This window comes from Paenibacillus terricola (assembly GCF_014779765.1).
GTDB lineage: Bacteria > Bacillota > Bacilli > Paenibacillales > Paenibacillaceae > Paenibacillus_T > Paenibacillus_T terricola.
The window spans coordinates 57,672-173,014 of sequence record NZ_JACXZA010000003.1; the positions used below are offsets into that span (position 1 = coordinate 57,672).

At 50.6% G+C, this 115,343-nt stretch carries 102 protein-coding genes and 2 pseudogenes (1 of these 104 only partly in view); 21 read left to right on the forward strand and 83 right to left on the reverse strand.

Features of this window, described 5'->3' with window-relative positions:
• The 15 genes from H8B09_RS12515 to hemE all read right to left on the reverse strand — a co-directional run.
• Window positions 1-42, reverse strand: partial view of a LacI family DNA-binding transcriptional regulator gene (locus tag H8B09_RS12515; RefSeq protein WP_191203883.1) — the beginning only. It extends 960 nt beyond the left edge of the window; the window shows 42 of its 1,002 coding nt (coding positions 1-42); the start codon lies at window positions 40-42; its stop codon lies off the left edge, out of view.
• A gap of 120 nt (window positions 43-162) precedes the next feature.
• Window positions 163-1,569 (reverse strand): ABC transporter substrate-binding protein, encoded by a 1,407-nt coding sequence (locus H8B09_RS12520; RefSeq protein WP_191203884.1) that lies wholly within the window; start codon window positions 1,567-1,569, stop codon window positions 163-165.
• A gap of 170 nt (window positions 1,570-1,739) precedes the next feature.
• Window positions 1,740-2,729, reverse strand: coding sequence for a carbohydrate ABC transporter permease (locus tag H8B09_RS12525; protein ID WP_191203885.1), 990 nt, complete (start codon window positions 2,727-2,729; stop codon window positions 1,740-1,742).
• A gap of 4 nt (window positions 2,730-2,733) precedes the next feature.
• Entirely contained in the window at window positions 2,734-3,597 is an 864-nt protein-coding gene (locus H8B09_RS12530) for a carbohydrate ABC transporter permease (RefSeq protein WP_191203886.1), read from the reverse strand.
• Window positions 3,597-5,882, reverse strand: a complete 2,286-nt coding sequence (locus tag H8B09_RS12535; RefSeq protein WP_191203887.1) for a DUF5696 domain-containing protein — start codon at window positions 5,880-5,882, stop codon at window positions 3,597-3,599. The genes H8B09_RS12530 and H8B09_RS12535 overlap by 1 nt, the downstream gene beginning before the upstream one ends.
• Before the next feature lie 11 nt (window positions 5,883-5,893).
• Window positions 5,894-6,508, reverse strand: coding sequence for a YIP1 family protein (locus H8B09_RS12540; protein ID WP_191203888.1), 615 nt, complete (start codon window positions 6,506-6,508; stop codon window positions 5,894-5,896).
• Window positions 6,495-7,985: a hypothetical protein gene (locus H8B09_RS12545; RefSeq protein ID WP_191203889.1), complete on the reverse strand. Its 1,491-nt coding sequence runs from the start codon at window positions 7,983-7,985 to the stop codon at window positions 6,495-6,497. The genes H8B09_RS12540 and H8B09_RS12545 overlap by 14 nt, the downstream gene beginning before the upstream one ends.
• Window positions 7,986-7,993: 8 nt before the next feature.
• Window positions 7,994-8,866: a carbohydrate ABC transporter permease gene (locus H8B09_RS12550; RefSeq protein ID WP_318152602.1), complete on the reverse strand. Its 873-nt coding sequence runs from the start codon at window positions 8,864-8,866 to the stop codon at window positions 7,994-7,996.
• A gap of 7 nt (window positions 8,867-8,873) precedes the next feature.
• Window positions 8,874-9,833, reverse strand: coding sequence for a carbohydrate ABC transporter permease (locus H8B09_RS12555; protein ID WP_191203890.1), 960 nt, complete (start codon window positions 9,831-9,833; stop codon window positions 8,874-8,876).
• The gene (locus tag H8B09_RS12560; RefSeq protein ID WP_191203891.1) at window positions 9,830-12,811 is read right to left on the reverse strand and encodes an extracellular solute-binding protein; all 2,982 of its coding nucleotides are present in this window, start codon (window positions 12,809-12,811) and stop codon (window positions 9,830-9,832) included. Before H8B09_RS12560 ends, H8B09_RS12555 begins: the two co-directional genes overlap by 4 nt.
• A gap of 539 nt (window positions 12,812-13,350) precedes the next feature.
• Window positions 13,351-14,226, reverse strand: a complete 876-nt coding sequence (locus tag H8B09_RS12565; RefSeq protein ID WP_191204508.1) for a DUF92 domain-containing protein — start codon at window positions 14,224-14,226, stop codon at window positions 13,351-13,353.
• Between the two features lie 56 nt (window positions 14,227-14,282).
• The gene (locus H8B09_RS12570) at window positions 14,283-15,020 is read right to left on the reverse strand and encodes a glycerophosphodiester phosphodiesterase (RefSeq protein WP_191203892.1); all 738 of its coding nucleotides are present in this window, start codon (window positions 15,018-15,020) and stop codon (window positions 14,283-14,285) included.
• Window positions 15,021-15,161: 141 nt separating this feature from the next.
• On the reverse strand, window positions 15,162-16,517 hold the full coding sequence (locus H8B09_RS12575) for a CapA family protein (protein WP_191203893.1): 1,356 nt from the start codon (window positions 16,515-16,517) through the stop codon (window positions 15,162-15,164).
• Window positions 16,518-16,731: 214 nt separating this feature from the next.
• Window positions 16,732-17,679, reverse strand: a complete 948-nt coding sequence (gene hemH, locus H8B09_RS12580) for a ferrochelatase (protein ID WP_191203894.1) — start codon at window positions 17,677-17,679, stop codon at window positions 16,732-16,734.
• A complete protein-coding gene (gene hemE / locus H8B09_RS12585) occupies window positions 17,672-18,745 on the reverse strand; it encodes a uroporphyrinogen decarboxylase (protein WP_191203895.1) in 1,074 nt (357 codons plus the stop codon). Before hemE ends, hemH begins: the two co-directional genes overlap by 8 nt.
• A 217-nt stretch (window positions 18,746-18,962) precedes the next feature.
• On the opposite strand from hemE, the gene H8B09_RS12590 reads away from it, so the two are divergent.
• Window positions 18,963-20,174 carry an MFS transporter gene (locus H8B09_RS12590; protein ID WP_191203896.1) on the forward strand — a complete coding sequence of 404 codons (1,212 nt, stop codon included), beginning with the start codon at window positions 18,963-18,965 and terminating at the stop codon, window positions 20,172-20,174.
• A gap of 41 nt (window positions 20,175-20,215) precedes the next feature.
• On the opposite strand, the gene H8B09_RS12595 is transcribed toward H8B09_RS12590, so the two are convergent.
• Window positions 20,216-20,911 carry an O-methyltransferase gene (locus H8B09_RS12595; protein ID WP_191203897.1) on the reverse strand — a complete coding sequence of 232 codons (696 nt, stop codon included), beginning with the start codon at window positions 20,909-20,911 and terminating at the stop codon, window positions 20,216-20,218.
• A 192-nt stretch (window positions 20,912-21,103) separates the two neighbouring features.
• On the opposite strand from H8B09_RS12595, the gene H8B09_RS12600 reads away from it, so the two are divergent.
• Window positions 21,104-22,252: a THUMP domain-containing class I SAM-dependent RNA methyltransferase gene (locus H8B09_RS12600; RefSeq protein ID WP_191203898.1), complete on the forward strand. Its 1,149-nt coding sequence runs from the start codon at window positions 21,104-21,106 to the stop codon at window positions 22,250-22,252.
• A gap of 288 nt (window positions 22,253-22,540) precedes the next feature.
• On the forward strand, window positions 22,541-24,601 hold the full coding sequence (locus H8B09_RS12605) for an LTA synthase family protein (protein ID WP_191203899.1): 2,061 nt from the start codon (window positions 22,541-22,543) through the stop codon (window positions 24,599-24,601).
• 80 nt (window positions 24,602-24,681) lie between these two features.
• Here H8B09_RS12605 and H8B09_RS12610 read toward each other — a convergent pair whose 3' ends face one another.
• The 10 genes from H8B09_RS12610 to H8B09_RS12655 all read right to left on the reverse strand — a co-directional run bounded on the left by H8B09_RS12610 (window position 24,682) and on the right by H8B09_RS12655 (window position 30,895).
• Window positions 24,682-24,903, reverse strand: a complete 222-nt coding sequence (locus tag H8B09_RS12610) for a YuzB family protein (RefSeq protein ID WP_110045082.1) — start codon at window positions 24,901-24,903, stop codon at window positions 24,682-24,684.
• A gap of 12 nt (window positions 24,904-24,915) precedes the next feature.
• Window positions 24,916-25,218, reverse strand: a complete 303-nt coding sequence (locus H8B09_RS12615; RefSeq protein WP_191203900.1) for an iron-sulfur cluster assembly accessory protein — start codon at window positions 25,216-25,218, stop codon at window positions 24,916-24,918.
• Between the two features lie 143 nt (window positions 25,219-25,361).
• Window positions 25,362-25,619: a hypothetical protein gene (locus tag H8B09_RS12620; protein ID WP_224753560.1), complete on the reverse strand. Its 258-nt coding sequence runs from the start codon at window positions 25,617-25,619 to the stop codon at window positions 25,362-25,364.
• Window positions 25,620-25,739: 120 nt separating this feature from the next.
• Window positions 25,740-26,948: a M14 family zinc carboxypeptidase gene (locus H8B09_RS12625; protein ID WP_191203901.1), complete on the reverse strand. Its 1,209-nt coding sequence runs from the start codon at window positions 26,946-26,948 to the stop codon at window positions 25,740-25,742.
• A 156-nt stretch (window positions 26,949-27,104) separates the two neighbouring features.
• A complete protein-coding gene (gene racE / locus H8B09_RS12630; protein WP_318152604.1) occupies window positions 27,105-27,914 on the reverse strand; it encodes a glutamate racemase in 810 nt (269 codons plus the stop codon).
• 172 nt (window positions 27,915-28,086) lie between these two features.
• Window positions 28,087-28,548 carry a YtxH domain-containing protein gene (locus H8B09_RS12635; RefSeq protein ID WP_191203903.1) on the reverse strand — a complete coding sequence of 154 codons (462 nt, stop codon included), beginning with the start codon at window positions 28,546-28,548 and terminating at the stop codon, window positions 28,087-28,089.
• Window positions 28,548-29,048 (reverse strand): DUF948 domain-containing protein, encoded by a 501-nt coding sequence (locus tag H8B09_RS12640; protein WP_191203904.1) that lies wholly within the window; start codon window positions 29,046-29,048, stop codon window positions 28,548-28,550. The genes H8B09_RS12635 and H8B09_RS12640 overlap by 1 nt, the downstream gene beginning before the upstream one ends.
• Window positions 29,049-29,228: 180 nt before the next feature.
• Window positions 29,229-29,906, reverse strand: a complete 678-nt coding sequence (locus tag H8B09_RS12645; protein ID WP_191204510.1) for a helix-turn-helix transcriptional regulator — start codon at window positions 29,904-29,906, stop codon at window positions 29,229-29,231.
• A gap of 103 nt (window positions 29,907-30,009) precedes the next feature.
• Window positions 30,010-30,435 (reverse strand): DUF86 domain-containing protein, encoded by a 426-nt coding sequence (locus H8B09_RS12650; RefSeq protein ID WP_191203905.1) that lies wholly within the window; start codon window positions 30,433-30,435, stop codon window positions 30,010-30,012.
• 172 nt (window positions 30,436-30,607) lie between these two features.
• Window positions 30,608-30,895, reverse strand: coding sequence for a Dabb family protein (locus tag H8B09_RS12655; protein ID WP_191203906.1), 288 nt, complete (start codon window positions 30,893-30,895; stop codon window positions 30,608-30,610).
• 174 nt (window positions 30,896-31,069) lie between these two features.
• Between H8B09_RS12655 and H8B09_RS12660 the strand changes: the two genes are divergently transcribed.
• Window positions 31,070-31,327 (forward strand): hypothetical protein, encoded by a 258-nt coding sequence (locus H8B09_RS12660; RefSeq protein ID WP_191203907.1) that lies wholly within the window; start codon window positions 31,070-31,072, stop codon window positions 31,325-31,327.
• A gap of 51 nt (window positions 31,328-31,378) precedes the next feature.
• Here the strand turns inward: H8B09_RS12660 and H8B09_RS12665 are convergent, their stop codons facing one another.
• The 3 genes from H8B09_RS12665 to H8B09_RS12675 all read right to left on the reverse strand — a co-directional run bounded on the left by H8B09_RS12665 (window position 31,379) and on the right by H8B09_RS12675 (window position 32,869).
• The gene (locus H8B09_RS12665; protein ID WP_191203908.1) at window positions 31,379-31,762 is read right to left on the reverse strand and encodes a cupredoxin domain-containing protein; all 384 of its coding nucleotides are present in this window, start codon (window positions 31,760-31,762) and stop codon (window positions 31,379-31,381) included.
• Window positions 31,763-31,890: 128 nt separating this feature from the next.
• Complete coding sequence (locus H8B09_RS12670) at window positions 31,891-32,295, reverse strand: YhjD family protein (protein WP_191203909.1); 405 nt, start codon at window positions 32,293-32,295, stop codon at window positions 31,891-31,893.
• 94 nt (window positions 32,296-32,389) lie between these two features.
• Window positions 32,390-32,869, reverse strand: coding sequence for a phage holin family protein (locus H8B09_RS12675; RefSeq protein WP_191203910.1), 480 nt, complete (start codon window positions 32,867-32,869; stop codon window positions 32,390-32,392).
• Window positions 32,870-33,144: 275 nt separating this feature from the next.
• On the opposite strand from H8B09_RS12675, the gene trpB reads away from it, so the two are divergent.
• Window positions 33,145-34,311 (forward strand): tryptophan synthase subunit beta, encoded by a 1,167-nt coding sequence (gene trpB / locus H8B09_RS12680; RefSeq protein WP_191203911.1) that lies wholly within the window; start codon window positions 33,145-33,147, stop codon window positions 34,309-34,311.
• A 105-nt stretch (window positions 34,312-34,416) separates the two neighbouring features.
• Here trpB and H8B09_RS12685 read toward each other — a convergent pair whose 3' ends face one another.
• The 4 genes from H8B09_RS12685 to H8B09_RS12700 all read right to left on the reverse strand — a co-directional run bounded on the left by H8B09_RS12685 (window position 34,417) and on the right by H8B09_RS12700 (window position 38,590).
• Window positions 34,417-35,592 (reverse strand): sn-glycerol-1-phosphate dehydrogenase, encoded by a 1,176-nt coding sequence (locus tag H8B09_RS12685; RefSeq protein WP_191203912.1) that lies wholly within the window; start codon window positions 35,590-35,592, stop codon window positions 34,417-34,419.
• The gene (locus tag H8B09_RS12690; protein ID WP_191203913.1) at window positions 35,589-36,398 is read right to left on the reverse strand and encodes an HAD-IIA family hydrolase; all 810 of its coding nucleotides are present in this window, start codon (window positions 36,396-36,398) and stop codon (window positions 35,589-35,591) included. Before H8B09_RS12690 ends, H8B09_RS12685 begins: the two co-directional genes overlap by 4 nt.
• 267 nt (window positions 36,399-36,665) lie before the next feature.
• Window positions 36,666-37,466 carry a DeoR/GlpR family DNA-binding transcription regulator gene (locus H8B09_RS12695; protein ID WP_191203914.1) on the reverse strand — a complete coding sequence of 267 codons (801 nt, stop codon included), beginning with the start codon at window positions 37,464-37,466 and terminating at the stop codon, window positions 36,666-36,668.
• Window positions 37,467-37,660: 194 nt separating this feature from the next.
• A complete protein-coding gene (locus H8B09_RS12700) occupies window positions 37,661-38,590 on the reverse strand; it encodes a manganese-dependent inorganic pyrophosphatase (RefSeq protein WP_191203915.1) in 930 nt (309 codons plus the stop codon).
• A gap of 258 nt (window positions 38,591-38,848) precedes the next feature.
• Here H8B09_RS12700 and H8B09_RS12705 point away from each other — a divergent pair, with 258 nt between their 5' ends.
• Window positions 38,849-39,313 (forward strand): CBS domain-containing protein, encoded by a 465-nt coding sequence (locus H8B09_RS12705; protein WP_191203916.1) that lies wholly within the window; start codon window positions 38,849-38,851, stop codon window positions 39,311-39,313.
• Between the two features lie 82 nt (window positions 39,314-39,395).
• Here the strand turns inward: H8B09_RS12705 and H8B09_RS12710 are convergent, their stop codons facing one another.
• Window positions 39,396-40,421, reverse strand: a complete 1,026-nt coding sequence (locus tag H8B09_RS12710) for a glycoside hydrolase family 25 protein (protein ID WP_191203917.1) — start codon at window positions 40,419-40,421, stop codon at window positions 39,396-39,398.
• A 284-nt stretch (window positions 40,422-40,705) separates the two neighbouring features.
• Here H8B09_RS12710 and fabV point away from each other — a divergent pair, with 284 nt between their 5' ends.
• Window positions 40,706-41,896, forward strand: a complete 1,191-nt coding sequence (fabV, locus tag H8B09_RS12715) for an enoyl-ACP reductase FabV (protein ID WP_191203918.1) — start codon at window positions 40,706-40,708, stop codon at window positions 41,894-41,896.
• Window positions 41,897-42,021: 125 nt separating this feature from the next.
• On the opposite strand, the gene H8B09_RS12720 is transcribed toward fabV, so the two are convergent.
• The 4 genes from H8B09_RS12720 to H8B09_RS12735 all read right to left on the reverse strand — a co-directional run bounded on the left by H8B09_RS12720 (window position 42,022) and on the right by H8B09_RS12735 (window position 44,678).
• On the reverse strand, window positions 42,022-42,432 hold the full coding sequence (locus H8B09_RS12720) for a YjdF family protein (protein ID WP_191203919.1): 411 nt from the start codon (window positions 42,430-42,432) through the stop codon (window positions 42,022-42,024).
• Window positions 42,433-42,680: 248 nt separating this feature from the next.
• On the reverse strand, window positions 42,681-43,844 hold the full coding sequence (gene dnaN / locus H8B09_RS12725) for a DNA polymerase III subunit beta (RefSeq protein WP_318152605.1): 1,164 nt from the start codon (window positions 43,842-43,844) through the stop codon (window positions 42,681-42,683).
• 30 nt (window positions 43,845-43,874) lie between these two features.
• A complete protein-coding gene (locus tag H8B09_RS12730; protein WP_191203921.1) occupies window positions 43,875-44,111 on the reverse strand; it encodes a ribbon-helix-helix domain-containing protein in 237 nt (78 codons plus the stop codon).
• 228 nt (window positions 44,112-44,339) lie between these two features.
• Window positions 44,340-44,678, reverse strand: coding sequence for a chitinase N-terminal domain-containing protein (locus H8B09_RS12735; protein WP_318152606.1), 339 nt, complete (start codon window positions 44,676-44,678; stop codon window positions 44,340-44,342).
• Window positions 44,679-45,048: 370 nt separating this feature from the next.
• Here H8B09_RS12735 and H8B09_RS30460 point away from each other — a divergent pair.
• The 3 genes and pseudogenes from H8B09_RS30460 to H8B09_RS12745 form a co-directional block, all read left to right on the forward strand.
• Window positions 45,049-45,471, forward strand: a pseudogene (locus H8B09_RS30460) (excalibur calcium-binding domain-containing protein); the annotation flags it as partial.
• A 177-nt stretch (window positions 45,472-45,648) separates the two neighbouring features.
• Complete coding sequence (locus H8B09_RS31020; protein WP_318152636.1) at window positions 45,649-45,876, forward strand: excalibur calcium-binding domain-containing protein; 228 nt, start codon at window positions 45,649-45,651, stop codon at window positions 45,874-45,876.
• Between the two features lie 73 nt (window positions 45,877-45,949).
• Window positions 45,950-46,324, forward strand: a complete 375-nt coding sequence (locus tag H8B09_RS12745; RefSeq protein WP_191204512.1) for an NUDIX hydrolase — start codon at window positions 45,950-45,952, stop codon at window positions 46,322-46,324.
• Between the two features lie 205 nt (window positions 46,325-46,529).
• Here the strand turns inward: H8B09_RS12745 and H8B09_RS12750 are convergent, their stop codons facing one another.
• The 7 genes from H8B09_RS12750 to H8B09_RS12780 all read right to left on the reverse strand — a co-directional run bounded on the left by H8B09_RS12750 (window position 46,530) and on the right by H8B09_RS12780 (window position 54,572).
• Window positions 46,530-47,483: an aldo/keto reductase gene (locus tag H8B09_RS12750; RefSeq protein WP_224753562.1), complete on the reverse strand. Its 954-nt coding sequence runs from the start codon at window positions 47,481-47,483 to the stop codon at window positions 46,530-46,532.
• Window positions 47,484-47,714: 231 nt separating this feature from the next.
• The gene (locus H8B09_RS12755; RefSeq protein ID WP_191203924.1) at window positions 47,715-49,187 is read right to left on the reverse strand and encodes a DHA2 family efflux MFS transporter permease subunit; all 1,473 of its coding nucleotides are present in this window, start codon (window positions 49,185-49,187) and stop codon (window positions 47,715-47,717) included.
• Between the two features lie 91 nt (window positions 49,188-49,278).
• Entirely contained in the window at window positions 49,279-50,070 is a 792-nt protein-coding gene (locus tag H8B09_RS12760) for a Nif3-like dinuclear metal center hexameric protein (RefSeq protein ID WP_191203925.1), read from the reverse strand.
• Between the two features lie 48 nt (window positions 50,071-50,118).
• The gene (locus H8B09_RS12765) at window positions 50,119-50,685 is read right to left on the reverse strand and encodes a hypothetical protein (RefSeq protein WP_191203926.1); all 567 of its coding nucleotides are present in this window, start codon (window positions 50,683-50,685) and stop codon (window positions 50,119-50,121) included.
• A gap of 149 nt (window positions 50,686-50,834) precedes the next feature.
• Window positions 50,835-51,704 (reverse strand): carbohydrate ABC transporter permease, encoded by an 870-nt coding sequence (locus H8B09_RS12770; RefSeq protein ID WP_397376071.1) that lies wholly within the window; start codon window positions 51,702-51,704, stop codon window positions 50,835-50,837.
• 60 nt (window positions 51,705-51,764) lie between these two features.
• On the reverse strand, window positions 51,765-52,622 hold the full coding sequence (locus tag H8B09_RS12775; RefSeq protein ID WP_224753643.1) for an ABC transporter permease: 858 nt from the start codon (window positions 52,620-52,622) through the stop codon (window positions 51,765-51,767).
• A gap of 291 nt (window positions 52,623-52,913) precedes the next feature.
• Window positions 52,914-54,572 carry a type 2 periplasmic-binding domain-containing protein gene (locus tag H8B09_RS12780; protein WP_191203929.1) on the reverse strand — a complete coding sequence of 553 codons (1,659 nt, stop codon included), beginning with the start codon at window positions 54,570-54,572 and terminating at the stop codon, window positions 52,914-52,916.
• A gap of 795 nt (window positions 54,573-55,367) precedes the next feature.
• On the opposite strand from H8B09_RS12780, the gene H8B09_RS12785 reads away from it, so the two are divergent.
• The gene (locus H8B09_RS12785; RefSeq protein WP_191203930.1) at window positions 55,368-56,975 is read left to right on the forward strand and encodes an S-layer homology domain-containing protein; all 1,608 of its coding nucleotides are present in this window, start codon (window positions 55,368-55,370) and stop codon (window positions 56,973-56,975) included.
• Window positions 56,976-57,054: 79 nt separating this feature from the next.
• Here H8B09_RS12785 and H8B09_RS12790 read toward each other — a convergent pair whose 3' ends face one another.
• The 10 genes from H8B09_RS12790 to H8B09_RS12835 form a co-directional block, all read right to left on the reverse strand.
• The gene (locus H8B09_RS12790; RefSeq protein WP_191203931.1) at window positions 57,055-57,837 is read right to left on the reverse strand and encodes an excinuclease ABC subunit UvrA; all 783 of its coding nucleotides are present in this window, start codon (window positions 57,835-57,837) and stop codon (window positions 57,055-57,057) included.
• A gap of 190 nt (window positions 57,838-58,027) precedes the next feature.
• Window positions 58,028-59,395, reverse strand: coding sequence for an ABC transporter substrate-binding protein (locus H8B09_RS12795; RefSeq protein ID WP_224753564.1), 1,368 nt, complete (start codon window positions 59,393-59,395; stop codon window positions 58,028-58,030).
• On the reverse strand, window positions 59,392-61,254 hold the full coding sequence (locus H8B09_RS12800; RefSeq protein ID WP_191203932.1) for a sensor histidine kinase: 1,863 nt from the start codon (window positions 61,252-61,254) through the stop codon (window positions 59,392-59,394). Before H8B09_RS12800 ends, H8B09_RS12795 begins: the two co-directional genes overlap by 4 nt.
• Window positions 61,255-61,275: 21 nt before the next feature.
• Window positions 61,276-62,889 carry a response regulator transcription factor gene (locus tag H8B09_RS12805; RefSeq protein WP_191203933.1) on the reverse strand — a complete coding sequence of 538 codons (1,614 nt, stop codon included), beginning with the start codon at window positions 62,887-62,889 and terminating at the stop codon, window positions 61,276-61,278.
• 244 nt (window positions 62,890-63,133) lie between these two features.
• On the reverse strand, window positions 63,134-64,771 hold the full coding sequence (locus tag H8B09_RS12810) for a b(o/a)3-type cytochrome-c oxidase subunit 1 (protein ID WP_191203934.1): 1,638 nt from the start codon (window positions 64,769-64,771) through the stop codon (window positions 63,134-63,136).
• 11 nt (window positions 64,772-64,782) lie between these two features.
• Window positions 64,783-65,253, reverse strand: coding sequence for a cytochrome c oxidase subunit II (locus H8B09_RS12815; protein ID WP_191203935.1), 471 nt, complete (start codon window positions 65,251-65,253; stop codon window positions 64,783-64,785).
• A gap of 16 nt (window positions 65,254-65,269) precedes the next feature.
• Complete coding sequence (locus H8B09_RS12820) at window positions 65,270-65,440, reverse strand: cytochrome c oxidase subunit 2A (RefSeq protein WP_191203936.1); 171 nt, start codon at window positions 65,438-65,440, stop codon at window positions 65,270-65,272.
• 931 nt (window positions 65,441-66,371) lie between these two features.
• Window positions 66,372-66,857, reverse strand: a complete 486-nt coding sequence (locus tag H8B09_RS12825; protein WP_191203937.1) for a hemerythrin domain-containing protein — start codon at window positions 66,855-66,857, stop codon at window positions 66,372-66,374.
• A gap of 30 nt (window positions 66,858-66,887) precedes the next feature.
• Window positions 66,888-67,442: a DoxX family membrane protein gene (locus tag H8B09_RS12830; RefSeq protein ID WP_191203938.1), complete on the reverse strand. Its 555-nt coding sequence runs from the start codon at window positions 67,440-67,442 to the stop codon at window positions 66,888-66,890.
• Window positions 67,443-67,576: 134 nt separating this feature from the next.
• Entirely contained in the window at window positions 67,577-67,978 is a 402-nt protein-coding gene (locus H8B09_RS12835) for a cupredoxin domain-containing protein (protein ID WP_191203939.1), read from the reverse strand.
• Window positions 67,979-68,231: 253 nt separating this feature from the next.
• On the opposite strand from H8B09_RS12835, the gene H8B09_RS12840 reads away from it, so the two are divergent.
• Entirely contained in the window at window positions 68,232-68,984 is a 753-nt protein-coding gene (locus tag H8B09_RS12840; protein ID WP_224753565.1) for a Crp/Fnr family transcriptional regulator, read from the forward strand.
• A gap of 244 nt (window positions 68,985-69,228) precedes the next feature.
• On the opposite strand, the gene H8B09_RS12845 is transcribed toward H8B09_RS12840, so the two are convergent.
• A complete protein-coding gene (locus H8B09_RS12845; RefSeq protein WP_224753566.1) occupies window positions 69,229-69,477 on the reverse strand; it encodes a response regulator in 249 nt (82 codons plus the stop codon).
• A gap of 90 nt (window positions 69,478-69,567) precedes the next feature.
• On the reverse strand, window positions 69,568-70,014 hold the full coding sequence (locus tag H8B09_RS12850) for a DoxX family protein (RefSeq protein WP_191203940.1): 447 nt from the start codon (window positions 70,012-70,014) through the stop codon (window positions 69,568-69,570).
• 319 nt (window positions 70,015-70,333) lie between these two features.
• On the opposite strand from H8B09_RS12850, the gene H8B09_RS12855 reads away from it, so the two are divergent.
• The 6 genes from H8B09_RS12855 (at window position 70,334) to H8B09_RS30465 (ending at window position 80,958) form a co-directional block, all read left to right on the forward strand.
• Window positions 70,334-71,812 (forward strand): aspartate aminotransferase family protein, encoded by a 1,479-nt coding sequence (locus H8B09_RS12855; RefSeq protein ID WP_191203941.1) that lies wholly within the window; start codon window positions 70,334-70,336, stop codon window positions 71,810-71,812.
• Window positions 71,809-73,023, forward strand: a complete 1,215-nt coding sequence (locus tag H8B09_RS12860; RefSeq protein ID WP_191203942.1) for a class II aldolase/adducin family protein — start codon at window positions 71,809-71,811, stop codon at window positions 73,021-73,023. The genes H8B09_RS12855 and H8B09_RS12860 overlap by 4 nt, the downstream gene beginning before the upstream one ends.
• Window positions 73,020-74,285 (forward strand): MFS transporter, encoded by a 1,266-nt coding sequence (locus tag H8B09_RS12865; RefSeq protein ID WP_224753567.1) that lies wholly within the window; start codon window positions 73,020-73,022, stop codon window positions 74,283-74,285. Before H8B09_RS12860 ends, H8B09_RS12865 begins: the two co-directional genes overlap by 4 nt.
• Window positions 74,286-74,307: 22 nt before the next feature.
• Window positions 74,308-75,915: a xylulokinase gene (locus H8B09_RS12870; RefSeq protein ID WP_191203943.1), complete on the forward strand. Its 1,608-nt coding sequence runs from the start codon at window positions 74,308-74,310 to the stop codon at window positions 75,913-75,915.
• 332 nt (window positions 75,916-76,247) lie between these two features.
• A complete protein-coding gene (locus tag H8B09_RS12875; RefSeq protein WP_191203944.1) occupies window positions 76,248-78,470 on the forward strand; it encodes a methyl-accepting chemotaxis protein in 2,223 nt (740 codons plus the stop codon).
• Between the two features lie 367 nt (window positions 78,471-78,837).
• Window positions 78,838-80,958: a cellulose binding domain-containing protein gene (locus H8B09_RS30465; RefSeq protein WP_224753568.1), complete on the forward strand. Its 2,121-nt coding sequence runs from the start codon at window positions 78,838-78,840 to the stop codon at window positions 80,956-80,958.
• A gap of 107 nt (window positions 80,959-81,065) precedes the next feature.
• Here the strand turns inward: H8B09_RS30465 and H8B09_RS12890 are convergent, their stop codons facing one another.
• The 6 genes and pseudogenes from H8B09_RS12890 to H8B09_RS12910 form a co-directional block, all read right to left on the reverse strand.
• Complete coding sequence (locus tag H8B09_RS12890; RefSeq protein WP_191203945.1) at window positions 81,066-82,589, reverse strand: MFS transporter; 1,524 nt, start codon at window positions 82,587-82,589, stop codon at window positions 81,066-81,068.
• Between the two features lie 84 nt (window positions 82,590-82,673).
• Window positions 82,674-83,171, reverse strand: a complete 498-nt coding sequence (locus tag H8B09_RS12895; protein WP_263576135.1) for a hypothetical protein — start codon at window positions 83,169-83,171, stop codon at window positions 82,674-82,676.
• A 6-nt stretch (window positions 83,172-83,177) separates the two neighbouring features.
• A pseudogene (locus H8B09_RS31250) lies at window positions 83,178-83,387 on the reverse strand (TetR/AcrR family transcriptional regulator); the annotation flags it as partial.
• 82 nt (window positions 83,388-83,469) lie between these two features.
• Entirely contained in the window at window positions 83,470-84,303 is an 834-nt protein-coding gene (locus tag H8B09_RS12900) for a hypothetical protein (RefSeq protein WP_191203946.1), read from the reverse strand.
• A gap of 171 nt (window positions 84,304-84,474) precedes the next feature.
• Window positions 84,475-84,885 (reverse strand): VOC family protein, encoded by a 411-nt coding sequence (locus tag H8B09_RS12905; protein ID WP_191203947.1) that lies wholly within the window; start codon window positions 84,883-84,885, stop codon window positions 84,475-84,477.
• A 68-nt stretch (window positions 84,886-84,953) separates the two neighbouring features.
• Complete coding sequence (locus H8B09_RS12910; protein WP_191203948.1) at window positions 84,954-85,544, reverse strand: sporulation initiation factor Spo0A C-terminal domain-containing protein; 591 nt, start codon at window positions 85,542-85,544, stop codon at window positions 84,954-84,956.
• 256 nt (window positions 85,545-85,800) lie between these two features.
• Here H8B09_RS12910 and H8B09_RS12915 point away from each other — a divergent pair, with 256 nt between their 5' ends.
• Window positions 85,801-86,088 carry a hypothetical protein gene (locus tag H8B09_RS12915; RefSeq protein WP_191203949.1) on the forward strand — a complete coding sequence of 96 codons (288 nt, stop codon included), beginning with the start codon at window positions 85,801-85,803 and terminating at the stop codon, window positions 86,086-86,088.
• A gap of 122 nt (window positions 86,089-86,210) precedes the next feature.
• On the opposite strand, the gene H8B09_RS12920 is transcribed toward H8B09_RS12915, so the two are convergent.
• A complete protein-coding gene (locus H8B09_RS12920; RefSeq protein WP_191204519.1) occupies window positions 86,211-86,834 on the reverse strand; it encodes a hypothetical protein in 624 nt (207 codons plus the stop codon).
• Between the two features lie 605 nt (window positions 86,835-87,439).
• Here H8B09_RS12920 and H8B09_RS12925 point away from each other — a divergent pair.
• Window positions 87,440-88,093: a transcriptional regulator gene (locus H8B09_RS12925; protein ID WP_191203950.1), complete on the forward strand. Its 654-nt coding sequence runs from the start codon at window positions 87,440-87,442 to the stop codon at window positions 88,091-88,093.
• A 920-nt stretch (window positions 88,094-89,013) separates the two neighbouring features.
• Here H8B09_RS12925 and H8B09_RS12930 read toward each other — a convergent pair.
• The 17 genes from H8B09_RS12930 to H8B09_RS13010 all read right to left on the reverse strand — a co-directional run bounded on the left by H8B09_RS12930 (window position 89,014) and on the right by H8B09_RS13010 (window position 112,527).
• A complete protein-coding gene (locus H8B09_RS12930) occupies window positions 89,014-90,132 on the reverse strand; it encodes a sugar ABC transporter permease (RefSeq protein ID WP_224753644.1) in 1,119 nt (372 codons plus the stop codon).
• 137 nt (window positions 90,133-90,269) lie between these two features.
• Window positions 90,270-91,790: an ATP-binding cassette domain-containing protein gene (locus H8B09_RS12935; RefSeq protein WP_191203952.1), complete on the reverse strand. Its 1,521-nt coding sequence runs from the start codon at window positions 91,788-91,790 to the stop codon at window positions 90,270-90,272.
• A 92-nt stretch (window positions 91,791-91,882) separates the two neighbouring features.
• A complete protein-coding gene (locus H8B09_RS12940; RefSeq protein WP_191203953.1) occupies window positions 91,883-92,986 on the reverse strand; it encodes a sugar ABC transporter substrate-binding protein in 1,104 nt (367 codons plus the stop codon).
• Window positions 92,987-93,232: 246 nt separating this feature from the next.
• A complete protein-coding gene (xylF, locus tag H8B09_RS12945; RefSeq protein ID WP_191203954.1) occupies window positions 93,233-94,414 on the reverse strand; it encodes a D-xylose ABC transporter substrate-binding protein in 1,182 nt (393 codons plus the stop codon).
• An 8-nt stretch (window positions 94,415-94,422) separates the two neighbouring features.
• Window positions 94,423-95,964 carry a response regulator gene (locus H8B09_RS12950; protein ID WP_191203955.1) on the reverse strand — a complete coding sequence of 514 codons (1,542 nt, stop codon included), beginning with the start codon at window positions 95,962-95,964 and terminating at the stop codon, window positions 94,423-94,425.
• Entirely contained in the window at window positions 95,939-97,405 is a 1,467-nt protein-coding gene (locus H8B09_RS12955; RefSeq protein ID WP_191203956.1) for a sensor histidine kinase, read from the reverse strand. Before H8B09_RS12955 ends, H8B09_RS12950 begins: the two co-directional genes overlap by 26 nt.
• Complete coding sequence (locus H8B09_RS12960; protein WP_191204520.1) at window positions 97,402-98,382, reverse strand: sugar ABC transporter substrate-binding protein; 981 nt, start codon at window positions 98,380-98,382, stop codon at window positions 97,402-97,404. The genes H8B09_RS12955 and H8B09_RS12960 overlap by 4 nt, the downstream gene beginning before the upstream one ends.
• A 153-nt stretch (window positions 98,383-98,535) precedes the next feature.
• Window positions 98,536-99,219, reverse strand: a complete 684-nt coding sequence (locus H8B09_RS12965; protein ID WP_191203957.1) for a TetR/AcrR family transcriptional regulator — start codon at window positions 99,217-99,219, stop codon at window positions 98,536-98,538.
• A 65-nt stretch (window positions 99,220-99,284) separates the two neighbouring features.
• Window positions 99,285-100,478 (reverse strand): FAD-dependent oxidoreductase, encoded by a 1,194-nt coding sequence (locus tag H8B09_RS12970; RefSeq protein ID WP_191203958.1) that lies wholly within the window; start codon window positions 100,476-100,478, stop codon window positions 99,285-99,287.
• A 142-nt stretch (window positions 100,479-100,620) separates the two neighbouring features.
• Window positions 100,621-101,427, reverse strand: a complete 807-nt coding sequence (locus H8B09_RS12975; RefSeq protein WP_191203959.1) for an ABC transporter permease — start codon at window positions 101,425-101,427, stop codon at window positions 100,621-100,623.
• Complete coding sequence (locus H8B09_RS12980) at window positions 101,424-102,464, reverse strand: ATP-binding cassette domain-containing protein (RefSeq protein ID WP_191203960.1); 1,041 nt, start codon at window positions 102,462-102,464, stop codon at window positions 101,424-101,426. Before H8B09_RS12980 ends, H8B09_RS12975 begins: the two co-directional genes overlap by 4 nt.
• A gap of 341 nt (window positions 102,465-102,805) precedes the next feature.
• On the reverse strand, window positions 102,806-104,521 hold the full coding sequence (gene cysI / locus H8B09_RS12985; RefSeq protein ID WP_191203961.1) for an assimilatory sulfite reductase (NADPH) hemoprotein subunit: 1,716 nt from the start codon (window positions 104,519-104,521) through the stop codon (window positions 102,806-102,808).
• 82 nt (window positions 104,522-104,603) lie between these two features.
• A complete protein-coding gene (locus tag H8B09_RS12990; RefSeq protein ID WP_191203962.1) occupies window positions 104,604-106,454 on the reverse strand; it encodes an assimilatory sulfite reductase (NADPH) flavoprotein subunit in 1,851 nt (616 codons plus the stop codon).
• An 874-nt stretch (window positions 106,455-107,328) separates the two neighbouring features.
• Window positions 107,329-108,327, reverse strand: coding sequence for a cell wall hydrolase (locus H8B09_RS12995; protein WP_191203963.1), 999 nt, complete (start codon window positions 108,325-108,327; stop codon window positions 107,329-107,331).
• A gap of 367 nt (window positions 108,328-108,694) precedes the next feature.
• Window positions 108,695-109,309 (reverse strand): hypothetical protein, encoded by a 615-nt coding sequence (locus H8B09_RS13000; protein WP_191203964.1) that lies wholly within the window; start codon window positions 109,307-109,309, stop codon window positions 108,695-108,697.
• A 160-nt stretch (window positions 109,310-109,469) separates the two neighbouring features.
• Window positions 109,470-109,994: a phosphotransferase-like protein gene (locus tag H8B09_RS13005; protein WP_191203965.1), complete on the reverse strand. Its 525-nt coding sequence runs from the start codon at window positions 109,992-109,994 to the stop codon at window positions 109,470-109,472.
• 229 nt (window positions 109,995-110,223) lie between these two features.
• Window positions 110,224-112,527 carry a glycoside hydrolase family 127 protein gene (locus H8B09_RS13010; RefSeq protein WP_191203966.1) on the reverse strand — a complete coding sequence of 768 codons (2,304 nt, stop codon included), beginning with the start codon at window positions 112,525-112,527 and terminating at the stop codon, window positions 110,224-110,226.
• A gap of 132 nt (window positions 112,528-112,659) precedes the next feature.
• Between H8B09_RS13010 and H8B09_RS13015 the strand changes: the two genes are divergently transcribed.
• A complete protein-coding gene (locus H8B09_RS13015) occupies window positions 112,660-113,511 on the forward strand; it encodes a helix-turn-helix domain-containing protein (RefSeq protein ID WP_191203967.1) in 852 nt (283 codons plus the stop codon).
• Between the two features lie 342 nt (window positions 113,512-113,853).
• Here H8B09_RS13015 and H8B09_RS13020 read toward each other — a convergent pair whose 3' ends face one another.
• Complete coding sequence (locus tag H8B09_RS13020) at window positions 113,854-114,543, reverse strand: class I SAM-dependent methyltransferase (protein WP_191203968.1); 690 nt, start codon at window positions 114,541-114,543, stop codon at window positions 113,854-113,856.
• Between the two features lie 251 nt (window positions 114,544-114,794).
• Window positions 114,795-115,226, reverse strand: a complete 432-nt coding sequence (locus tag H8B09_RS13025; protein ID WP_191203969.1) for a YhfM domain-containing protein — start codon at window positions 115,224-115,226, stop codon at window positions 114,795-114,797.
• Window positions 115,227-115,343: the final 117 nt, after the last annotated feature.

Consider the following 115,343-nt stretch of genomic DNA (forward strand, 5'->3'; position numbering starts at 1 on the left):
GGAAACTCCCGCATGCTTGGCCACATCCGTAATCGAAGCCACCGCTATCACCTCATCAAGTCGGAATGAATCCCATTTAGTGTCTATTATACACCATATCCTACACTCTAGCAGAAAAGGGTCGTCAGTGGGACGACCCTTTATCCACCAATCTAATAAAAATTATTGGAGTCCGAGTTTTGCTTTCAATTCATCTTTTTGTACTTTGATTTTTGCTTCGATGTCGTCTTGAATCTTCTGGAGCGCTGCTTTCGAGTCCGTGTTTTTGTCGATTGCATCTGCGATACCTTTGTTGAAGATATCCGTTGCATCCGTATCGAACGGCGTCGATACCCACAGCGTGTTGATTTTCTGAGCCAGCGGGTTCCAGATCTCGTTGTACTTCTGATCGCCCAACATTTCTTGCGTTTTGTCTGCTACTTCAGGGAACGACCAAGCCGGGATGTAACCTGGGGAACCGCCTTGTTCTACGAATGCTTTTTGACCTTCATCCGAAGCCAATGTGAATTTCAGGTATTCCCAAGCAAGTTCTTTGTTTTGGCTTTGCGACAGGATCGACATCGTCGAGCCGCCGTTTGCCGACGTCGTGCCGAATGGCAGCGTCGTCGTTCTCCATTTGCCAATCGTATCTGGAGCTGCGTCTTTGATCGTGCCAGTAGCCCAGCCACCGTAGTACAGCATTGCGACTTTGCCAGTAGCGAGTGCTTGTTTACCGCCATCGCACCACAGTGCGCAATCTTTCAGCGCCAGGTCAAGTTGTTTTACTTTCTTCGCCAGGTCGAGACCATGGGAGAATTTCTCATTGTTACGAACATAGTTCAGACCGCGATCGAAGAAGCCTTCGCCACTCGTGTACAGGTTGAAGATCGTGTCGTTCTGCTCAAGGACATAGATGCCTTTAGCTTTCAGCGCTTGCGCCATGTTCAGGAAGTTGTCTTCGTTAGCGATGTATTCGCCAAGTTCAACCGGATCCGAAGGGAAGCCGTTTTCTTCGAGAATGTCAGGGCGATAGAACGTTACCATTGGTGGAATGTCCCATGGCATACCAAGCAGCTTCGTACCATCAAGGGAGTGCCAACGCTGCCAATTCGCGTCCGTGAACTTGTCTTTCAGTTCAGCAGCATTGTAAGGTGCTTGCAGAAGGTCTTCCAGACCTTCGCCTGTGTTCATCGTTGAGAACCAGCCGCCTTCGATCATGGCAACGTCAGGACCGCCCGTACCTGTTGCAAGAGCGTTCTTTAAGTTTTTCTGCATATCGTCCCAGCTCAAGATCTGGAAGTCAAGTTGAACATTCGGATATTTCGCTTGGAACGCTTCGTTCATTTTCTCATGCGTATTCGTAGCGAATGTCCATACCGTCAGCTTGCCGGACAGATCTTTAGGCGGTTCTGCAGCCGGCTCTGGATCAGCCTTCGTGTCATCCGTTGTGGCAGGCGTTGAATTATCAGTCGTTGTTGCCGTCGTATCTTTAGGAGTCTCTTCTGTCTTTTTGTCGTCGCTGCCGCACGCGCTAAGCAGCATGGTCAAGGAAAGAATGAACACGAGTGCCAAAGCAAAGCTTTTTTTCATGTTTTCCACCTCATCAATTTTTTTGTTTGTTTAAACGTTAAACGATACCCCTCTTGAATTTACCCAATTCTTATGAACTCCTTTGTCTGAAGCCACAGGACGTCTTCTAGCGACGTCTCCTGGGCATCCCCCCTCTCAAGTATGAAACCTATGTGGTACGCGCTTGCTAATTACTCACCTGCAATACCTGCTCGTTCAACACTTTCAACGAAGTAACGCTGCGTGAATAAGTAGAGGATAAGCATTGGGAGAATCGTCATGAGCGATCCTGCCATTACTCGGTTTGCGAACGTAGGAACAAGTCCGGTCAAATCGCCGGTCATCGCAGCCGTACCGTTCTGAAGCTGCAGCTGACTTTGGCCATCCATAACTTTGAGACTCTGCATCAGGTTGAACTTATCTGCTATCGTTGTGAACAAGCTTGGCTCGAACGTGTCATTCCAATGCCATACGAGCGAGAACAAGAATACGACCAGCATCGCCGGACGCGCCAGCGGGAACATAATTGACCAGAACGTCCGCAGCGCCCCTGCGCCGTCAATGCGAGCTGCCTCCTCCAGCTGCCCTGGCAAACCACGGAAGAACTGAAGGAAGATCATGACGAACAATGCACCACGTAAACCGTGTCCGAATAGTGCCGGTATAACGAACGGGAAGTACGTATTCATCCAGTGCAAGTCACTGTAGAAAATGTACAGCGGCAAAATAATCGTCTGCGGCGGTACCAGGAACGTGAAGAGTAGAAATCCCAGCAGCAGCGTATAACCAGGGAACCGGTAACGAGCGAAACCATATCCGATGAATGCGCAGCTTGCGATCTGTACAAGTGCCGGTATCAGTGACGTAATAATGCTGTTCTTGAATTTAGGCAAGTAATCCAGCGCTTCCCACGCGTATTTGAAGTTGCTGAAGTTCAGCTCCTTCGGAATCCACTGAACCGAGGCATCCGACAGGTCGGATGATTGCATCAGCGATTTACTGATCAAGTACAGCATTGGATAAATGAAAACGAATGCAAGACCAAACAGCATCAAGTAATGGAACACCCAGGACGCTGTGGAGCGCCCATACCGTTTGGCTGCCGGTACATATGGACTCGTCTTCTCGCGTCCCGAAGCAAGCGTCTGGCGGATCGTGGCGGCAACGTTGTTCGACTGCATCTGATCAGCCCCTTTCCCTTAAGCTGTTCCGGAACAAGTACAAGACGATTCCGATAATGACGAAGGAAACTAAGAAATAAATCCATCCCAGTGCAGCGCCGTAACCGAAATCGTTCTTCTTGAACAGGACATCCATGATGTAATCCATGATTGGATTGCCTGCCTTCGTGAAAGAGTTTACGATACTGAACAGCGCGTTGACGAGAATCATCGGCGTAATCATCGGGAACGTTACTTTCCAGAAAATTTCCCAAGGCGTTGCGCCGTCCACCTTCGCCGCCTCGTACAAATGCGCGGAAATCGACTGCAAGCCTGCTAAGAAAATGAGAATTTGTACGCCAGAATCCCACATCGATAGCGAGAGCGACTCCAGAATGCCTAGCAGCGGTCTGACCAGCTCGACGGGCATGATGCTGCTAAGCGTCGAAGCCAAGTCGTATTGCTTGAAGATCGGCAAATTCGCTGCGCCATCCTCGCGGAGCTTCGTTAGTACCGTACCCGATGCGATAATGACCGGCAGGAAGAAGATCCCGCGGAATATCATTCTCCCTTTAAAGTTGCGGTTGAGCAGCAGCGCCGTAAACATCGCGAAGATAAGAATAAGCGGTACGTTGAAAATAAGGCCGCTAACCGTTCCCATCAGCTTCGGCGTGAAATCAACGTCGACCGTGAACGCTTTTCGGAAGTTCTCGAACCCGATATAGTGGGCTTGGAGGCCTGCTGTTTTGATCTCCAGCTTACTGAACGAGAAGTAGAGCGATCGAGCTAGAGGTACGGCCATGAATGCTAGAAAGCCGATAACCCACGGCAGCGTAAACATATAGCCTTCCAAGTAATGCCGCGTCCGCATGGACAATCCTTTCTTCATTAGCCATTACCTCCTTTCTGAACCGCGTAGCCGTAAGCATCAATCGATTGACCATCGACCGTCACCGCTTTGCGGTTATAGTTGACTGTGACCTTCGTTCCATCCGCGTAGGTAGTGCGATAAACGTTGCGCTGCACCGTCGCATGATCGACGATCGCTTCACTGGCTAAACTGCCAAGAACGCCTGCAATTTCCTTGTACGTCGAAACGGTCTCGGTCGACCAATAGCTCCATTGACTGGACAGCAGCCAGTCGAACGAAGTACGTTTCAGATCAGCCGGGTCGTTATACGACAGCTCGAACGATGGCATTGCGCCATACTCGAGAAGCCGCAGCTTGTGTACGCGTGGATCATCTTGCAGATTATAAGGATCGGCCGAATACGGAACGAGTCCATGCAGTGCGATCTGATAGAACGGAACCGTCTCATCCATGTAGACGAAGTGGCTGGAATCGATCGGCGCATTCTGGATGTTGTCGGTATGTCCGAGCGTATAGGCAAAGCCATATTCGACTGCTGAACCACCTGTTGATTGCTTCATCAGATCTAGCGATTTCTGCCATACGCCGATTGTCTCGTTCCGCATGAACGGCGGGTTGGGCTGCTGATCCGAGTACAACGTTTTGCCCATGTACTCCAGCAGGACACCACCTACACCTAAATCAGCGTAATCATCCGCTTCCTTCGAGATATACTTATCGAACACACGCTCCGGCTTCATCATATAGAAAGCCTCGCCCGACATCTGATTCGTGTCGTAGAACGGCGTGTATACTTTCATTGCCTCGTTGTTCAGACCACGAATGGCGTCCTTCGACTTCGTTACACCATCGCTTGAGCTGATCTCTTTGACGTAGTTAGCGCGGAGATAAAGCTTGATGCCTTTCTCCTTCAAATAAGTAGCAAGCTTCTCTAGTTCCTTATTGCCGCCTAGCGCGCTTTCTGCTGGGAAATGATCAGGCTGATCGCCATACTTACCGTCATTGTTCCAGCCGTCATACGTCAACTCAATCTTCGTAATCCCTTGCGCTAACAGGTCATCTACGATCGACTTCGCTTGTTCGAATGTCGTCATCTTGATGAACTTGCTTCCGATGATTTTGTCCTCGATACCGCCGCCGAACAACGTCAGCTTTAGTGCACTGCCATCCGAATCAGAAGTCTTGAGCCCCTTCTCCTCTGTAAGGTAGGTGCGGTACGACTTCGCAAGTCCAACATAGCTCGCGTCGTTGTTCTCAAGCAGTTTGAAAGCAATCGTCCGATCGCCAGGGATAAGGCCCCGCTGGATAAGCGGGATGTCGCCTGAATTGCCGACGAAGATAATATCGCTGTTACGATACATAAACTCCACGCCCGCGCGATACAAATTGATGTTGCGGATACCCGAAGGCGTCGCATTAATCTTCGCATCTGCATCGCCTGCCGTAATAATGCCAAGCAATCCCTTCTTATTCTTGCTGTATGTACCGAATACCGGCAGTGCGATCTGCTCGCTTGGCGGCTTTGCATTCATTTCCTCTTTAATCTTGACGACCTTCTCGACGATGTTCGATTGGAAGGCATAATCTCCGCCGTAGACAAATTCACTATAGCTGTCAAAAGTGTTCGGCCGCGTCGGCTTGAAATCCATCAGCGCGCCGGAGCCGTCCGGTACGAGGATCGCACCATCCGTGCCAGGTTCGCCCGCTTCCAGGAATGGCAGCACTTCGAGACTCGAAAGCCTTACCTTACCGTTCTCCTTCACGGAATCGAACGGAATATTTACTTTGAAACCGTCTGCGGTAAGCGTATATTCCATCGCCAGCGAGATGCCTAGCTCGGGCATGTCATAGTCGAAACGAACGCCATTATCAATCTGAGCCATCGTGATGGCAGCCTTTGCTTTCGACGGATACGTCGACTCCATGCTTTTGCCATTCGAATATTTGATCGTGATCGGGCTCTCGATAAATTTCAGATTGTTTGGCGGCATTGTACTGTCAACTGGCGGTGCGCTGAACCATTCTTGCCCTGTCTTCTTGCTTACGACCCGTACTTGACCTTCCTTGCCGTCCGTATACAGTTGATAGCTATCATTCTGCGCTACAAGCTGCGTTGCCTTGACTGGCGTTTTCGTAACGGTCGGCTTCGTTTCAGTCGTCGCTGCGGTTGCATCATTGGTTGTTACAGCATCCGCGCTGCTCTCCGTTCCGTTCGAATCAGAAGCACCGAATACCGGGATTGAAACAACTGCCAGAAGAGTGGCCGTCGCAAGGAGCAGACTTTTTTTACGATTTATCCTCATGCCATCTCCTCCTAAGACCTGTAACGAATCTCTTTCAGAATGTTAACGACGAATACGATCGCCTGGTTCACGAGTCCGTAGATCATCACGATAATGAGCCACATAATAATCATGCCGAGTATCGAGAGCAGAATAATGCCGACTGTCTTACCGAACTCAAAGTCGTGAATAATCATGACTTGCAGGAACAACATGACCGCCATCCAGCCGTACATGAAATAGTAGATCCCGCCATAAATCGAAATCTCTTTGAGCGTCAGCAGGTTGCTGAGCAGCGATACTGGAATAATCAGGACGATGTAAGGCAAGTACACATAAGAGCTGCTGATCAATATATCTTTGAACTTGCCTTCACCATCGATGATGGTAGAGACGGCCCAGTTGGCGATAGCCCATGTGACCCACGGAATGACGATCCACAAAATTTCGATCGGCACCGAGACATCCACAGCCTCCCTCGTTCGGAAAGCGAACCCGGAAAGCATTAGACTAACAATTCTGGCCACACAGGCGAACGCCATGATCGCAACCGCATTGATTAGCTTCGCTCGCTTCTCGAACTGGATATCGTAAAAGAAATCGAACGGATGAAAAAGGGATTGTCGTACGAGTTTAATGGCTTCCACTGACTCCCCCTCCTTTCATGGTGCCGAGGAATTCGCTTCTTTTCTTGGCAATTTTGCGTTTGCGCATATACCTCAGAAGCACTTGCAATAGGATGAAGCAGATGATCACAATCGTCATAATCGTGCCGAAGTGGGCTTTAATATAAACCTTGCGATATTCGAACATCGCATCGGAATAACCACCCCGGTTCAAACCTAGCTTGAAGTATGTCATCGCTTCCTTGTACTTGTGCTGACGGTAGTACGCTTTGCCGATTGCTGTATAAGCCATGTCGTACGTGCTGTCCATCTGGAGCACTTCCTGCCAAGGCTTCATCGCTTCGTTGTATTTGCCGTCAACATACAGGATCGATGCCTCATGCACCTTATCAGCGAATGGCGTCGGATAGAAACGATCGATACGGCTGCGCTCACGGTCGGCGACGTAGATCGCGCCGTCCGAAGTTTCCGCAACGCTTGTCGCCGTCTTGAACAGTCCGTTCTGATTGCCTCGTCCGCCAAAGATGAACAGCAGCTTGCCGAGCTTATCGTATTGGTACAGCTCACCGTTCGTCTGATCGAGCGCCGTGATGAAGCCGTCTTTGCTGACCGATACGTCGACAATCGTCTCATGCTCGACCTCGCCATCGACCTCTTTCATCCAGTAGTCACCATAACGGTGAGTGCCGGAATTCAGCGTATCGACGCCAACAGCACTGAGACGCTTTACTTGGTCGAATCGAATGCCAAGACTTGTCGTATAGATGAAGCCTTCATTATCTTGGAACAGATTAGAGAATTCTGGCGGTCTGGCAGATGCAAGCTGATCCCGCTGCTCCTTCGAAGCGATCAGTTTCACGAACACGCGAGTCATCGAGAACGGGACATGGTTCGCTCCATAGAAGCCGGCGAACGATCCGTCTGGACGAATCTGCATAAGTCCGAGCGAGGAACCTTCGCTCGATACGAACATGTAGCCACGTTTGTCGACAACCAACTTCGCTGGAGAATAGTTGAAGTCCGAGCCAATTAATTCGCTTTGCGGCAAGCCGAATTCACGGTCGAATGTGCCTTCCGGCTTATATACGACTATCCGTTTGTTGCCCGTATCTGCAACGTATACGCTATTGTCCTTCGCAACGAATAAACCTTTCGGTCCGTTCAGCGCTCCTTTACCCTCTTTGTCTCCGTAGATGGTAAGAACAGCTCCCGTATCCGGGTCCATATGTACGACTCGATTATTACCGCTGTCGACCACATAAAGCGTATCGTCTGGTGTAACGAACAAATCTTCTGGCGATTTGAAAGATCCGGACGTCATGTCATAGCCGTCGAACGAATCCGCGTACAAATAACCGTTAAGCGCAGGCTTATCGTCATCCTGCGAGTTGTAGATGTAGCCGGTGTACGGCGATTTCGCATAGGCAGCAGCCGGTAATACGAGCGCCATGGCGCATACGAGCAAGAGGATGCGTGTGTAATTACGAATCGATTTCATCTGCGACATCACTCCTTGATTCCCGAGTGGGCCATCGTCTCAAGCACCATCCGTTGTGTAATTACGAACACGAGGATCGTCGGTACGACCATCAAGAAGCTCGCAGCTGCTACCGTGCCTGTCCGGGCAACGACGCCGTATCCGCCGCTCAACGTCTGCAGCGCCAGCGGCAGCGTTTTCATATCCTCGGTTGTTGTATAAATGTTCGCAGCCCACGGATCGTTCCATGCGCTAATGAAGCTGAACAGTGCCAGCGTCGCCCAAGCTGGCTTCAGCATCGGCATGACGACTTTCCAGAACGTCGTCCATTCGTTGCCCCCATCTATTCGTGTTGCCTCAAGCAAGGCATTCGGAATTTGATCGAGGAACTGCTTCATTAGGAACAAGGATACCGGTGCTGCCAAGGCAGGAATAATTAACGCTACATACGTATTGATAAGTCCCAGCTCTTTGATAACGATAAACTGCGGAATTTGCGTAACTTGCGGTGCGAACATTAGCGCAAGCAGAATCATGTTGAAGATGAATTTCTTGAATGGCATATCGTGCTTACTTAGCGGATAAGCGGCCATTGCGGCAATAACGATGCTGCCTACTACGATAAATGATGAGACGACAATACTGTTGAAGATGTACCGGGAGAACGGTACGATCGATGTTCCAGTCGCAAGAAGCAGATCCTTAAAGTTCTTCAGCGTCGGATTGACGACGAAGAACCGCGGCGGGAACAAGAACAATTCGGAAGTCGGCTTCAGCGCTGACGAGAACATATAGACAAGGGGCGCAAGCATAAGCAGACCCAAGACCGTCAGGAATGTATATAGAAAAATTCCGCTGAAGTCAAAACGTTTTCCTTTAACGATTGATGATGTGCCAATCACGCTATTTTCACTCCCCGCTGCCCAGCAGTCTGAATATGACACGGTTCAAACCGACCATCATTAAGAACAGTACGACTGCAATTGCCGTTGCGTAACCCATCTCGAAGCGGATGAACGCGTAGTCGAACAAGTGCGTCATGACGGTATGACCGGCATACAATACACTCGGCATTCCGAGCAGTTGAATACTAATGTCGAATACTTGCAGTGATGATACAACCTGCATGACTGCACCGAAGAGCAGCTGCGGTTTGACCGAAGGAATGGTGATGAACCACAGCTCTTGGAATCGATTCTTAATGCCGTCAATTGCACCTGCCTCATAATAATCACGAGGCACGTTCTGCAAACCTGCTAAGAAGGCCAAGAAGCCAATCCCCATACTCATCCAGAGCGAAACGATAATAAGCACGGGCATAATCGTCTTGATGTTCTGCAGCCACAGCCACGGTTCGTTAAGAATACCCAGCTTCATTGCCCAGTAGTTAATGAGGCCATAACGGTCACCTGAGAACATATACAGCCATACGACCGAGATTGCAATGGAGCTCGTAATCGCCGGCGTATAGAAACACAACGTGTAGATGAACCGGTATTTCACTGGAATCTGACTAATCAGCCATGCGAGCAGGAACGCCATTATATAGCCGACCGGACCCGTAATGACTGCGAATTTGAGCGTGTTCGCAATCGCTTTCAAGAATATGTCATCATCAACAAACAGCAGCTTATAGTTCGACCAACCGATAAACTTCGGCGACTCGATCATGTTGTAGTACGTAAAGCTGAGCGCGAATGAGGTGATGACCGGTATGATCGTAAACAATGTGAACAGCAGCAGGAAAGGCGCTAAGAAAAAGTACGATACTTTATGCCGCCTTACCTCTTTCCACAGGATCGCCAGTTTGCCTGGCGATCGCTTCGCTTGGACGGATGGTCGCGTCAGTTCGACGGTCGTGTTGCTCATTGCCCCCCGCTCCCTTCATTACTGAGGGAGGAATCGACCTTCAAGCCGAATTCCTCACGTTTTTTGTTGATTTCCTTATCAATGCCAAGCACGCCATCCTCGATTGCCTCACGTTGGTTCTTGCCATTAAGAACGACCTCGTTCCAGATGTTAGCCACCATCCGTGTTGTGTAGTAACCACCGAGAACGATTTCCCTTTCTTTGAACCAGTTCCACTGATCGAGAATCGAGTCAATATCTTCCGTTGGCCAAGGCAGACGTTTGATTGCCTCTACGTTTGCCGTATTCCAGCGAGCTTCAACGCCCAGCAGCGCTTCAAGTTCTGTCCCGAACTGCTCTTGCACATCGGCACTGCTCCACCACTTCATGAACGCCCATGCTTCATCCTTCTTATCGGACTTCTGGAACATGACACTTGTCTGCGCCAGACCGCCTGTTGTCCGATTGATTTGACCGTCAGCCTGTTCGATACCCGGCATCGGCTTCATGCCCCACCATCCCGTAAGCTCCGGCGCTGCCGTCGACAGCAGGACGTACGTGGAGTAATCTGCGATACCGATCGGCATCTCGCCCGTTCTGAAACGGTTGTAGAAGTTCGCATCTTTGTTGATCTTGTAGTTGGTGAACAACCCCGTCCACATCTTGAATGCGTTCATCGCTTCCGGTGAATCCAGGTTAGAGGACATGCCGCTATCCTTGTAATAGTCACCTTTATTCTGATACAGGAACGGCGAGAATTCATTGATCGCCAGATCCGGGTTCAGCGGAGCATGCGGATAGTAGAAATCCATGCCTTTCTGCTGAAGCAGTGGAATGAGATCCATTACTTCTTCCCATGTGTCTGGGATTTTCGTTACGCCAAGCTGATCCATAATATCTTTGCGATAGAACAACATGTTGAAATTCTGCGTATCCGGCAGTGCGTAGTCTCCACCGTTGAAGCGATATGGAATCAGTGCGCCTGGACGGAAACGATCTGCTACGTCTTTGTAATCCGAGAACGTATTCAAGTTGACCAGCGCATTCCGTACCGCATAATCGATAGGCACCTGACCGTCTACACCAAGCGCTACGTCAGGCTGCAGGCCTGCTGTTGTCGATAGCAGCAGCTTGTTCTTGTCGCCTGTCGGAATGACGTTGATGTTAACCTTAATGCCTGTATTTGCTGTAAAATCTTCATCCGCTAGCTGCTTGATGATAGCGGCCCAATCGCGGCCATATGATACCCATACATCCAGCGTTTTCTCGTCTGTCGAGGAATCGCCAACGCCACGATAGTCCTTCTGGAAGCTGAGGAAGAAGTCATGCATCGACGTCCAAGTGCGCTCGAACCAGTTCGCATTTACTTTCGGCCATTTCACATCAGCCGATTTGATCTCGATATAGTCAAGCTGCAGCGACTGCTGGCTGAGACCGTTAATCCAAGTACCTAACGACGTCTGCGTATCTGTCATCTGCACCAGTCGACCAGGAATCGTGTCTGGGTCTTTCGCCATGTTGAGCAGTTGATCGCGTGCGATGCCAAGCGGGCTCACTTGCGAGCTGCCTTTTGTTACGCCAAGCGAGTACATTTTCTTGATCGCATCATCGAGATCGCGAGCCATCAGATGCAAGCGAGGGATGAGATTCGGAATCCGCTTCTCCAGCTTCCAGTCCCTGTTCTTATCGGGGTTCGTACCTGTGTACAAAATAACTTCGCGGCTCAGCAGCGACATCCGCTGCGATACGCTTTGCACCTTCTCGAACGTTTCGCCCAATGCACCGACCTGTACGACCATCCGCATCGTGTGCTTGCCTTTCTCCAAATAGAACTTATAAGGCTTATCCTCATCATCCGTCAGCTTCTTCAACTGCCAGAAGCCGCCGTATTCGAAGTTAACCGCATTCATTTCTTGGAACGGAATTTGACCATCGATGTAGATTTGACGTTGTACCGGAATGCCATCCAGGAACCAGCTGCCGTCACGCATGCCAATCTCGTACAATCCGGATTCCGGAACCTCGAAGTTCCACTCGCCCCACTGTCCGCCAGTACGCCATGAGCCGCCGCCGAACGTGTTCAAGCCTACGCCTTGCTTATTGAAAGGCTCAGTCGCTGGATCGCGGTTCTCCACGCGGCGAAGTGTCGGGCTTGACTTCAGCGTCGCTTCCTCCGCTTGGATCTTAATCACTTGACCCGAGCTGTCTTTATAGCCTTTCGCCTCATACTGCGCTGCGACTTCTTCATAGGTCGGCAGGTGCACCGGCGAGAAAATGTGAAGCTCGCCGATTGCGCCAGGCTCACGAATCGAAGTAATTCGAATCGTATGTGTGCCTTTCGTCAGATGGTAGCGCAGCGCTTCGTATGCTTTGCCTTCCGAATCTCGGAAGTCTGCATACTGCCATCCGAACACTTCTTCTTGACGAGGGTTATATTCGTTATGCTGGCTGTCAGTCCATACCTCGCCAGCTTCTTGCCACATCCGAAGAAACTCCAGCTTCTTCGATTGCATGAATGGGAACTTCCCGTCGATCTGTACCGTGCGAAGCAGCGAAGCACGTTTGCCCTCAATCGCGTAATACTTCATGCCCATCTGATAGAAGCCGTCGGCCGGAATGTCGACCTTATATTCCACCCAGCTGTTCTCGTCTTTCAGAACAACGGATTGACCGCTTACCTCTCCAATATTGCTCTCGACCGATGCGCCTGTCGGCGACATCGCGGAGTATTTGTCGCCAGGAATCGTAATTGCTACCCCGTCTGTATCCTGTACGCCCTCTGCTTTCTCATTGCTGTAATACTTAAGGAAAGTCGGTTCGAGCTTGCTTGTTACCGATTCGTCTTCAAGGATGGAACGCTGGTCCACATTGCTGTATTCCGGTATGCCAGCCATTGCGTTATCATCGAAATTCCTGCCACTATTCCACCATAAAAAAGCTGCCGCTAGTACTGTAACGACGACGATCGTAACCGTATATTTGCGCAATATCCGCAGCAAAACAACTTCCCCCTCCGAACATCCAATAGTGTGTGTTCTTGTTATGTAAGCGCAATTAATTCCATTCACAGGCAATGAAACAGCCTGATCCTTATGGATGACTGCGCCAGTTAGCAGATCTCTCTACTTCAATCATTCAATTGTGAGGCTTGCTTGGGTTTAATCGATAATGTAAGAGGTATTGATGTGATGGTGTTGCGAATTCTAGTTTCGAGAATAAATTGAGAGGTATTACGAATTTACGAATTGCATAGGCAATGCGATTCAACGATTCAGGCGGGTGAAGCAGATTTTGTCGAGATAGCTCGCTGCTTCGAAATCGTTTTCGTATGGTAAGAATAAAAATAGCGAATTGAACTTCATTCCATCAGACTCATCATCGTAACGATGTTGTTACAGATAACTCCACTGGTAATGTAACTGCTTACAATCGCTTATACTCGTGATTATAGGTTCGCTTCGCGCTCTTGTCAATCATTTTATAAACCGTTTTCGGATACATTTTGTCGCACAATGTGGATGGTTTTAAAAACAAAAAATCAGCCAATAAATTGGCTGATTCCCCATGCAATGGCTCCTCCCACAATAGAAGAAGCGATATTCACCGCGTCGTTATCCATTCTGTACCATCCACGAAGAGGCTTGGTAGGCATGCTGCAATGAATGCTACGTTCCGTTTCACGGCCGCAAACGCTACATCGAAACATCGCTTGAACATAGGCTCCAAGCAGCGAATCGAAAAAAGTACCTGCAATTCCACCGAAAAAGGCTGCGACGAGCAAGCTGACGATCGGTATGTCTAGCGCCGCACCACCCTCCCGCCAATCCGACCCGATCAGCAGAAAACTAACTACTGCTAATCCAATTATTAATGATCCTGCAGCCGCCGCAACGCTGCCGGCAGCCGTAATTCCGCCGCTTGTTCCAGGCGGGACGGGCTTTCCAGTCCGGATCGACACTGGCGGCTTCCGGCTGAGCGAACCCAATTCAGTAGCCCATGTATCCCCATTAACAGCAGCCATTGCACCTATGAAAACGTAAAGCCATCCCTCATGAGGCATGATGGCATTGCCGATGCAGAGGGCTAGACCGATACCGCCATTCGCCCACACCTGACTTGCATCCCTAGCGCCGGTCTTTTCGTACAATGATTCGGCCGCTGCTTTTCGGTGTTGTTTTCGCTTCCACTTGGAAAGAAGCGTGGAAGTAGAGAAGAAGGCGAGCAGCGTGCCCATCCACACCAGCCCGCCTAACGTTGTATATCCCATTCCCATGATTGCAGCAGCTATTGCGCCACGTTTCGTCAAAGCCTTATGGCGAACTGCCAGCAATGCAATGGCACCTCCGCCAATTGCACCAATAACAGCTCGATAAGCTAGGCCTGAAGGATCATCGAACAACCATCCAGGCTCCATTATCTCGTTAGACATGAAGCTTTCGCCTTACCTTTCACCTTATAAGTTTCGATAAGCTAGCTTTTCTTCTTCGGCACAATCGCTTCTCGCCACTTCTCCGGATAATTGGTGCAGATCATGATGTCTGGATCCATTGCCGCGTATTTCTTAATCGTTCGAACGTCATTCAATGTCCAGAGCATTGTCCGAATCGATGCAGCCTTAAGCTGCTGCAGCCGATCGGGATGCAATTGCCGGTAACCAAGCGATAGGAAGTCCGATCTCAATTCCTTAAGCTCATCGATCAGCGTATCCCGCCAACCATCTATAATCAAGCCTATTGCGATCTCTTGCGACAGCTTCCTAACTTCCTGAAGGATGGGCATGTAGAAGGAGGTAATGACGACATCATGCTGCAATCCATATTGATAGATCAGCTTTAATACTTCATGCGCAAGCCCTGGATAGCGTCCATCTGTCTTCAATTCAACATTCAGGCGGCAGCGGCCGCAGGTCAAGGCAAGCACCTGATCCAATGTAGGAACATGCTCCCCCTGATAAGAATCGCTGAACCATTCACCCGCATCCAGACGCTGAAGTTGTTCGGCGGTATACGCCTTCACTTCTCCCATCCCATTCGTCGTACGGCTTAACGTATAGTCATGAATAACGACCGGTATGTTGTCCTTGGATAGCTGCACATCAATTTCGATCCAGAACAGATGCTTCTCTTCCATCGCCAACGCGATGGCTGCCAATGTATTCTCCGGGGCTCTGCCCGACCAGCCACGATGCGCCACGCATGGATTCCGCACGGATTATTCCCTCCTTACATCAGGATCTTTGGACGGAGTTCAAAGTCACTCCGCTTTACATCAGGATCTTTGGACGTGACATCTGGATCTTTGAACGGAGCTCAAACTCACTCCGCTTCCCCAAAGTCACTCCTCTGCGCATCAGTGCGCAGTGATGACGCCGTCTTTATTCACTTTTACGCCAAATGCCTTCGAAATGCTCGTCAAATAATCAGTGAGTTCCTTCGCCTTCTCAGGCTCTACAGGCGCAGGTCTCGATTGATCCGACACCATCGGATGGAATGTAAGATCGCAATCTCCACCCCGCGTGCAGACTGCATCGAGTACGCCTGTTTCTTTGGTTCGAGGTGTTGTTGTTACATTAAAGATAAAATTGCCGAGGCTGTATGCGATCCATTTGCCTTTATATTGTTCAAACCCTTGCATCACGTGAGGATGGCTTCCGATGACGAGATCCGCCCCAGCATCAATAAACTGGCGCGCCAGCGTCGTCTGATGCTCAACCGGCTTATCAGCGCGTTCGACGCCCCAATGCACCATGATGACGACGAGATCCGCTTCTTCCTTAGCCTTGGCGATGGCTGCAACAGCCCTTCTCGAATCATATGCCTCAGCGACGCCTGGATGATTCTTATCTGCCTTCCATATGCCATCTGGCACGACGCGGCTGACGCTGAGATAGGCAACTTTAATGCCATTCTTCTCGAGCACAACCGGCGCGAACGCCTCTGTATCATCATTGCCGCCGCCGACATTCGCAATCCCGGCTTCTTTCAAATGCTTAATCGTATCTAGCAGACCTTCTGTCCCTTGGTCCAAGGTATGGTTGTTCGCAAGACTAACAATATCAAAGCCCGCTTCCTTCAGCGGCGGAAGTAAATCTGGCGATCCCTTGAACACATATTGTTTATTCTCTGCTGGTATGCCTCGTGTCGTGATTGGATTCTCCAAATTGCCTGCTGTCAGATCCGGACTTGTCAAATATTCAAGCGCGCCCGAGAACGGATAATCCAACCCCTGCTTGCGCATGGTCGTTTCCACGCTGGAGCCTAATAAGAGATCGCCGACAAAAGCAAGCCGAATCGTACCTTGATCCGACGCCGTTCCATTCGTACCTGCTCCATCCGTATCTGGATTTGCCGCTGCACTGCCCTCGTTATCTTCTGTTACCGTACCGGGACTGGTTTCGGATGAAGCATTGGGCGTAGCAGTATCACCGCCAGAAGTTGTTTCGTCAGTGGATGAATCCGCAGATCCAACTGCATCATCTGTATGAGCAGCCCCCTCATTCGGTTCTTGATTGGCGGAAGATTCATTGTGTTCAGCCGTCTCGGTTTTCGTCCCAGGTTCCTTGTTCGGGAAGATCGTCGACCAGAATACGGCGCCAAGAATAAGAATAATTGCTAGCATTACGAGATTAATAGCCGCTAAACGCCGAAAACGTCGGCTTCGTCTTTTCTTGTTCTGCTGATGCGTTTCCGAACGCGATACGTACATGAACGAATGACCTCCATTGAGAAAACCTCTATCGAGCAAGCATTGATAGATTAGGCAGTTTAATGAGACTTACCCATTATACCAGCATTCCAATCGTCCATGAAGCATGCGGAAGCACAAAAAATAACGGAGATGGAAGAACAATCATACTGTCCTATCGGACTAGCATAATCAGCTTCCAACTCCGTTTATTCACTATCTATTCATTCATTGATCAAATCGCCGTCGCTGCAACGATTGATTCTGCAAGTGTCTCCATATATAACGGATCGCTGTTCAACATTGCGATACGTTCCATCGACATACCCAATTCTGCCGTGAATGTTTTGGCCTCGATATCGAGATCATACAGCACTTCAAGGTGATCGGAAACAAAGCCGATCGGCGCGACAAGCGCTGCTTCATAGCCTTCTTCGCGCAATACACGGAATGTCTCAAGAATGTCCGGACCAAGCCATGGCTCACGCGTTCTGCCTGCGCTCTGCCATGTGAACTGCCAATCCGTTATCCCTGCCGCCTTCGCAACGGCTTCCGATGTTTCAAGAAGCTGCTTCTCGTACGGATCATTCATTTCGCGGATTTTCTCAGGCAAGCTATGCGCACTGAACAGCACTTTCGTTCTTACAGCTTCTGCATTGCTGCGCTCTGCGCGAACGGTGTCCGCGAGTTTCTGCAATCCGCCTGCCACACGTTCCGTCAATGCTGCAAGCAGCTTCGGATGAAGATGGTAGGACTCGATGCCCGTGAACTCGATACCATGCTCTGCTGCCTGCTCCTTCGCACGCTTTAAGTAAGAGCCTACGCTCATCACCGAATAATGCGGCGCCAATACGATGCCGATAGCCTGCTTGATGCCGTCGGCAGCCATGGTCTGCACGCCTTCTTCGATAAGCGGATGCGCATGCTTCAGCCCTTGATAGCATACGTAGCGGCCTGGCGCCACCTGCTCCAGCTTATCTTGCAACGATGCCACTTGACGGTCCGTATTCTCGCGCAGCGGGAATACGCCACCTACGATCGCTTCATAACGACCGCGAAGCTCTTCCAGCAGTTCTGGCGTCGGCGGATGACCGCGGCGAATATGCGTATAATACGCTTCAATATCATCCATGCTCTGTGGCGTCCCATAGGACATCACAAGCACGCCGATTCGATTAGACATGGCTATTCGCTCCTTCCGGACGGCTTGATGCAATGGCATTAGCCGAATATTGATGCACGAATGCGGTCAAATCCTTGAGCTTCTCCAGCGAAGCTTCAGGGAACAAGCCATGACCGAGATTGAATACGAAGCCTGGCTGCTCGAGTCCTTGATCAATAATGGACTTCGCATGCGCTTCAATAACGGATTGAGGCGCTGTCAGCACGACCGGGTCCAAATTGCCCTGCACGGCAAACTTGCCGCCCAGACGGCGTCTGCCCTCTGGAATGGATACGCGCCAATCAAGACCTACCGCGTTAGCCTTAACGTTATGAAGCTCAGTAAGCAGTTCACCAGATGCAACGCCTGGGAAGTAGATTTTCGGTTGCGGCAAATCAGACAGTTCTGCAAAGATCCGTTCAATGGTTGGCAGTACAAACGTGCGGAAGTCATGCGGCGCAAGTGCGCCTACCCAACTGTCGAACAACTGGAACGCCTTCCCGCCTGCCGCCATGTGCGCACGCAAGTATGCGATAACCATATCGCCGAGCTTGTCCATCAGCTTATGCCACACTTGCGGCTCGCTGTACATAAGCGCCTTCGTGCGCAAGTAGTTCTTAGATGGACGTCCTTCTATCAAGTAGCTTGCGATTGTAAACGGAGCGCCTGCAAACGTAATAAGCGGCACATCCAGCTCGCGATCGAGAATGCGGATCGTCTCAATGACGTGGTTTAGATCGCCTTCAACGTCAATCGGCTTCAACCGGTCCACATCTTCAGCGCTGCGAATCGGATTAGCGATAACTGGTCCGATATTGGCAACAATATCGAAGTCGATCCCGATCGAAGCTACTGGATTCATAATATCTGAATATAAAATAGCCGCGTCAACACCCAGCTTCCGTACAGGCATCATCGTTACTTCTGCCGCGAGCTCAGGCTGCCGGCAAATCTCAAGCAGCGAGTATTTCTCTTTAATTTTCCGATAATCGGGGTCGTAACGTCCCGCCTGCCGCATGTACCACACAGGCACGCGATCGACAGGCTCCTGCCGTACGGCACGAATAAATCGGTCGTTGAAGCTCATTTCCGTTCCCCATTTCCGCTATTATCTCTTCGTTTCCATTATGCCCGTTTTGGGAAGAGCTAACAACCGCCAGACTTCGACTATCGATGACAATACTTTGACAATCACATGAGGATCCGATGAAATTCCAGTAGGGCCCATACGTAAAATCGCCACAAAGCGTTATGCTATACAAGTAACAATTTTTACATCATCTACGAGAACGGAGGCAGTGATTGTGGAGCAATGGAAAAAAAACTTGGCCGTACTCTGGGTCGGCCAATTTCTCGTAATGGCAGGAATGACAATGATCGTCCCTTTCCTGTCTCTTTATCTGCAGAGTGATCTTGGCGTGAAGGGCGAGCATCAAATCTCCATGTGGGCAGGCTTTATCTTCGCCGCTAACTTCGTTACCTCGTTCTTGTTCCAGCCATTCTGGGGCAAGCTGTCAGATAAATATGGCCGTAAGCCGATGCTGCTCCGGTCAGGCTTCGGCATGGCGGTTGTCATGGTTCTCATGGGTTTTGCCACGCAGCCATGGCAGCTGCTTGTACTCCGCATGTTGAACGGTACCATATCCGGCTTCAACCCTGCATCGGTCTCCCTCGTTTCGTCGACGACGCCTAAAGACAAGATCGGATTCGCCATGGGCACTCTTCAATCAGGCGGCATCGCCGGCACAATCCTTGGTCCGTTCATTGGCGGCTTGATGGCTGACGCCGTCGGATTCCGACCGATTTTCTACATAACCGGCATTATGATGTTTCTCGCCTCGCTGCTCTCGATGTTCGTCGTGAAAGAGCGGATCGATAAGCAGGCGGCTGCCGCAGCGGGTCAAATGACCGTTCGAGAAGGGCTGCTGAAGCTTAGCCGCGTTCCGCAAATCCCAGCGCTGTTCGCAGCGACGTTCCTGATCCAATTCGCTATGATGAGCCCGATGACACTCATTCCGCTGCTTGTTCAGAAACTGCATGGCACAACCGAGAACTTAGCGTTCTACTCGGGCTTCGTCGGCTCCGTTACTGGCTTGTCCAATATGGTTGCTTCGCCGATACTCGGCAAGCTGAGCGATCGCATTGGCAGTGAGAAAATTCTCGGCGTCGCGCTTGTTGGCGCAGCTGTTATGTTCATACCGCAGGCATTCGCCCAAACCGTATGGCAGCTGCTGATTTCCCGGTTCGCACTAGGTATTTTTCTTGGCGGGCTCGTCCCATCCGTCAATTCCTTGCTGCGCAAATACGCGCCTGAAGGCATGGCTTCACGCGCGTTCGGCTTTAACAGCAGTACACTTGGACTCGGCAACATGGTTGGTCCGATCACAGGCGGCATTCTATCGGGTTGGATCGGCATCCAAGGGCTGTTCCTGTTGTCAGCAGCGCTTATGTTCGCCAATTCGTTCTGGGTATATCAAACGTTGCTGCGGCGTTTGCGAGTAAAATCCAAAGCTTAAAATTCGCTTCATACGCTCTCGGGTATATGAATGACACCCAACTACTTCACTACAGCTAGCGCAAGCCCATCATAAGCTGGCAGCATCGCGCCGATCAGCCGCTCGTCATTGGCGATTCGTTCATTGAATGAACGGATCGCCTGCACGGATGGGCCGTTCCGAGTTGAATCTATCGTTTTGCCGCGAAGCAAAGTATTGTCAGCAGCAATTACCGCGCCTGGCCGTGCCAGCTTAATCGCCCACTCCAAGTATTCCGGGTAACCGCCTTTGTCCGCATCAATAAAGAAGAAGTCGAACTTCCTTCCCTCCTCTGCCAACTGCGCAAGCGACTGCTTCGCATCGCCGATCCGATAGTCGACTACCTCTCCGAAACCAGCTGCTTCCATATTGCGCCGCGCCACATCTGCAAACTCCTGCTTTAGCTCCAGCGACACAAGACTTCCCCCGGGCTTCAAGCCGCGTGCGAGACAGATTCCGCTGTAACCGCCTAATGCACCGATCTCTAATGCATCCTGCACGCCTGACGCATGCACAAGCAAGGTCAGCAGTCTTCCATATCCCGGCTCAACTGAAATATCCGGCATATCGTTAGCAGCCAACTGCTCTCGTACGTATGTCCACTGCGCATCTTGAGGGAACAATCCGTCTACGTAGCGCTCAGCCGTTGAAACGGTTGTTTCGCCTCCTAGGTTAGCCCCTGCTTCGGTTTGATTCTGTTTATTCTGATCATTCGTCATTTCTTTTCCTCCTAAAAGCAATTTGCTTTCTCTTCTTCGATAATACTGCCTGTAAGCAAATTGCTGACTTCGTAAGCATACGCTTCTGTACATTTGTACAATTATATGCTTTTATCCTATACTTGATTGTATGATTTATAGGTGCGGTGTACAAATACGAATTGCCGCTTACGACAGGAAACGGGGATGACGATGACAGAACGTAAGATACAACTGATTGCTACTGCTCCAATGGGACTGGAAGCAATCGTCGCGCGCGAGCTCAAGGAGCTCGGCTATACAGATCAGAAAGTCGAGAACGGCAGAGTTACTTTCACAGGCGTGCCTGCAGACATTTGCCGAACGAATCTATGGCTTCGGACCGCTGATCGGGTACTCGTTAAGATGGGAGAGTTCGAAGCGACCACTTTCGACGATCTGTTCGAAGGCACGAAGGCGCTCGATTGGCCGGACTGGATTCCAGGAGATGGCGAATTCCCGGTCGAGGGCCGCTCTCTCAAGTCGCAGCTCTCCAGCGTGCCTGCATGCCAGAAGATCGTGAAGAAAGCTGTCGTTGAGAAAATGAAAGAGCGCTACGGCACCGAATGGTTCCCAGAGGACGGCGCCCGCTTCGTTATCGAAGTAAACTTGCTCAATGATAAGGCGTTGCTGACGCTGGATACGACTGGCCCAGGTCTTCATAAGCGCGGCTATCGGAAGCTCGTAACCGAAGCGCCGCTGAAGGAAACGATGGCCGCTGCCATTCTGCAGCTCAGCCGCTGGGCGCCGAATCGTCCTCTGTACGATCCGTTCTGCGGCTCCGGCACCTTCCTCGTCGAAGCTGCCATGATGGGATGGAACGTAGCGCCGGGACTTCGCCGCTCGTTCAACAGCGAGCATTGGCCGCTCGTGCCGGAAGAGCTGTGGGCGCAAGCGCGCGAGGAAGCTTATGACCTCGTGAACGATGACGTGCCGCTCGATATTGCAGGCTCCGACATCGACCCTGCTGCGATCGAAGTTGCTGAAGCTGCGGTGAAGAAAGCAGGCTTCGCCAAAGAGATCAAACTTCGCACGCTCCCTGTAGCAAAGGCACAGCCGCAAGGCTCATACGGGGTGATCGTAACGAACCCGCCCTACGGCGAGCGTCTTCTCGATGACAAGGAAGCGGAGAAAACGATTCGTCAGCTTGGCTTCGTCTACTTGATGCTGCAGAACTGGTCATTGTTCGCGATGAGCCCTTCGAAGCAGTTCGAGCATCAATTCACGAGAAACGCGGATAAGAAACGGAAGCTGTACAATGGCCGTATTGAATGTCAGCTGTATCAGTATATGGGCCCGCTTCCTCCACGCAATATGGAGTAGGGTTGTTATAACCGTAAGGGTTGAGCAGATGCATCGGATCTGCTTAACCCTTTTTTTGCATACAAAAGCGGCTTAATCTCGCTTATTACGCATCATAGTAGTGCCCTTCTTTTAATAGCGCTGACACCGCTCTCCTGTGCGCTTATAACCGCTGCAATTCGGCAACAATGACAATATCCAACCATTTCCTGAACCTTGCAATGTCTGCTCGCTAGACTATAATGGGATAATGACCTTTTTGAACTACCTCTATTCATATTTTGTTAAGAAAGAAGGCTAAATTGAAGTATGGAAAGACCGCTGCAACAAGCTGCAAGGCGCGGATTGCACGTTTCCGCCGGACTGCTTGTCCGTTTCCTTGCTGCGGACCTGTTATCTTTTTATGTATTGATGATGCTGAAACTGTTTATGTTCGATCGCTTTATTAACGTCCCGAACATGGCGATGAACGTCGATGACGTCTTCGTTGCGCTGGGCACGCTCGCGCTCGCCTCTTTCTGGACGATTCTGCTGCCCAAACGCGGCAGGATGATTGCTCTTATCGTTCTGAATTTGATTCTAACGTTTGTCATATATGCAGACCTTATTTATTTCCGATACTTTCAAGACCTGATCTCCGTTCCTGTATTGACGCAGGCTGGCCAAGTCGAATCGCTGGGCGACAGCATCGACTCGCTGCTCGGCTGGAATGATCTCTGGTTCTTCGCCGATTGGCCGTTCGTCATCGTCCTGTCGATTCTAGGCTTCCGATCGATGGGCAGAAAGAACAAAGCTGCTCGACTAAGCTTCAACAGCCGCAAATCTCCTTTGCTCCGCCGCTGGCTGTTCCGACTATCGTTCATGTTGATCGTGTTCGCAACGGGAGTTACGCTGGTCTTCGTACCAGTCAACATCGCGAAACGGACATGGGCGCAGGGACTGTTCGTCGGCAACTGGTGGAACTTGTCCATCTATAACGTAACAGGCGTTCTAGGCTTCCATGGATACGACGTCTACCGTTACGCGAACCAGCATTGGATTCATAAAGCAGTTGCATCCGATCAGCAGATCCAAGAAGCGGAGGAATGGTTCAAAGCGCGTGGTGATGTACGCCGCTCGCTCGAAGCAGATCCAACCTTCGGTGAATATAAAGGCAGCAACGTCATTATGGTGCAAGCCGAAGCATTCATGAATTTCGTCATTGGCCAATCGATTGGCGGACAAGAGATTACACCGAACTTGAATAAGCTGATTCAAGAGAGTGCCTACTTCGATAACTTCTCGCACCAGACATCGCAAGGCCGTACGTCGGACGCCGATTTTGCCGTACAATGTTCGGTTCAACCGCAGCCTAGCGGCTCTGTATTTATCCAGTACGCGCAGAACGACTTCGACTGTACGCCAGCAGCGCTGAAGGCGGCAGGTTATACGACTTCGGTGTTCCACGCCTATGACGGCGGCTTCTGGAACCGCAATACGATGTATGAGCGGATGCAATATGATACGTTCTACGGCCGCAAACATTTTACAATCGATGAACCGCTCGGCTGGTCGCTTGGCGACAATTCGTTCTTCCGACAATCAACGGACGTAATGAGCGAACAGAAGCAGCCATTCTACTCGTTCCTGATTACGCTGTCGAGCCACCATCCTTACGCGCTGCCAGCAAGCTATCAGAAGCTGGACATTGGCTCCTTCAAAGGTACGATGTTCGGAGACTATCTGCAGGCTGTTCATTATGTGGACGAGTCGCTCGGCAACTTCATCGAGCAGTTGAAGAAGGAAGGGCTGTGGGATCGTTCCATCTTCTTGTTCTATGGTGACCATGACAACTCCATTCGTGAATGGGAGCCGTTCGAGCAGCTGCTCGGTCATCCGTTGAATGAGATCCAGCGGCAGCAAGTACTCAAGGAAGTGCCATTCCTGGTTCATCTGCCAGATGGCAAACATGCCGGCACTTATCATAACGTAGGCGGCCAACTCGATGTATCGCCAACGATTATGCATCTGCTTGGCATCTCGAGCGCAGATTTGCACAAGGTCGGCACACCGCTAGTTCTATCCAAGCCGTTGGATGGCAAGAAAGTCGTCTACCGCAACGGCGGCTTTACAGACGGAACGGTATACTACATGCCTCCGACTGACGGCATTCTTGAGCACGGTACATGTTATGACGCCAACACAGGCAATACCGTTGATATGGCTGGCTGCATCGATGGCGCGAAGCAAGCACGCGAAGAACTCCGCGTCTCGGACATGACGGTACAGTATAACATTATCGGCAGGCTGAATGATCGCGCAGCCCAAGGCCAAGCTCAAACGCAGGCTAATTCGAAATCGAAGGATACAGAGGCCGCGAAAGCCTCCTAGCGCTATACAGAATAACAACAAGGCCCTTCATCTCCGAATATTCGGAGATGAAGGGCCTTGTTGTTGACCTTGCTGCGCATTTATTTGATGTACTGCTTCGCTTTCTCGATTGCCTCGTCTTCTGAGGTTGCCTTCAAGTATCGGCCATTAATGAAGATGAACGGATACTTGGCGCATGGTCCGCAATAATTCTTGCAGCCGACCTTGATCTCAGATTCCGGAACCAGCTTCGCCAGCTTGGGCAGCATCGTCTTGACGCGGATGTGATTACACTTATCGCAAATTCTTATGTCGTTAGGCATGATCGTTTACGATTAGTGATCGCCGTGGTTGCCACGGGATGGATTCGTCACGGCAAATCCTTCTTGCGGTACATAGAAATAGTCAATCCGAACGCCGTCGAGGAAATCGACGCCTTTCTCCAGAATAACGTCGATACCAACGTCCGTCGTTACGACTTCATCTTTATCCGTAGGCGTATCGATTCCCATGCCATAGTGTGCGTGATCGCCATGCGCATGCGTCACATGAACACGAAGCAGTTTGCCTTCATTTTCCGGCTTGTCCAACTCCGTGCGAAGAACTTTCGCCGCAGCGCGGGAAATTTTGCATTTCATAGTCAGGTCGCTCCTTCAATCTATCATTATGATGATCTAAATTCTTATGTGGTAAAAGTCCACTAATCTTATTCATTGTATAAAATACATCGTCTAAGTTCAACCCGAAGCTTCATAATTCCTTAAGTAACCGAGCCGTACAATCAATGGATGTCATACTTACGTTCCATCCATCTGGCGAACCAATTCGCCGCGAGCATCGTCACCACAATATCGTCAATTGGCATAAAAGGAATCGGCACCAGCACATCGGGCAGCACCCAATATAAAGCGACAGGAATAAGGAAAACCAGCTTATCACGGGCAGATACCTGCGGATGCCTCAAGAGCACGGATACACGGGAAAAGGTTTGTTTCCAGCGGCGAAGCGACAGCCATTTGTTCATACGGTTCAACTCCATCTCATCTCATCCAAGCGTTACGATCCGATTGGATATACGAATAGTATTCCACGCCAAACGAAGCCGCTAAACATTACGTTCAGCAGCTTCATTGGTTTCAGGTTTCATTATGACCCTACATTAGACGCGGAATGTCATCGCTTCAAGCAGCAGCTTGGCGATATCCTCGTACATATCCTCGAATTGGCTCAGCGGGAGCGGATTAACCCCAATGCCAGCTTCGATCGTAAAACCTGGCTTGCGGAACGTTTGAATGAACCAATCTTTATAGCCTGCATCACTGCCTGTCAACTTAATGGGCCGGTAGCTGCTCACTGAGCCAAGTCGACATGCGAGTCCTTCCGATTCCAACGGCTCATAGTCCCGATAATTCCAATAGATCTCCTGCCCTTGCGTATGCACTGCCAGCACGAGCTTGAACTGCTGTTCCTCTGTAAAAGCAGCCATCGCTGCCGCTTCCGGCTCGCTTAACGGTCGTGGACCCGGATAATCACGTGGCCCTGGACCAGGTGTACCGCGTCTATTGCACTCTTCTTCCCAGAATGCCGGGAACTGATCATTCAAGTCCACACCGCGAATATTCGCCTTCCAGCGGCTGAATCGATGCGAACCCCGATTCATCTCGAGCAGTTCTTCATACATCGGATGACCGGGATTGAGCCCCTCCTGAACGAGCGCTGCACCATCCGGATTGACCATCGGGACAAGCCATAGCGACACTTCACTTAATAGCTGCCGAATGTTGGCATTCCGCCAAGATGTACCGGATTCATACGCCTGCGCAGCATCCTCTGCGAAGGTCATGAGCAGCGCGCTTGTGATCCATTCATTCGCATGAAATGCGCCATTAGCATGAATTGCATACGGACCGCTGCCAAGCTTAAGCGCAGTGATCGGTCTTCCCATGACGCTGTGTCCGATAACCGACGTCTCGACGGATTCATATCGACGCGCTAATAAGCTGCAGTCCCGCTGCAGCTCTTCAGGGCCGTATTCGGCCCTGGCGTCGACGATGCGATTAGGCGGCCCTGCTGGAATGCGCAGAAGCGTACCTGCTGACCACTGACTAGCTGCGCCTAAGCTGCGATTGGCAGCCTCGATAGCAGAAGAAGCAATACCGAATAAGCTCGACAGCCGGTCCAGCGTATCTCCCTCTTGAATCGCGTACCATACGTCAGAGGTTGGCGGCACACGCAGCACAACGCCAGGCGGAATCGGCTCATTCTCACAAATACGCGGGTTGCAGGCAAGCAGCGAAGCAGCGGACACTCCAAAATGTCGAGCGACACGCAGCAGCGTATCGCCCGGACGAACCGTATAGGATAGCACGGGATCTTCCTCCCTTTAACTGGATCGATCACGATATATCGTTCATGATCCTAATCTGCGATGCTCATCCATACATGATATTCGCTTGCATGACCACTCATGCCCGCAGCTGCATGCATTGCCTATATACCTTGCCTAGGCTTATCGTTGAAATCATCAGCCCATCTGCGAAACTTGCCACACTACCGGTGTCAGCTCAATCTGTTTACCTAGCCATTGCTTGGCAATCACTCGGAACATTGCGGGCTGTCCGCTGCAAAAAAATTGGTGGATCGGCGTCGTTTCAATGTTCGCGCGCTTATCCTGCTCATATAGAATCGTGCTTATTTCACGCGCTGTTTCTTCCGCTGAGCTAATGAGCACCACCTCCGGCCCCATTACTTCACCTATCGTTTCTGCGAGAAACGGATAGTGGGTACAGCCGAGAATCATGCAATCCATCGGGTAGTCCCGCAGACTGCCAAGCGCAGCACTCACTGTATCAAACGTTTCATCTGAACGAAAATTGCCACGTTCAACAAGCGGAACGAACGTTGGGCATGCTTTGCTAATAACATGGATATGCGGATTCAGCTGTTTCAGCGCAAGCTCGTAAGCACCGCTCTTTATGGTTCCGTCTGTACCGATAACACCAATGATTCCTGTATTCGTTCTGCCGATCGCCGCTCTGGCACCAGGGTGGATTACACCGACTACTGGGACGTTTACATGCTTCTTAATGTCCTCAAGAGCAAATGCTGTCGCCGTGTTGCATGCAATGACAATCATTTTGGGATCATACTGGGCCAAATATTCTACGATTTCTCGCGTAAATTGTACAACCTCATCTGCCGCTCGTGTTCCGTATGGCGTGCGGGCGGTATCGCCGAAATAAACAATTTTCTCATGCGGGAGCTGTCGCATAATTTCTTTGGCAACGGTAAGTCCGCCAACGCCAGAATCTAGTATCGCAATCGGCTGCTGCACATCCACACCGCTTTCTTTTTGAGCAATTGTACAGATTGCATTAGCATATGAATGCCCACATCGAAATGTACCTGTCTCAATATGTGTGTATTACAGCATATGCAGCACAAAGGCGACCGCATCCATCGGGCGGTCGCCTTTAGCCGAGCGAAGCTCATTCTTTTTGTGTCGATTAGCCAATCGTTTGAAGCGGCTTCTCGTCTACAGCTTGGAATTCAACCTGCTCCGTGCTAGTCTCCAGCTCATCAAGCGCGTTCTCCACCGCATCCTCATTCGCGTTTGCGATACCTGCAGTTATAGAGCTGACAATCGCCGCTTCCAGTTCAGCCTCTACCTTCGAACCAGCGCCACGCCACGATTTTACGCTCGATACGACTGCCGACGCAGCATTTTTCGCACGGTCAGCCACTTCGGATGCACCGCCGCCCACTTGTTTCGCCAACCGGCCTGTAGTCTCGCCTACTTGATGCGCCAGACGTGCCGTCGTATCTCCGACCTTCTGCGCGCCTTCAGCAATATCATGGCGCAGCTCCTTGCCAGCTTTCGGCGCAAACAGCAGCGCTGTAATGGAACCTACGACAGCCCCCGTCAGTGCACCCAGCAGAAATCCTTTGCTATTCGTCGATTTTGCCATTATAAATCGCTCCCTCCGTTGTTAGCGTGCCCATCGTCCTCACCAGAGCATGCAGGTTTCTTAACAACTTTGTCACGTACGGATTGCCACAGCTGCCATGCCGTCATTCCGACCTCAGCCCAATCAAGCGCTTCGTCGAGCCCTTTCATACGCTTATTCTCGATCCGCTCCGCCTGCTGCCGCGCCTTATTCGCCATAGCAGCCGTCATGGCATTCACAGCAGCAGAGGCATTCTCCACCGATTCACCAAGCACAGATGCCGCCTGGAATAACCCATTTACCGCTTTGAGCTGCGTGCTTACCAAGTCTAACGCGATTTCAGCCCGCTCCGTCGTTCCTTGCAGCTTGCGCATCAGCAAGTGCATTTCCTGCTCCAGCCGTTCGCCAGCCTGCTGCATTTGACGCAGCCGAATGATGAGAACACGCAGTCCGATTAACAGGCCAATCGTCAAAATGACGAATACAACTGTCGCTGCAACCTCGCACAATACCGTGATCATGACCTTAGTTGCTCCTTTCCCGCTTCGCCTCTCCGGTGGGATAGACGAATGCCTAATTTGTAATGACAGTATAATCAGTCTGGGCTTGACTCGACACAGCGAACGAGCATAAAAAAAGAACATCGCACGACCTTTCGGTTTCGTACGATGTTCTTATATAGCTGCATGTGATATTTAGGTTTATGGCTGTGTATCATCAGCATTGGCCTGAATCGCGTAGGTGCACTTGACGCCACCCTTCGCAAGGCACTCCGTGCGCTCCACCTTTGCTTGCAGAAGCTCTGCGAACAGTTGCAGCTCGCAAGCGCATGCCTGCTGATAAGGCTTCGCAACTTGCGCGATCGGGCAATTGAACTCATGCAGCCGATAGTTGCCAGTCGGCAGCTGCTCGACCTCCACCATATAGCCGCCTGCATGCTGTATTGCAGCCAGTTCTTTGACCCGACCGTCGAGTGACTTGCCTGCCATCCGCGGCGAATAACGCGCAATAAGCTTGCGCTTGCGGCTCTGAAACAGCTTATCGACGAGCGGTGCCGTTTCATTATCAGCCGACAGCTCGTCCAAGATCTCGAGCGTTAAACCGTGATAGTTCTTAGGGAACAAACTTTCCGACTCTTCCGTAAGAGCGTACATATGCTTAGGTCTGCCCGCACCGCGTTTGACGGATGTCTGATGGATGAAACCGTCACTCTCCAGCGCATATAGATGTCTACGAATAGCCATCTCCGTTAAGCCTAGGCTGCCCGCCAGTTCACCTGCGCTCTGTACGCCTCTCGTCTTCAGCAGCTCTAATACGGTCCGTCTGGTCGACTGAACGCTTCGCAGCGATGGATTTTCCTTATCATCTGTAGAGTTCATTTGGTCCATCCGATCCGCCGCCCTCCGCCTTAAGTCACACCATTATACCATTAAAGAGGTTGTTCAAAAAGTCCGCTTGTGATCACGAATTTTGAACTCGCACTTAAAGCTGCTGTTCTTGTGCCAAATAACGTTCAACTGCCGTCTTAAACTGCGCAAGCACTGCTGGCAGCACTGGCGAAAGCTCATGCAGCTCGGTGCGCGGCCATTCGTAGTAGTACTGAACGAGCGGCTTACGAAGCTTCACAAGCGCCGTCAGCGGCGCAACGAGCTCACTCGGCAGCACGTTCTCCTCCACGATAATATCGACCAAGTCCTCGTAGCTGCTTGCATCTCGCATAATAAATCCGTCAATCAGAAAGCTTCCTACATCTGTCACCGTCTCAATCGCAAGATGAAGCGCTCTCTCCTGAGCCATTCCTTCCAGCTGCGAGCCGCTCCAGCGTGCTGCTAAGTCCGTCAGTGTCTCGGATATAGCAGGAATAGCTTGCAACCTTTGTTGAATCTGCTCGACATTCACATAATACATAGTCGGCTGGCGCTCCTTTCTAAACCCGTATCGCTATGCTTACTCTGCGTTGTGATCAGAACCTGACTTGCGTCCCCGACGCTTCAGCCATGCGACCATAATAATGCTGCTGACTATCACAATAATGAGATAAGTCATCAGCTCGAATACGTCTCCCATGTGTCGCTGCTCCTTAGCTTACGTAATCGGCGCTGACAGATGCATCGCGCACCTGTGACATATGCTCGATTACTTTCTTATGAACAGGATGCACTTGATAAGCCTCAAGCGCCTCCATCGATTCGAACTTCGTGACGAGCGCGATGTCGTACGAACGCTCCGAGTGCAGGACGTCAATGCCGACTTCCAGATGCTTCAGTTCATCAATCTTGCCTTCCATATCGCGCAGCACTTGAGCTGTGCGCTCAATGCTTTCTGCGCTCCGGTCTTTCAACTTGAACATGACGATGTGTGTAATCATTCGTATCCACCTCATTAGTATATAGTTAGAACCGCCTAAGCGGAGTCTGTCGAGAACCAGGGATCTGATGTCGCTTCAAGATGGTCGATCGTGTTTATCGGCAGGTTAAAGAAGCCGCTCTCTTCACATAATAATGTTACTACAAATTGACGTACAAAGGGGATCGTTTAGACGATGCGCTACTCCGTTACAATAGCAGCCACCCTTATCGGGTTGGCCGTTTGTCTGTTCAACGCAACAGGTTATGACCCGCACAACTTTATCTTCTTCATGCTGAGCGTCCCTGTATGGATCGCGGAGTTGCTTGGCGACATTCATAATGTCGCCGTCCTGCCTATGTACATATTAACAGTACTCACCTGGGCAGCGCTTGGTTTTATTGCGGACTCCATCATCAGCCGTCAGCGCGCACGCTACAGCGGTCAAAGATAGTGGAAACTTCATTTAACAAGGAAAAGGAGCCGAGGTCGGCTCCTTTTGCTCTTATTCTACAATCAATACCGATTTCATGTCCGCATGACCAGTACCGCACATAACAGAACAGTGCATTTCATACGTACCCGGCTTGTCGAACGTCACGTCCTGCGTCAGCGTCGAGCCATTCAGGTCGATGTTGAAGTCTTTAATTGCGAGGCCGTGGAGACCGCTCTTGTTCTTCAAGATCAGTCGAACCGGTTGACCGGCTTTGACATGATATTCTTTCTGGTCGAATACGAAGTCCTGCGACGCTTCAACCTTCAGTAATTGCATGCCTTCCGGCAGTCCCGCCGTCTCATCCTTCGGTTTCTCGGGAAGACCGTACGTGAGCAGGTAAACACTCAATAAGGCTGCCGCTGAAAACACGACGAACATAATCCACTTGTGCATAAATCTGTGCTCCCCCTTGCAGGCATTAGTCTACTCCTTATAATACCCAACTTCGTCCAATCTTCTCAACCATTAACGCCTTGGAGGACAAACTTTTTTCTACCGAATGTGACAAATGTATGAACGATTCAAGCGCGTAAATACGTTTTCATCAGCCGCTCCGATTCCGCCTTGACGAATCCCCACACCATAGCAAATTGATGATGGTAACCGCGGCATACATATTTAGCGACTATGCCATCCTTCTGCTGGCTTTCCTCATATACCTTGATGCCGGCATCTCGGAACTCCCTACGCAGCGCCGCCAAATCGAGCAGCACACGATCCTGAACAGCACGCAGCATGGATTCGTATAACCTAGGCAGCTTCATGCCAGAGTGGGAGACAATACGTATATCATGATCCAATATGCGCATGACAATGCCGAGCAGCATGTACTGCTTCACCATCCCCTGCTCCGCCTCACTCTGTATAGGCGGAGGCGCTGACCGCCGGGCTGCAGGCGCAAGTATCTCGTCTTTCGTTACCGCCATTGATTGGCAACCCCTTTCACAGAAACAAGAACACCTGTTCTTATTATAACGACAAATAGCCCGCTTATGCAAGCGGACTTCGTTTCCCTTTTATTTATTTGGAATTGTCGTTATTTGAATGATCGCCTTCTTCAGTATGGCCTGATGAATTTCCCTCTTCCTTTTCTTTATCGCTGCTTTTGTTCCCTTTATCCTTGAGCACCTCAATAATCTGCCTTAGGCTATCGGGAAGCGGAAGTCCAATCCTTCCATAGTTTTCTGTAATGGAAATGAGCTCGTTGGCTAGATAGAAATAAATGGCGCCGGACATCGTAACTCCATCAAGATGGAGAAGCAAATCTATTTGATGCGCGAGAAGCACAATCAGCAGTGTCAGCCCTTTACGAGTAAGACCCCACGAACCAATATGGCTGTTTAGTCCTTTCTTCTCCTTCATCGCGGCGGCGACACCGGTTAGGTAATCGACACCCATCGCGACGAGCAGCACCGTGAGTGATTGCGGCCAAGCGCCAAACGCATAAGTGAATGTAGTACCAACTACTGCTGCCATCGAGCAAAGCCAGGCAAGCGGCATATCCCCCCCCTCCTTCATGAATGCGTGCATCTGACGCTTGTAGAGGTTGTTCACAAAGTCCGAAACCCATGAACACGCACTTATACTTGCCAGCAGTCGACACAGCATCGGGAATATATATTATTTATATGCATGGAACTGTAGGGTTGTCCGAGCCATCCGCCCAAAGCATCTGTACATTTCCTCCTTATTCCTGCTGCTTGTACTTTTTTTGTGTTAGGATAGAGAAGAGAGCGATTGCTCGTTCACTAAGACATCTATTGGAGGCGGTTTCATTGACGGCAGAGCAACAAACGGCAGTAGGCTACTTCGGCCAATTCGGCGGAAGCTTCGTGCCGCCCGAACTGCAAGAGGTACTGGATTATTTGGCAGAGCAGTTTAATAAGTTCAGGAATGATCCAGCATTCAACGAGGAACTGCGCTATTACTTGAAAGAGTATGTCGGACGGGAAAACCCGCTTACATACGCTGAGCATTTGACCGAGCAATGGGGAGGCGCCAAAGTATACCTGAAGCGCGAAGATTTGAACCACACTGGCTCTCACAAAATCAACAACGTAGTCGGACAAATCCTGCTAGCGAAGCGCATGGGCGCGAAGCGCGTCATCGCTGAAACCGGCGCTGGACAACACGGCGTAGCGACAGCAACTGCCTGCGCAATGTTCGGCATGGAGTGTATCGTCTACATGGGCGCTGAGGACACTCGCCGCCAAGCGCTCAACGTATTCCGGATGGAGCTGCTCGGTGCAAAAGTCGTCGCTGTCGACAAAGGCCAAGGCCGTCTGAAAGACGCTGTCGACGAAGCGCTTAACGATCTCGTTACGAACTACAAAACGACGTTCTATCTGCTCGGCTCGGCAGTAGGACCACACCCATATCCATCGATGGTCAAGCATTTCCAATCGATCATCAGCGAAGAGTCGAAGCGTCAGATCGTAGAGAAAGAAGGACGTCTGCCCGATGCGGTTATCGCATGCGCTGGCGGCGGCAGCAATGCGATCGGTTCCTTCGCTCACTATATCGATGAGCCATCGGTTAAGCTGATTGGTGTTGAGCCGGATCAGGCTCCGACGATGACACAGGGCGTGCCTGCTGTTATCCATGGCTTCAAATGCCTCGTACTGCTCGATGAAGAGGGCAATCCGAAACCAACGTATTCGATCGCTGCAGGTCTCGACTACCCAGGCATCGGACCGGAACACAGCTATCTGCAAGAAATCGGCCGTGCACAATATGTTACGGTGACGAATGAAGAAGTGCTTGCCGCATTCCAAGAGCTGTCCCGCACAGAAGGCATCATCCCTGCGCTCGAAAGCGCGCATGCTGTTGCCCATGCGAAGAAGCTTGCGCCAACGATGAGCAAGGACAGCATCATTATCGTCAACCTGTCCGGCCGCGGCGATAAGGACGTGGAGCAAGTATTCCATATGCTCAACAAGTAATAACAGGTTGATCGGAAGACACGACAAGAAGAAGGCCTCGAACGGCACATGCGTCAGCATGAACGTTCGAGGCCTTCTATGTATATCAATCTATGATTGCTTTGTTTATCCGATTGCAATGGCCGAAGGCGCTTGATTATTAGCACGCAGCAGCGTAGAACGGTTCGCGCGAATCAAATGCGCTTCTTGCAGACTGCGCTGCAGCAGCTCTTCATCAATGCCAAGCTCTTGCGGCGATGTAGGACCACCTACAATTGCGAGCAGTCGTTTCAGTTCATCAGCCGTTGGAACTGCTGCAAGCGCTTGTTCAAGCCGTGCATCAGCAGAAAGCAACTCTGGATGTTCTGCCGTCACGCGGCGGTAATGCTCAGAAATAGTGGCGCAAGCAACTCCAACCTTAGCGCCATGCAGCAGAGCACGGCGTCCGATTCGCAGAAACTCCATTTCCCAATAATGGGACAAATGATGCTCCGCTCCTGAGGCAGGGTGCGATTGTCCGAACAACAGCATAGCCAGACCGGATTCGATGAGCGCTTCCGTCAGCGCACGAATGCCTGCCTGCTCTCGGCGGCCAATCGACTCCGCATGATCAATGCATTTGCGCAGCGCTTGCGCTGTAATTGCAGCGACCGCTTTATCATAAGGCTCATCGTTAGTAATAGTGCCATACGTCCAGTCGAACAGCGACGTATATTTGCCCAGCATATCGCCGAAGCCCGCTGCCGCCATCGCTGCCGGCGCTTCGCACAACACATCCAAATCAGCGAAAATCGCATCAGGCGCAATGGCTGCGAACGTCTTCTTCTCGCCACGAATAATAAGCGGCGCACCTTTGGAGTTGAAACCATCGACAGATGGCGCTGTTGGTACCGAAATAAACGGGATACCCGTCAAGTAGGCCGAATAACGCGAAATATCGTGAATCGTTCCCGAGCCGACCGCTATGACAACTTCAGCGCGGGTCTGACGAATTTCCATCATCAATTGGACGAGTGACGCCTCGTCTGCAATAACATCGCCTTGAGCATCCGGCTTAATCAGCGTTGTCTGAACCGATATGCCAGCGTCGGCAATTCGAGGCCACAGCTGTGTACCTGCTGCCGCATGCGTGTTATAGTCAGCTGCAATCAACACACGCTTATACCCGCGGTCAAACAAATATGGCGCTACCCGTCTAAGCGCGCCCGATTCTATTACAATCGGATCGATTGCAATGGCACTCAGCGCAGCATCTTCCAGCCACGGCGCTGCTTCCTTCAAATTGTTCAACACTCGACTCATACCGTTCCCTCTCCTTTATCCCTTGCAATGCTGGCCAATTCCGCTATGGATGGCCATACCCAATCCGGCCGCGCCGGCCACAACCCTGCAGGCGCCTGTACCGTCGAACCCGTCAGAACAAGTGCGGTCTTCATGCCAGCACGCTTGCCGAGCCCAATATCCGATTCCATGCTGTCTCCAATGACGAGGCATTGATCGGCAGACAGCCCCAGCGCTGACATCGCTGCTTCCGCCATCAATGACGACGGCTTACCAACGACGAGCTCAACCTCCGCTCCCGTCGATGCAGTGATTGCACCGATCATGCCGGCCACATCAATCTGAGCTCCTGTAATGCCGGGGAAAGATCGATCCGCATTCGTAGCAATAATACGTGCGCCATGACGTACAGCGCGGAAAGCATCGTTCAAATCCTGGTATGTCAACGTCTCATGGAGTGTAATGACGAGCCAATCCGCATCTTCTGGCTGCTCAGCATGCACAATATCGAACGATTCTAATTCTTCGCGCAAACCAGGATCGCCCAGCGTCCATACTCGGCAGTCAGGCGCTTGCTTGCACAAATAACGGGCCGTCACCGTTGAGGACAACACGATCTCTTCCAGCGATGCCGTTATGCCATATCGACTAAGCCGTTCTTGGCACATTGCTCGCGAGATATTGCCGCGATTACTGAGGAAGACGAGCCGCTTGCCCGCTTCACGAAGCGCAGCAATCGCTTCCGGGGCGCCTTCGATAATCTGGTCTCCCCGAAACACCGTACCGTCTAAATCGATTACGAATCCGTCCAATGCCGTCGCAATCATCGATGCACATCCTTTACGTCCTGCAATAGAGGCTTGCCCCTTGAACTCATAGAGAGTTGTAGAGTCTGATAGAAAAGTGTACGTGCAAGACGAACACTTATACCCATTAATACAGCCGCTGTTAAATAGCGGCCCTTACACTCTATTGTCCTTCCCGTACCATTCGAATGTCAACGATTGTTTACTTTTATTGGCGTTTTCATCCGTTCTTCGTTCGACAGACGAATACCAACGTTTAATCCGACTAATATCGTTAATTGACAATCATTATTCCATCAAATGACGATAATCCGCTGTATTTGCAATATGCACTTCAATTCCCGTAATGCGCCGTATGAAATTTGGATCTGCGCCTTCATCCGTAATCAGCGAATGAACCGCGCGTGTCTGCACGCTTGTTGCGATCGAGCGGCGGCCAAGCTTCGTATGATCAAGCATCGCAACAATACGCGACGCATTTACTGCCATCAGCTTTTTAAGCTCAGCTTCATATAGGCTAAAGTCCGTCATCCCTTCTTCAATCGTGAAGCCCAGCGATGAGGTGAAGAACAGATCGGCATGAATCTCTTCGAGAATGGTGCGGCCTAATACACCCTCTACAGAACCAGAGCCTGGACGCAGCACGCCTCCAATCAGAATCACGTTGATGCGCGGATTACGATTAAGTGTTAGCGCGGCCTCCACCCCATTCGTCACGACCGTCAAATAATCACAATCGACGAGCGACTTAGCCAACTCCAGCACGGTCGAGCTTGCATCGAGCAGAATGCATTGGCCTTGATGAACGAGTTCTGCCGCCTTCCGGCCAATTGCCTGTTTGAGCTCGGCGTTCAACTCACTGCGGGATGTGACCCGCATATCCTGCACGGCCGAAGCTGGCTTCTTCGAGCGAACAGGAACGGCTCCGCCATGCGTCCTCTCCAGCAGCCCCTCTTCTTCCAACTGGCGTAAATCGGTCCGAAGCGTCCCTTCCGATACATTCAACTGACGCGCTAACTCCTTTACAATGACTTGTTTATGCTGCTGCAGCAGTTGCAATATCTGTTCCCGACGATGGGCTGCGAACATGGCTCATTCCTCCTGACAATTCGTTGCTTCTCATTAGCTACCGATCATTATAACGGAAAACGATAACAAACAACAGAAAATAACAAGCAAGCATAAGTGCCAGTTGGCCAACTTAGAATGTGGCGGCAATACAAAAAAGCCCATGCCGTATATGTACGGCATGGGCTTTGGGTCAGCTGCTGTGCAGCAGTTTATTACTTGTTGAACGTATCCGTGAGGATAGGCACGATTTGTTTCTTACGCGATACAACGCCTTTCAGTACTGCCGTGTTGTTCGACAGCGTTACGTTGTAAGCTTGTTCAACGATGTTAGCGGAACGGCCGAGTGCGATCGCTACGGAGTCGTTCGTCAGAATGTCCGTTACAACGAACAGGAAGAGATCAAGACCTTTCTCTTCGATGATCGCGTTCAGACCAGCTTCAACTTCAGCCTGACGGGACAGAACATCGTTCGTGTCTACCGCGTTAACTTGTGCGATTTCAACTTTCGCGCTGCCCATCGTGAACTCTTTGGAGTCGATGGAGATCAGCTGCGCTACCGTTTTGTCGCTCAGGTCAGCGCCGGCTTTGAGCATTGCAAGGCCATAAACGTCAGCGTCTACGCCAGCGATTGCTGCGAGCTCGCGAGCTGCGTCTACGTCTTCTTGCGTGCAAGTCGGCGATTTGAACAGCAGGGAATCGGAGATGATAGCGGAAAGCATCAGGCCTGCGATTTCTTTGCTGATTTGAATGCCTTTTTCTTTATAAATTTTGTTCAGGATCGTCGCCGTGCAGCCTACTGACTCAGCGCGATAGTAAAGCGGATCGCTCGTTTCGAAGTTTGCGATACGGTGGTGGTCGATAACTTCGAGAACGCGAACGTCCGCGATGTCGTTAGCGCTTTGTTGGCGCTCGTTATGGTCAACGAGAATAACTTCTTTCGCTTCTGCTGCTACCGCTTCAACTAGGCGCGGTGCTTCGATGCCGAAATAGTTAAGCGCGTATTGCGTTTCACCGTTTACTTCGCCAAGGCGGATTGCCTCTGCGTCAACACCGATTTGCTTCTTCAGCTCCGCGTATGCGATTGCCGAGCAGATCGTATCCGTATCTGGATTTTTATGGCCGAACACAAGTACTTTTGCCATGATTCACTTTCGCTCCTTCGTCTATCGTATATTCTATTGTGATCATACACAGACTCGTCCTTAATAATAGCATACTTATCGGATTATTTTCATTATGGAATCGACGAAATTTAGAGAGTTATTCTCGCCCTTTACATTCGTTTTACGTGAATCGGCATCGGATTTAATACGAAAGATATATGCTGATCTTAACCAGACACCGTCCGCTTCAAATTTGCATGCGGTGCGGCGTACTCCATGAGCAAAGGATGACTGACAATGATAAAGTCATACGAACCCAAGTTTCCACAACGTCCTGCTTTCCGTTCGACTTACGATGGAACACACGGTGCCCCTATGTACGCTGGCGAATTGGCTCGTCCAGTGCCGCGTCTGAATGCTCATTGGAATTGTAAGCAAACAACTCAATTACTGAACAGCTACTCCGCTTCTCCCTGCGCTGTTGTTTGCGATGCTAAGGAGCGTCCGATTGGCCTCATCATGCGTGATCGGTTCTTCCTGCAGCTTACGAGCGGCGATTGGCTAACCATGAACAACATGCCGATTACCCGCCTAATGAATGAGCCTGTTATTGTAGATGTACAGTGTACGCTTACACAGATCAAAGAGCAGTTGATTCGTCTGCCGATGCGGCCGAAGCAGCGTTATGTTGTCGTAACGAACGAAGGGAAATTAAGCGGCGTTATCGTCTTAGATGAACGGCTGTGTCCAGTTGAACAGTAATAGGTTTGCCACAAGGCGAACCTGACTTTGAATCGTACAGGTCCGCCATGATTTTCGTATAAAATGATAGTCACAATAATGCTTATGCGTTCCCCTTACCGTTCACAAGCGCATCGATTGCTGCCTTCGTCTCGGCGCTGAAGCTTCGGAAGAAAGCGACTAGATCCTCGTTGCACAATCCCGCATTATACAGCATTTGAATCATAACCAATTCCGCATGCCCTTTGTCATTTGAAGTCGTGATATACCCCGATTTCTTAGCCGCTGCAATCGCATCATTCGCCCAAGCCGGCGGCGTCTGATTGCCCGACATGTTCACGAGTTTCTCCAAGGCCGCTACCCGATTCGCCAAATCCGCCATTTGCTGCTTCTCTGCGTCTGTCATTTCATCTCCCCCTCCATCGCCACTGCCGCCATTGTCATTTCCACCGTCTCTGCTGTCATGGCGATAAGCGTGTTTAAGCTCCTCTAACGTTCCATCATACTCATTCAAATCAACCGGTCCGTTAATGCCGGCAACCTTCCTGCCGCCGCCTGTTCGAACATCGCCAACCGTACCATCGCTATACTGAAGAAACGTCCACCGTTTCCATGCCGCTGTATCAGCTGGCGGTGAAGTGGAGTATCTTGCCATCCACACCTCATAGGCACTAAACGATGCGTCAAAATTAGAAGCAAATCCGATATACGTGTAGATCATCGGACGAACGCCTGTCAGTCGTTCGATCTCTGTTAAGAAGGCCATCGCTACGGCATGAACATTCGAAGCATTCATACCATCCTGAACCTCTTCGTAGTCCATTACCGGCGGCAACTGGAATGCTTCAATACCACCTGCGTCCGCGATGGCTGCGGCGAAGTTAGCGGCCTCCTTCTTGGCTGCATCCGTCGATGCCGCATCAATGAAGTGATAGGCGCCAACAAGCACGCCAGCTTTGCGCGCTCCTGCTGCGTTCGTTACGAACATGGAATCACGGAACGTTTGACCTTGACTTGCTTTCAGAAAAGCAAAAGAAATGCCGTCTGCTTTCACCTTCGCCCAGTCGATATTCCCCTGATAATGAGAGACATCGATCCCCTGTGCATTGCCTGCGCGTCTTGGCTGCATGCCGACTCATCTCCCTCCTGGAAGCAATTTGCTTTCTTCGTAGACCCTACTCCCTGCAAGCAAATTGCTTGCTTCGTAAACATATGTTTCCTCAGACAACCAGTTCATTGTATGTATGATCCCTCGCTTATGTCGCGGCCTCTGCGCATGGACATGCAAGGATTTGAACATTTTTGGGCTGTACACTTTCGCTTAGAGGCGGTTTTCATATAAAATAGGAAGGAGATGCTATGAAAGCAAATTTTAGAACTTAAATTAGGCTGCATACAGAAAGGAACGAATATATGATTATTCAACCGAAATCCCGTGGATTTATTTGCACGACTGCGCACCCGCAAGGCTGCGCTGGACAAGTTCAACGCCAGATCGACTACGTGACGTCGAAGCCTGCTATCAGCGGCCCTCGCAACGTGCTCGTCGTTGGTGCATCGACGGGCTACGGCCTTGCATCGCGCATCGTCGCATCGTTTGGCGCGAACGCGAATACAGTCGGCGTTTATTTTGACAAAGGGGCAGAAGGCGCTCGTACAGCTACAGCTGGCTGGTACAACTCGGCGGCTTTCGAAGAGGCTGCTGCTGCAGCTGGACGCAAATCGTTCAGCATCGTCGGCGACGCATTCTCCGACGAGATCAAAGAAAAAACGATCGACTTGATCCGCACGGAGCTTGGCCAGATTGATCTCGTTGTATACAGCGTTGCATCCCCGCGCCGTACACATCCGAAGACGGGAGAGTCGTTCGCATCGGTTATCAAACCGCTTGGCGAGACGTATTCGAACAAAACGGTTAACTTCCACAACGGTGAAGTTTCGATCGCAACGATCGAGCCAGCTACGGAAGATGAGCGACGTCAGACGATCGCCGTAATGGGCGGCGAAGACTGGGAAATGTGGATCGAAGAGCTCCAGAAGGCTGGCGTGCTGGCTGACGGCGCTACGACGATCGCTTACTCCTACCTCGGACCAGAAATTACGCATGCCGTTTACAAAGAAGGTACGATCGGCGCAGCGAAAGACGATCTCGACGCAACGTCGAAACGTCTGGATGCGAAGCTCAAAGAAACGGGAGGACGTTCGTTCATCTCCGTTAACAAAGCACTCGTTACGCAATCGAGCTCGGCTATTCCAGTAGTGCCGCTGTACATTTCCGCTCTGTACAAAGTAATGAAGGAAAAAGGCATCCACGAGGGCTGCATCGAGCAAATGTACCGCCTGTTCAGCGACCGTCTGTACAATGGCGCAGAAGCGCCAGTTGACGCGCAAGGCCGCATTCGCCTGGACGACTGGGAAATGCGTGAAGATGTACAAGCTGAAGTGGCTCAGCTGTGGGCTGATCTGACGACGGAGAACGTATACGATCTGTCCGATCTGAAAGGTTATCACCGCGAGTTCTTCCAGCTGTTCGGCTTCGAGACGGATGGCGTCGACTACGAGGCAGATACGAACCCAGAGGTCGAAATTCCGAACCTTCGTTAATAGATATAAGGAAGAAGGCACCGCGCGAGCGCGGTGCCTTCTTTGTGGTTGCGTACAGCTGCGCAGCTGCAGGTATGCAGAGCCAAAGTTTCTATCATGCACAGCACACATTCCGTCAGCAAGTATCAATGACCGCGATGCTTCTCCTTCGCTTTGTGCTTCTTGAGCGCCCATTTGCGAGATTCGTCAGCTTCGCGCTGCTGTTTCGAGTACGCCTGCTTCTCCCGTTTCCGTTTCTCATACTCCAGCTTCAACGCTTCCTGTGCGTACGATGATACACCGCGGCTCCTTACCTCGCTGGCCACCTGTCGAGCCAGACGCTTCGGATTCACTTTGGTGGCGGTCGGCTTGCGTACATCTACCTCTTGCGTGAGCCTGCTTACGAGCAGGAGCAGCTCCCGTTCAATGAACAGCAGCACTTCCTCGTCCTGTGGTTCAGATCCAAATACATGCCTAGCCGCCCTCAGCTTGCCTTTGTTCTGCTCCTCAACAATTCCGATCCAATACTGACCGTCAAACATTACGGTTAACTTCATTGCATAACCCCCTCTTGAACAATCGAGACGACGGACATCCCGAGGGGGAAGGTTACTGACATGACGAAGTTGAGAGGCGGCCGAATACGGACTGCGCTGCACGTAGTACGACGCAAACCGCTATTTGTGTTCGCTCCATCATGCGCCCGGACTACCAACCGGAACTGTGTTTTAACGTCTCCACCAAATAGTAGCAAGTGGAGTTATTCCGAGCAATAGGCCATTCGTTTGAGCAGCTAACTCTACGTTTAATGAGCTTGAGCATGTACCGCCGTTCGAATTGGCGTTAGCAGAAATAACATAGACGATATGTCATCCCTATCAACTGGCTGCAAGACAATCGGACCCCGATCGCCCGTAAACCACAGTCTTAGCCCCGTGCATTCGAGACATCGTACGATATCGACCAACATTTTACCGTTAAAGGACAGTACGAATGGCTCGCCTTGCATCATTGCCACTGGTATGAACTCTTTCATATCGCCAATTGCCGCAGTACGCGACACAATCCCTAGACATTCCTTATTCGCGGATAACCTGACGATTCGATCTTCCGCCAATACCGCTGCTCGCTCCAAGGCATGCAGCAACCGCGGCGTCTCTACGATCATCTCGGAGCGGTATGACCGAGGGATAATCGAATCCGTGGAAGGATAAGACCCTTCAATTGGCGACAGCTGAATGCGAAAGTCCGGCGTCTGGACAACGATTTGATGGTTGCTCGCCTCCAGCTCTACGAGGATGTTTTGCTCACCGATCATGCTAGCCACATCAAGCAAATGTCGTCCTGAAACAATGAAATTCGCGGGCTCTATGCAGCCCCCCAAGTTCTCGATCGGTATCGTGCAGGTCGCCAGTCTTATGCCATCTGTCGAAGTAAGCTGAAGTTCGTTGCTGCCGTGATAAGTCAGACATACACCTGTAAGTACTGGGCGTGTCTCTGAGGTGGATACCGCTGATGCAGCCTGTTTAATCGCTGATTTCAATATGCCTCCATCGACGCAAAATCGGTAGACCGTAGAACAGTGGCGCGTGCTGCGATAACGCTTCGGATACGATTGCGCATCCATTCCGCACAGCCGTATCGACGTATTCTCACTTGAAATGGCAGCGATGATCGATTCTGTCCCGTCCAAGATTACGATGCCATCGTCGAGCTTCCGTACGATTTCATAGAAATATCGCGCAGGTACTACGATACTGCCCGTTTCTAGTACCGATAGGATGGATCCATCCTGCATGATTCTAGCCTCTATTGACATGGTAGTATGACTACCTGTCAGGACCAGTTCTCTTCCTGTCGCTTCGATATGTATACCCGTTAGAATCGGTATCGGATTGTTCGCAGACACCGCTTTAAGTACATGCTGGAGGGCATGCATTAGACGCTCCCTCTTGATATGGACTAGCACAATCGTCTCCCCTGCCTCTCCGCACCGAATCTATGAGGAATAGTAAGCCTCTATGATGTGACGAATCGCCTCAGAGCGGGATTGGCCGTGCTCCGTGCAATGCTGCTCCAGCTTGTCCCATAATTCGTCTGGCAGCGTTAGCGACACCTTCTTCGTCACACCGATTGCTTTACGACCCGCCCCTTCCCGCAAACCGCCCCTCGTAAAAACAAATCCCAGCTGTCCTTCCTTATTTGCAATGCCGATTTTGACAGGGTCGTCGTTCACTGTAAACACCTCTGTTATATGAATTAAGTAACCTTATTCAAACACTTGTTACATTCATCATATCATCTCAAGCGCGGAGTTACAATGTGTGTGATCATAACCAATGAACGTCGCTCTCTCTGGTTGTGTGGATAGATCAGAACTCTGATGCGCAAGCCAGTGAACCGGGAATATGCTCGTAGACGCAAAAAGCCCAGACGGTGTCCTCCGTCTGGGCTCGCCAACCGATTATTTCACTTTCACCGTAATCTCCGCGCTCGACGTAACGCCGCTCGCATTCGCAAGCTCTGCCCGGTACACATATGTGCCCGGCGCGCGGCCCGAGATGGACGTCACCGCGGTCTGAGCATCCGGTGTACGAACCGCTAAAGTCTGTGTGTCAATCAGTACGCCGTTCTCGTACAGCCGATAAACATTGCCGTTTGTTCCCCACCACACACTCATCTTCACCTGGTAGGTACCGTCTCCACTCCAGTTGTTATGGGACAATACAGGCTTGCCTGGATTCGGATCCGTTACCTTCACCGTTAACGGCTGACAGGTTGTCGTACCGTAGGCATTGGTCAATTCACACGCCATTCATGGATGAGCGACCGCGTTCAGAGGTAGATTTTAACGCCAATAAGAATTTGTTTTTTCCTAGTAGTTTGGAAACTTATTAAATTCTTATGTGGTGAGAAAGCCCTTATCGAAGCCATTCAAGGATGAGCGACCGCGTTTATAAGGTAGGCTTTATCGCCAATAACAAATTGACTTTTCCTAATAGTTTAGGAAAAGATAATTTGTTATGTGGTAGAATAGTAGTGACTAAAGCACCTTTACATATGAAAGGAATGAATCCGACATGTTGCGCATCGTTGGATGGCTGATTACCCCGTTCCTGATGCTTCTCTTCAGGTGGTCGAGGCTCAGCAAATCAGCACGTATACTTGGCATTATGTGGACCATCGGCATAGTCATCATTGCCGTTAGTCTAGTTCAATCCGTGCCGCAAGACTCAGGTGGAACAGTTGATACGGTAGGAACGCCAACACGTGATCAATACGACGTAAAGCTCATTTTCCCGGCTGACCGGTACCCCGAGACAGCCGATCATATTCAAGACGCTATTGCAAAGGGCGAATCATCCATCTGTACGATCGATCGAAGCGGATCGGTTGAACATCGGGAAGCATCGCTAGCTGGAATTCCTACACGCAAAGGTTATGACCGTGATGAATGGCCGATGGCCATGTGTGCCGAAGGCGGAGCAGGTGCTGACATCCGTTATGTAACGCCTAGCGATAACCGCGGGGCGGGTTCATGGATCGGCGGGCAGCTCAATGATTATGCCGATGGCACCCGTGTATGGATCGTCATTGATAATACAGAAGCTGCGAATGAAATTGGATCGGATTTGGACGTGGACTCTCATGCGGGAACTAGTACGGGAGGGGCAAGCGAGGCAGTAAGCTCCGCTGCAGGATCAAGTACGAATACCACTACTAACGCAGGTGCGGGGAAGTCAAACACAAACTCTGATGCTGGATCAAGCAAAGTGGATAGCACGAGCAGCAACAAATCCAGTTCAACGACAACAAAGCCGGCGGTTGAATCCAACGTTTCCTCCACTCCAGCTTCGAACAATACAAACAATACGAAGACAGAAGTTGTATATAAGAACTGTACAGAAGTACGTGCAGCTGGTGCAGCGCCACTGCATAAAGCTGACCCCGGCTACAGCCGGAAGCTCGACCGGGATGGCGATGGCGTCGCCTGCGAATAACATTCGATAAGATGCGAAGCGAAGCAGTTGATCGATTTATACAACTACAACAAAAGTGAGGCGCAGCGATGTTATGATTGCTCAAGCTATCGTCATTCAAAATCAACATGTACTCATGGTTAAGCAATATGTTCAGCGCGGCGACATCGTCTGGAACTTCCCCGGAGGCGGGATTGAAGAGGGCGAGACGCCGGAACAAGCTTGCATCCGTGAGCTCCGTGAGGAAACCGGCTATGAGATACAACTTGTGCAGCTGCTCCATGAGCAATTCGACAAGTACACCTTCGCTGCCTGCATTACGGGCGGCGAGCTGCTGCATGATTTTGCAAGCGCCTACAATGAAGATATTATCGAGGTAGCGTGGATCAGCCTTGCTGATGAGAGCAAATTCGATCCGGTAACGAAGCCGATGCTGAATTTATACAGGAAAAATATAGGTCTTGACTAATGCGCATTTACGGCAAAAGGGAAGGACGTCTCCGTGACGTCCTTCCCTTTTGGTTCCGCATATAGCTGCTGCCCCTAGCCCTGATCGTTGAACAGGTGTAACAAATGGTCTTAACGGTTGGAAACACAGCCTTTGTCGGGCCTCGGAACCATCGCTTTAAAAGCTATCGCTGCGGATTTCATTCCATATTTTCGCTTATCTTCTGTCAATGAAAGCTGCCGAGCTCTGCCAGCTCATCCGCTGTCAGCTTGAAGCGCATCGCGCCAGCCAGCTCTGCCGCATGATGCGGCTTCGAAGCTCCGGGGATTGCGAACACCGTATCACCATGCGCATGAATGAGCCAATTTAGCGCAATCTGCGTCGGCGACACTTCATATTGCGAAGCCAACTGCTCCATCCGCGTCATCAATGGCCGCGAACGCTCAACCGCCTCTCGCTTCACCCCGCCATTAATCCTCCGCATAGCCGATATCCCTTCCAACAGCTCAGGGTTGCGATGAAACTTGCCGCTCAGCAGCCCCTGCTTCAACGGACTGTATGCAATAATGGCAACGCCAAGCTCTTTCGCCGTCTCAAGAATGCCATTGTTCTCAATCTGCCGATCCAGCAGGCTGTACTTGACCTGATTCGAAGCAAGCCGCAGACCATGCTCGCGAAGCGTACGATCCGCCTCTCTCATCTTCTTCGCAGAGAAATTACTGACCCCGATATGGCGAATAAGCCCTTGTTCCGCCAGCTTGGCCATCTGCTTCATCTCGCTAGCAGCCGAAGAGAACGAGAACGGCTGATGCACTTGATACAGATCAATCGTTCGTCCGGCCAATGCTTTCTGCCGCTCGCCGATCGAACGAGGAATGTTGGCCGCCGTTCGCATGATCGGCCACCATTTGGTCGCAATGCGTGCCTCATCGCTAAGAGGCGCAAGCGCTTGAAGCGAAGCGGCAAGAACCCGCTCCGATTCGCCATTGCCATAGATTTCAGCAGTGTCGAACCAATTGATGCTGCCCTCTAGACAGATTCGAATAATCTCGCGAACCTGATCGTCTGGCAGCGCAGACCAATATTGGCCGATTAAACCTCGGCCTCCGCTGAACTGCCATGTGCCAAGGCCGATTGGCGACAATTTCAAATCGGTAGCACCTAACTGCCGAATCTCCATCTTCACAAACCTCCCATTCGTTTCTATCATCCGGTTCCCTATCTTAATAATACCTTGTCTATCATCAATCTTATGTATCGAAATGCTAATATGCACAAGCATAGCATATTTGCCCTAACAATGCGGTGCTCCATAGACAGACGAATAGAAGGCTGTATGACGATCATCCCATGATGACTGCCATACAGCCTTACTTGCTTGCTTACTTCGCTTAATATAAAGACAAGCTCACTACCCCATCATCGACTCGTTGACAGCTAGATTCTGCTGATCCGCAGATACCGACACTTTCGGCTTTCGAAGCGTGAGGCCAAGCACGAACCCAACTAATGCAAGGATCGACAGCAGCAAATACGCATCATGGAACGCTGAGGACATCGCATCCGGGATCGGCTTTAATCCATCTTCAATATGCTTTGTCGTGCGATTCGCAATAATCGTCGTTAAACCCGCAACCGCAAACGATGTAATGACCTGCTGCGTTGCACTTGTCAGCGAAGTTACTCTGCTGACTAGACTCGGCGGTGCAGATTGAATCAGATAAGTGTTCAAAGGGATGAAGGACATCCCGAAGCCCGCGCCTAACAGAATACGCGGTACCAGGAAAGCCCAAGGACTCTGATCCGCATCAATCTGTGCGATAAGGAAAGCACCAGCCGATACAAGAAGCAGACCAACGAACAACAATGGACGTGCGCCAATACGGTCATACAATCTACCGCCAATCGGCATGAACGTAGCAGCAGCAAGCGCCTGCGGCAGCGTCCACATCCCAGCGTGGAACGCATCCATCCCCATGAGCTTCTGCATGAAGTAAGGGATCATGAAGATGATACCGAACATCGTGAACTGCATCACCCACTGCACGATAATTCCACGCGTGAACAACGCGGAGCGGAATACACGCAGCTCGAGCAACGGCTGCTTCTTGCGCGTCAGCTCCACAACAGCGAACAGAATAAGCGCCAACGCACCAACTACGAGACCGATAATCGTCCGATCCGACGTCCAGCTGACTCCGCCTTCACTTAAACCATAAGACAACCCGGCGAAAGCAAGCGGTCCGAGTATGATACCAAGCATATCGAGTGACGTCGATGCCTGCTTCGGCAGCTTCGGAAGCTGCCAGATCGCAAGACCGAGGCCTACGATGCCAATCGGAAGATTAATAAGGAAGATCCACTGCCAATTGACGTAATCGACCAAATAACCGGCCAGCATCGGCCCAAGCGCAGGAGCAAGCAATATCGGAAAACCCATCATCCCCATAATGCTGCCTGCCTTCTCCGGCGGACTCATACGGAACGTCATCGCGAATGCGATCGGCAGCACCATGCCGCCGCCAAGTCCTTGCAGCACACGGAATACAATCAGCTGCTCTAACGTGTTCGCCTGTGCGCACAAAACGGAGCCAATCGTAAAGAGCAGCAGTGAAATGACGAAAATTTGCTTCGAACCAAACTTATCAGACATCCAGCCCGCGAGCGGAATAACTGCTGCCTGCGCAAGCGCATAGCCTGTAACCGTCCACTGCACATCGAGCAGCGTGCGGCCGAAATCGTCGCTTAATACCGGGATCGCAACGTTCATCGCCGTCGAATCGAGAATAACCATGAAGATCCCAACAATAATTGCAATTAGCGGCCCTACCAACTGACGCATTGATTTGACAGGCCCAAACCCATCCGGTATTTGTGCTTCCATGCATCCTCCTTCGCGGGACTTAACACATGAAGTACCCGCCTATTCAACGATAATGCTGAAAGTGTAGCGCACAAGGATATTTTTAGCAATATTACATGAGCTGGAAAAGCGGTTTTTCACAAATAAAATATACCGGCACCCCGCCCAGCGCAGATCGAAGTTGATCCGCCAGCAGCTTCATGCCCGGAACTTCGCTCTCCGCATGGCCGAGAACGATAAGCGCCTTGCGCTTCCCCTGCTGCATAGCATCGGTCACATAAGCCGGTAACTCCCACTCCATACCCTCACCAATTATGAACAGATCAAGCGGTTCCGGCTCTGTAAGCGGCAGCATGACCGACGCACTGCCTCGATAGCCCACGGATAACCCGACTCGCTGACAAAGAGTCGATGGATCGCCAACAACACGCACAAAACCGATGCCGAGCTTTTCCTTCACATTTTGCACGATTTCACCCAACGTCAGTGCCGCAGGAAGAGCAACGATCGAGGCATTCTCACGAACGTCTGCGACATCCTTACTCCAAGTCAGTTGCTCGATCAGAGCGGCAGTTATAAGATCCGGCTGTACGCGATGCACACTGTCATGGTTGCGGTAGATAGCAAGACCAGACTGCCGAATCCGTTCATTTTTGTCCACAAAGACAGGGTCCTGCTTAAGTACTTCCACCGGATCGCGATGCGCATAATGCGGCCCCTCATGCGTAATGAGCAAATTCGCGCCCTGTGCGATTGCTTCTTCAATCACATATTGAGACGGCATGAATGCGACTGCGATCGCCTCCACTTGATCGTCTGGACTGCCTGTCAGCAGGCCGTCCACTGTATTCGGAATTGGCTGCTTCACCATCAGATCGATAACGGTTTGAATTGTAATGCCCAACTGTATGCACCTTCCCCTTGTTCGCAAAATGTAGGGTGCCGTCTTTCGTTAAGACGGACCTTTGACCGCTTTCTTCCACTCTCCTGCGTATTTGCGACGATACTTCACATCCGCTTCCTTCTCGATCAGATCGAGAGCGGTTTGGCGAATAAACGGCTCCGGCACGAGATCATACAGCCGCCGCATGCTATGAATGATATCGAATCGGATCAGCGGGTAGTTTTTCTCATGGATGCAATCCTCATAACGTGCAGCTAACCCCTCGATAAGCATTTCCCGCTGCTCCGGCCCCGCTAATCCAATCTGCCATAGCGATTGCAAGCTGTGTCTTGCCGTAACGAACTTCTCGTCTCGCGTCACCGCCAACAATCTTGAAAAATCGTCCATGATCCGCATCTCCGGATCACTCTTCGCGAGCTTGCTCAGCAGCTGTACGGCAATCGTTCTGCGGTGATTGTCCGAATGCGTAAGATCGCTCACCAACGCATCCCAGCATTCATAAGCCCAGTTTACAGTTTCTTCTGCTGCTGCCAACAGCCCTATGTATCCTTCATTGCGTATGTTCTTATCGGATGATTGCAGATGCTCGAGATATAGTCGAATAAGCGCATCCACTCGATCGATTCCTCCTTCATGGTATAGAACAGACTAGCTATTGTTATTGTATTAGCCTTTTACAGTCTAATCCCTTCCTTTCTGGCGTAAACAAAAAAACACCTCCAATTCCGCAGCAATTGCAGAGATTGGAGGTGCTTGCCGTTTGCTTAACCTTTGACCGAACCGATCATAACACCTTTCTCGAAGTACTTCTGGATGAACGGGTAGACGATCAGAATTGGCAGCGTCGATACGAGAATGACGCCGTATTTGATTTGGTCAGCGAATTGCTGAGCATAGCCGCCAGATGCACCGCCGCCACCGCCGCCTGCACCGCCTTCGAATACTTGGTTGGACAACAGAATGTCCCGAAGTATGATCTGAAGCGGCTGCAGCTCGTTGTCTCGAATATAGACGAGCGCGGTGAAGAAGTCGTTCCAGTGCGCAACGAGGTAGTACAGGGCAATTACAGATACGACAGCCCTCGATAACGGAAGGGCAACCGAACTGAAGAACTTGAAATGGCTGCAACCATCAATCGATGCCGCTTCGTACAGCTCTTTCGGAAGCGAAGTTTCGAAGAAAGTACGCGTAATGATCAGGTTGAACACGTTTACGCAGAACGGGAAGATGAATACCCACATCGTGTTCGTCATATGCAGACCCTTGATCAGCAGATAAGTCGGAATCAACCCGCCGCTGAAGAACATCGTGATTACGAACATAAACATGAGAAACCGTCTAGCCCGAAACTCGGGTCTGGACAATGCATATGCAGCTGGCAGCGTGAACAGAAGGTTCACGAACGTACCGAGCAAGGTGTATACGATAGTATTGCGGTAACCGGTCCAAATCCGGGAGTCACCGAGAATTTCCTTGTAGCCGAACATGCTGATTCCTTTCGGAAATAGCAGCACCTTACCTGTCGCTACGAGCGTCGAATCGGAAATCGAAGCGATGCAGATGAAATATAGTGGATATGCGACAATAAGAAAAGATAATACAGCCAGAACAGCAACGCCAATGTCGAAAATCATGTCATTAGCTGTTTTTTTACGATAACGGATCATTTCCATAGCATGCTACCCCCTCTCGCTCTACCATAAGCTAATGTTCGATACTCGCTTAGCAATCGCGTTCGTAGCGAACAAGAAGATGAAGTTAATGAGCGTATTGAACAGGCCGATCGCAGAGGAGTAGCTGATCTGGTTCGATAGTATCCCGATCTTATACACGTAAGTCGCAATAACCTCAGAAACCGGAATGTTGAGCGTATTCTGCATCAGGAAGATTTTCTCGAAGCCCGTACCAAGTACGTTACCCATACTGAGAATGAACAAGATGATCATCGTAGGCACGATGGACGGCAGATCAATGTGACGAATCGTCTGCCAGCGGTTTGCTCCGTCGATCTTGGACGAATCGTACAGCTGCGGATCAACACTGGACAAGGCTGCCAAGTAGATAATGCTGTTCCAGCCGCAATGCTGCCAGATATCGGAGAGTACATAGACCGGAATAAAGCTGTTCGTGCTTGCCAGAAGGTTTACATCGCCATATCCGAGGTGATTCATCAGGTTACCGACGATCCCCGTATTCGGCGACAACATAACATTCAGCATACCAACCATAACGACGATCGAAATGAAGTGAGGCATGTACACCGTCGTCTGCAGCGTTTTCTTCGCCCGTTTCCAGCGTATCTGGTTAATCAACAGCGCTAGAAGGATCGGGGCTGGGAAGCCGATAATGATGGTCGCCAAGCTGATCTTGATCGTATTCCACATAATGTCTTTGAACAGGTAGTTGTCAATGAACATCTTGAAATAATAGAGTCCATGCCAAGCCCCGCCCGTCAGACCTTTGGTATAGTCGTAGTCACGGAATGCAAGTTGAATGCCATACATCGGAATGTAGTTGAAAATAATAATTGCGACAATCGCAGGGAAGACCATGATCCACAGCTGATAGTCGCGGCGGAACGTATTGAATATACTCGGCTTCTTAGCTGTAATCGTTGCTTCCCGATTCGGGACTGTTAGCTTCGTTTGCGTAGTCATTCCATCAATCTCCCTTGTCAAGGTGAAACGGCTGTCGCCGTCAATCGTCGGCTAAGTGCGTTTCATTCCGGGGATATAAGCTTCTATTATGAGATAAGCAGAAAACTCATAATGTCTTATATTTGAATGAAGATGCTGCACACCATTATGTGACAGGGTGCGCAGCATCTTCGTCACTGATACTTCTTACTTCTTAGCCTCATAGTCATCGTAGTACTTCTGCATGATTTCGATGTTCTGCTGAACGCCCGTTTTCTGTGCGTTCTTCACGTAGCTATCCCATTCTTTTTCGATGCCGCCCTTCGTCACCCATTGCGAGAATTTCGCCATCGCCAGGTTCATCAGGTTCGTGTTGTTCAGGCTCATCGTGTTGTTGTCAGCCGAGCTGTACTTAATGAACATGCTTGGCAGTACGTCCTTGTCCTTGTCGATCGCGTTAATAACGCTCATCAGCGGATCCGTTTGTTTGCCAACCGATTGCATGTCCGTACCCAGTGTCAGGTTAAGCGAGTCAGCAATGTACATTGGACCGTTGTCTGCAAACGAGGATGTCCATTTCCAAGTACCTGGGTCCATCGCTGCATCAGCTGGCGGAAGAACCGAATACGTGTCGTCGCCATTGTCTTTGATGTTCGGTCCGATGGAGCCGAACAGGACTTGCATACTTACTTTCGGATCATACAGTTCGTTGACGAAGCGCATTGCCGCATCTTTGTTCTTCGATTTGGCCGAGATCGATACCATGTTTACGCCGTAGTTCAGGGAGTTGTAGTCATAGTCCCAGCTCTGCTGCGTATTGTCGTCAGCCGAGTATTTCAGCGGCGCCATTGCCGTATATTGCGGTGCCAGCGTGTTGCCGAAACGGTCTGTTACTTCCCAGCCCCACGAGAAGCCGACTTTGGCTTTATCGCCCGTGCCGCGTGCAACGGATTGGTATTTCGTATAGTCTTGCGTGAACACTTCTTTGTTGATCAGACCAGCTGCGAAACACTTGTTGAGGAATTCAACAAACGTTTTGTAGCGCTCGTCGAGGAGGAAGTTTTTCACTTTGCCATCCTCTAAGAAGTAGCCTTGACCGCTGCCGTCTGTCAGCGTGATGCCGAGGCTTCCTAGCAGAACCGTAGGATGGAAGTAGCCGAAGCCGCCTGTGCCTACTGGCGCGAAGTCCATTGGAATTTCGTCGTTCACATCGCCGTCGCCGTTCGCATCTTTTTCTTTGAAAGCGAGCAGGACGTTGTACAGCTCGTCCCAGTTCGTTGGCATTTGCAGGCCAAGGTTGTCCAGCCATTGCTGGTTAATATATTGTCTCGAAACCGTTGCCGGCCAGAAGCGTTGGTACTTCGACAGACCATAGATTTTGCCGTCCGCTTGCGTGGAGATCGTCTTCGTCTCCGGCTTCGCGTCGAACATCGCTTGTACGTTCGGTGCATCCTTCGCGATCAGATCCGTCAGGTCTGCGAACAGGCCAGGGAATTGCGAGTAGTCAGCGTCTGTGATGGCGTTAGGTCCGATGATCAAGTCCGGTACATCGCCGCCAGCAAGAAGGGCCGCTTTCTTTTGACCCCAGTCAGCCGTAACCTCTTGCCATTTGATCTCAACGTTTGCGCGTTTCGCAGCTTCCGTGAGCCACTCCATCTTAGCAAGCTCTTTGGTCAATGGGTGTTTCGTAAAGATTGCCGTCAGTTTAACAGGTGCCGAACTTTGTGTATCCGTACCCGATTGCGTGTCGCTGCTCGTGCTGCCCTTGTCACCGCTGTTGTTGTCACTGTCGCTGCCGCAACCTGTCAGTGCAAGTGCAGTTAAAGAAGTAGCGAGTGCAAGCGTTAACCACTTTTTCTTCTTCATAGCTTCAATTCCCCCTGATTCTATAAAGTTGTGTCCGTCGTGCTGTGTCACTGATGTGTGTCACCGTGCTTGACACATTCATCATAGCAAGCGCTTTCACAGGGGAACAATTCGGAAAATCATTGGATAAGGGGGAGAATGATTAGGTGGAGCCTGGGTTGGAATGAATACTATTGTGTGCGGGGTCGCTGCGCGAGGGAATGTTCTTTCGATCCCCGTGCTTTTCGGATGCCCTGAACAACTTGGTTGATGTAAGCATCCGAAAAGCAAAGGGAACTAAAAGCTTTCCGGAGGAAAGCTGCATCGGAAGCATACGCTGGCGCTTCTACAGAATCATTCCCTCGCTTCGCTCGTTAGCACACTAGTAATTCCACCGCGGCCGGCTCCGCCTAAACATTCCCCTAGGGGTAGGTAGGTTTGGGACTTCCGCTTGCGCGATGCTCAGCTTCAGGAGGAGATTTATGTGTGCAAGGGTCGCTGCGCGAGGGAATGTTCTTTCGATCCCCGTGCTTTTCGGATGCCTTGAACAACTTGGTCGATGTGGGCATCCGAAAAGCAAAGGGCACGCTGGCGCTTCTACAGAATCATTCCCTCGCTTCGCTCGTTAGCACACGGCTCCGCCTAAACATTCTCTCCCTGGGGGTAGGTAGGTTTGGGACTATCGCTTGCGCTGCGCTTAGCTTCAGGAGTCCGATGAATCTTGCAATCTATCACTATGGTATTATTTGACCCGTGAGCCGTCGCGCGATAAATGATAGTATACGAGGATATGAACTTTACGAAAGAGGGATGTTCGTGAAGCGAGGTATCGGAGTAATAACGACGGTTATCTTCAGCGTGTGTTTGTTCGGACAAGCCGTTAACTGCTCGGCTGCAACAAGCGCGCAGCCTTTTACAGATATATCTAGCAGCTTCGCCAAAGAGGCCATTATCGATTTATATACAAAAAATATTATGAACGGCACGAGTACCTCAACGTTCTCGTCTACTAAGCCGATCACTCGCGCCGAGTTTACCAAATCACTCGACACGCTGCTTGGTCTCGATAGCGTTACAAGTGCTGTATCTCCATTCACGGATGTTCCCGAGAGTGCATGGTATTACGGCTGGATTCAAACGGCCCTGCAGCTCGGCATCGCCAATGGAACGAGCGCCAGTACGTTCTCGCCAACGAAATCGGTAACGAGGCAGGAAGCCGCTCAGCTGCTCGTTCGTGCGTTGCGGCAAACCACGGTAAGCAGCGCAGACGCGGAAGGTTTTAAGGATGCAGGCATTATCGCGGGATGGGCTAAGCCAGCCGTTGCTTCGGCAAAGAAGCTAGGGCTGCTCATGGGCGACAACGCGGGCAATTTCCGTCCAAACGATTCGATCACCAGAGCGGAAGCGGCCGTTATGCTGGATCGAGTGCTTCTGAATGCCAAGTGGTCCGCTGAGCTGAAGCCCGTAATGAATGACTCAATCCGACTTGGCTGGCAGTACGGCCAGACGACGGCGGAATTCGAGCAAACCGTGCTGCAGTCGAATGTCAACACATTGTCTCCACGTTGGTATTTTATCGGGCCGTCGGGAACGATTACGGACAATACGGATAAATCGCTTGTGACTTGGGCGAACCGCAACAACAAGAAGATATGGGCAATGGTAGGCAATCGGAGTGACCAGAAACTTACGCATATGATGCTGTCGGATTCAACAGCGAGAGCAACGGTCGTGAATAGCTTGGTTTCGGCTGTCGCGAGCAACGGGTTGGCTGGACTGAATATCGATTTTGAGAACGTGGCGCCGGAGGATCGTACGAGTTTCACGACATTCATCACCGAGCTGAAAACAAAGTTGTCGGCAATAAATGCAGTCCTAGCAGTCAATGTCTCACCGGATCTAGGAACAGATTGGACGGATGCTTTCGACTATGCCGCTCTTGGCAAGCAAGCGGATTATATCGTCATGATGGGTTATGATGAGTATTGGAGCGAAAGCGAGACGGCAGGCCCGAACGCATCGCTTACATACGTGAGCAATGCCGTCGAGAAGTTGCGCCAATCGGTGGCAGACAATAAAATCGTGCTCGCGATGCCGACTTATTTGATCGATTGGACTTTAAACAGCGATGGGAACGTCGCTTCTGCAAGCTATATGACGATGAAAGAGCAGAATGAGAAGATTTCATCATTCTCGCTTCGTCCTGTATGGGATGAGAACCTTGGTCAGTATACGGTTCAATTTACATCCATAGGGGCTAAGCATCGCTTATGGGTCGAGGATGGCCGTTCCTTAACCGCCAAGTATCGGCTAATTGCCGATACGAAACTCGCAGGCTGGGCTGTTTGGTATATGGGTGCCGAAAGCGTGGATATTTGGACGAGTCTGCGAAATGCCGAGAAGTATTACGGCTATAAGTTTTAACAGGTCCGATAACAAACGAATAACACAAGAGCCTCCTTGCGCAAGGGAGGCTCTTCTTCATGCAATTATTGTATATCGATTAGTTCGTGTTCGTCCCTTGAATGAGTCGCTTAAGGCCGATTTTGTCCAGATAAGCTAGTCGGGCTTCCAATTCGGCGATAAGATCTCCGGCTAGTTCTACATCGTTGGCGTCGAGGGATGATGGAAGTTTGCGAATGAATGCGAGAAGCTGCTGAACAGACATTCTCGATGCGGCAGCATAGGTACGCCCTTGGAGGGTAACAGACCGGCTCTCTGGACTTAACTTCGTTCCTTCGCATAGCGGACAGGCAACAGGACCAGTGAAATAATTAATCAGCCTTCGATTGCCCTTAGACTTCGTACCGGCATCACGCATATTCCGTAGATCATGCACACATCCTCGATAGTAGGCTGTTGCTGCTTTTTTCTTATACACATAAGAAACAGGCCGCTGATTATACCCGTACAGCAGAATATCAATAAACCGCTCGTCCTGCTCGATTAGCGGTTTGTCATAGTAGATGTTCAGCATTCTAGCCAACTGCTTGATCACTTCGACAGGCGCGCAGTAGGAGCCCGCCCACATCAGAACAGCGCCTTGCTTAAGCGACAGCTCTGGCGCAATCATGCGCTCCGGCACAATATCGATAACCGTTCCAACACCATTACATACCGTGCACGTTCCGTCCAGACGGCTCTCCACAAAATCGGTCGGCACGCTGCTGCCATCTGCCCGATTGCCTATAATGGCATAAATCGCTCTCAACTGCTCTCGAATACTCAATATCGTACCAACAAGCGAACCTGCTTTGGACGCATCAAACGGTTTAATTTGGACCAATTCTCCCCCTCCTCTCAGCGATTATCATCAAATACAAATAATTACAACCATTATATCGGGCCGTGCACCGCTTAACAACACATGGGAAACGATATTACTGCTATATGTATGCATTGTTCGATCATGCAAGAATGCAACGAGTTACAACACTAGAAGCCGCCCGCGCAATCGCGGACGGCTCATCATTTTCCTATGGATAAGTTCCTTTAAACACTGCATTAACCTGCGGTGCGATCTCTTCGAATGCTTCCTTCACCGGCTTATTGGCGAGATAAATTTTATCAAGTGCGGGACTTAAGATCGTATTGATCTGCTCGATATTGCGCAAATAGTAGTCGAACGAATTAACGCCGTTCTCGTACGTCTGGCGCATAACAGCGTCCTCGTATCCATCGGGATGGCCTGGCTTCACTGTCGCCCATTTCGCGATTAGCTCGGGCTTCGTGTAATAATCCTTAAGCAGCGGCATCCAGAGGCCGCTCGCATACATGTCGATAGCATGCTCTGCGTCGAGCAGCCATTTGTACAACAGCCATGCCTCCTGCGGATGCTTGGATGTCGCCGACATCACGATAGGCTCGCCGAATTGAATCGTCGTGCTCTTCTTCAGCTTCGGCAGCACACCAACGCCGAAATTCACTTTGGCCGCAGCCAGGTCCAGTTGAATCCATTGACCATCAATGTTCATTGCAACTTTCTTGCTCTGCAGCGAAAGCGTTGGCTCCGGCAAGTTCTTCGCATCGGTCGGAGATGGCGCAACATGGTGCACGTAGATCAAATCCACCATCTTCTGTACCGCATCAATTACCGCTGGATCGTCGAGATTCAATCGGCTGCCATCCGCGGCAATCATACTAGCATCATTGGATGGAACGAACAGATGCCACAAGTAAGTCGGAAGCCGGACGCCATACTGCTTGATGTGGGTAGGATCAAATTCAGGACTAAAGGCGTTATTGCCATTACGGTCAAATGTCAACCTCTTGGCCGCCGATACGAACTCATCCCACGTCCATGCATCCTCCGCTTTCACCGGTGGCAGCGGAACATTGGCTTCCTCGAACATCTCTTTGTTGTAATAGATCGCGAATGATTCCTCTGTTACTTTGACCCCGGCGATTTTGGCCTGATCCCAATACATGACCGCATTCGGAATAAGCGTCTGCTCATTCACTTCTGGGTCAGTGTCCATAAATTCCTTCAAATTGTGCAGCTTGCCCTGCTCCGCCCATTGCAGCGCCGATTCCTTGTGCAGCAGGAATACATCCGGTGCCTTGTTGCTCGCATACAGCGTCGTTAACTTCGTCCCATAGTCGCCTGGTGCGTAGATGCTGCTGACATGAATATTCGGATACTGCTCCATGAACTTCGCAATCATCCGCTCTTGGGCTGCTCTCTCATTCGCCGTACCCCAGAAAGCATAGGACAATTCAACTTTAGTTTGGTTTGTCTTCGTAACGGAGGAGGCACCTTCCCCCTTGTTCAAACTGCCCTCTGGCTGGCAGCCGGCTGCAAGCAGCAGGACGCACAATAACATCAACAGCGGTCCCTTCTTCATGCGCTGGCTCCCCCTTCTGCAATGGTCGACTCCTGATACGTCCCCATTTGAATCACAATTCGAGTTCCTTGTCCCTCCGTAGAGTAAATATCGATGCCATAATGCGCCCCATACAGCAGCTTAATTCGTTTCTCAACGTTTGCCATGCCCGTAGAACGAACCTTACCCGATTTGATTCCGTCGATACGTTCTCTGGAGATGCCAGCCCCATTATCCTCTACGGAGAAAATGACACGATCCTCATCAATCCAGCCCTTCACAGCAATTATGCCGCCCTCTTCCATCTCTGCGAGACCATGTATAATCGCATTCTCCACGAATGGCTGCAAGAACAGCTTCGGCACATGCATCTTATCGAGCCGCTCATCGACCTCGTAAGTGACAGTGAATAGATTCTGGAACCGCGACGACATAATGTACATATACTTGTCCAGCCAGTCCAGATCGATCCGAAGCGGCCAAGTCTCGTCTTTGTTGCGTGTCGTCGTCTGCAGCATCTCAGCTAGACTGAGCATAATGCGGCTCATCTCTTGTTGATTGTTCTCAACCGCAATCCAATACAACGTCGTTAACGTGTTGTACAGAAAATGCGGATTAAGCTGCAGGTTCAACGCCATTAGCTCTGCTTCCTTCTGGCGAAGACGTGAAGCATAGTTCTCTTCGATGAGCGTTTGAATACGTACATTCATGCCATTGAACGTACGGACCAATTCCCCAATCTCGTCATGTCCGTGCTCAGGCACCTGCACTTGGAACTGACCGCGTTCCATCATCTTCATCGCTTTGCGAAGACGGATAATCGGCTTCGTAATCATGATGGACAGTAGATACGCAAGGAGAGCAGAAACGACAAGCATGACAGCGAGGAAAACAATCGAATACGAACGGATCGCTTTCAGTTCTTGCAGAGCATCTGCAACTGGCACCTCAATATAAGAGATCCAGCCCGTGCTGTCCATCTGGCTGTAGCTGATCAGCATCTTCCGTCCATCGATAACCTGCTGAATGCTGCCGCGTTTATTAGCTGCTGCCTCATCGAACCAGGATGGCTTCCGATCTTCAATCGAATCGCCAACAGAACTAGAACTAATTACGGAACCACCGTCTTTGTTCAGAATGCCGTAGGACAGATGCGTCATATTGCTCTTCTGCGCGTATTCCGTAAACAATCTGCCCATGAATTCAGGCGTCAGGCTGACCATCAACACTGGCCGCTTCGTGCCTTGCGGCATCGTGCGGAATATGCCCTGATCGTCTATGAACGTCAAATTCAGCTCTTTCACGGCGGAAATCAGTCGATCGAACTCAAACGACAGCTCTTTCATACCATCTTCGTGGAACGCTTCGGCATAGGAATAGGTCGGCACCCAAGCCAAATCCCCCTGGCTCTCAATCGAAGCGCGGTACAGCTTCGAACGGAAGAAATTGTCCGGCTCTACGAACATCCGTACCGAGTTGCCGAACGTATATTCAGGCGTCACAATGAACGAAGAATAGATATCGTCGCTGCCGAAATATTTGAACAAAATATTCGTAATCTTACGATCTGCAATAATAAGCGCTTCATTATCGTACGACTTCATATCCATAATGGCCCGGTACAGCTCATTATCGATTGGAAGCACCTCGCTCTTATCGCGGATGTCCCGCAGCTTCTCGTCTAGCAGCTGGTTATTGTTCAATACAACGTTGCCAATACTTTCTTGAACATTGCGCAGCATATTGCTGGCGCTGATCTGATAATAAGTAAAGCCAAGAATGATGACAATAAAGCTGACGAGCAGAAAATAGGACACAAAAAGCTTTAGACGGAATTTGACATTGCCTGCCCATTCCGTCATTGATTTTAGCATAGGCATCGGTCGGTCAGCCTCGTTTCATCAAGATGAGAACATGCGGCGAAACTCGTCCGGCGGATACAGATACATCTTCTTAAACACCTTGTTGAAATACTTGATGTCCTTATAGCCGACTTGCTTAGCGATATCGGATACTTTATGATCCGACTGCAGCAGCATACTGCGCGCTTTCTGCATACGGCTCTTGACGAGGAAGTCCGTGAACGACTGTCCAAAATGATTTTTAAACAAGATACTGAAATACGATGAATTGTAATAAAACCGCTGAGCGACTGTTTCAAGCCCTAAGTCCTCATGCAGATTGTCCTCCAGATACTCTCTGCATTTCTGCATAATGAGCTCGCTTCGGGACGACTTGTCCTTCTTCATCTGCACAATTATATCGGTTAACAGTTGGATGGCAACAACAACCGTTGCGCGCAGTGTATCAGCTTCCATGATTTCACGATCAATTCGGTCTGCAAGCTGTCGGTGCATATCATCGCCAATGACGAGCTCCGCTCGTTTCATGCAAGTTAACAACAGCTGAATGGCGCTGCACTTCATTCGGAATGGCGTAGGGTAGCCAGAAGCAATCCGCTCCATAATGTCACGTAGCGCATCGCACGCCAGTTCCTGATTGCCTGCGGTTACTGCTTCTTCTAGGGCTGCTGTATCCTTAACCGCAATTGTCGTGCCTGGCGCCTGACGAAGCAGCTGCTCCAATTCATCTGCGGCTACCCACATGCCTTCAGGCGAGTAATAGAGATGAGCAAGCGCGCTCTTCGCCGATTCGCAGCAGCTGCGAATATCCCTCTCCAGGCTCATCGTCTCTAATCCGATACCGACACCTACCGAGCGGCTATAGATGTTCTCCAACTGGGCAAACGAGGCGCGGAGGCGCAACAGCCCTGTCTGGTCCGATTCGATGTCCTTCCATTCGATAATCGTATAGATTCGCTCTTTCTCATGCTCAGGCGTAAGCACCAGCGTATTCGCATAGGGAGCTAACGTCTGCGTAATTGCACGCTTCAGCATGCTTTTCCACTCGCGGTCACTGTCCTTCGCGCTTCCGGATTTCGTCTCTGCAATTAGAACAGTGCCCCGTCCGGCGAATGCCAGATGACTGCGAAACTCGAGCTGTTCCGACGGCTGTAAATCTTCGGTCATCCATTTATATGCAAGATGGTCCACGTATACGGGCTTCGTATGCGCGAGCTGATTCGTCAGCAGCTCTGCTTCAGAATGGCGGCTGATCTCCGTTGCGATCTGCTGCTCCAGCCCTTCCAACAAGGGCTGCAGATGATCCGTGCTTACGGGCTTCACAAGATAATCATTCGCGCCCAAACGCAGCGCTTGCTGAGCTAAGCCGAATTCATGGAATACGCTTACAAAAATAACCTTCGTACGTCGTTTCAACGAAATCGTGTTCAGCGATTCCAGAAACTCCATCCCGTTCATAATCGGCATCTGTATATCCGTAAATACAATATCGAGCGATCGGCTCTGCGTCATCTCGAGCGCTTCCTTGCCGTTCTTCGCTTCATGTACACGATAATCGGGACGCAGCGAACGCACCAGGGCGGCTAACCCACGACGTTGTCTTGGTTCATCATCAACGATCAACACTTCAAGTCCGTTTGTAGTTGCTGGCATGATGCGATCATCTCCTTCGACTGCATGATTCGTTGAAAGAATCTACTCTTATTGTAAGTTGAATCAATTTCATTGGAAATGCATAGAACGGCGAAAATAATTGGAAAGGTAGATTGTTATTTGATCGTCACAGGAATGGCATACGTTCAGGTCCCGTTCGAGACAATAAAATCGAACAAGGACCACTCCCGTTCAGGAGTGGCCCTCATATCGCAATGCTTTCTAACCTTATTCTATCTTTCTATTACCACGTCACGTAACCCGGCGAAGTGACGGTAGTCTGGAACATGTCGATGACCGGCAATGTGTATGCGAACAGAATCAGGACAACTGCGATGCCGACCCAGAGGCCCCAGCGTTCCAGGTAGCGCGGCGTCTCTTCCGCACCTTCTGCCGTTTCGCCGATCGGATACTCGGTCTCGCCTTTGGGAGCGCGCATCAGACTGTACACGATGTAGGCAAGAATCAACAAGCCGATGAACAAAATCATACCGCCGACGGCCATAGCAACATGGTATGGCATCCACAAGATCGCATCCGGATGATCATCATACGTTGTATAGGCTGTACGTCTTGGATCGCCCAGCAGACCCACCGTATGCATCGAGCCCGACATGAAGAACATCCCGATGCACCAGCAAATCGTCTGCACGATGCCTAGCCTATTCATTCTTGCAGTCAGCACACGTCCCGTAATGTGCGGGATGAGCCAATACGTAATGCCGAAGAACGTCAGCGCGACGCTTGTCGCGACAGTCAAGTGGAAGTGACCGGTTACCCATAACGTATTATGGACGACCGCATTCATTTGGTTACTTGCATTGATAATGCCGCCCGCACCAGCCGGGATGAACACAAGCATACCCATGAATGGAGCGAAGAAACGAGCGTCTTTCCAAGGCAGCATTCGGAACCAACCGAACAATCCCTTCGCCCCTTTGGAACGACCATACAGCTCGAACGTAGCGAAGAGGGAGAAAGCGGTCATCAGCGAAGGAATAATAACCATGAATGTCAGCACAACCTGCGTATATTTCCAGAAGCCGCTGATGCCTGGTTCCATCAATTGATGGTGGAAGCCAACCGGAATCGAGAACAGCAGGAATAGAATGAACGACATTCTCGCTAGCGAGTCGCTGAAGATCTTTCCGCCGATGATTTTCGGAATAATAACATACCAGCAGATATATGCCGGGAGCAGCCAGAAGTAAACGAGCGGATGGCCAAAATACCAGAACAACGTACGGCTCAACACCACGTTAACCGTATCCACCCAGCCGAACGACCACGGAATAAGCTGTACGACGACCTCAACCGCAACGCCAATCGTTGCAATTTGCCACAGCAGCATCGTGACGACCGACATATACGCGAACAGCGGGGATACTTTGCCTTTATTCGCTTTGCGCCACACCATGTACTGACGGAAAATCCCGAACCCGCTCAGCCAGCTGCCAATAACAACAAGCGCGAGTGCGATGTAGAACCAAGGGGATGCTTTCATCGGTGCGTAGAACGTATACAGCACGGATGCTTTGCCAAGCAGGATGACGATAACGCCGATTACGGTACCGATCGACATTGTCGCGTAACCGATCCAAGCAAGCTTACGGACGCCCGGCAGCAGCTTGCCGCCTAACGTATGCGATACGCCTGAATATAGAAACCCTATAATGAAGTAGGTTGTAAAAATAAGCGCCATGAGCACGCCGTGTGCTGTAAGTAACTCATAGTACCCGATGTTCGCAGGCAAAGTGATCATTCCGCTTCTTACAGTCCCCTGCAGCATACCGGCCACGCCGCCGAGCAGCAGTGCAACGAATGCGAACAGGATGTGCGCCAGCACCAGCTTGCCATCCCTTCGATCAAACGGTTGTTTCATTCATACTCCTCCTACTTGACGACAATGGTAGTTTTCATATACTCGTGGCCCGTACCGCAATACTCATTGCACAACACCAAATACACGCCTGGTTTATCGAACTTGTGGCTAATGTGACTGACCTCGCCAGGCTCAATCATCATGTTGACGTTTGTGCCGACAATCTCGAAGCCATGGACAACGTCCGAGCTCGTCACTGTAAAATCAATCGTAGCCCCTACTGGTACCTCCAGTGTCTGCGGCTCATAACCAAATGCATAAGCGATCATCACCGCTTCATAGCGGTTGTCGCCTGTCTGCTTCAGGCCCGGGTCGTCGAACGGAGCCGTAGTCGTCACCTGTGTCGGGTCAATCGTATGGTGATGCTCGCTTGGAGGCGACATGCCCATACCGAATGCCGTCGCAGCGATGACGACGAGGAATATTGCGAGCATTGAGATGCCGATGCTCAGCCAGATCTTTTCCAGACGATGAACATGCATGCGATACACTCCTTCTCTAATTTCGAGCGATGAATAATACGAATACCCCGATCCAGCTGATGGCAATGAATGCCCCTAAGATCAATACGGATACGAATGTCCCGGATAATCCCGGCTCTTTCTTATCTAGCTCTGCTTTGGTTAGTGCCCCCGATTTCTGCTTCGCTTGAGGTCGGATTTCAGCCATGCGATAACCTCCTGTTTGGTTCGGATACTCTCATTGTAGGGCTGAGAGCGTTCGCACACTGTGAAGAACATCACATGAGATGAGAATGAATTGTGTCCAATCAGTGGCGGATATAAGGGGCTGCGCGCCCCTTATGACCCGCGTTTTACAAAAAAGAAATCTACTTCTAAATTCTCAAAAAGTTCTACCCACCCAAACCCTCCCTGCAAGGGAGGGCCCCAAAGGGCTTGTGCCCTCTGGACTCCTCACAAGGACGCTGCTTAGAATACTTGGGAACGTGTGCCCGCACTTGCCGCGACTGCGCGGCAAAGCTAACTGTTCGCTGTATCTAGGTACGCTCAGTCGTCCGCACACCTCATTCGCACGTGTCCACCTGTCACCGCCCATTGATGGTACTGAGAACATTCTACGGGGCTTTGCCCCTATGAACCCCATTGATTTCCACCAATTGGAGGATTCGAACGGCAGCGCACTTGGGACCTCTTTATTTTTATCTACCCACCCAAACCCTCCCTGCAAGGGAGGGCCCCAAAGGTCGTAAGCGTATGCTCCCGATGTGGTTTCCTCGCGGAAACCTTTACCTCTGGACTCCTCACAAGGACGCAATTTTGACTACTTGGGAACATGTGCCCGCACTTGCCGCATCCGCGGCAAAGCTGACTATTCGCTGTATCTAGGTACGGTCAGTCGTCCGCACACTTCATTCGCACGTGTCCACCTGTCACCGCCCATTGATGGTACTAATTCGTTCAAATGAAAAGCCGTTTCCAAAGTCTCGTTACGACTTTGGAAACGGCTTTATTGATCGACCCGCAACGTATCCTGTTTTGATGTACAGCCGCTAACTTAAGCGGACTACGTCATGCCAGTCCGTTATTATTCGTTCCACTTACGAGTCTTAAACAATCGACCTGGCAACAACTATCTCAGCTCACAATCCGCTGTAATCGATCTCCTCCATCAACCGGTCGGTGACTGGAACGATGTTCTCATCTTCAACGCGGAAGTGTTCGGCGATAATCATCAGTACTTGCTGCAGCAGGCGGAGCGCCTCTTCCGAAGCAGCCCCGTCTGCAGTGGCCTGCAAGTACGATTCATAGAACTGGATGGCGATGCTGCCATCCTGCTCGAGTACAGCCACGGGGCCGATCGAGCCGCCGCATATTGCTGATCGAGCAAGCGGAAAGATCGTCTGTTGCTCGCAATACAGATGCTTCTGCCAGTCCTGCATGAACGAAATGAACAGAGCCCTCACTTCGCGGTGATGATCGTCCCATGCTGTGAAATCATAGTTGCCTGGATGCCAGCTTACGAGCAAACCCAGCTCCCTTAATCGGATGGATAGCGCCTGATGCTCTTCTTTCCATTGATCATAGGTGAGGTACAGGTCGAGCAGCGGGAAATTCGTTCTCTCCATCACATTTCGTCCTCCTCAGCGTACTGCCCATTATTTCAGAACAATCCTACCTGTGCCAGCGCCAGTGCCCGCTCCGACATCTGTGCGTTCGCGATGCGTCAGTTTCGCCCAATATTTGCCGATGAGAGGCAGCAGATAGTAGTCTAGTCCGAAGCGTCCTGCGTTCGCGCCAGCCGTGAAGACGAGGAATCCAATCACCATCAGCCAAGGGTTCGTGCTCACCGTACCAGCCAGCAGGAATAACGTATTAAGCATCAGTCCGAAGAATCCTGCGAAGAGCGTCAGTCCACCCAGAATGAGACCAAGACCAATCAGGAACTCGCCAAGCGGAATCATAATGTTAATGAGCTTCACATTCGGCAGTGCAAAATGCTCAATGAAGTACGTGTAGTTCGGATACAGCAATGCGCCAGTTGTTTTGTCCGCCAGCGGCGTGTCGACCGCCTTCTTAAGGAAGCCCGTAGCGTCGAACCCGCCCGTCAGCTTATGCCAGCCTGGTTCCAACCATTTCCAACCGAGATAAATACGAACGAGTGTTACAATGACTGCCGCCCAAACATTTTGTTTGTACCATTTCATAGCCATAATCGGCATCTCCTCTCGAATAACCTGTTTATATTGTTGTGAAAATAATCACATACTTACCTGTGAAAAAAGTGCCCGCCTTCAGAAGCTGCTGCTTCCAGATCATGACGGGCGCTTGCTGCGAATAAAAGATCTTATTGCACGATCAGTTTACCCGTCATCTTCGCGTGTCCGCCGCCGCACATGATCGAGCAGTGGAATTCGAATTCGCCCGCTTGGTCCGCCACGAATGTCACCGTCTGGTCGCCCTTAATCTCTTTATTGTAGCCTGCCAGCTCAATGCCGTGATTGCCTTGGCTGTTCTTCAGTGTGATGCTCACGGTATCGCCCTTATTTACTTTAATCTCGGGCTGATCAAACTCGAAGTTTTTCGCTTCGATCGTAATGTCTTTCGTTGTGCCCGTTCCTTCAGATACCGCAGTAGAAGAGGAAGCAGCTGCAGAATCCTTCGTATCTTTGTCGCCGCCCCCGCCGCAGCCTGTCATCGTCAAGGCAATCGTGAGTACGATGCCGAGTGTCCCTAACCATTTCTTCATTGTGAAGTCCTCCTTCGTTTCGGTTACAGGTCCATCATAATCTCTTCCAGCGGTTTGTTATGTGATTTCCATCACAAATTCGAGGATTACACAATTTTGACAAAAATCGATCCACTCCCCTATGCGTCGGTGTGATTTCCATCACAAAAATAGTGGGAATTCTCATACCTAAATCAGGAAGTTCCCCGATTACGGATACGGATTACTATCTTAAGATGTAAATATAAGATGTATAGAAGGGTGCGGATCTAATATGAACAAAGTGGCGATTAAACATAAACAGCCTATCGTAGAACGTACAGAAAGTCCGCTTCGCATGGATCGCTTCTTTACGAGAGAGCAGTTCACACGACTAGAGGAGCTCATGTATCCAAGGCGTGCTGAAGCTGGACACTATCTCTTCTGGGAAGGCGAGCCGACAGGCAAGCTATACTATATACACTCGGGCAAAGTGAAACTTCGCAAATCGACGGAGGAAGGCAAAGATTTCATTCTGTCGATCCTGCAAGCTGGCGATATCGTGTTTGAACCCGAAGATGGCATGCGCACCGTTCACAGCTTCAGCGCAGAAGTGATGGAGGAGGCCGAGCTTGGCGTCATCCAGTGGAGCGACCTCGAAATACTGCTCTATCGCCATGGCGACTTGGCTGTCCGTTTTCTGAACTGGGTTGGTCTGATGCATCGCGTGACGGATTCGAAATTCCGCGACCTGCTGCTCTTCGGCAAGCCTGGCGCGCTTGCTTCGACTCTCATCCGGCTGACCAATACGTACGGCGCACCCTGTGCGGACGGCATTCTTATTACGCTGAAGCTGACGAATACCGAGCTTGCCGATTTCATCGGCACAACCCGCGAGAGCGTCAATCGAATGCTGAATGCACTGAAAGATGACGGCACGATCGATATCCGCAAAGGCCGGATCGTCGTCCTTAATCTGAATGCCCTGCGGCAGATTTGCCGTTGCCCGGAATGCCCCCGTTGCCCGAAGGAAGTATGCCGGATCTAACAGTCAACAGCCAACTACGCTAGTTGTACGCAAAAGGCTATTCAGTGCCGCTGCCGTTATCGGTCAGCCAGATTGATATGCTCCCCATACAGTAGACAGGTGAAATAATAAAAACCTGTTTCTGTGAGGGGAGCATTTTTCGTGCTTAAAAATAAGCTTGATACTGAAGAGAAATTAGCTATTCTTGAAGAGATTGCTAGTCGAACCCAACTTGCGAACTGGTCGGATAACTTACTGAGGCCGATCAGCAGAAGCTTGCCATGAAGAAGCTGGAGTCCGAAGCGGAGCGGCTTCGCGCGGAATCGAATCCGTTCATATCAGGCAGCATCACAGCGAGTACAATTAACTCGAACGAAGCTGACTGTACGTGGCGCAGTGCCTCAAGACCAGACGAAGCTTTAGCTATTCGTTGAAAACCTTCTTTGCGAAGCAGCGTTTCTACCATGACCAGCAGTCCCTGCTCGTCATCGACTAACAAAATACGATCATCCATTATTGTTATCACCTGATTGTGATTCGTGCTGCGCTGGCACATAAAAAAGTTTCCGGATATCCCAGAAACTGTCTTAAGTAACACTTATAGTTAGTCAAACATCGGAGAAGCAAGAATTACCGCAGCCAGAAAAATAAGCTGAAGCAGCGTCCGGATGGGCAGCGAAGGCACAGGTCTGCCGTCAAGCGTTAGCTTATGGCGAGCGGCATACACATTGGCCGGAAACATTGCGATTAACAGCAGTGCAAGGCCAATGGCAGCATAAAGCGAGACCGCCGGAATCAGGATGCCGATCGCCCCTGCAATTTCGAGATAGCCGGTTATCGTGACAATCCGTCCAGGCTTCGGAAAGGATGGCGGCACCATACTTACAAGATCCTTTCGTTTCGAGCCCCAATGAGCGGATGCCGTCAGCAGCAGCATAACAGCGACCGCCGCCTGCAGTGAAGTATGCCAATCATCCAAGTATGTGACTCCCGCTAGCCCTATTAATCGAAATAACACCCACGATATGACCAACGCAAATAACGGTATCATTGCACTCCCTCCTTATAGCTAATGCTTCCATCATACACAGCCTAAGTAGAAGATGATGTCGATTTGAAGATAATCTCTCATTATTTGTAATGCCAACCTCAACAATGTGCAATCTAGCAGAAAACGACAAGTTTCGATATAATCATATACGAATTGGTATAAATTTGGAGTGGACTTGCGTCATTTGCTAGTACGAACTACAGATAAAACCTCATATCCTATTTAATAGAGGATATGAACACAATCGAAGCAGAACAAGAATAAGGCCAGCACCGTTTGCGCAGCACATTTTACAATAAGAAAGTATACGGAGGTATGTATGGATCGGACATTCTCAATCTCGCAGTATCCTGATGTGAAGGCCGTTACCAACCAGCTGGACCGATTGATTCAACTGCCGATTTACTCAATCAAACCAGAAGTACTGAAGCGTTATGAAGAGGAATATTTTGCAGTCAAATGTGCGAGGTCCAAGGAAATGATCGATGAAGCAGTCGATATTATTCCAGGCGGCGTTCAGCACAACTTGGCTTTCAACCACCCTTTCCCGCTTGTGTTTACCAAAGCTGAAGGCGCTTACTTATATGATATCGACGGAAACCGCTATTACGATTTTCTGCAAGCAGGCGGCCCTACCGTACTCGGCAGCAATCCTGTTGAGGTGCGCGAGAAAGTCATTGAACTGCTGAATAACTGCGGCCCTTCGACCGGCCTGTTTCATGAATACGAATATAAGCTCGGCCGCAAAATCGCTGACAGCATCGAGTCGGTTGACATGTTCCGCATGCTCGGCTCTGGGACAGAAGCGTGCATGGCAGCGATTCGCGTCGCTAGGCTTGCAACGAAGCATAAGAACATTATTAAGATGGGCGGCGCCTACCACGGCTGGAGCGATCAGCTTGCTTACGGGATCCGTATTCCAGGCTCGAAATGGACGCAAGCGCATGGCGTTCCCCGTTATGTATTCAAACATACCCAAGAGTTTTTCCCGAATGACCTTAACGATCTTGAACGGAAGCTGCGCTTCAATAAACTGCGCGGCGGTACAGCAGCAGTCATGATCGAGCCTGTCGGCCCGGAGAGCGGAACAAGACTAGTCGATTACGAGTTCAATAAAGGAGTCGAACAGCTGTGCCGGAAGTATGGCGCTTTGTTGATTTTCGACGAGGTTGTTACTGCATTCCGTATCGGGATGTCCGGTGCGCAAGGCTACTACGGCGTCTCCCCTGACCTGACGGTATTCGGCAAGGTCGTTGCTGGCGGATATCCCGCAGCCGGCGGACTCGGAGGCAAACGTGAATATATGAAATATCTCGGAGCCGGCATCGGCGGCGGCGGCAAGAAAGCGATGGTCGGCGGTACGATGGCAGCGAACCCGCTCAGCTGCGTAGCTGGTTACTATACGCTGTGCGAGATTGAGCGTACAGGTGCGATCGAGAAATCCGGACAAATGGCCGATCGGCTCGTTGCTGGATTGCAGCAGCTCATCGCGAAATACAACCTGCCATTTGTCGCATTTAACCAGGGATCGATCTGCCACTTGGAGACGGTCGGCACCATGCATTTTGCAATCAATTGGGCGAAGCCTTGGCAAATTCCGCACGTGCTCAAAGAGACATCCAAGCGGAAGCGGGAGATGGAGCATATGGGGGCCGCTTATATGGCTGAAGGAATCGTGACGCTGGCAGGCAGCCGGATGTACACAAGCGGTGCGTATACGAATGAAATGATCGACGATGCGCTCATTCGGTTTGATCGCGTATTCGCCAATGTCGCGGAATTGCAGGGGCAACAATGAGCGGAGCCTATGTAACGTTCAATGTCGAGGAGGCTACAAAACGCGTCATTGCAGCTGGCATCCGGCTCGTCGAGACTGGATTGATCGCTCGTACATGGGGCAACGTGAGCCACCGGATCAACAGGGAACAATTCGTTATTACACCAAGCGGGCGGGATTATCGTTCACTGACACCCGAAGATGTTGTAACGGTTCAGATCGCGGATGGTACCTACAGCGGCATTATTAAGCCTTCTTCGGAGCGCGGCGTGCACGCCGCCGTTTATCGGCAGTTCCCTGACGTAAACTTCGTCATTCATACGCATCAGACAGAAGCATCGGTTATAAGTGCTAGTGAACTCGATTCGATTGACATCATCGAAGGCCCGCTCGCTGGCAAAGTGCTTTGCGGCGCTTACGCACTGCCAAGTACGAAGAAGCTGGCACGCAATGTCGCAGCCTCACTCGAGAATACGAACAATCGGGCGATTATTATGAAAAATCACGGCGCCGTCTGTTATGGCGTCGATGATGAGGAAGCGTTCAGCGTGGCTCTTGCCCTCGAGAGTGCCTGTCAGCGTTTTGTCGCCGATGTCTATCGCCAGATAAGCGGCGATTCGCATGCTGAACCAGCAGCCATTAGCCAGCTGGTGTTGGAAGGTAATTATAGACAGGATGCCCTCGTACGTACAGAAGAAGGGCCTTTCTACAACAGCCGCCGCACCGAAGATGGTTTCGTGCTCGTCTCCTCTTCGTCCCGCGACGAAGAAATCGTTGTGAAATTCGGTGAGCGAAGCGTTAACACGCCGGAAGAAGCACTGCTTCACGAGGCGATCTATAAGAAACATCAGCACGTTCATTATATGACGTGGAATCGCAGCCCCGAAGTGGCGGCGTTCTCAAGGACGAGTTTGAAGCTGAAGCCGCTGCTGGACGATTTTGCCCAATTAATCGGCACTTCGGCACGTGTGGCTGAAGCGGATCCTCGCTCAGTTGCGGCAGCGCTAGGCCGCTCTTCTGCTGTGTTCGTCCGCGGTCAAGGCGCATTATGCTGCAGCGGGACAGAAGACGATGCAGCAGCGATCAGCATGGTGCTGGATAAGAACTGCAAAGCCTATGTTGGCGCGAGCCTGCTCGGCAGTGTTAAACCCCTCCACTATTGGGAGAGCCTGCTGATGCGCTTCGTCTACTTGAATCAATATTCCAAGCAAGCGTCCAGATCTTCCCGTTGAAAGGCGGCGTTATTATTCGTAAAGATCCTTTCTATCGATGGATCATTCTATTGGCTATGGTGCCTATCATTATCGCGACCGAGACGATGTGGCTGTCCTTCGCGCCCATTGCCAGTCAGGCCGAGGAATATTACGGCGTCAGCAGTCTAGCGATTACGTGGTGCTCGCTCAGCTATATGGTCATGTTCATCGTATTCTCCTTGCCCGCTTCATGGGTCATTGACCGCTGGGGATACCGAACATCGATAATCATCGGCGCTGTCATTACAGCTCTGTTCGGGCTTCTGCGGGCAGTGTTCGCAGAACATTGGACGCTCGTGCTCATTATGCAGTTCCTCATTGCGATCGGGCAGCCATTCCTGCTTAATATTACGACCAAGGCTGCAGCCAATTGGTTTCCAATGTCCGAGCGGTCCACCGCTGCAGGCATTCTGACGATGGCGCAATATCTTGGCTTCGTCGTGCCGATGGTTGTCGCACCAATCGTAGCAGAGAGCTCCGGCATTCCCGACATGCTGATGGTGTTCGCCATCATAGCGATTGCCGCGGCTGGCATCGCCATTATTTTCACGAAAGAAAAGCCTCTCGCTCCCATCTCAGATGATACGCCGCCACGTGAGGCTGTAAGTCTCGCATCGATCAGATCGCTTGCGGTTAACCGTGGCTATTCGTTGATTATGCTTGTCAGCTTCATCTCCATCGGCATCTTCAATACGCTGCTTACGCTTATCGATACGATACTCAGCCCACGCGGGCTGACGTCTGAGGAGTCCGGCATTGTTGGTGCTGTATTCATTGTTGCAGGCATCATTGGCGCTGTCTTGCTGCCGCTCTTGTCTGACAAATACCGCATTCGCGTACCTTTCTTCACAGGTGCGATTGCGATCCTCCTCCCCGCGCTCATCGGTCTGACCTACGTGAATGAGGTTGTGTGGATCGCAATTATCGCAGGTATCGCAGGCTTTGCCATTATGGGCGTCGCTCCGATTCTGTTCCAACATGGCTCAGAGGCTGCTTATCCGATACCCGAGGGCACCTCGCTCGGCATGATTTTGCTCATGGGCCAAGTATCGGGCGCATTATTCGTCTATTTGTTCCAGCTGCTCGTTGATTCGTCGGGGTCGATTGCGCCGCCGATGCTTATATTCGCAGGGATGACCGCGATTATGCTGCCGCTCACTTTCCGTATGAAAGCAGGTAGGGGGCAAACTGCTATTCATCCTTCTAATCAAACTCCGCTCGGTCCTGGCTCGAGCCAATGAAGGCAGGTGCATTCGATCCAGTATGAGCCATTATGTCATTACGTACGATGTCGGAACTTCCGGGGTCAAAACTTGCATCTACGCTATTGATGAGTCGATTACGCTCATCGCTAGCGATATGGAGGGCTACTCCTTGACGATTCTCGATGGCGGGGGCGCCGAGCAAGAGCCAACGGATTGGTGGCATGCAATGTGCCGCACGACACGAAAACTGCTTCAAACGCACGACCTTTCACCAGAGCAGATCAGCGGCATTTCCTTTTGCGCGCAGATGCAGGGGCTTGTGCTTGTCGATAAAGAAGGACGCCCTCTTCGCCGCGCGATGAGTTATATGGACAGCCGCGCCGTACGCGAGCATCGAGAAGGAATCGTTCACGGGGTGCGCGTCAGCGGAATGAATGTCCGGAAACTGGTACAATCGCTTGCGATTACACGCGCCGTTCCTGCCAGCGTCAAGGACCCGATATGGAAGTACAAATGGGTGCAGCGCAACGAACCTGCCGTGTTCGATCGCGTATATAAGTGGCTTGATGTGAAAGAGTTTCTAATCCATCGCTGCACAGGCGAGTTCGTCATGACAGAGGACAGTGCGTACGCGACGCTATTGTACGATCCAAGAGCGGGCCGCAAACAATTCAGCGCACGCCTGTGTAAGCTATTCGGCGTGAATGTCGAGCATATGCCGAAGGTGGTGCCTTCGACGGCGCAGGTTGGGAAGCTTTCGAGTGAAGCGGCTGAAGAGCTGGGTCTCACTGAAGGCACTGCCGTGTTCGGAGGCGGTGGTGATGCCGCGCTGATCGGGGTTGGGGCAGGAGCAGTTGCACATGGCGATACCCATATTTATCTCGGTACATCCGGATGGGTATCGACGGTCGTCGGGAAGCAGATACTTGACGCGAAACATATGATTGCCTCTATCGTCGGTGCCAACACGACAGGCTACCACTACTTCAGTGAGCTAGAGACGGCGGGCAAATGCCTGGAATGGGTGAAGAACCATCTCGCTCTCGATGAGATCGGCATTTATCTAGAGAAGAAACAAATCTCCGATTCGCAGGAGTCGATATATCGGAGTCTATATGATTACATGATGCATGCGATCAAAGATGTGCCGGCGGGAAGCAACGGCGTTATGTTCGCTCCTTGGCTGCACGGCAACCGCTCCCCGTTCGAAGATTCCAATGCACGCGGACTTTTCTTCAACATCGGAATCGATACTGGGAAGACCGAGCTGATCCATGCGGTGCTGGAAGGCATCTGCTACCATCTCCGCTGGCAGCTGGAGGCGCAGGATCTGAAGATTAAGACATCCCAAGCGATCCGGCTGGTCGGGGGAGGTGCGCTTGCCCCGCTTACATGCCAGATGCTGGCCGATGTGCTCGGTCGCGAGATCGAGACGGTCGACAGTCCGCAGAATGCCGGCGCCATTGGCGCTGCTGTCGTCGCCGCTGTTGGACTTGGCCGAATCGCAAGCCTCGACGATGCGAAGAAGCTCATTAAAGTAAAGGCAAGCTACAAACCGAATGCAGCGAACAAGGCGTCGTACGATCACTATTTCGCCGTGTTCAAGACGTTGTATCGGAACAATAAGAAAGCCTTCAGCATGTTGAATGCTCAGCGGAATGCTTAAGATCATGCTGAGCTTAGTGTAGCATTAGCAGAACCCCCACATCCTTGTTGGATGCGGGGGTTGTTTGTTGTGGAGCATCACGAGGTGCGCATGAAAGCGACGCAGCAGTTGGTACGCTATTGCCGATTAACAAATGTTTAGTATTAGCGCCCCAACCGAACCATTTCGTCCAATCCACTCAACAATCCCTAACATAAATAAACAAAAAATTCGAATTGTATGTAATATTACATGACATAATCTATGTTTTTAATATATAATACCAATATTATCGACATTGCGTCAGGTTTTATGACATAACTAGACAGCTTGAAAGTTGAGGAGTGGTTGAAATGTTCGGATGGCTTGGCTTTACTAAAGGACTCCCGCTGTGGCGCTCTTATCGCTTAAACGAAAGCTTAAAATCCGATGTCGAAGAGATCTTCGAAGGCATCGCAGACACGAGGATAAACGTACTTCATTCTTGGGCGACTGATTATTGGCGTCATCTGGAGCGGCTTCGCGATCAGCTGCTGTCAACCTCCGATGCTGCAGCTCTGTTAAGCAGTGCTGACCGGAACGATCTGGATAGAACCTTCACGGAAACGTACAGCCGAGGAACCGATTTTACAGAGCTGTTCCTGTTGGATGAATCGAACAGCGTCGTTTATTCGACTTATCCCGTACATATTGGCGCTGTCTACGTACAAGGACAAGCGTTCACCGCTGGCATTGGTTATGCCGCAGAATCCGCACAAGGGCGTCCTTGCTTGTTCGGCCCTTATTCCGATCCTATAACGCTGCGCATCGGCCCCCGTTCATCGACCTTTCATGATGCGATGACGATCATGTTCATCTTGCCGATAATCAGTGGTGGTGATCGGACGGTTGGCGCAATTTGCGGCCGAGTGCCCAACGATGTTCTTGGCGATCTCATCCAGCGGGAATCTGGTCACGTCTATCCGGATTCCGGCGACAACTATATTTTTATGGCGAAACCAATGTTGAACAAACATGTACCGCCAGGGACGGCACTGTCTCGCAGCCGATTCGAGGATCGTACTTTCACCCACGGAGAGAACTTGAAAGACGGCATTACAACGGATTGGGGTGTTGTCTCTGTCAAGGAGCATACGGAGCTGGAGCTTATTTTTACCGACCCGGCCACGGGTATGCTGCATCCTGGTGTCGCAAGTACAATCCGCAACGGCAGCAACCTATTCGTCGAGTTTCCGGGTTACTCGGATTACCGGCACATTCCCGTTATCGGCAAAGGCGTTACATTCCAGCTGCCGCATTGCCCTGACCTATGGGGCATGATGTGCGAAGGTGACTTGGAAGAGGTATACCGGCAGCGCAGCATTGGCTGGCGCCAAATGAAGCTTGGAGCAGCAGCCATCGCTCTATCCGCCGTGGCAGCAGCAGCCCTTATATGGCTCATCGCTTCACAAGCTCCACTCTGGTTAACGGCGGTGTCTGCCGGATTGTTCCATATCCTATTCGGAGCGTTATCGATCTCCTTCGTCCATAAGAAAGCTACAGGGAAAGTCGTCGAACGGCTGCAAGCGATCAATCGGTTTATCCGCATTAATGCGGAAGGCGAAGGCGACTTGACTCAGCGGCTTACACCTAATGATTTTGAGAACGATGAAACAAGAGAACTGGCGAAGTGGATTAACAATATGATCGACTCGCTGGAGAACATAATGCTGCGCGTTAAACATGCCTCAGACGATGTGCGATCGAGCCAACATGCGATGATTCGCTCAACGACTGTTACCGCTGAATCAACGGAACGCGTGAATCAGAACATGCATGTCATGCTGCGAAGCATTCGCAGACAGTTGAAAGATATCGACGTTGCGAAGGACGTTGCTGGCGAGATGCGTGAGCAGCTCCGCTCGATCGAGCAGGAAGCGGACCGCCAGATCGCTACCGCTCAAGGCGAAGTCGAACGAATCGGCGATAAAATGCAGCATATCTCGGCTAAAGTTCAGCAATCCAATGAGACGATTCGCACCTTCATCCATACTGCTGAACAAATTCGGACCGTCTTGCATACGATCGAAGAAATTTCCGCGCAGACGCATTTGCTCGCTCTGAATGCTTCAATAGAAGCTGCTCGCGTAGGCGAGCATGGGCGCGGGTTCGCCGTTGTCGCAGCGGAGATTCGCAAGTTGGCCGACATGACGAACCGATCTACCAGTGAAGTTCATGACATTATTCAACTTATTTATAAAGAAGCACAACAGGCCTATCAATCGATGGATGATGGAACGAAAGCCGTTGAGGAAGGCAATCAACTCGTTGCTGCCGCATCTCGACTACTATCTGACGCAACCGCTGAAGAAAGCCGCAAATCGCAGGTCGTCGATGAAGTCGTCGCCTTGATGGAGAAGATCGCAGCAATCAGTATGGAGAACCGTGCACTCTCTACTGACGTCGAATCCAAGGTGCAGGAGCTGATGAACGAGATTATGAGCGTCCGCCACACCTCGCAGACCGTTGAAGCCATCACCGTTCTCATGCAGCAGCTCGTTGGCCAATTCAAGCTTACGGAAGCGCGCGTCCGATAGGAACGTGCGATAAGAGCGTGCAATATCAAGCAAAGACGATCGATTCCCGAATGATGTTCGGTCGAGTCGATCGTTTTATGCATCTTTGCATGACGCAACAATTAGAACATGGATAAAGTTACCAAAAGAACATTGCTGAATGTCTTCGCTGTGTACAATATCACTATAATCTCCATAGCTGTGACCATCCCCCCTATTTGCTCCCTATTCAATCTATCAGCTTTATATATCCTATCAGCTTGTTTCTGTATATCTATCTGATCACATTATGATTTGATCTCAGAAAGGAGGTGAGTAATCGCAATAACTTCAGCGATCGTCTAGTCACACCGCTGCCGCTAAGTCTATGAATAAGGGAGGAGAATGAATGACGTTTCAATTATTGTTGAAGCAGCAATCATCCAAGATGACGAGGCTTGTATGGGGGTCAGGCGCTTTACTTCTGCTTCTGGCTTGTTCTCTGCTTTTCGCGGATCGCGCATGGGCACATGGATGGGTGGATGACAGCCGAGCGGATTTATGCATGGACGGCGTGAATCAGAATTGCGGAGCCGTTCAGTATGAGCCTTGGAGCGTGGAAGGCCGAGGTGACTTCCCTGAGATCGGCGTGCCGGATGGCCAGATCACAGGCGGAGGCAAATACGAGCCGCTGTTTGCACAGACCGCAACGCGCTGGGCCAAAGTCAACATGAGCGGCGGACCCTTTACGTTCCACTGGTCAATCGTCGCCAACCACAGCACGAACCGTTGGGACTACTACATTACAAAGCCAGGTTGGGATCCGAACAAACCGATTACTCGCGCGGATTTGGAGCTATTCTGCCGTTATGAGGACAACGGCGCGATTCCGCCGAACGACGTCTATCATGACTGCGTCATTCCGAACGACCGGGAAGGATATCATGTCATCGTCGGCGTATGGGACATCTTCGATACGATCAACGCTTTCTATCAAGCGATAGACGTGAACTTAACCATTGACCATTCACAACCAACAACACCTGCGCCTGGTTACGCTGGCGATCCAAACCGGTTCGGCGCGATTCGCGATTGGAGCGTGATCCGACCGTATCAACCGGGTGAACAAGTCGTTTACAACGGCTATGTCTGGCAGGCAAGATGGTATACGATTGGCCAGCAGCCAGGCACGAACGAAGCATGGCAGCAAGTCGGTCCGGCTACAGGAAACCCGACACGACCTGGGGAACCGACAGCGCTGACTGCAACATCCGGCAATGAGCAAGTGTCCCTCTCTTGGGCGACCACGTCCGGCGCAACGAGCTACACGGTGAAGCGATCGACCGTTTCGGGCGGTCCGTATACCAACGTGACTACAATTACGTCGACGAGCTACACGGACATCGGCCTGACGAACGGTACGACGTACTATTATGTTGTAAGCGCTTCGAATAGCGCTGGTACTAGCGGAAACTCCACACAGGCAAGCGCAACGCCTGCAGGTGCAGCGACCCAAGCGCCTGCAGCACCAACCGGCCTGTCCACGATGGGCCATGATTCGCATGTTATGCTCTCTTGGGCAGCTTCGACAGGCGCCACGAGCTACACGGTGAAACAAGCTACTGTGTCAGGCGGTCCTTACACGAACATCGCAACCGTTACGTCAACCAGCTATACGGATCTGAGCGTGACGAATGGTACAACGTACTATTATGTGATCAGTGCATCGAATAGCGCTGGTACCAGCGCCAACTCTACACAGGCGAGCGCGACTCCGACGAGCGGAGCTTCGATGGAGATACCGGCAGCGCCAACAGGTCTAACCGCTACGGCGGGTAATGCACAGGTGACGCTCGCATGGACCGCTTCATCCGGCGCCACGAGTTATACGGTGAAGCGCGCGACCGTCTCGGGCGGCCCTTACACAGACGTCGCGACCGTTACGACAACAAGCTACGTGAATACGGGTCTGACGAACGGCACCACGTACTATTACGTCGTCAGCGCATCGAACAGTATGGGCAGCAGTGCCAATTCCGCACAAGCAAACGCATCACCAACTGGCGGAACCAGCACAACAAGCAGCCTAATCGTTCAGTACCGCACCGCTGATACTAATGCAACCGACAATCAAATTAAAGCATCCTTCATTATCAAAAATACGGGAAGCACCTCCGTTAACCTCAGCACGCTGAAAATCCGGTATTATTTCACCAAGGATGGCACGGCCGCAATGAATGGCTGGATCGATTGGGCGCAAGTTGGGTCTTCGAACGTAAGCATTTCATTCGGCTCAGCTACGGGAACGAATGCCGACACTTACGTTGAGCTCAGCTTCACCTCTGGAGCAGGCTCCATTCCAGCGGGCGGGCAAAGCGGTGAAATCCAATTGCGGATGGCTAAGACCGATTGGTCCAATTTCAACGAGAACAACGATTATTCCTATGATGGCACCAAAACCTCATTCGTAGATTGGAGCAAAGCTGTCTTGTCTCAGAACGGCTCGATTGTCTGGGGTACAGCACCGTAATATAACTTCAATAGCCGAACTGTATTCTATACGGCGGCACCTATAGACAGCAAGCAAAGCCCTCGAATCGAGGGCTTTGCTTTGTCTTTGTCATTGTCATTGTCCCTTTATTGGAACACTTTCTGCTGCTCTACCCCACTCGTATTACCCACTTCAACCTTCCGCGGCCAGAATAGCATCGTCAGCACAATCCCTGCGATTGCGATACCGCCGCAAACGAATAACATTGCATCCAATCCGCTTACGAACGCTTCATGCACCGACTCAAGGAGTGAAGATGAGTTCATCTCGCCAGCTGTCATAGCGCCGGACGATACGTTATGGCGAATGGCTTCTGCTGTCGCTTCTGGCAAGCTGCTTACATCCACATGGCTGCTATAGATGCTGTTGAGCAGCGAGCCTAAGAACGCTACGCCAATCGTTCCGCCAATCTGACGCATCGCCATAATAACGGCTGAGCCTACACCTGCCCGCTCTTCGGGCAATGTGCCCAATGCAGCGTTCATAGAGATAGGCAGAACAAAGCTTAGACCAACACCAATGCACACAACCCAGACAGACGTGTAGCCATATCCCGTCGATACTTCCGTCATACCGCCCAGTCCAAAGCCTGCCGCTACGATTAGAAAACCTAACGCTATTACTGCCTTATCGCCTGCACGAGCCGATAGCAGTCCCGACAACCTAGAACCAACGACGACCCCTCCTATGAGCGGCAGCAACCGTAGACCGGCTGCTTGGGCATTAAAACCTTGCACAATTTGCAGATATAGCGGCAATCCGAACAGAATCCCGAAGAGTGAGAAATTGACCAGGGTTGCCATTCCAGCCCCCCATGTAAAGCCTGCACGCTTGAATAACTTCAGATCAACGAGCGGATGTTTCGTCCGACGACCAAGCCAGATGAACACACCAAGAAGCAATACACCTAGAATAACCGAGGCTAATGTAATTCCATCACCCCAGCCCTCGTCGCCCGATCGAGTTACGCCGTACGTAATAGCCGCCAAGCCCAAGCTCGACGTCACGATTCCCCGCCAATCAACCTTTAACTTTTGTTTCTCAGCAGTAGACTCAGGCAGCAGCACTACTAACGCAATAAGCGCGATTAGAATAATGGGCACATTGATTAGAAAGATCGTTCCCCAGTTGTAGTGCTCCAACAGCCATCCACCGATAATTGGACCTAGGGGAAGTCCAAGCGCACTAGCCATTACCCATAAATTCATCGCTTTCGGACGTTCTCCCTCGGAGAACAAGAACGGAACCAACGACAGTGACAACGGCATAAGGAGCGCAGCCCCTAGGCCAAGTATTGCCCGAGAAATAATGAGTGCCTCAGAGGTCGTCGAATACGCACATGCGACCGATGCTGCGCCGAACATAACAAGTGATAGAAATAGCAGCTTTTTGCGACTATACCGATCTCCTAACATTCCCGCAGGCAGCAGCATAGCTGCCAGTACTAGGTTGTAGGCATTGGCAAACCATTGCAACTGACTGGTCGATGCTTTGAGATCGGATGCGAGTACCGGAAGCGCCAGATTGAGCACTGTCGTATCGAGTCCGATCGTCAGAACGCTTAGCGCCATCACGCCGAGCACCCACCATCTGGTCTTACTGTTGTGCATGTTGAGCACATTCATCATCACCTTTCATTTTTAAAACTAACTAGTTATTTATATTTCGGTTAAAAAAATACCGCCTTTATTTCTTTACAATAAAGACGGCTCCATTATCCCGTAAACAACGAATTGAACGAGCTGCTCCCGCGCATGCATAGAATTGCCGCCCGCTCCAGACTCACCATCCAGCTGCCCATCACCTGTCACATCAATATTGAAGCGAGAGAAATGCTGCATGGAGAAGCCCACGTTGCTGAGCAGCAGTATCGGCAAATAATAAGGGTCTAGACCCGCTCTAAGCAGTCCATTCTCCTTCGCTTGCTTAGCCAGGTTGAGCAATTGCGTAATATCGTCTGGCCGATATGAAATCTGATTCCACGTGCGCCAACCTTCAGCTGCTTCCCACGAGTAGATTTTCAAGAATCGCGGGTTTTGCACTAAGAAGTCATACGTACTGCGTACGACCGTCTCAAGAAACAATCTAAACTTTCCTGCATCCTTCGTAAGCCGCTCGTCATTCAAGAGATCGCCCGACACATCTGCAAGCATCTGATCACCTAGCTGGTCGGCACGCTTGACAACTTCCATGTACAATCCCAGTTTATCGGTAAAATACTGATAGATCAGGCTTTTGTTATAACCCGAAGCGCTGGCAATGGCATCAATACGAGCGGCCGAAAAGCCCTGATCCGCAAAAATCTGTTCCGCCGCGTCAAGAATGATCTCCCTTGTTCGCGCAGCATCATATGTTTTCTTCGACTTCCGTTCCTTCTGTGTAATGCCCGCTCCCGCCTTCGCAACAATTCTAACTAATTGGTTAGATTTTAAGCTTCAACCGTTCAATCTGTCAAGTGCTGTTCGCGGAGAATGAATATCCTTCTGTGCACTATAGATTCTCTTCAGCGATAAATTCGAAATTCGACAACGTAAATTGCCCATCGTGATATGAAACATCAGCATTCAAATCACCAAAGTACTGCGGCGATGCAATCTTCTCGAATAAGAACGGAACACCAAACCTCGCCTTAATATCGTTATTGTCATCGAAGCTAAATCCAACTACATCCCGAATTCCTAATTGTTTCCTAACCGCTCCAAACTCATCATGATCATAATATTTCTTCATAATAACTTCTGTTTTCTTAGAACCGACCTTCACTTCTGCTATCAGCTCTTCCGCTTCTTTGATTGGTTTGAAAGAGATGGCGGGATTCACCTGATCCAAGTAGTCATTCTCCATGAATTGACGGTCCTGCAGCTTCGGATCTTCCTCCATCTCGATCATATGCAGCTCTTCTAGAGAAACGCCAGTACCAGATCCAACATATAGAATGACGGCGAGTTCATTATGGCCATCGCCATCGTAGTCTTTCACAGCTAATCTAGGTTCAATTCCTCTGGGCGTATTATAGATCCAATCATATTGTTGAACGAGGTCCCCGACACGAAGCTCAACCCCGTTATCGAGGCCATACATATAGATGTTACGCTCCGGAATAGAGGCGATCACCTTCGATTCCGGATCACCTGGCGCTGTACTGTCCTTCACAGTCGATGAATCAGAAGATCCTGTGGAGCTGTCTACTTGTTCAGTCTGCGGCTTCATATCCTGCGTTTTGGATGTTTCATTCTTGACGCCACAGGAGGACAATAAGAGGCTGACTGCCATACATGATGCGATTAGAAAAGAATAACGTTTGCGGTATGAGGATACTTGCAAGTGAAATGCCCCTCTCTGACGAACTCTGTCAATATTCTTCTATACCGACGTTATTTCGGGAAAAATGTTGCAGCAATAACCTACTTTAATGCGCTTGTTTTCACTGTCTATTTCAAACAAATAAAGCTCAACGCCATTCGCGTTGAGCTTCGATCTGATTAATTCAACCCATTACGACTGTGGCTGCTGCGCCTCCGTGCTGATTTGCCATTTGATGCCAAACCTGTGCTCTAGACGTCCGAACAACGTGCCCCAGAACTGTTTCTCGAGCGCCATAATAACTCGGCCGCCTTCCGACAAATTCGCGAATGCACGCTGTGCTTCCTCATCCGTCTTGAATTCTAGATTCAAGTCATAACCGCTGCTGCGTCCTGGCGGCTCATGCATGGAATCTGCAATGAAGAAGTTAACGCCTGCAGCTGTAAACGACATATGTATAATACGATCTTTAAGCGCTTCATCTGTTCCTGGCGCTTGTCCATACGTCATCTGGTCGTTAATCTGCCCGCCGAGCGCCTGCACGTAGAAACCAGCCTGCGTCCTGGCATCCTCTGAGTAAAAACACGGTGTCAGCTTCGCCATTTCGAATCCCGCTCCAATCACTTGGTCGGTTACACACTCATCATAACAAAAGCAGGAATAAAGACAAATTAAGAAGTTCTGCTTAAAACACGAATAAACTCATCGTTCGAAGGCTGTCTGCCATCGAAAAGCTCACGGAAATGTCCCCGATTACAACCAACTTCAATGGCATGTCGTATAGCTCGCTCAATTCGGCTTGGAGTCGTTTTATACCGAGGGGCGAGAAGGACACTTATTTGTCTCATCGTTAAAGAAGGATCTTCTTGATACAGTTGAATCGCTGTATTGATGTAAGCAAATCCTTTTATATGAGAAGGGATTCCGAGTTGTGCAATTCGTTGTGCAATCGCTCCGCTTACCTGATATTGTGGCTGCTTGTCGCGCGGTGCGTTTCGTTCCCTTACCGGGTTCTGAGTTTCGACATAGGTGCTCATTCCTTTACTTAGCGTTGACGGTATCGCCTGCTGTGCGCCCATCAACACCATTTGACGCAGCTGCTGCAGCTCAAGCAGCATGAATTGCTCACGGTTATGAAACTCTTGGCGCATCGTCTGCATAAGATCGGTAAGTGAATCTATTTTGTTATGCAGCGATTGAATGTTTTGATTCATTTGCTCCATTTCTTCTACTGATTTGGGATCATCTTTTTTGAAAATCATCGTTATTACCTCTCATCGTTGTAAAATTCACCCTATTACGTGATAAATCTATTGTATTGGAATTATTTCTCACCTTCAATATTAATTGTCGTCAATAGTTAAGATGCGGCGCGTTCGTATCCAATCCCTTTACAACCGCACCTTCAATTCAACAATAATCTCCAAAATGGTATAGTTGTCCCGAGCAAATGCACCTCCTGCTACATATGATAGATTAGAAAAACAAACCACTCCTCCTACAAGGAGGTGATGCATAATGACAATGCTGCTCACAGGCTGGATGCTGTATACGCTCTGGATCGTACTTGGTTTCATGGCTCTCGATTTCCTCGTCGGTCTCTATCATGCGCTTCGCACGAAAGATTTTACGCCGTCGCTAATCCTTAGCTACCTGCAAGATACGCTCTACTACGTATTCCCGCTGTTGCTGCTTGCAGGCATCTCTGCACTCGACTCGACAGGCTGGATCGTACTGACAGGCTACTATGTAGGTGCCTTCGGAATCGCACTCAAATATTTGTTATCGCTCAAAAGCAAATTGTAAGCGCCTTCGTCAACAGCTCTAGGTGTGCCTAGGGCTTTTTTGTTGTGTTTTATTATAGAAAAAACCACGCCCGAGGACGTGGTTAGCTTACATCGTATCGTTTGCGATGATAAGTAATGATGTTACTGAAGGCCGTGTTCTTCACGAATATTGTACAGACCTTGAATGAGCAGTTCCGCAGGATCGCGGTTCAGCAGCAGGTGCGTAACCAGCAGATGCAGCGGGAAAGCGCAAACATTATTGCCTTCGACAATAGATGGGAATCCTGCTTCAAGGACCGGACCAAATTTGTCATGCAGCGCTAGGTCGACGTGTACAGGCTCTGGAGCGAATTCTTCGCGAATTAACGCTACGCATTGCGGTACGAGTACTTTGTCGACGATGAATTTGGCTTCGTCTTCGTTCCTCGGCGGGGTTGGAATTCCTCTTCCGCCCTCCTGCTTCATCAGCTCTACGAAGAAGGAAGCAAGCCATTCCGCCGGATCGTTGCCGGATTGGAATCGATTGACCAGCTCGCGCAGGAAGAAACCGCAGGAATAAATTTGACCCGAATCGTTCTTCACGTGATAAATAAATACAGGACCGTACATCTCCTGTGTTACCACATTTCCATCCACTTCGTCGTAATGCATACGCAGTGCTACAAGGCAGTTATGATGAACAGCCTTGACCAGCTCAACCAACTGCGGATCAGGTTCAGCTGTTTGATTGCCTTTAAATTCTTCATTGGTCGTCTCGTTGTTCATCCTTTTCATCACCCGATTCCATCATATCACTCGATGGAACAAGCAGTCTAGTCAGAGTCTTATTTTCTCGTGCATTTCGACAAAGAAAATTCGTTCCATCCCACGATATTTCGGCAAAATCTGGCCTAATCGCCGATCTTATCGGGCTGACCTGACGATATTGCGTCATTACGGGCAAATGCTGAACGTGACGAACTCAGAGGGTGCTACAGTGCGACTAAATGCCGCATTTACTCCTCTAACGAACCTCGGTGACACTATTGTACGCTGCTTGGCCGTTTCCCCAAGCTAACGAACTCAAATCATGCTATTCAGCTTGATCCACGCGTTCCAACGGCGTTTGGAAGTAAATAAGATGTATGGGGTTCGTCACATTCCCAACGTCTACACGTAAGCAGGATAAGGTCGCTGAGGTTCGTTAGAACACCGAAACTGCTGCTGTGTCCCAACAAATCATCCGAGCCTATTGCGCGACTTATAAAATCAAGATACACTATGGGCAAACAAAACAGCATCACATTCGGTCGTGAAGCACACGCCGCTTCGATACTTCGTATCGGGGCGGCTTTTTTGCGTGCTATCGAGGACTAATAAGGAGGATCGTAATGGGACGTTTCGAACTCAAGTATGAAGAGTGGCTATTGCAGCAAATTAATCAAGAGGTTAATCATCGCAGACGTGAGTTATTGGAGAAAGGTCTAGGCCATGGTACGGTCGAATTTTTGCGGCATATTTGGTTTCCCGCGGTAGGTAATTTCGATCACTTATACCCCGAATGGGAGGTTCGCGACTTCAACAGCGGTTACCGCTATGTAGATCTGGCCTACATGCCTGGCGGCGGTGTTAAAGGAGGGTTCGAGATTCAAGGCTATGGCTCGCATGCTCGGGATCTCGAAGTGAAACGGTTTAAAGATTTGTGCTGGCGGCACAGCCTCTTGGCTCTCAATGAGTGGATCTTTCTCCCCGTTGCTTATCCGTCGATTAAAGAAGAACCTTGGCGCTGCCAACAGCTTGTGCTCGCTTTCGTCGGCAAGTTTGTATCAATGCACGTACCAGCTTATCTAAGTGCCTTCGAAGCCGAAGCCGTTCGATTTGCTCGGCGTTTATTGCGTCCCTTTGCGCCATCAGAGTTGGCGGGACATCTACGCGTGACAGACCGCCATGCGAGGCGAATCTTATACGCGTTAGTTGATTACGATCAACTGGTCGTCGCAAGCGGGAAACAGCGGCACCGCACGTTTTCCTTAAGGCAGGATTAGCTAAAAATGTCGGGTATCATTAGTTACTTAACAAATGCTCCCCACTAACGGACTATGGTGACTCTATTGGACGATATTTTACCACTTTTGCGCGCTTACGGACTAAGGTGACTCTATTCCACCTGTTTGTACCGCTTCAGTATCAGTTTGAGGTGATTAGGGTCAGTGTGGTCCGTTACCCGTCCATTTCGATCAATATGAAATATTAACGTCCGTTTAGTCCGTTAGCACGGCGGATACGGAACTCTAACACCTTGAGTACACGATTCAGTCAAGCATCTACGATGCAAGACGATATCTCTCTCCACTAACGGACTAAGGCGACTCTATTGGACGATATTTAACCACTTTTGCGCGCTTACGGACTAAGGTGACTCTATTCCACCTGTTTGTACCGCTTCAATATCACTTTGAGCTGATTAGGGTCAGTGTGGTCCGTTACCCGTCCATTTCGATCAATATGACATATTAACGTCCGTTTAGTCAGTTAGCACGGCGGATACGGAACTCTAACACCTTGAATACACGATTCAGTCAAGCATCTACGATGCAAGACGATATCTCTCCCCACTAACGGACTATGGTGACTCTATTGGACGATATTTAACCACTTTTGCGCGCTTACGGACTAAGGTGACTCTATTCCACCTGTTTGTACCGCTTCAGTATCATTTTGAGGTGAATAAAGTCTGCGTGGTCCGTTACCCATTTATTTTGATCTATATGACTTATTAAAGTCCATGTAGTCCGTTAACACGGCTGCTTGAGTACAGATACTAGCCAACAACAAACAAATCAAGCCGCTCCTGGCTTGCACGGATTCCGTGGCAAGGCCGAGAGCGGCTCGCAGTGCGGCGAATTGACGCGTTGTGCGCTTCTTTACAAAGCGCGTGAAGCCTAACGCCAATGACTCCGCTTCCTTATCCTCTCTTCTTACGCGTCATGACGTCGAAGATGACGGCTGCGGCGAGGACGCCGCCGCGGATCATGTATTGGTAGGAAATGCCGACTCCGAGCAGGTTCATGCCGCTCGTCAGCGATGCCATAACGATTGCGCCGATAATGGAGCCCGTTACTTTACCTACGCCGCCTGCTGCCGATACGCCGCCGACATAAGCAGCCGCGATCGCATCAAGCTCGAACAGCGTACCAGCCGTTGTGGATGCCGACTGAAGGCGCGAAGTATACAGGATGCCGCTGAGCGCGCTGAGCAGACCCATTGAGCCGAACACGATATAGGTAATCTTCTTGACATTGATGCCGCTCAGATGAGCCGCTTCCGGATTGCTGCCGACCGCATAGATATGGCGGCCGAGCACCGTCTTCGTCGTCAAGAAGTGATAGATAAGCACGACGCCTAACACGATGATAACGGTCCACGAGAAGCCGTTGTAGCCGGACAGTTTCCACGTCACGTAAGCGATTATCGCCGATACGAAGATAAGCTTAACCGTTAAGATTCCTTTGGAGACGACTTCGAAATTGTATTTCTGTTTGTTGGTACGATTCTTGAACTCAAAGTAAATGTACAACAAGATAATGACAAGGCCGAGAATGAGCGAGAGCACCTTCAGGCCGCCCACTTCCGTAATTTCTGGAACGAAGCCGTTGCCGATAGCGTTAAAATGATCGCTCGTGACGTTGATCGTGCCCGTCTTCTCCGTCACTTGCAGCAGCGCGCCGCGGAAAATCAGCATGGCTGCGAGCGACGAGACGAAGGAAGGAATTCCGACCGATGCGACGAGCACGCCATTGAACATCCCGATGACGATGCCAAGCACGAGAATGATCGGAATCGTAAGGTAGAAAGGAACTCCCGCCTGAGTCATAAGTATGGCGGCAATAGCGCCCATGAAGCCAGCCGCGAAGCCGACGGACAGGTCAATGTGCCGAATGACGATAACGAGCGTCATGCCGACCGCCAATACGGCTGTATATCCCGTTGCATCCAGTAGGTTGCTGATGTTACGGGAAGACATGAACAAGCCATCTGTCATGATGGAGAAAATGACAATGATAACGAACAGAGCGATATACATGCCGTATTCGCGAATATTGACTTTGAGCAGCGTCCCCGCCTCACCCAGCAGAGTTGGTTTCGTTTCACCCGAGGACGGCCGGCGGTGGCCGGAAATCTTCGGCGCCTCTTTGACTACGTTGTTCATCGTTGTTCCTCCTATTGCGTAGCAAATTGCATAATTTTTTCCTGATCGGCTTCTTCAATGGACAATTCGCCTTTGATTCGGCCTTCGGCCATGACATACACGCGATCGCTCATGCCAAGCACCTCGCCAAGCTCCGACGAGATCATAATGATGCTCATGCCCTCGCTGATCAGCTTGTTCATGATCGTATAAATTTCAAATTTGGCCCCAACGTCGATACCGCGCGTAGGTTCGTCGAGTATTAGCAGCTTCGGCCCAACGAACAGCCATTTGCCAAGCGACACCTTCTGCTGGTTGCCGCCGCTCAGGTTTCCGACGATCTGCTCGATGGAAGGCGCCTTCACATACAACGAATCCTTGTAGGATTGAGCGACTCGAACTTCCTCGTTGCCGTTAATGACGCCCTTGGAGGCGACGCCGCGCAAGTTCGCTGCGGTAATGTTGTTCCGAATATCCTGGATCAGGAATAAGCCGTTGCCCTTGCGGTCCTCCGTTACATAAGCGATGCCTGCATTAATTGCGTCACTCGTATGCTTGAACGAGCCCGGCTTGCCGTTCAGCAGCATATCGCCCTGCAGCTTATAGGATCTCGGATTGCCGAATAGGCTAAGCGCAAGCTCCGTTCGTCCTGAGCCCATCAGGCCGGCGATGCCGACGATTTCACCTTTTTTCACATGTAAGTTAACGTCCTTCACGACATGTCTGCCCAACTGCGTGTCAAAGGCGGACCAATTCTTTACCTCGAGAATGTTGTCGCCGAACGATTTATTCGCTCTCTTCGGGTAAATATCTTCGATCTCGCGACCGACCATGTTTTTGATGATGACGTTTTCCTTAATTTCTCCCTTTGATGCGTCCAGCGTGCAAATCGCGCGTCCATCACGGAGAACTGTAGCCTTGTCCGCAACCGCAATAACTTCCTTCAGCTTGTGCGAGATCATGATGCATGTAATCCCCTGCTTCTTCAGCTCCCTCAGCAGATTGAGCAGATTCTCGCTGTCATTCTCATTCAAGGCTGCCGTCGGTTCGTCCAAGATAAGCAGCCTAATATTCTTGCTGAGTGCCTTGGCAATCTCGACAAGCTGCTGCTTGCCTACGCCAAGATCTTTAATGAGCGTCTCCGGGTTCACGCTCAGCCCGACCTTAGCGAGCATTTCCTTCGCCTGCACGATCGTCTTGTTCCAATTGATAATCGAACCGCGAGCTACTTCGTTGCCGGCAAAAATATTCTCGTACACGCTAAGGTCCGGAAACAGCGCCAGCTCCTGATAGATAATCCCGATGCCAGCTTGCACGCTGTCGGCGATTTTGCCGAACTTCTGCACCTTGCCGTCGAAGACGATATCGCCCGAATACGTGCCGTGCGGATAAACGCCGCTGAGCACTTTCATCAATGTCGACTTGCCCGCTCCGTTCTCGCCGACCAGGAAGTGAATCTCACCCTTAGCCACTTTGAAGTTGACCTCGGTCAGCGCCTTGACGCCCGTAAATTCTTTGGAGATATTGTTCATCTCTAAAATGTAGTCGCTCATCGTTATGCACTCCTTAGCGAAACAACTCTTACATAAAGGAATAGTGATAGACGAATCTATCACTATTCCTTGCCAGTTTTTCTACATAATTCTTACAGACCTTTGAAGTCGGAAGCTTTGTAGTAGCCCGATTCGATGAGCTTTTCCTTGAAGTTGTCTTTGTCGACGGCAACGACATCCGATTGTTTCGCTGGTACTTTCTTTTTGCCGTTGTCGTATTCGCCGTTCGTTTCAATCTTCTTGCCGTCGAGAACGTCAACCGCCAAGCCCATTGCGTCTTTTACGAGCGTACGAGTGTCTTTGAAGATCGTCATCGATTGTTTGCCATCGATAATGTATTGGCCGGAAGCTTTATCGGCGTCTTGGCCGGAAATGACATAGCTCTTGATTGCGCTGTCGGCTCTGAATACGTCCGCGATGGAGCGAGCCGTTGCGTCGTTCGGTCCGAGGATCGCAACGTCGCCTTTCATGTCTGCGCCTGCTGCCGTAAGGTGCGTCTGCGCTTTATTCTTCGCTTCGTCCGGATTCCAGCTCGTCGTTACTTGACCGATAACCTTTGCCATTTCCTCGCGCTCCAGCGTAGCCTTGCCTGCGACGCCGATCGCTTCGCTCGAGTTGGCGATTTTGAACGTGCCGTCGGCGATTTTCGGCTGCAGCACGCTCCAAGCGCCCGCGAAGAACAGGAACGAGTTGTTATCGGTAGCAGCGCCGGCATACAGGTACAGCGGCACGCCTGTGCCTTTCACATGATCAACGAGGTATTGCGCTTGCTTCGCGCCGACCTTATTGCTATCGAACGTTGCATAGTAGTCGACTGCGGTCGTGTTCGTAATCAGACGGTCATAGGAAATAACCGTGATTTTTTCTTTTTTCGCTGCTTCTACTGCTGCACCAGCTGCAGTTGCATCAAATGGACAAATGATAAGTACTTTGATCCCTTTGTTGATCAGTGTTTCTACGTTTTCTTTTTCTTTGGCGGAAGAGCCTTGGCTGAACAGAATTTCACCTTTATAGTTCGAATCCTTCAATGCTTCTTTGAAGCGCTGCTCGTCCTGGATCCATCTTTCCTCGTCCTTCGTTGGCAGTACGATACCGACGCTTATTTTGCTGCTAGCGTTGCTGCCGCAAGCCGTAACCAATGCGGCGAACAACATGACAACCATCATAATGGCGATCGCTTTGAAGCCTTTTTTCATCTTTCTTAACCCCTCTCGGTAATGGTCTAGATCACTTACTGAAGCAACTATATCACCCCGAACTTCCAATGAAAGCGCTATACTATAGCACTCTTTTACGACTATCTGGACATTTTTAACTTGGAACGGATCAAGAGCTTATTTGAGTACAAAAAAAGACAGCCGTACGCGTACGTACGACTGTCTATGACTGAAATCGTTACACTACTATCATTGCAGGAATGCGTAGAAGCTTCATTAGCGTTCTTAGCGTTCAGTGTCTGCCTTCTCATCCGTTTCCTTCTGCACTTTCACATTCCGATACACATCCTCACGCGAGTGGAAGCCGTCTGCGATGATCGTGTCATCGATATTGAACCGGTCCACTGCGATTGGAGAGAGCAGCACGGACGGCACTTCAATCTTGCCGTTGTTCACCTTTCGGTCAGCGCCAGAAGGTTCGCCTCGTGCAAGCTTGAATGCAAGCTCGGCTGCTTTCTCTGCCAGCAGCTTGATCGGCTTGTACACCGTCATCACCTGTGTCCCTTCGACGATCCGCTGCGCTGCCGCGAGATCACCGTCCTGACCGGCAACTGGAATTTTCCCTGCCAAACCTTGCAGCCCAAGCGCTTGAACAACCCCGCCTGCAGTCCCATCGTTCGCCGCGATTACAGCGTCAATGTTGTTGCCGTTCGCGCTAAGCGCAGCTTTCATATTCGCCAATGCATTAGCAGGCGTCCAATCCTTCGACCACTGGTCGTATACAATCGTAATGTCGCCTCTATCGATCAATGGCTGCAGCACGTTGAACACGCCTTTTTTGAACATATGGGCATTGTTATCCGTATCTGCGCCTCCGATATAGACATACTTGCCCTTCGGCACAAGACGAGCGATTGCTTTCGCCTGCAGCTCCCCCACTTGTTCATTGTCGAACGACACATACAGATCGATTTCGGAGTTTTTCACAAGTCGATCATAAGCAAGCACCTTGATGCCGGAAGCATGCGCCTTCTGCACAATAGCAGCCGTTGCATCCGCATTATGAGGGACGATAACAAGGATATCGACGCCCTGGCTGATCATCGTCTCCGCTTGCGAGATTTGCTTCGCGTCATCGCCATTCGCCGCCATGACGACAACCTCGGCGCCAAGCGCTTCGGCGGCCTCCTTGAACATGTCGCGGTCCCTCTGCCAACGTTCTTCTTGCAGCCCATCCATCGAGAAGCCGATTTTGATCCGCCTATTGGTCTTGTCCTCTACCGTGCTGTCGTTAACTTCCGCACTCGTGCCAGCATCCGAATGAACTGCCGTTTCCGTATCCTCCTGCTCAGATGAAGTCTCACTACCGCTGTTTCCATTTCCACTATCACAAGCCGCTGCGAAGCAAGACAGCATAAGCAGCAGCGCAAGCACAAGCATCCTAGCGCGCAATATCGAGTGTCTCATGCGCTTGTCTATCCCCTTCGGCCGAGCAGCGTCTTCCGATATTCGGTTGGCGAGACGTCGCATATTTTTTTGAACACCTTGCTGAAGTAATTCGGATCATGATAGCCGACCTCATATGTGATCTTCTTCAGGCTCCATTCCGGATTTCCCATCAGCCTCTTCGCCTTCTCTATGCGGCATTCGGTTAAGAAATCGATATAATTGACGCCAAGCTGCTCTTTGAACATCTTGCTGATGTAAAAAGGGCTAAGTCCTACGCGCTTGCCGATCGTGTCGAGCGAGATATCTTTATGCGAGTTGTCCATGATAAACTGCTTGATCCGCTGGATCGTATCCGGCGACACGTGGTCCTGATGCTCCGCAAGCGACTGCCGCATTCGGTCTAGCAGAAGAACCGATTCAGCGCGCAGCTGGCGATAATCCTGAGACTGGAACGAGAAGAACGGCGATTCCGTCTCCACGCCAAGCTCCAGCAGCGCCCGAGATGCGAGCCAGAGCAGCTCAAGCACACGCTGCTGCGCTTGAAGCAGATCGGCTCCTTCATGCTCATAACGCCGAATGAACTCCGTCACCTCTGCATGGACCTGATCCCACTGTCCCATTCGAATAAGCTCGAACAGCTGCTTCTCCAACTGCTTCGCTGGATAACCTTCACTCGTAACACCAAGCACCGGCGTATCCGCGAAGAAACGGAACTTCACGGGTACCGACGTATCCATCGATGCGACTAGCGCTTCCTGATAAGACTGCCTGATCTGATCAAGCGATTCGCACACGTTGCCGATGCCAACGAACCAGCCTGCGCCGCCATCCGCCTTCGCAGAAGCGAGCAGCTCGCGAGCGATGGACCCAGCCTGTGCACGGTACGACTGGCTTGGGTCGCGGAACGCGATGATCGGAATTTGCCGTCCATACAGCGCGCCTACCCAACCATTTTTCATCGAACGGACCTTATCTTTAATGACGGTATAAAGAGATTCCGAACCTGGCGGCAGCAGCATCGTCATCGCGAACTTGTCGTTGTCCGATCCAACGCCTAACAAACCTACCAGCTCATCCAAATGCACCTCATGTACATGGTCGAACAGAAGCTGCGTCACGATATCGGTCTCGACGATCGGCATTACCTTCTGCAGCGTATCCCTATGTTGCAAGCTCGTTGCCGCTAGCTTACGATCTTCTTCAATCCGCGCCAGCACTTTGCCTACCGTCGCAATAATCTCGCTCGCCTTGCTTGGCTTCAGCAGATAGTCTTTGACGCCAAGCTTGATCGCCTTCCGCGCATACTCGAATGTATCGTACGCGGTAACCATAATAAACTTCATATCCGGGTAGTCCGTCGATAGATGCTCAATCGCTTCCAGACCACTCATCCCGGGCATCTTAATATCCATCAGTACCAACTCCGGCTGATATTGCTCCGCTATCTCAAGGGCGATCATGCCATTCTTCGCCTGCCGAATCTCTAGGTTGGGAAACCCCTTCTGCAAGATCGCCTGCAGCCCTTCCCGCTCAATCTGCTCGTCATCCACGATCAAGAGCTTCGTCATCCTTCACGTTTCCTTTCGTCTTCGGGATCGTCAGTATAACGATTGTGCCATTCCCCGATTCGCTCTTTATATCGATTACATCTTCCAGGCCACAAAAGATACGCAGCCGCTTGACCACGTTGTTGAAACCTATGCCCGTTGAATGGCTTTCTGTCTCGAAATTATCCTCACGGAGAATTTGCCTGATCTTGGTCTCCGACATGCCAGGGCCGTCATCGGCAATTTCAATTGTGACCCGCTCCCCGCTGTCGAAGACGCGGAAGGAGATTGTGCCGCCATCTTCCCGAGGCTCAACCGCATGGATAACCGCATTCTCAACGATTGGCTGTAAGGTTAAGCCTGGTAACTGGATAGACAGGCAGCTCTCATCGATATCCATATTGAACTGCAGACGGTCGGTAAACCGCGCTTTCTGAATCTCGATATATTGGCCGAGCACTCGGACTTCTTCCTTAAGCGTCATCGGCCGATCGAGCCGCTTCAGATTGTACCTCAGCAGCCCTGCGACGCTTGCGAGCAGATCGCTTGTCTCCTCCGAGCCTTCGAGGTAAGCCTTCTTCGAGAGCATATCGAGCGTATTGAATAAGAAATGCGGATTGATCTGACTCTGCAAACTTCGCAGCTGACTCTCCCGCAGCAGCAGCTTGTTCTGCTGCAGCTCATTCTCCAGTTGCGCTTTCTGCTGAATCTCCGAGATGAGGTTGTTAATATTGATGCGCATTCGATCGAACATTTTGGCTAGGAAAGATATTTCATCATTCGATGTCACTTCAACCTGCAGGTCGAAACGGCCTCGCGACAGCTCCCTTGCCGCCTGCGTCAGCTTAAGAATCGGTCTCGTGATGCTGGAGGAGAACAAGTAGGTGAACAGCAGCAGCATGAACGTAATCGTCAGCATGAGCCAGATGCCCAGCTTCTTCAATTCGGACGATTGGTCGATCATATCGCGGTAGAATCGATCGTATGTCTTCAGATCGTTATCGAGCAGCGTGAGCGTCGTCTCGGATATGTACTTGGAGATGCGCGTAGCTTCCGAGAACGCTTTATCGGAATCCTCCGACTCTTTCTCTGATTGGAACATAAGAGATCGGTCTGTCGTCTCTATTAAACTATCGATTAAATTCATATAATTCGTCAGCGCAAAGTCGCTTTCCTCGCTGCGCAAGTCGAGCACCGCAATTCGTGCTTTACGCAGACGCACTTTGCTCGTATCCAGCTGAGTCAGATTGACCTCTGTCGGCGCAAGCAAATAATTGTACAGTGACGTAACCGTCTGCTGACTGGCGTTCGTCACTTCGTTCATGCTTAAGTAACGCTGCAAGATTTCATTATATTGATCCATCGTCTTCTGATTGTAATAGGTAAGCGTAATCCATATAGCCGCCATAATAGACAGGACGACACCGGCGAGTATCCATATTTTCTTCTGAATGCTGTTCATGGCTGATTCGCCTTTCTCAGCATTCGAATGTCCGTCAGGTAACCTTCCGTGTTAAGCGGTACGGTCTTGCCGCTCAGCCATTGGATCATTCGATCGACGCTAATACGCCCCATATCATACGGCGACTGCTCGATCATGCCATCTAGATTGCCGGACTCTAGCAGCGACATCGCATCCTGACTATCATCGAACGAATAGATAAAATAGGGTCCGACCCTCGCACGTCTGCCGATTTCCTGAATCATCGCACCAGCGAGATTCGCATTAACCGCAATGAACGCATCCACGGTCGGAAGCTCGTTCATCAAATTTTGCGTAGTGGCAATGACCTGCTCCTTCGTATCTGCCGTCTCGGCATACCTAGTGAAGATGTTCGGATGGTTCTTCAGAATATCGTCGATGCCCTTCAGCCGCTGCTGTTGAAAATATTCATTACGGCTATCGCCGAGCAAAATAACTTTGCCCGAATCGCCCATATCGGCAAGCAGTTGATTGGCGATCATCTGTCCAGCGAGATACTGGTCAGAACCGACATAGGTCCGCCGCAGGCTGTCCACCATCGGCACATCATTGGCCACCGTAATGATCGGAATGCCATTGAAGGCAGCTTTGATCTTCGTCAAGTTTTTGAACGCGTCGGAATCCAGTCCCTGAACAATAATGCCGTCGACTTTGGAATCGATCGCAATCTCGATTTTTTTCAGAAAATCCTCTTCATTCTTGCCGTAGCTGCCCCATACCTCCATGCTTGCTCCAGCCTTCTCCGCTTCCTCCATCGCCCCATGGCTGACCTTGATCCAGAACGGCGTATCCAGCTCCTGTGTAATTAACACAAGCCGATATTTCGGCTGCTCGGACACCGGCGTACGCGGCGGCAGCTGGCCTTCGGAACGAAACACTTTGCCTGCGGACACCAGCGTAAAGTAAATCAGAATGACACATATAATGCCGAGTATGACGACAATCGATTTGCGCAAGGGGACAATCTCCGTTTCCATGTAAGGTAAGTAATAACCAGCGTATACCAAGAAAGCGTATTCATCAAGATGGTTTAACGTTAACATGAAACGACAAATGAAAAAAGCCGATCCGCTCAACATCGACACATCGATGATTGAACGAATCAGCTTCTACGTTGTCTGCTTCAGCAGTCCTTGCATAATGACATCAAGCCCCCAGCGGAAACGAACCTCGCCATTGTCAGGCTGTCCACCGGCTTGGAACTCTTCACGCATCGCTGTAAGCATCGGATATTGCTTGGCATCAAGTGATTGATAAGCTGCGGTTAATGATGCAATGGTCGTCCCTTGCTGATCACGGGATGCCTGCTCATAAGCGACTGACGAGGCGTACAGCAGCAGCATATCTGCCCCCCAAGCGGCAGCAGCAGAGCGGATGCCACCTTCATGCAGTCGAGCGAGCACATACTCGGTTAGCGCCAACGAGTGTGGTCCATGCGGCATCGTAGACATAGCAAGCGCTGCAATACCTGGCGTCTCATGCAGCACCTTAAGGTAGGCATACAACGCTTCGAACAAATTGTCCGACCAATTGCCTTCGGATGGATCAGGAAGTTGAACTTGCGCCAGACTGTAATCCAGCACATACGCGTTCAGCTCCTGCAAGTTCGTTACATAAACGTATAGCGACGATGCTCCGGTATCAAGCGCTTTGGCAATTCGGCGCATACTAAGACCGTCTGCTCCATCCTGCTTCAGCAGCTCCAAGGCGGTCTTCACAATAATTTCTCTGCTAAGCGGTTCCTTAGCTGGCCGCGAACGGCGGCTAATAATCGTACGGTTTGAGTTGTCCATACCACACTTATATCATGTTTGCATACATTCGTAAATGTTGCCGCGGCTCGTCGATTCCACCTGTGTTAGGCGTTCGCTTGCTGAACAAACTCGAGATAAATCCGATCGAATTGCTCCTTCAACCGCAGCGCTGCGTCTTCACCGAATATGATCGCTAGGTTTTCCCCAGACTGCATCGCTGATTCTGACGAATAGCGATACATATTGTGCTCATATTCGGCAATTGCTTCATCGAGTTCGCTGCCATGACGAACGATCGCAAGCGCCAATTCCGCTGCATCCTGCATGGCCATGTTCACCCCTTCCCCGGCAAAAGGGGACATGAGATGCGCCGCATCTCCAATCAGTGTCACGCCAGAGCGGCATTCCCACTGATGACCGACTGGCAGCATATAGATCCGCCTGCCGATCATGTTATGGCTTGCATATCGAATGTACTTCTGAAGCGAAGGATCCCAATCTTCGAAATAGCCAAGCAGCTGCGCCTTCGCCGCTTCTACGTCAATCAGATCGATGCCGCATGTATCCAGCCAATCGCGTTCCGCGTTGAAGCAGAGATACACTTTCAACGATCCGTTGCCATTAAGCTGCCCCATTATTGCTTTATGATCCGCTAAGGCGAACATTTTGCCTCGCGCATTAAGAGCAGCAAGATCCGGGTGTGCATTAGCCACATCAGGAATGTTCAGTTCCACCATCGTGATGCCGGAATAAGTTGCAACTGCATCCGTCAGCAGCGGGCGAACCTGCGAGAAGGCGCCATCTGCACCAACGACCAAGTCAACGACGTCGATTTGTCCGTTCTCGAAGCGCAGCTCATGTTGTCCGTTCTCAAGCGGCACAGCCTCAATCAGCTTATAACCGTATCGGATAGCGTTCGGATTCAACGCCTTGAGCAGCATATCGCATAATACGCCGCGGTCAATTTCAGGACGAGCTCCCTGCGCGTCTCCTTCGGCAACCTCGTCCATATACAGCTTGCCTGACTTATCAAATAGCCGGAAGTCTTCCCCTTCATAGCGGGCTAACGCTTGGAATTGCTCGTATAACCCCGCTTCCTTCAGCGCCATCTGACCGGATTCTTCATGTATATCAAGCGATCCGCCGCGCTCCCGATTCGTATCATGCGGCTCGCGTTCATAAACAACTGCGTCTATTCCGTTCTTCTGTAGGATTAAAGCGAGCGTCAGTCCGCCCGGGCCTCCGCCAATAATAGCGATACGTTTATTCAGGACTTGTTGTTGTACGATTGTTGTCATATTCAATCCACTCCTTATGTGTGATAGGATTTGATCCATCTTGGTACTGATTATATATTAACGAACACCGTTCGTAAAGAACGCTGTTCGTTAAAGTTCTTAGAAAGCACGCCATTGTATTGGCGTGCTTCATTACAGCAACTTACGTGCGGCGCATATATGCGCGAACGGTAAGAGGAGCGAAGACCGCTACGATAACTGCTGCTCCAATGAGCGTAATGCCGAGATCCCAGCCAACCGTACCCGAGTTTGTCATATCGCGGACAGCCGTGATGAGATGCGAGACCGGATTGATATTGGCAAACCATTGCAGCCATTTCGGCATCGTATCAACCGGCACGAATGCGTTGGACAAGAACGTCAGCGGGAACAATACAAGCATCGAAATGCCTTGGACGCTGGATGCTGTACGCGCGATAACTCCGAAGAAAGCGAAGATCCAGCTAAGTGCCCACGAGCAGGCGATAACAACAAGTGCCGCAAGCACAACATAACCGAAGCCGCCGTCTGGACGGTATCCCATGATATAGCCCATTGTGAACGTCAGCGTCGTTGCAATCGTATAGCGGATCGTGTCGGCGAGCAGCGCCCCGGCTAACGGAGCAATACGTGCGATTGGCAGCGATTTGAATCGGTCGAACACGCCTTTATCCATGTCCTCCCGCAATTGCGTGCCCGTGACGACTGATGTTGTAATAACCGTCTGTACGAGAATACCTGGAATGATGACCGGCAAGTAGCTCTGTACATCGCCAGAGATCGCTCCACCGAAGATATACGTGAACATAAGGGTGAAAATGATCGGCTGCAGGGTCACGTCGAACAGCTGCTCCGGCGTCCGTTTGATTTTGAGCAGACCCCGATAGGCCATCGTAAAGGAGTTGCGTATCGTCAGCATAAGACTGGTACGATTCTTTAATTGTTGTGTTGCTGCCGTTGAAGTTTTCATCCTCTTACCCCCACTGCTTTTTTATTCGATTGCTCCGACTCCACGGCTTGCTGCTGCGCTTCCTCTCTTGCGCTTTCCCCTGTAATCGTTAGGAACACTTCATCCAATGTCGGCTTCTGCACGCTCATCTCAGCCAGATGAATGCCTTCGGCACGAAGTGCGATAAGCAGATCCGTCACGAGATCTGCATCTCGCATTGGCGCCGTAATCTTCGACGCTTCCGACGATACGCTTGTTTGTACTGACAGTACTTTCTCAATAAGGCGGCGCGTTTGCGCAATATCCTTCGCATCCTGGACGCGAAGATGAAGCGACGACGTACCTACCGATCCTTTCAGCTCATCTACTGTACCTTCAGCAACAACGTGGCCAAGATCGATAACCGCGATACGGTCGGCCAATTGGTCTGCTTCATCGAGATACTGCGTAGTCAGCAGAACCGTCGACCCCGTCTTCACGAGACGGCGAATCGTCTCCCACATTTGCGTCCGTGTGCGTGGGTCAAGACCCGTTGTTGGCTCATCGAGGAAAATAAGCGGCGGCTGTGCAATCAAGCTCGCTGCTAGGTCCAATCTGCGGCGCATACCGCCGGAGAAATTCTTGAGCGGGCGTTTCGCTGCTTCCGTCAAGCCGAATTCTTCAAGCAGATCCGCTGCTTTCTTCTTCGCCTCTGATCGTCCAAGACCAAGCAGCCGGGAGAAAATAATAAGGTTCTCCGTCGCGCTCAGCGACTCATCGACCGACGCATACTGGCCGGTTACTCCTATCAGCTGGCGAACGATTTGCGACTCCTTCACCACATCATGGCCGAAGATGCGTGCCGAGCCTGCGTCTGGACGCAGCAGCGTTGCCAGCATGCGAATCGTCGTTGTTTTGCCGGCGCCGTTCGGTCCGAGCACGCCGTAGATTGAACCAGCCTTTACTTTCAAATCAACGCCATCTACTGCTTTATTGTCACCGAATGTTTTCACCAGGCCGTGCGCTTCAACAGCCCAATCGCCGTTGTTCGGCTCATAGATCCGATTGCTTTTACTCATTGTTTAACTCCTCCATCCATTTGCTCATCTCGTTTATAGTGCTATCTTAGCGAGCGTATATAAACTGAATTTAAACAAAAGGATACAAGAGATGAATTGTGTTAAAAACCTAGTTCGCACGGTTTTGTTCGTTACGACTAGGCGTGGGTCGATGTGCGTCAACGTTGCTCCTCGGTATGACTTCGCTTAACCCGACTGATGCGCGGATCTCTGCACGTGCCACGTCGATTATGAGTCGAACAAGCACAGCTGCAACCGTTAGCGGTTTCTAAACTAAACGCAAAAAATCGCCCCACCCTGCCAAGTTGGCAGAATGGAGCGATTTGTTCTATTACAGTAAATTAATCATGGAAGTTCGTGCCGTCCGTTACGGCTTTCACATAGCCTGTGCGGACAACAAAGTCACCAAAGTGCTCGCCTTTATTGCGCTCAACCGCAAAATGTTTAAAGATTGGCGTCAGCGTAGCGATAATCTCTTCTTCTGCAATGTTCTCGCGGTACAACTTGCTCAGTCGATCGCCCGTGAAGCCAGCGCCCATGTACATGTTGTAACGGCCTTGAGCCTTACCGATGAACGCAATCTCACCAAGTGCAGGACGTGCACAGCCGTTCGGGCAGCCCGTCATACGGATGTTGATTTCTTCGTCACGCAGACCTGCTTCTTCGAGAATCGGCTCCAGCTTGTCGATCAGCGTTGGCAGGTAGCGCTCCGCTTCAGCCATTGCAAGGCCGCAAGTCGGAAGTGCGACGCACGACAGTGCGCTGCGGCGAAGTGCCGAATAGTTGCCGCCTTCTTCAACGCCGTGCTCTTTGAGCAATGCAGCAATCTTCGTCTTCTTCTGGCTCGTCACGTTGGCAATAACCAGGTTCTGGTTCGCCGTCAGACGGAAATCGCCTGTATGAATCTTCGCGATTTCACGAAGCGCCGTTCTCAGCTTAATGCCAGCTGTGTCAACAACTCGGCCGCCTTGCACATACAGCGTTAAGTTCCATTTGCCGCCTACGCCTTTGACCCAACCATAACGGTCGCCCGTATTGTCGAAGCTGAACTCGCGTGCAGGCTGAAGCTCCCAACCAAGACGGTCATGCAATTCATCAACGAACCAGTCAAGGCCGTGACGATCGATCGTATATTTGAAGCGCGCGTTCTTACGTACGGAACGGTTGCCGTAGTCGCGTTGAATCGTTACTGTTTTCTCTGCAACATCAAGGATTTGATCCGGCGTTACGAAGCCAATAACTTTCGCCAGCTGCGGATACGTGTTCGTGTCGCCGTGCGTCATACCCATGCCGCCGCCAACGCTAACGTTGAAGCCAACAAGCTTGCCGTTCTCAACGATTGCGATGTAGCCAAGGTCTTGCGAGAATACGTCTACATCATTCATTGGAGGTACTGCAATGCCGATCTTGAACTTACGCGGCAGATAGACCTTGCCGTAGATCGGCTCAACTTCCTCTTCGCCGCTCTCCACCTTCTCGCCATCGAGCCAAATCTCGTGGTATGCAGGCGTCTTCGGCGCGAGGTGCGACGTCAGCTTCTGCGACCAGCCGAACACTTCGCTATGAATGTCGGATTGGTACGGATTCGGGTTGCACATCACGTTACGGCTTACGTCACCGCAAGCAGCCAACGTCGTGAGCAGCGCTTCGTTGATTTCTTGAATGGTGCTCTTGAGATTCCATTTCAACACACCATGCAGCTGGAAAGCTTGACGCGTCGTCAGCTTCAGACTGCCTGTACCGTATTTGTCAGCGAGTTCGTCCATAAGAAGCCATTGTGCTGGCGTCGACAGACCGCCTGGCGTAACGACGCGAAGCATGAATTGATAGTATGGCTCAAGCTTCTGCTTCTGACGTTCGTTACGATAGTCGCGATCGTCCTGCATGTAGCTGCCGTGGAATTTCAACAGACGGTTGTCCAGCTCTGGCAGACCGCCTGTAATGCGGTTCGAGAGCGATTCTGTCAGCGATCCGCGCAGGTAGTTACTCTCGAGCTTAAGTTCTTCAACGTCGCTCGGCTTGCCGCCAATAGGCTGAACCTTAACTTTTTTACTCATTGCCATTAGCTCCTTTGCCCCCATGATGGGTCCATGCTCTTGCGTAACACGTTTCTATCGATATGCGCTTTATCCCCAGCGCTTAATATACGTCACGTTGGTAACGGCCTTGCTCTTGCAGCGCCGATACGTATGCAGCCGCTTCGTCAGCGGATTTGCCGCCATGCTGTTCGATGATCGACAGAAGAGCCTTGTGCACATCATGTGCCATATGCTTCTCGTCGCCGCATACATACACATGCGCACCGTTCTCCAGCCATTGATACAGCTGAGCGCCACTTTCCAGCATGCGATTCTGTACGTACACTTTCTCTTTGGAATCACGGGAGAAGGCAACATCCAGCTTCGTCAGAACGCCGTCCTTCAGCATGCGCTGCCAGTCCGTCTGATACAGGAAGTCCGTTACGAAATGACGGTCGCCGTAGAACAACCACGTCTGACCTTGTGCGCCGGACTCTTCACGCTCTTCAAGGAAAGCACGGAACGGTGCTACGCCTGTGCCTGGACCAACCATGATAACTGGCGTATCCGGATTAACCGGCGGCTTGAAGTTCGGGTTCTGCTGAATGAAGATCGGCAGCTTGTCGCCTGGTTGGAGACGCTCGGACGTGTACACGGAACAAACGCCTTTACGATCACGGCCATGCGCTTCATATTCAACCTTACGAATCGTCAGATGCACTTCTTCAGGATGTGCTTCCACGCTGCTCGCGATGGAATACAGACGCGGCGGCAGCTTACGGAGCAGGTTCGCGATATCAGCGGCCTTCAGCGTCCATGGCGCGAAGTCGCGAAGCAGATCAAGCAGGTCACGGCCGTTCATGTAAGCCTTCAGTTCTTCTTTATTGTTAACCAGCTCTGCGAGTCTGCTGTTACCTGTAAAAGCAACGGCTTTCTCCAGCAGCGGCTTCGTCAGTACCGTAATTTCGTAGTGGTGCAGCAATGCGGAACGAAGCGGCGATGTTTCGCCGGATTTGCCCGTTACTACCGCTTCTTCTGCATTCCACTTCAGCTCTGCGATAATCTCATCAACAAGCGCTGGATCGTTCTGCGGGTAAACGCCTACTGCGTCACCAGGTGCATACGTCAAGCCGGAGCCTTCGAGCGACAGTTCGAGGTGGCGCGTCTCGCGATCCGAGCCTCTGCCGTTCAGGTTGAGGCTGTCGAGCACTTCAGCCATGAACGGATTCGCACGCGTGTATTCCGATTCGCCTGCAGCTGCAGGCGCGGCAGCCGTTGCTGCGCCCGATGCAGCTGGTGCTGCGGATGCCGAAGCTGCGCTTACTGCGCCTTCAACAGCTGCGAGCCAGCCAGCAGCTGCATCTTCGAAGTCAACGTCGCAATCAACGCGGTCAACGATACGTTGCGCGCCGAGTTCAGCAAGCTTCACGTCGAAGTCTTGACCTGTTTTGCAGAAGAACTCGTAGGACGTATCGCCCAGAGCCAGGACAGAGAACTTCGTGCCTTCGAGTTTCGGTGCACGTTTGCTGTGCATGAACTCATGGAACGTAAGCGCGTTATCCGGTGGATCTCCTTCGCCGTGCGTGCTTGCTACGATGAACAGGTAAGGTACTTCCTTGAGCTTGTTCGTTTTATATTGGTTCATCGCCGACAGCGTCACTTCAAAGCCTTGGCCTTTCAGCTTATCTGCCAGGCGGCCAGCCAGACGCTGGGAGTTGCCCGTCTGCGAACCGAATAGGATCGTCGCTTCACGAGGCAGCTGCGGTGCAGTTGGTGCTTCTACTGCTGCAGGTGCTTCCAATGCTACAGCTGTAGCGACTTGCGCTGCTGCGCTGCCAGCATTGCCGGCACGATAAAATGTTAGAAAACCGCTTAACCAGTTAATTTGAGCTTCCGTCAGCGTTGGGAGCAGCTTATTGATGAGTTCCGCTTGCTCACTCGTAAACGGGCTGTTCGTCACTTGAAGTTGCAACAACATCCACCTCACATCAATCTTTAAAATCCGACTACGTTACTGTGTTTTTACCTTATCTTCATAGTAACCTAGACTCACGCTAGGTTCAATCCATTCGTCGATATTTGTCTATAAAGTATCTTATGAAGTTCATTATTTTTAATTATAAATGAATATTTCTACCCACCCAAACCCTCAAAGAGTTCTACCCACCCAAACCCTCCCTGCAAGGGAGGGCCCCATGGGTTTCCAACCCCTGGACCCCGGAAGTGGCTGTTGGCGGGACCGAAGAGCGGGTCAGTTACTGCCTGCTGAGAGTCGTGTGCCCTGTGGGGCACAACTTTCGTTCGAGCTCTTACTGAACACTATTAGCTGAACAGAGACGGTTGGTCAGTTACAACGTGCTAGGAGTCGCGTGCCCCTGTGGGGCACAACTTTCGTTCGAGCTCTTCTCTAGGGGCTGCGCCCCTTTGATACCTTGCTCTCTTCAAATTTAAGTCATTTCTTCTTCCTACCCAAACCCTCAAAGAGTTCTACCCACCCAAACCCTCCCTGCAAGGGAGGGCCCCATGGGTTTCCAACCCCTGGACCCCGGAAGGGGCTAATAGTGAGACTGGGACGCGGGTAAGTTACATCGTGCTGGGAGTCGTGCGCCCCTGTGGGGCGCAACTTTCGTTCGAGCTTTTACTGAACACTATTAGCTGAACAGAGGCGTTTGGTCAGTTACAACGTGCTAGGAGTCGCGTGCCCCTGTGGGGCACAACTTTCGTTCGAGCTCTTCTCTAGGGGCTGCGCCCCTGTGGGCCAACTTTTGTTCGAGCGATTCAGTACGCTGACAAAAAACAAAAAAGCCCATCCTGCTTCAGGCAGAATGGGCTAAGATTCTTCATATTTACTTGGCGAAGCTGTGATGGCCGATTGTGACGACGACATCCAGGCTTGACCAGAATGGTCCGCTCGTTACATCCGGGTTGAAGAAATAGACGGCGTCTTCAACGTTATTTTTCCCATTCAGGGCATCCTTAGCGGCGCGTAATGCACTTGCCTTCGGCTCGACCTTGTCGAGTGTGCCATCATGCGCTGGCGGGAACTGTCTTCCGGAGTAGATTACATCGTGAATGTTGTTCGGGAAACGGCCGCTCTTCACTCGATTAAGAATAACGTTCGCTACCGCAAGCTGGCCTTCATACGATTCATAACCCGCTTCAACCGTCGTGATCTTCGCAAGCAGAATCAATTCAGCCTTCGTATACGACCCTGCTGGCTGATCCATAAACGCCGGTCGTACAATGCGGAGCTTCGTTCCTTCATTAATCTTCGATTTGCCGTTCAGCCCGTTCCGATTCAACAATGCTGCCTTCGAGATTTCATTATCCTTAGCAGCCTGTTCAATGGTATACGTTTCCGTAATGACAGCAGGATCTACAGATGCGATTATAACTGCGCTGCTGTCCGCATTGTATTGCAGTTGTGCGTGCAGCACTTCAGCGAGTGTGCGAACCGGTACATACAGTCTCCCGCCCTCCGTGAATGGAAGCGCATCCATACGATAACGTACATCGTTGAAATAAACGACCGACACCCCATTACCGAACACAATCGTATCCTTCAGTGCTGTTTCTATGGTTAGTTCTTCATTATCGCTATTCCAGTTTACGCTTGCACCAAACTGCGCCGCAATGCGCCCTGCCGGTACGTACATCCGATTGTCTTGAATCCGGACAGGATCGTCAAGCTGTATCTCCTTGCCATTCAGCACGATCGACACTTCACTTGCCGCCGTTGATGGCGCTGCAAGAACGCTCGATTGCGGTCCGCCTAGGGTGAATACCAATACCGCGAGCAATGCTATGAAAGTAAACTTATGCTTAAACTTGGTTCCTATGATCATGTGTACCTCCCAGCTCAGATAATGAGGGTTAAGGCTTCCACTCTCTTTCGGGCTAGGCAAATTGTACCATGAAAGACCGCCAAGACGGCATTAAGGTTTTCACAGAATTCAACTCGGAATGGTTTTCTCCCCATATCTGCTGGGAAAATGTTGATGAGTTTGCTCTTGAACCCGATAGCCTTATGAGAGCGATATGAGAATTCTCTCAGACGCACTTCATAATTGAAGTTAGCGTCGTTAACTCCGAATAGAGGTTATCTGAGCTTGTCTCCTTCATTCGAATCAACTGAAATTATTGTATGCGGACAAGCTAGCTTCGGTGCATAATTCCAAGCATGCCATCATGAATGAGATTGACTTGTATCCATTAACTGATGTGGAAAGTTCCAATTACAGTTGTACCTTCTTGATCGTATAGGGGGATATCGCGACCAGCGGCAGGTCTATTCTTTTGTTGTTCGAGCGCCTCTTTTGGCGATTTGGGCATCACACCGTCTAAGTCTGTTTTGAACACGTACCCATTAGTACCATCGACACCTGTTGCACTGATTAAGTCAGGCTCCATATCTGGAGATGCTGCATCGGCAGAGGAACCGTAGGTTTGTCCATTATCATTGATCGCATAACGCACATTCTTAGCGCTTATATGAAAAGAACCGATGATGGTTTTCCCATCAGCCTCATACAGGGGGACGTCACCACCAAGCTCATTCAGATAATCTTGTTTCCGTACATATCCTGCAGTGCCATCCACAAATCCTACATGGATCAGGTCGGGTAGTAATTCATCGAAATTGGCTGTTTCAGCAGAACCGTATGTTTGTTTGCTTTCATTTGTCGCATAACTAGTAAGATTAGTAGGTTCTTGATGAGCCGTGTCTTGCGATAATGAGCTTTGGAACGCCCAAGCAGCTCCTACTGCACCGACGATAACAACAACCATACCCATCCCTATTCTGATGCCTTTAGAACTCGTCCTCACCTTGTTTCCCTCCCTACAAGTTTTATTTAATAATCACTCATCAGCCAACACGTCCTATTCAATTGTTATACGATACCAAATAATGTAAAGTTGCGCAAAAATGTCCGTTGAATGAATAAAGGCAACCTGTCGTTTACTCGACGGCTGCCCTCTGATATTTCTAATTATCTGGCTTACCAAACAAACTTGTCAGAATAAAATCCGCACATTCTTCTGATGAACTTAGGTGAGTATTAACAGTGCAGTTATATTGAATATCTGTTGCCATTATTTCATTTTGCCACTCTGACTGATCTTCCGCCCTATCTCCGCGTTCAATATTTCTCTGACGACAAATTTCCAAAGGACAATAAACCTCAACCATATAAAAAGGATACCCCGAGAATATGTCCTTCACTTTATCATAATGCGGTTTCAACTCCGGTCTTTCTACTAAAATGCCATCAATAAGCACATTCTTCCCATGGTCAGAAAATAGTTTAGCGGTGTGATACATCAGAATAATTGCTTCACTTAAATACTTCCAGTAGTCTTCACGAAGATAGTTATCTCCTATTGTATTTTCAAAAAGGTCATTTGCCACAACATAAAAGAATTCAGTCGATCTTAACTGAATCGCATCGACGATAGAAGTTTTGCCGGCGCTTGTCACACCGTTAAGAAACACGATTTTACCCTTGTTCATCTAAGTATTCCCCCTCATTCAGGGTCCTCATGTAATTAATAATCATCACCGTGACGATGGCCCCTGACTAACTTATAGTGTACCATAATTACCCAATAGAATAGTGTAATAGAGCACTATTTCAACAATAACCATCACAGAACTTTAATAGAGCATATATATAAAAGAGCAACACAAAGGGAAGTCTCCCTCTGCGTTGCCCGTCAAAGATTGCCTAACTTCTATTCAATTAAGATTGGCTCAGTTCATCCAGACGTGCACGGTCGATCATGCGAATGCCGAATACGCCGCCGACAATGCCGCCGTTCGCCGATACGAACTTCACTTCCACTTGCTCGGCTCCGCTAATCAGCTCGCTAGGAATATCATAGAGCACATCGAACAGCTTCTCGCGATGCTCAGCTTCCAGACGCTGACGGCCAATTGCTTGGCCATTAATCAGGATGTCGAACTCACGCTCTACGCGGCCATTCTCCCGATGAACCGCTCCGTCGCTGCCATAGTATGTGACTTGCAGCCCATGTACGGTACCTGGAAGGACCTTCATCTGGTAGCTGAAGAAGCCATCTGGTTCTGCAACACGGAAGCCCTCATGTGCATGTACAGAGTAGCCAGAATGAGAATTGTCCGATTGACCGTTATGTTCAACCTCAGACTGCTGTTCGTGCGGCTTAACAACGTCGATCGTTATCGCGTGCAAGTACTCGCGTTCTGCCTTCTCTTCATCTACATAGTTGACGTATTGCTCTTTGTTCATGAGCGTCCAGTAGATTGTGTAACGCTGATGATGCAGTTGGAAGAATGGGATAAGCGTCACGCGCTGCTCCCCTGGTTCGCCAACGGCATCCGTAATGAACGTCAGTGGTGAGCCTTCCGCTGGCTTGATCCACGACTTGACGTCCGTCTCGTCAGTTACGAGAACCGGAACCTTGATAATCGGATGATGGTGCAGCTTCAGATGGTTATCGATAATGTCACACTCTGGGAAGTTCTCTGTGCCAAGCGCACCTGCCAGAACGATTGGGCCATACATGAAGCCGACTTTCTTCTCGTCATCCTTCGCACGATGCACATGAAGATCCATAGGCAGCGTTACTTCGATCGAATCGCCGGAGTTCCAGCTGCGTTCGATTTCGAGGTAGCCGTTCGTCGAGCTCGTGAATGTGTCCGAGCCGTTAACAACCGCCGTTACAGCGCCTGCAACCCAATAAGGAACGCGAATGTTCAACTTGAAGCTTGCGTTGTCTGCTTGCTCGATAACAACAATCGTTTTGTCTGTTGTAGGGAATTCCGTATGCTGCTTGATGATCACATTGCGATCTTCCAGCACCGCTCTGGAACCGATAAATAGATTGACATATACCGCTTCCTTATCCGAGTAGTAAATATCACGCGGGTAGAGAGCAGGGTTCTCCATCCCCGTACCTGTACAGCACCAGAACGAATGGTCATGGGTGCCGTATACTTTGAAGTGGCCAGGTTCGGTTGAGATGAAGTACATTTTGGCACCCGTATCAGGGTCTTGCGATGCAAGAATATGGTTATAGAGCGCACGCTCGTAGAAATCCATATATTCTGCCTTCGGCGTCCAACGGAACAGTAGGCGTGTCAGCTTCAGCATGTTGTACGTGTTGCACGTCTCAGCTGTCTCAACGCCAAGCTTCTCCGTGTTCTTCGCGCGGAAATGTTCAAAGATACTGTTGCCGCCGATAATATACGAGCGGTTGCGCGTCACTTCATCCCAGAAGTATTCCGCCATTGCGCGGTATTTCTCTTCACCTGTAATGTCGTAGAGCTTCGCTGCGCCGATTACTTTCGGGATCTGCGTATTGGCGTGTTTGCCTTCAAGCTCATCAACTCCGCGGGAGAGCGGCTCAAGAATCGCTTGATGGCAGAAACGGATTGCCAGATCGAGATAATCTTGGTTGCCCGTAATCGTATAGAGATCGGCCATCGCTTCGTTCATGCCGCCATGCTCGCAAATCAACATGCGTTGGAACAGCTCGTCCGATAGATTGTCAGAACCTTTCTTCGCCCAATCAGACAGCTTCACAACAACCTCCAGCGCCTTCTCATTGCCCGTCAGCTTGTAGGCATCGATCAGACCTGCGTAGATTTTATGAATGCTGTACCATGGAACCCATGAACCGCCGAGACCAAAGTTATGAACCTCGAAATCGCCATTGCCGAAGAAAACATTATCGAAGCACTTACGTGGAAAGCCGCTTACATAACCGTCGGGATCATGGGATTGTACATGCGCCAGCTCATCAACAGTGTAGTTCAGCTTAGCGAGGATCACTTCGTCGCCCGTTACCGCGTACATCGCAGCTGCTGCCGATAGGAAGTGACCGACGGAGTGGCCCGCGATTTGCGTCGACTCCCAGCCGCCGTAACGTTCGCTCTTCGGCTGAAGGCCAGCAGCCTCGTAGCATGGCGCCATGAGACGGTCCACATCATGCGTGATTAGGTAGCTCTTACCCGTTTCTTGCGAAGCTTGGAAAATACCTTCGAGCAGCGTTGTTCTCGTCATGTCTATATCGCTCCAATATATACGATTTGATTATTTAATGATATAAGTTTATCCTTGTTTCTAGCGATATTCTACGAGTGAACCAAACGATTTCTTATAATATTTCACACAACTATGCAGGTGAGGATATCCATGAGTAAAATTCTATTTGAGCTCCCTCCACTTCCCTATTACATTACAATTGGCCGCAACAAGTATGCCAAAGGCGAACAGCATCCAAACCGGCGAAACCTTGGTATATTCGACTGGTTATTCGTAGTGCAAGGGATGCTGCATATCGGTGAGGATGAATCACAGTGGGAGGTTGGGCCCGGTCAATCGCTGCTGCTGCTGCCTGACCGCTACCATTATACGACGGCTCCTTGCGAGGAGGAGACCGTGTTTTATTGGATCCATTTTGTATACGAGGGGAAATTCAGTTCCTATTCGGATGCGGATTATTCGATGATGATCCGACATGCGTGGGCCAATCCGTATAAGCTGCGGGTGCCGCAGTATACGGCGCCTTTGCAGTTCGCGCGCATTGAACGGCTGCTTGAGCAGATGCTCGCGTACACAGAGACGACGGGGTCGACCGCCTATTGGCGAGAGCAGCAGCATTTTATGGACCTCATCCATCTGTTAGAGGAGAATGACACGGGAGACAGCACGACCAATGCGGTCATGCGGCTGGCGGAGCGAACGGAAGCCTATTTGCGGCTGCACTACCAGAAGGAACTGTCGAACGAGTCGCTGGCGGAGGAGCTGCATTTTCACCCGAACTATGTGGTGCGATGCATGAAGGAAATCTACCAGTGTACGCCGATGGAGTACTTGATGCGCTATCGACTTGAACAAGCGAAGCTGCTGCTGATTAAGACGGAATGGTCGGTCGCGCACGTTGCCGAGTACGTCGGCTTCAACTATGTGCCGTACTTCTCGAACTGCTTCAAGCGGCACACGGGCATGAGTCCGCTCGCTTGGCGGAAGCTGCATGCGAAGTGATAGAGCAGCTTGAGCGTAGAGATACCTTGTAGGTGCATGAGTACGTTGAGTTTCAGCGGGCAGCAGTTACAGGTGCTACGTTTGCGTTGCGGCTAACGATGCTGCAGCAGTGATGTGTGTATCGTACGATCTCCTTCATCTAACGGATGCCACAGTGGCTATTGAGGTAATTTGGATCAAATTTACAGCGTAACGGTTGTCAGCATTGCTATCGCGCTAGAATGGAGGGTTTTGTCCATTAGTTTAGTCAATAAGCCTGCTGACAACCGCTAGGACACCGAAACAGGCGCTAGTGGCGGATTAAGGTGCAGCGGCAACCGTTAGCGCGCGCCAACACAGGCTCTACAGGTGCTTCCACCAGATACCCGCGCACTCGGGAACAGTCGACCACGCATTCTCTTCAATCCGATGCGCCAGCTCTGCGCCGAAGAAGAACTCCGTCTTCTCCTTCGCTTCCGCCACATCTCCAAACGTATAGTCCGTTCGGATCCAACGATGCTCGAACCCGTATTTGTTCTCGAGTTGCTCATAGTAAGACTTCAAGAACTCGGGTGGATTAGGCGTTTCCGTTCCAGTCCCCATCGTCTCTAGAATGATGATTGTTCCGTTGGGCTTCGATACGCGGGTCAGCTCATCCAGCACCAACGCTAGATTTTGCTCCCAATCGGAATTGTCCGTGTTCGTCAGGTAACAGATGCTCCACCCCGAAACCACCAGATCAATCGAATGATCTGCAATCGGAAGACTGCGATGATCCGCTACTACTGTGGTCCAATTCGGAGTCGAGTTGCTGCTTGTTAATTTCTTATCCAACAAATCCAGCATCGCACTAGAAATATCCGTACTAACTAATGACTTCGCCTCAGGCGCTATGATGCTCGAAAGTCTGCCCGACCCCGCTCCTAGGTCCAATACATTAAGTCCTTGAAAAGGTTTGATCTCCTTAATGACCGTTGTAAGATCAGGTTGCCGACTCACCATTTCCTCGTATGACATCGATGAATCCTGATAGATTTCTTCATGGCTTGTCAAAATAGATACCTCCTAATGTAAAACTGTCGGTGCATAGTTCTGTAAATATGAGTTCGCGAAAGTATGCCGATGCTGATGTTTCGTGCTGTCCTCCGAACATTCCTCACGTTCCATCTGTAGCTCATTCTATTAGCACGGTGTAGAACAAACAATAACCGGATAATTGAGATTTTCTACGATTCAACCTATAGTTGAGTCATCGTAAATACGTCTCGATTAGTGGATTATTTGCAAAATGATTGCCATAAACTCTATTGAACGCCATAGATTAACCGACTCAATTCACTGCTCTGCTTCGTGTCAATCGTATATCCTTGCTCACTATCCGCGGCTTCCACAAGCAAACCCCTTAATTCCGCACTTGGATCGATCGCCATATAATATTGCTTACTGCCCCCATCGACAAAGGTAACTTCTACATTAAACATTGGCGCATAGTCGAGCTTCCCTTCCCTTGGCTCAGCTTCGTCCAGCATCCTCTTGAACAAAACAAGTTCATTCGGCGCACTGAACGTCTGCTCCTTGAAAGGTGCTTTGCCCGAATCTATCAATGATGACGTACTCTCCAGACGTACCTGTTGGAGTGCGATCGATTGGGATTTCTCGTTGCCGCAACCCGACAGCACCGTAGTAAGAGCTATAATGCACACAAACAGTAAACCATTAAGCCTCAACCTCATCATCACAATCCCCCCTACCTTTTCTATAAATAGTCACTCTTCAAAGAAAAGTAACGATCTCCACCTTGTCCGACAGCTCAATGGTACTCTCTTCCAAAAAAAACAGAATCTTATAGAGGG

What these genes read in the sequence shown, in the direction of transcription:
- H8B09_RS12710 (WP_191203917.1), bottom strand. Translation starts at nt 40,421, where the DNA reads ATGCAGCCAAGACGCGCAGGCAATGCACAGGGGATCGATGTCTCTCAT.
- H8B09_RS12825 (WP_191203937.1), bottom strand. Translation starts at nt 66,857, where the DNA reads ATGGAGAGAACGAATTTCCCGCTGCTCGACCTGTACCTCACCTATGAT.
- H8B09_RS12920 (WP_191204519.1), bottom strand. Translation starts at nt 86,834, where the DNA reads ATGAACAACGAGACGACCAATGAAGAATTTAAAGGCAATCAAACAGCT.
- H8B09_RS12650 (WP_191203905.1), bottom strand. Translation starts at nt 30,435, where the DNA reads ATGTATTATGTGAATGTCGAGCAGATTCAACAAAGGTTGCAAGCTATT.
- H8B09_RS12675 (WP_191203910.1), bottom strand. Translation starts at nt 32,869, where the DNA reads ATGCCGCTTGCCTGGCTTTGCTCGATGGCAGCAGTAGTTGGTACTACA.
- H8B09_RS12775 (WP_224753643.1), bottom strand. Translation starts at nt 52,622, where the DNA reads ATGGTCTTCCCTGCGATTGTCGCAATTATTATTTTCAACTACATTCCG.
- H8B09_RS12695 (WP_191203914.1), bottom strand. Translation starts at nt 37,466, where the DNA reads ATGTTCGCAGCCCATCGTCGGGAACAGATATTGCAACTGCTGCAGCAG.
- H8B09_RS30465 (WP_224753568.1), top strand. Translation starts at nt 78,838, where the DNA reads ATGACGTTTCAATTATTGTTGAAGCAGCAATCATCCAAGATGACGAGG.
- H8B09_RS13015 (WP_191203967.1), top strand. Translation starts at nt 112,660, where the DNA reads ATGAGTAAAATTCTATTTGAGCTCCCTCCACTTCCCTATTACATTACA.
- H8B09_RS12615 (WP_191203900.1), bottom strand. Translation starts at nt 25,218, where the DNA reads ATGAAATGCAAAATTTCCCGCGCTGCGGCGAAAGTTCTTCGCACGGAG.
- hemE (WP_191203895.1), bottom strand. Translation starts at nt 18,745, where the DNA reads ATGAGCTTCAACGACCGATTTATTCGTGCCGTACGGCAGGAGCCTGTC.
- H8B09_RS12995 (WP_191203963.1), bottom strand. Translation starts at nt 108,327, where the DNA reads ATGATCATAGGAACCAAGTTTAAGCATAAGTTTACTTTCATAGCATTG.
- H8B09_RS12970 (WP_191203958.1), bottom strand. Translation starts at nt 100,478, where the DNA reads ATGACAACAATCGTACAACAACAAGTCCTGAATAAACGTATCGCTATT.
- H8B09_RS12635 (WP_191203903.1), bottom strand. Translation starts at nt 28,548, where the DNA reads ATGGCAAAATCGACGAATAGCAAAGGATTTCTGCTGGGTGCACTGACG.
- H8B09_RS12700 (WP_191203915.1), bottom strand. Translation starts at nt 38,590, where the DNA reads ATGGCAAAAGTACTTGTGTTCGGCCATAAAAATCCAGATACGGATACG.
- H8B09_RS12705 (WP_191203916.1), top strand. Translation starts at nt 38,849, where the DNA reads ATGATAAAGTCATACGAACCCAAGTTTCCACAACGTCCTGCTTTCCGT.
- H8B09_RS12620 (WP_224753560.1), bottom strand. Translation starts at nt 25,619, where the DNA reads ATGGAGTTGAACCGTATGAACAAATGGCTGTCGCTTCGCCGCTGGAAA.
- H8B09_RS12830 (WP_191203938.1), bottom strand. Translation starts at nt 67,442, where the DNA reads ATGGCTATGAAATGGTACAAACAAAATGTTTGGGCGGCAGTCATTGTA.
- H8B09_RS12690 (WP_191203913.1), bottom strand. Translation starts at nt 36,398, where the DNA reads ATGATTGCGACGGCATTGGACGGATTCGTAATCGATTTAGACGGTACG.
- H8B09_RS12870 (WP_191203943.1), top strand. Translation starts at nt 74,308, where the DNA reads ATGAGCCATTATGTCATTACGTACGATGTCGGAACTTCCGGGGTCAAA.
- H8B09_RS12890 (WP_191203945.1), bottom strand. Translation starts at nt 82,589, where the DNA reads ATGCACAACAGTAAGACCAGATGGTGGGTGCTCGGCGTGATGGCGCTA.
- H8B09_RS12755 (WP_191203924.1), bottom strand. Translation starts at nt 49,187, where the DNA reads ATGGAAGCACAAATACCGGATGGGTTTGGGCCTGTCAAATCAATGCGT.
- H8B09_RS12655 (WP_191203906.1), bottom strand. Translation starts at nt 30,895, where the DNA reads ATGATTACACACATCGTCATGTTCAAGTTGAAAGACCGGAGCGCAGAA.
- H8B09_RS12555 (WP_191203890.1), bottom strand. Translation starts at nt 9,833, where the DNA reads ATGAGCAACACGACCGTCGAACTGACGCGACCATCCGTCCAAGCGAAG.
- H8B09_RS12930 (WP_224753644.1), bottom strand. Translation starts at nt 90,132, where the DNA reads ATGTATATCGCTCTGTTCGTTATCATTGTCATTTTCTCCATCATGACA.
- H8B09_RS12685 (WP_191203912.1), bottom strand. Translation starts at nt 35,592, where the DNA reads ATGAGTCGAGTGTTGAACAATTTGAAGGAAGCAGCGCCGTGGCTGGAA.
- H8B09_RS12965 (WP_191203957.1), bottom strand. Translation starts at nt 99,219, where the DNA reads ATGGACAACTCAAACCGTACGATTATTAGCCGCCGTTCGCGGCCAGCT.
- H8B09_RS12645 (WP_191204510.1), bottom strand. Translation starts at nt 29,906, where the DNA reads ATGAACTCTACAGATGATAAGGAAAATCCATCGCTGCGAAGCGTTCAG.
- xylF (WP_191203954.1), bottom strand. Translation starts at nt 94,414, where the DNA reads ATGAGACACTCGATATTGCGCGCTAGGATGCTTGTGCTTGCGCTGCTG.
- H8B09_RS12800 (WP_191203932.1), bottom strand. Translation starts at nt 61,254, where the DNA reads ATGCCTATGCTAAAATCAATGACGGAATGGGCAGGCAATGTCAAATTC.
- H8B09_RS12605 (WP_191203899.1), top strand. Translation starts at nt 22,541, where the DNA reads ATGGAAAGACCGCTGCAACAAGCTGCAAGGCGCGGATTGCACGTTTCC.
- fabV (WP_191203918.1), top strand. Translation starts at nt 40,706, where the DNA reads ATGATTATTCAACCGAAATCCCGTGGATTTATTTGCACGACTGCGCAC.
- H8B09_RS12820 (WP_191203936.1), bottom strand. Translation starts at nt 65,440, where the DNA reads ATGGCTGAAATCCGACCTCAAGCGAAGCAGAAATCGGGGGCACTAACC.
- H8B09_RS12925 (WP_191203950.1), top strand. Translation starts at nt 87,440, where the DNA reads ATGGGACGTTTCGAACTCAAGTATGAAGAGTGGCTATTGCAGCAAATT.
- H8B09_RS12660 (WP_191203907.1), top strand. Translation starts at nt 31,070, where the DNA reads ATGCGCTACTCCGTTACAATAGCAGCCACCCTTATCGGGTTGGCCGTT.
- H8B09_RS12910 (WP_191203948.1), bottom strand. Translation starts at nt 85,544, where the DNA reads ATGATTTTCAAAAAAGATGATCCCAAATCAGTAGAAGAAATGGAGCAA.
- H8B09_RS12665 (WP_191203908.1), bottom strand. Translation starts at nt 31,762, where the DNA reads ATGCACAAGTGGATTATGTTCGTCGTGTTTTCAGCGGCAGCCTTATTG.
- hemH (WP_191203894.1), bottom strand. Translation starts at nt 17,679, where the DNA reads ATGTCTAATCGAATCGGCGTGCTTGTGATGTCCTATGGGACGCCACAG.
- H8B09_RS12780 (WP_191203929.1), bottom strand. Translation starts at nt 54,572, where the DNA reads ATGAAGAAGAAAAAGTGGTTAACGCTTGCACTCGCTACTTCTTTAACT.
- H8B09_RS12530 (WP_191203886.1), bottom strand. Translation starts at nt 3,597, where the DNA reads ATGAAGAAAGGATTGTCCATGCGGACGCGGCATTACTTGGAAGGCTAT.
- H8B09_RS12980 (WP_191203960.1), bottom strand. Translation starts at nt 102,464, where the DNA reads ATGAGTAAAAGCAATCGGATCTATGAGCCGAACAACGGCGATTGGGCT.
- H8B09_RS12840 (WP_224753565.1), top strand. Translation starts at nt 68,232, where the DNA reads ATGAACAAAGTGGCGATTAAACATAAACAGCCTATCGTAGAACGTACA.
- H8B09_RS13025 (WP_191203969.1), bottom strand. Translation starts at nt 115,226, where the DNA reads ATGATGAGGTTGAGGCTTAATGGTTTACTGTTTGTGTGCATTATAGCT.
- H8B09_RS12975 (WP_191203959.1), bottom strand. Translation starts at nt 101,427, where the DNA reads ATGAAAACTTCAACGGCAGCAACACAACAATTAAAGAATCGTACCAGT.
- H8B09_RS12845 (WP_224753566.1), bottom strand. Translation starts at nt 69,477, where the DNA reads ATGGATGATCGTATTTTGTTAGTCGATGACGAGCAGGGACTGCTGGTC.
- H8B09_RS12835 (WP_191203939.1), bottom strand. Translation starts at nt 67,978, where the DNA reads ATGAAGAAATGGTTAGGGACACTCGGCATCGTACTCACGATTGCCTTG.
- H8B09_RS12545 (WP_191203889.1), bottom strand. Translation starts at nt 7,985, where the DNA reads ATGAAATCGATTCGTAATTACACACGCATCCTCTTGCTCGTATGCGCC.
- H8B09_RS12670 (WP_191203909.1), bottom strand. Translation starts at nt 32,295, where the DNA reads ATGGCGGTAACGAAAGACGAGATACTTGCGCCTGCAGCCCGGCGGTCA.
- H8B09_RS12895 (WP_263576135.1), bottom strand. Translation starts at nt 83,171, where the DNA reads ATGGAAGTTGTCAAGCGTGCCGACCAGCTAGGTGATCAGATGCTTGCA.
- H8B09_RS12955 (WP_191203956.1), bottom strand. Translation starts at nt 97,405, where the DNA reads ATGAACAGCATTCAGAAGAAAATATGGATACTCGCCGGTGTCGTCCTG.
- H8B09_RS12575 (WP_191203893.1), bottom strand. Translation starts at nt 16,517, where the DNA reads ATGTACGTATCGCGTTCGGAAACGCATCAGCAGAACAAGAAAAGACGA.
- H8B09_RS12640 (WP_191203904.1), bottom strand. Translation starts at nt 29,048, where the DNA reads ATGATCACGGTATTGTGCGAGGTTGCAGCGACAGTTGTATTCGTCATT.
- H8B09_RS12805 (WP_191203933.1), bottom strand. Translation starts at nt 62,889, where the DNA reads ATGCCAGCAACTACAAACGGACTTGAAGTGTTGATCGTTGATGATGAA.
- H8B09_RS12720 (WP_191203919.1), bottom strand. Translation starts at nt 42,432, where the DNA reads ATGAAGTTAACCGTAATGTTTGACGGTCAGTATTGGATCGGAATTGTT.
- H8B09_RS12750 (WP_224753562.1), bottom strand. Translation starts at nt 47,483, where the DNA reads ATGGAGATTCGGCAGTTAGGTGCTACCGATTTGAAATTGTCGCCAATC.
- H8B09_RS12950 (WP_191203955.1), bottom strand. Translation starts at nt 95,964, where the DNA reads ATGACGAAGCTCTTGATCGTGGATGACGAGCAGATTGAGCGGGAAGGG.
- H8B09_RS13005 (WP_191203965.1), bottom strand. Translation starts at nt 109,994, where the DNA reads ATGAACAAGGGTAAAATCGTGTTTCTTAACGGTGTGACAAGCGCCGGC.
- H8B09_RS12915 (WP_191203949.1), top strand. Translation starts at nt 85,801, where the DNA reads ATGACAATGCTGCTCACAGGCTGGATGCTGTATACGCTCTGGATCGTA.
- H8B09_RS12610 (WP_110045082.1), bottom strand. Translation starts at nt 24,903, where the DNA reads ATGCCTAACGACATAAGAATTTGCGATAAGTGTAATCACATCCGCGTC.
- H8B09_RS12810 (WP_191203934.1), bottom strand. Translation starts at nt 64,771, where the DNA reads ATGAAACAACCGTTTGATCGAAGGGATGGCAAGCTGGTGCTGGCGCAC.
- H8B09_RS12850 (WP_191203940.1), bottom strand. Translation starts at nt 70,014, where the DNA reads ATGATACCGTTATTTGCGTTGGTCATATCGTGGGTGTTATTTCGATTA.
- H8B09_RS12795 (WP_224753564.1), bottom strand. Translation starts at nt 59,395, where the DNA reads ATGAAGAAGGGACCGCTGTTGATGTTATTGTGCGTCCTGCTGCTTGCA.
- H8B09_RS12595 (WP_191203897.1), bottom strand. Translation starts at nt 20,911, where the DNA reads ATGACGAATGATCAGAATAAACAGAATCAAACCGAAGCAGGGGCTAAC.
- H8B09_RS12875 (WP_191203944.1), top strand. Translation starts at nt 76,248, where the DNA reads ATGTTCGGATGGCTTGGCTTTACTAAAGGACTCCCGCTGTGGCGCTCT.
- cysI (WP_191203961.1), bottom strand. Translation starts at nt 104,521, where the DNA reads ATGAGTAAAAAAGTTAAGGTTCAGCCTATTGGCGGCAAGCCGAGCGAC.
- H8B09_RS12520 (WP_191203884.1), bottom strand. Translation starts at nt 1,569, where the DNA reads ATGAAAAAAAGCTTTGCTTTGGCACTCGTGTTCATTCTTTCCTTGACC.
- H8B09_RS12770 (WP_397376071.1), bottom strand. Translation starts at nt 51,704, where the DNA reads ATGATTTTCGACATTGGCGTTGCTGTTCTGGCTGTATTATCTTTTCTT.
- H8B09_RS13010 (WP_191203966.1), bottom strand. Translation starts at nt 112,527, where the DNA reads ATGACGAGAACAACGCTGCTCGAAGGTATTTTCCAAGCTTCGCAAGAA.
- H8B09_RS12905 (WP_191203947.1), bottom strand. Translation starts at nt 84,885, where the DNA reads ATGGCGAAGCTGACACCGTGTTTTTACTCAGAGGATGCCAGGACGCAG.
- H8B09_RS12525 (WP_191203885.1), bottom strand. Translation starts at nt 2,729, where the DNA reads ATGCAGTCGAACAACGTTGCCGCCACGATCCGCCAGACGCTTGCTTCG.
- H8B09_RS12815 (WP_191203935.1), bottom strand. Translation starts at nt 65,253, where the DNA reads ATGCATGTTCATCGTCTGGAAAAGATCTGGCTGAGCATCGGCATCTCA.
- H8B09_RS12535 (WP_191203887.1), bottom strand. Translation starts at nt 5,882, where the DNA reads ATGAGGATAAATCGTAAAAAAAGTCTGCTCCTTGCGACGGCCACTCTT.
- H8B09_RS12600 (WP_191203898.1), top strand. Translation starts at nt 21,104, where the DNA reads ATGACAGAACGTAAGATACAACTGATTGCTACTGCTCCAATGGGACTG.
- H8B09_RS12940 (WP_191203953.1), bottom strand. Translation starts at nt 92,986, where the DNA reads ATGAAAAAAGGCTTCAAAGCGATCGCCATTATGATGGTTGTCATGTTG.
- H8B09_RS12935 (WP_191203952.1), bottom strand. Translation starts at nt 91,790, where the DNA reads ATGAGCGACTACATTTTAGAGATGAACAATATCTCCAAAGAATTTACG.
- H8B09_RS12745 (WP_191204512.1), top strand. Translation starts at nt 45,950, where the DNA reads ATGATTGCTCAAGCTATCGTCATTCAAAATCAACATGTACTCATGGTT.
- H8B09_RS12860 (WP_191203942.1), top strand. Translation starts at nt 71,809, where the DNA reads ATGAGCGGAGCCTATGTAACGTTCAATGTCGAGGAGGCTACAAAACGC.
- H8B09_RS12855 (WP_191203941.1), top strand. Translation starts at nt 70,334, where the DNA reads ATGGATCGGACATTCTCAATCTCGCAGTATCCTGATGTGAAGGCCGTT.
- H8B09_RS12565 (WP_191204508.1), bottom strand. Translation starts at nt 14,226, where the DNA reads ATGGAGCCTGGATGGTTGTTCGATGATCCTTCAGGCCTAGCTTATCGA.